This window comes from Bradyrhizobium sp. 134, assembly GCF_023074155.1.
In the GTDB taxonomy this organism is placed as follows: Bacteria; Pseudomonadota; Alphaproteobacteria; order Rhizobiales; family Xanthobacteraceae; genus Bradyrhizobium.
Map to the genome: position 1 here is coordinate 1 of NZ_JADPKX010000053.1, position 114438 is coordinate 114438.

The following is a 114438-nucleotide window of genomic DNA, read 5'->3' on the forward strand; positions in this document are numbered from 1 at the left end:
CGCCCCTCGCGAGGGTCGAGAATGGTCGATCTCAGGGAGGCAGCGATGTGGCAATCTTCGCACCGGGGGCGCAAATCGATCGCATCCGCCGGGCTATCACTAACGCGCCATCTAGTGGTGTGGATTCGACCACCAGGGGGGTGGTTATCTCCACACCAGTAGGAGCGTCATCGCTAGTGGTGGCCGTTTGCACACCACTAGCCGTCGTCACCCACTGGGGCACATATTCTGACGGTCGACTGCCAAACACCCGTGGCGCGTGCCGCGTGCCCCCACTCGTCAAGCTCACGGCACGCCTTGCTCGCGCTGATGCATGGGCCGCAAGTGTAAAGCCGGGCCATCGCAGGATGCCGTTGGAGAAATGGTTGGCGGCTGAGAAATACGACGAGCCGACCGCAGCGTGAAGCCGAAGGCAGAGGCACCTGAATACGTCTCCGGACCGGGCCGCGTAGATGAACGGAGCGATGGCGGTCAGGAGGAAGCACAAGCCGATCGCCAAAATTCCAACCGTTGATCCGCCAGCGGTGAGTGAAGGCGAGAGTTGCTCCGTGAGTTCTTTCAAGTCAGGTCGCGGCAGCTCTCCCGAATATACCAGATAGAAATAGCCACCCACGATCATCACTAATAAGCAGATCACAAGTATTTTGAACGCGAACTTCACGTACTCCATCGCCTGATAACCTCTGTTGCCGAGGGCTCAGGCATCACGCCCTTGAACGCCTCTGCGAAATTTTCTACCAACGCGGGATCTCGGTTAGATTGCGCCATACAGGGCGGCCTGTTGCCCTAGTGAACCGCGCAGCAATCTCCTCCAGGTTCTCATCGTCATCCGCCAAGATGAGGACGCCCTCAATGCCATCCTCGATCATGCCGGTCACAGCTGTAGGAGCGTGGCCGAAAGGGCCGACGGTGATCTCGTGGCCTCGCTCCATGAGTGTCGCGGTATACAAACCGGCGACATCTGCGGCAGATAGAATGGCGATCTTCATTGGGTGTTGTGGACTCGAACTTTCAACGATCCGTCTTCATGGGAAGCGCCAATCATCTTCTCATTAAGAGTGGCCTGGAGTTGGGCCGCTTCGGGAGAGGCGGGTATTTCGGTGATCTTCATGGGCAACGAAGCGGTACCCTGAACGATCTTGCTCAGCCCGTGCATTATGGCCATCTGAGACTGCTCTAAATCCACGCGACCTTTGGGGTAGTAAATTCCCCGCCTGAGTTCTTCCGCAGAAAATGTGTATTCCAGTGCTGTGGACATTTCAGAAAGCAAGCCCACGAGTCTTTCGGTAACTCGTTTCGTTCCATGCACGGGCAAGGTTCAGGTCCTGATTATCGTCCGGAGGGCCATCACCGAGTTCGCCGAACAGAGCGCGCCAAGCATTGATGACCCTTCTGTCTGCGGCGCCTCCAAATCGCTTAGGCGAAAATTCCAAGTCGATAAGATTTAGAGCCCGCACATACTCGTCACTTAGCCGGGTGGCCCTGTTGGCCATCAACGCGGTAAAAATCCACTGTCTCCTTCGTCCGCGCTCACTAGCTCGTTCGATCCATTTTTGAGTCTGGACAGCGACTACCGGTCCCAGCAATGTCGCGAGCACGACCCACCATTCGATGGCCATAAAACGTTTCTCCCCACGCCCATGGCCATCCAACCGCAACCGACACGCGAGCGCAAGCCGTAGCGCACCGGATAGCTTTCTCCACCGGCGCAGATGCGGTATTGCTTGAACTATGCCGCGAAGCACAATTCGTAGTTTGCCGAGATCATTCGGCCTGCAATATTAACCCCCCGTATTGCCTCACTTGCAGATGTTACCCTGGCGGCGCCGTGGCCGATGACGATCCGAGGTCGCCTGATGGGTCGCGCCAGGTAGCTTTCCCGGCTTGCTCGATGAGAGGGGCTGTGGGCGGGTCGGGCCCTACATAGCCCGAGCCGTCCACAACCCCGGGCAATGGGGCTGCGGTCGTGACGTCCGCAAGCGGCTCCTTCGCGAGCAACTGCTTAACAGTCTTCCGTCGAAGCACCCTCAGCAGACGCTGCACAATAGAATGCTGCGTCGGCCCGAAATCCTCGGGGTATTTCTCGCTCAGCCGGCAGACAATGGTGAGCGCAGTTAGCTGCGGCTGCTCGGCGAGCCAACCCTCGATCACAGCAATATGCGGATCGAGCTTGGACGGCATGCGAACCCTGGTTTTATAGGGCCGACGGGTGCGCCGGTGTGTGGCACGTGGCTCGCCGGAGGTCGTCGTCTTGCCGAGCGTCTTCGCAAAGGTGGCTGTGGTGGCTGGCGCGGTGCTCGTGCTGGCGGCTTGCAGGCCGCGCACTTGTCCGGCACGACGATCGACGCGATTGCCGAGTTCGTCCTGGGTCGCGCGAATCTCGGCCAACAGCCCGACCGGATCGAGCGAGCGATACTGATCGCGCAGCCGCTTCTTTACGGCTGCGGTGACCTTGGGATGCGCCAATGCACGCTCATAGGGTGTTGATGGGAGATGATAGCGCTTGATCACTTTAGCCCCTTCGCGGCGCTTCTCCTTCAGCTTGAATGACGGCCGGAAGAAGTTGACGTAGAGCCTTGCCGCCGCATAGAGGCGACCCATCACGCGCGCCGTCTCGACGCCATCGAAGCGGCCATAACCCATGAGGCGGCGGACGACGGCACCATTCTTCTGCTCGACGAACGCCTGATCGTTCTTCTTGTAGGCGCGCGAGCGTGTGACTTCGAGCTTCTGTTCGCGACACCATGGCACTACGACATCGTTCATGAAGGCGCTGTCGTTGTCGAAGTCGACGCCGCGCAACAGCCAGGGGAACAGGCTCTGTGCGCGGTTGATCGCCTCGACGACCAGCGAACCTTCCCGCGTCACCAACGGCAGACACTCCGTCCAGCCCGTGGCGACATCGACCATCGTCAAAGTCTGGATGAACGAGCCAGCCACCGACGTTCCGCCATGGGCGACCATGTCGACCTCGCAGAAGCCAGGCGGCGGGCTGTTCCAGTCATTGAACGTGCGGATCGGGACCTCGCGCCGGATTGCCGAATAAAATCCGGCACGGCGTCGCCTGCCACCGCTCGCCGCGACCTTCACGTCCACGAGCAGGCGGTCGATGGTTGCGGGGCTGATCGAGAGAACACAGTCACGATCCGCCTGGCCAAGTCGCAATCGGCCATGTTGCTCGAGGGCAGGCAGCAAGGTCGGGATCATCACCTTGAGCCGCTTGCCGCACACCCGATCCGACGCCTCCCACAGCGCCGTCATCGCGTCCTTGATCGTCGCACCATATCTACGCTTGCGCTCTCGCGGTGCCTCAACTGCGCCGGGCCCAACCGTTGCGCGTCGCCGGAGTGCGCGCACCGCATGCTTGCGATGCCAGCCCGTCGTCGCGCACAGCTCGTCAAGGATCCGCCCCTTCTCCGCTCGTTTGGCCGATCGGTAACGTTCCATCACCGCCGACACCACCTCGCGCCTCGCGCCCATGCTGATCTTTCCCGCCATGGAGGCCACCGAACCAATTTGGTGGCGCCGCTGCATTCATCGGCGAGAAGTTGTCCAGTAACATTCTGGGTGAGGCAATGCGCCCCCTAAGCCGGGGGATCGGCGTCCAAAATTGGCTCTGACGCAATTTTGGTGCAGCACTGGTCATGTGGCACCGATTAGTCGAGCCTGCAGCAAGTCGAGCTTGGCGCGTCCGTACATTTGGCGCTTCACCAGTTTAAGCTTGGTGATCTGGCCCTCGGTCTGTCCGTTGGACCAGGACGTTGTGATCGCTGCGCTGACGGCGGCCTTGTCCTTGTTGACGCCGTTGGCGAAAGACATGACGAGGCTTGCGCGTGCCCGTTCCAACCATGGTTCAAGCTCCATGTGAGCCTCCTTGCGGATCATCGCTCGCAGCGGCTATGATCTCTCGAGCTTCCACCAGAAGAGGAACGCCTTGCTCGATCGCCGCAATGGTGACGGTCTCTGACCTTGATAGTGTATCGCGGCCATTGGCCATCAGGCGGGCGATAGTTCTCGCGGAGCGGTGAACAGCCTTTGTCCATTGCAGCGGAGCGCCTCGTTAGGGTCCTCCAGCGTGCTACCATGAAATCCGGGGGACAACGTGATCACGCTTCGGCACGGCCGGCTCGTCACAGTACAGACAGGGTTTGCCGATGGCCCCGACCAATTCAGCGCGGCTTACGTGGCGAATCGAGGCCGAGACACTGCATAAGCTTGGCAAAGCTCAGGCGGGCTTTATCAGATAGCGGCATCCTGAGACGCTGGAGCGCCATAGGGCTCGGATCAATCTCATGCCATCACCGTATGGGAAAGTCCTGCGAACAAGTCTGCTCCAGCAACCCGTCTTGGTCGGCAATGTCGGATTCCGGGTGTCCTGCTCGAGATCGCGCCGGCCACCTGCGGCCCATCGGTCTGGCTCTGGTTGCAGGGGAGGGCTCGTCGTCAAGGTCGTTTCCCGCCGGGTCGTCGTCCTCGGTCGGGTTGTCGTCCTCCACGTCCTCTGAAATGTCGTCGTCGAGCTCGGTCATCACGTAGGGGCTGACGCGTCTAGGAAGGCGATAAGCCGTGTGATCTCTGCGGATGCCTCTCTCCTGAGTCTGGCGAGGCGCTGGAGTGACGTTACAAGCTCTTGCTGTTCGATTGGCCAGCCCGCTCAGCGGATCGAAAGACGCGTTTGGGGGGGGGCGGGCTATGCACGGTGTCAGCTTGGTGATCTTGAAACTCCTTTTTTGATGGAGGTTAGGGTCGGGAAGGAAGCCGACTACAGGTGGTCATTCGGATGCCATCCACCCTGATTGCTGAGGTCGATGCTTGGCTCCGGTCGCCCGGCTTGCAGCCGCCGAGCCACGGGGCACGTGATCTCACCAGGCTTCGACTTGAAGGTTGCCATCGTAGACGCAGCGAGCGATCGCTGCAGTCACGCAGCGCCAGCGCTCAGCGACATGAATTGCGAGCTCAGCGAACCTCCGAGCCAACTGCACCTGCTGCGGAGACCCGTCGCCGATCGAGCCGGCCGCACCGGCTTCCTCTCCCGAACGGCTATTTTCTCCGGATTGTTTGATTTCTATGATTTCTTGCGCCCGGCACCAGGTCGTGCTCCGCCGCGCCTTACCACTGGTTTATTCGGTGTTTTCGCCACTTTTCTCTTCGTCACGTTTGATTTCCTCAATCGAATTCAAATTCACACTAAAAAAATTCTCCGCGAATGCGACCCCGAGCGATAGGCGACCGTAGGAGCCTAGGGAGCCAAGGCCGGGGGTGGGGTAGGTGTCTCCTCCAAGATACGATCCGCGACCTGGCGGCGAAGCCGCGCCAATCCCCGCGGATCTACGAAGAGCCGTGCCTCCTCAATGCTCTGCCGAGCAGATGCCAGCGCGCGCAGCACCTCGGCCACAGAGGGCAAGAACTGCGATGTATCTATCAAGCGGCGGGTAGCCCAATCGAGTTGCCCGAACGACGGCGTATGCGCGGCGACTCGCTCGATCAGTACGCGGCTGAAGCCATCGCCGGCTGCCTTTGCCGTCGGGAATGCTATGCGCAGCGCACTGAGATAATTCGCCAATTCCTTTTTTGTCGCCGGCCGCTGGATGGCATCAAGTTGAGCCGAGATCTCGGCCGCATTCTCGAGCGCTCGATCCACGTCACCGGCCAGCCTATGCAGCGCCGGCAGAGTGTTCTCGGTGTAAATGCGCGCAGTAAGACCTCTGATGCCGTTAACCCGTAGTTCGATGCGCTCGAGGTCGGACGGCGCCGGCAGCGCAGCTTGGTTGAGGTGGGTAATCTCGGCACTCATGAGTTTGCTGCCCAATTTTGGAATGTATCAACGGACTGGCGTGTCTCCTCAACCTGGGCGGCCGAACCGATTGACTTCGGCCCCTGAACGAATCGGTCATTCCAGCGCTGATCACGGAGCCAATTCACAAGCCGTGGACAGAACCTGAGATCGCTTGCCCCCGCCCATGCGCGCTGCATCCGATCAACACCTTCGAGGATCTGAAGCTCGGTCGCGATCTTCTTCCGGATTATGGCGTCGTAGACCTTCTTGGCCCCGACCTCGGAGTCGCGTCGGGGATATCGCTCGACCACTGCATTGAAGCCTCCTCCCACTGTCGGGGGCAACAATTGGAGCAGCGTGCTGCTAATCTCTCCCTTCTTTCTATTTATTCTTGGCTTTGGCTCTGATTCTGGTTGTGAGTCTGAGTGGTGTGCGTTTGTCACGGCATTTGGTCTAGCTTTTGCCGCTCCTTGATCTCGATATTTCAATGACTTAGCGGCTCCCCCCTTTGCTCCAGCTGTGCGGCGCTTCTCTACGATCTCGAGCTGTTTCTCATACTGGGCAGCGAGCCGTTTTTGCGTCAACCGATCTCCATCTTGATCGAAAAATGCGATAACCTCGGGTGAAATTTGCTCCCAACGTTTGGGCGAGATCGCGCAAATCCTAGCGAGTTTAACTGGGTCGTTGGGTAGATCGCCGCCCGCTTGCCACATGCAGCTCAGCAGCACGACGAAGGCGCCGCGCTGCTCTATAGTGAGGTGGATCGTGCTCGACAAAAAGTCGCCGACCCAAAACGGCATGAAGGGGAGGGCAGTCATGAAATTAAACTCCCCTTGGCAATTAGGGCCTCTACACCCTTATGCTCATGGCGAGCGCGTTGCTGTGCGATAGCAATCGCGGCCGCCTCAGCAAATAGGCGGCTTTCGAAGGGCCCGGCCGGATCTGCCAGACCGATTTCAAAGAAGCCATCATCCCGCTCCACGATGTGCTGCTGATGGATCATCTCGACGAGACCCCCGCAACACGCTTTGACATCTTCGCGGCTACCTGAGCACCATCACGCTCTGCAACGCGGGCAGCCTTCCACTCCTCAATTTCGCTCTCTAGCCACGCGACAGCTTTCCTGCCGAGAGGCACGGGCTTCGGAAATTCGCCTTTCATCATTTTTTCGTAGATGGACGACGGAGGCAGGGCGGCTGTTTCAGAGACCGCTTTTAGTCGCAAAAATCTACTGCTCATCTGTTCACCTCGCTGGAAAACTCCGGAACGTTTCGGAGTGTCCAGAAGATGAAAGCAGGGACATCAGAAGACCATAGACTTTGCTCGATAGAGTTCGAGGAGCAAAGTCCTGCTATCCGTAATCCCAGATCTCGAGATCGGGATGACGAGCAAGCAATTTTGCCGCCTTCGCCTCCGCGGACTTAATACCGGACGCGTCGTTGAGTGCATCCTGCACCCACTGCTCAACAAGGTTCCACCGCGAGCGGCCGTCGCGCGGTATCCGCGAGCCCGCACCCATGCGCCAATTGCCTGTCAAATCGTAGTGTCGCAGTTTTGCTACGAGGTAGACTGCGAGGCAGGTTTCGGAATCTGGGAGTTTGGATTGATTCTCGATCGGCTTGGCGAAGTTCAACGGGCCGTGCCTAGTCCGGTGCATCATTGGACCTGCCTTTGCCAATACCTCGCCTGCTCGAAGTGCCTTTTCCATCTCGTCAAGCAAATCGGCGAGCCGCAATGCGTCCGTTCCATTCGTTGCTAACACATAGCCGATCGGCTGTACGTCGTCCCTACTGCGAAGGAATACTTCGCTCTTGAGACTAGCCGCACTGACGGTAAAGCCGAATTGCTGAGGATGCCGTTTCAAGATGGTGGAAAGCTGTCGAGCGGAGCTTGCAGCTGTTTTGGATTTGCTTAACGCCTCCTTATCGGCGGCCCTTGTTTTATTTGCCTCGCTCCAAGAATACGTGCGAGCCGCTTCACAGAATTCGATCAATCGACGAATTATACTCAAACGCTCTATAGGCTCGAGATGCGCGAATTCCGCATTTGTGCGTAAAATACTATTGGCGTAGCGCGGGCCAAGGACCGGATCGGGTCGATATTTAGCGACCATTTTGCGCGCCCATGGAATGGGAGCGGCCTCTGGGCTGTGGCGTCGTTCCGCAGAACCGCGCCCAATCTTCCATTAAGCGCCGACGCTTTATTCGCATATCGCCGCGTCGATAGGCGCGTTCCACCTTGTCGGCCACCGTGTGCGCCAATGCCATTTCGGAGAGTTCATTCGGAAAGCTCGTGGTTTCAGCGCACCAATCCTTGAAGGTGCTGCGGAAGCCGTGGACAGTCAGATCTTCGCAACCAGACATCCCCTGCAGCAGTTCGAGCATCGCCATGTTCGAGAGCGGTCCTCTGTCCTCAGAAGGAAAGATGAAGTCGCCCGCTGCACTAGCTGCCTGCGCCAGTTGGCAGGCACGATCGCAAAGCGGAACGACGTGGTCGTGTTTGCGAGCCCCTTTTTTTCCTTTCATTCTCCCTTTCGGAATCGTCCAGTATTTTTCTTCGAGGTCGAGCTCAGCCAGTGTGCCCTCAATGGTGTCGCTGGTGCGCACCGCGCAGAGGATGGTGAATTCCAACGCTCGCGCGCTCGTACTGTTTTTTGCCCGCAGGCGGCTCATGAAAGCTGGCACGTCGGCGTATGGCATGGCCTTATGGTGCTCGACGGGAGTCACCGACGACTTCGCTGGCAACAATTGGTCGAGGTGGCCGCGCCAACGAGCCGGGTTTTCTCCGTCGCCGCGCATCCCCCGGGCCTTTGCCCAATCGAGCACGCTTTCGATCCGGCCGCGCACGCGGCTGGCTGTCTCGGTCTTAGTGGCCCAAAAAGTAGGGGTACCCGGTTGGTGTCTCTCGGTTTGCTCCAAGATCTTGAGCACCAACGCCGTATCGACCGCGTCAACAGCGAGATGACCGATGGTAGGGTAGGCGTAAGTCTCGAGGGTTGACCTCCACTGGCCGGCGTGCTTTGCCGATTTCCAGCCGGCTTGGTGGGCATTGATGTACTTTTCGGCACAGTCCTGAAAGGTGGCCAGCTTGGCCCTTGCTGCGCGCGCTTGAAGCTTTGCTGCGCGACGTAACTCAATCGGGTCTGCCCCGGTCAACAGAGCCTTGCGGCCGTCCCGGGCTGCATCTCGTGCCTCGGCGAGGCTAACCAGATCAATCGAGCCAAGCCCCATTTCTCGGGCGCGACCGGCGAGCATATAGCGAAAGAGCCAAGATTTCGTGCCTCCAGGGGCGACCTGGAGATACAGGCCGCCGCCATCGGCGTACCGGCCGGCCTTCTTCATCCTGGCGACTGCAATCGCCGTCAGACCTTTTGCGGCTGCCATTACCCACAATCCAACCCACAAATGAGCGTTGGATTTGGCCGGATGTGCTCGGAATTGTCCAGATGGTTTGAAGCGAAAATCCTACAAATTGTGAGGTCTTTGGACAATCTCGGAATGTGCTAGAGGCAAAGCAGCGGACACCCCTTCCGCCATCTTCTAGTCCGATGGCGTCCTAATCCGTCTTTCTCTGTCGAAGAGGCGCTTGATCTAAATCGGCCGGGTTCGTTGGTTGGGCTTGGTGGCAGCGCGGGGTCCGGCAGCGTGCCCACGTGGTCTGGTGCCGCTCGGCGCCGGAACGGACGGCCTCTCCATTCCCATGTTCGCAAGCGGCACCCGTTCGGCGCCGGGTGGACTCTCCATGGTCGGCGAGAAAGGTCCCGAGCTGGTCAACTTTCCCGCACGGCGCGCAGGTTTTCAACGCCAGTCAAACGCGGGGAATGCGGGGATCAGAGCGGCCCTGCTGTGGTCATGCGACGGTGTGCTGGGAGTAGCTGCCGAACTTGTGGACTGGCCGCCCGCCGCTACGATTTGCGGCATGGGACGGACCAAAAAGCTGATCGATTGCCACGACTGCGACCACCCGGTTTCACCGAGTGCGTCGGCCTGCCCAAATTGCGGCTCGAAGGTGCCGTTCGGTTCTCCCATTCTTCACCGCAAAAGGCCCCCGATCTATAACGTCGAGGCGCGCAACGACCGCAACATGGTCGTCTTTGCCGGAACGCTGGGAGGCTTAGGCGCAAGCCTATGGATTTGCGACAAGTGCGGGGCCGCTTAGCGCTGCGCTGCTGGTCACGTCGTACGGCATGCTGGGTGTCTTGGCGGGCGTCCCGCTTGCGGCGTTGTTCAACATCACTCGCCGGCTGTGGCGATAGCGACCCCCGGAATCTGGGAAGTCCTAGCGTCGCTCCCGGCGCTCTGATCCGCAATTGATCGGCAGCCGGGAGCATGGGGGCTGGTAAGGAAGCGGTGCCATTTCTACATCCGAGTGACTATCCGGGCCGCTTGGGATTCCGGTAGTCTTACGGAATCCTTTTTCGGAACACGGTGTTCTACTGTGAGAACACCGGCGAGATTTAAGTACCAGTTTGTAATTTGACCGGGATGGCCGCAGTGGGGGCTGGAACCACCCTGCGGCCTTTCGCTTTAGCGAAACCCATTTCTAAGTTGAGCCGTACCGTCTCTGGGGCGAAGTCGGCGGAGAGTTCGTGAGCATTCAAATTATTATAGCCGCCATGCTGGAGCGCGAGCTAGCAGCGCGCGGCGTGCAATCGTTGGGACATTCCGATTGCATGGAGATCGTCGAGAACGTGCTCGGGCGACTGAAAGATCTGGACCGGGAGTTAGCTGCGCGAGGCGCCAACCAGGCGGTAGGCTCATGGAGAGGCGGCCCCGGGTGGGAGGGGCCGGGGACTGGTTAGACCGAGGCCGCGACGCGGGAGCTTTGGCATTCTCTTGTTCACGATGCAGGTTCGCGGGAGTTGCAATCGATCGCGGATCGATATTTGCGATCTGCGGTCTGGCAGGCGAGCAATCCGGTCAGCCGGGACGCGTCGCGCCGTGAGCACGATGAGTTTTAGATCGTCTTCCGGTGTCCAATGGTCGGTGCGTATTTGTCCGCTCCAGGCTCAAGATGCTGAGGCCATTCAATTGCCGTGCAGAACAAGCCGCGTCGCTTGATTTCCCCTGCAAGAGCTTCCGCGCGCAGCCTCGCTGGCAATCCGATAAAACGCGTGCCGCTAGCCTATCTGCTTGCACCTCTTGGCGAATGAACTCGTGCATCCGCAGAATGAACTGGTCAGATAGGCCTTCGAATTCGCTCATGCCAGCCAATCGCGCGTCAGCCAAAGATATAGGCAACCAAAAAGGTGGCTGGCTGCCAAGCGATGAACCCAATCGCCTCCAGCGAAACAGCTGTGGCCAGGAGGGCTACAGCGCTGAAGGTGAGGGGAATGACGAGATCAAAAAAGTTGTGGGGCTCGTCTGCATCTGCAGTTTGAAATGCGGTTCTATTGGACATTCGAATATTCCTCTTTCGAGGTCATATCGAATTCGACGCTCTCAGCAAAACGTTCGCTGGGGTTAACCTGACCGCTAAACCTTAACATGGTCCAGTCCCTTCAGGAATGTGTCGCGGCACAAAACCGATCGACGGCCTTGATCAGTGTGTCTTTCAATCCACCAGTCTGCTGCCGACTACTCAGCAAGCGCAGGGATCAAAGCCGGCTGACTGCAAGCTCGCGATACTGTGAACAAGACGCAGCCGCCAACGCCAAGGCGCCAACGCAACCTCGTTGGGCTTGTGGCGGTCTGCTCCCGACAATGATTTGTCAGCTGCGGTGGAAATAGAGCGAGAACGTCGATTGTAGTGAATCCTCGTCTCTGCATTTTATAGTCAGTGCGGCGAGTCGTGCACCGCACGTAGAAGGAGTGAGGTCCGTTCGAAAAAAAAGTCGAAGATCAATACAGTTGACAAAAGGCCCCTCCCGCCGGTCTATCCGACCGGTTCTATCCGTCGGGTTTACCCGGACAGGTGATCGGTGCATCAGACCTCCACTCCGGCCTCCCTCGACAAGCTGAAGCTCCGCATTCAGGCGTTGCGTTCCAAGACGATCGCCAATGGCTGCACCGAGGACGAGGCACTGTCTGCGGCCGCCAAGGTCGCCGAGCTGCTGGATCGACATGATCTGTCGCTCTCCGACGTCGAACTGCGCGCGTCGTCGTGCGAGCGGAGGGTCTACGAGACTTTTCGCAAGAAGCGCATTCCGCTGGACGACTGCGTCGGCGCGATCGCTCATTTCTGCGATTGTCGGGTCTGGCGCGAGAAGAACGCGGCCGGCGACAACCGCTATGTGTTCTTCGGTCTCGGCGCGGATGTCGAGGTCGCGCATTATCTGGCCGAATTGATCGACGGTGCCGTGCGCGCTGACCTTGGCCGCTTCAAGACCTCGGTCGACTACGGCAGGTTCCGGCACCAGGAGCGGCATCTGGCCAATGCCTCCTTCGCGCTCGGGATGGTGGCGTCGATCGCGGACAAGCTGGTCGCGATCAAGGCCGGTCGCGATCAGGTCAACGAAAGTACCGGCCGCGGGCTGGTGGTTCTCAAGACGTCGGTGGTTGATGCGGAGTTCGACAAGCTCGACCTGAAGATGCGGACCCAGCGTAGCGCCAGCCGGATGGTGTCGATGACGGCCTATGAAGCCGGAGGCGCCGCCGGCGCGTCGCTCGCCATCAATCCCGGGCTTGGCAAGTCGCAGTCGGGGACCACTCCCAAAGGACGCTGAACGCGTCGGGGGAGGGCGTGCAGCGTCGCCGTCATTGCAGTTCAGTCGAGCGACTTCTCGAGCTTCTGGGCTGCGCGGAAGTCGTCCATATGCTGCAGATTCGGCCCGTACGCGGCCTCCTTGGTCAGCAGGTGGTAGATCCGGGCCACGACGGTTTGCAGATGTTTCATGCGTCCGCGCGGCATCGCCCGGGCCTTGCAAAGGGCTCGGACCGCATGCGCCCGGAAATAATCAAAAGCGTCTGACATCGCGGACATAACGTTCCGCTCGATGATTGGTTCTTGGATAGTTCTTGTTCGCGCGTTCAAAAACGTCTCCAGGAACGCTGTCGAATGGGAGAACTTAGCCAAGCACGAAGCTATGGGACGGGCGAGGCATGTTCTTCTTTTTCTCGAACCGGCTGGGATGTCTCGGCTCGCTGCTGGTCTCCGGGTTGATCACTCTCGCGCTGCTGTTCATGTTTGGGATCGTTCGGTTCTAAACGCCCGCGCGTTCAGGAACCTGGCCCTCGCTGACCAGTTGTTCGCACGCTGGTCCAGCCACGGAGGGCGCCCTTGGAAAGTACGATCATCGGAGAATTCGACACGCGCCGCGGCGCCGAGCTTGCGGTTGAGCATGTCGTGCAGGAATGCGGCGTGCCGCGAACGGACGTCTTCGTCCAGGCAGTCGGTGGCGCGAACACGTCGGGGACACGCCCGGCCGGTCCTGACGCCAAGGCCGCGCCCGCGCCGGAGGGGCATCAGAAACTGGAAGGCCGGATCGAGGTTTCCGTGGATTTTCACGGCGATGCGCCCGAGAAGATCGCGGACGCTTTGAAGGGCGCAGGTGCAAAGGCGGTCCGAACCAAGTAGCGGCAATCGTGCGGGTCAGCGCCGTGGCTCAGCATGCGGGCAGGCCGCACGCGAATCGTGGCCATGACGACAAGGAACCCCTCGCGCGTTCGGTGCGTTTAGACGCGAATGCGAATGGCGAGGTTGACCTGCTTCAGAGCTCATCGACCCTGATCCCCGGCGACACCGTCTGGCGGCGGTGCGAGGCGCAGCGTGTGGCGGTTCTGAACGATGCTGCCGCTTATTTCGCGGCGCTGCGGGAGGCACTGCTGCAGGCGCAGGATCTCGTCTATATCGTCGGGTGGGATATCCATAGCGAAACCAGGCTGGTCGGAGAATCCGGGCGAGCGCATGACGGCTTGCCGGAACAGCTCGGCCCATTGCTGCGCGCGCTGGTCCAGCGCCGTCCCACCTTGCGGATCAACATTCTGGTCTGGGACTTCGTCTCGTTCTACGCCTCCGAAAGGGAATGGAATTCCGCGGCGAAATTCACCGCCGACACAGATGGCCGCGTCCGGTTTCACCTGGATTCCACGCTTCCATTTGGGTCGGCCCAACACCAGAAAATCGTCTGTGCCGACGGTTCGCTGGCGTTCGTTGGCGGGCTCGATCTGACGATCAGGCGCTGGGACACGAGTGAGCATCGCGCCGATCACGCACCGCGCTGTGATCCCCAAGGCAAGCCATACCTGCCGTTTCATGACGTTCAATGCATGGTCGACGGGGATGCGGCGGCGTGGCTGTTCGATCTCGTGGAGCAACGCTGGCGCGCGGCGGGCCAACAGATTGACGATCGGCGCCCGCTGAAAAGCTTGCGCTGGCCGGCGAATGTGCCGGTCGAGGCTGAGCATATGCCGGTGGGCGTCGCCAGGACCGAGGTGGTCTTTCCGGCGGGTTCGACGGTCAGGGAGGTCGAACGCTCGTTAATCGCAGCGATCCGGTCCGCGACGAGCTTCGTGTACATCGAGAACCAGTTCACCAGTGCCACCAAGATCGCGCGCGAATTGACAGAGCACATGCTGCGCGTGCCTTCGCTTCGGGTTCTGGTCGTCACGCCAAAACTGCATTCCTCGTGGCTGGAATCCCAGGCCATGCAGAACGGCCGGGGCGCCTTCATCGACTGCTTCGATTCGGCCGGCGTCGCCGATCGCATCCGCTTCGTCTACCCGGTGTCAGGGAACGGGGATACGGAAGCGGCCGTGATGGTGCACAGCAAGCTCATGATCGTCGACGATCGGATCTTGAGGATCGGTTCGGCCAATTTGAACAATCGATCGATGGGCGCCGACAGCGAATGTGACCTGATCTTTGAAGCCGCCTCAAGCGAGCACCGGGACTTCATCGCCTCGGTCCGCCGTCGCCTGATCGCCCATTTCTGCGGTCTCGATGAACAGGCCGTCGCGGAAAACGACGATCGTCTTTTTGCGCTGCTGGACGAGGTTTCGGGAGCCGGTGGGACGAAGGCGTTGCGGGACGTGGAATCCTCGGTGCTGACCAGCGCTCTCGCCACGATGGTTCAGCCCGTGGCGGACCCCGAGCGGCCTCTACATCTGGAGCGCGCGGCATCGCGCATGTGGAGCACGAAGACGATCATCGGGATGGTCTCGATAGCCGTGGCGCTTCTTGGACTGGCGATGGCCTGGTCGTACACGTCCTTGAGCGATTTCGCCGACGCGGGCCGGATGTCGACGCTTCTGTCTGCCTATTCGCAGTCCGTCTGGGGGCCGCCGTTCGCGATTGCAGCTTTCGTGGTCGGCGGGTTGGTCGTGTTTCCGGTTCTCGTGCTCATTGCGGCAACTGCTGCCGCACTGGGGCCGTGGCTGGGCTTCGTCACCGCCATGACCGGCGTCTCGCTCAGCGCCTTTGTCCTGTTTGCGATCGGACGGGCACTGGGGCGCGAACGCCTGCAGCGTTTGCTGGGGCGACGTACCGCGCGCATCCAGGAACGTGTCGTCGGCAAGGGCATTCTGGCTGTCGTCGTCATCCGGATGATTCCGGTCGCACCGTTCTCGGTGGTGAATGTCGTGGCTGGCGCGAGCACGCTGCCTCTGCGTGACTTCCTGATCGGAACGCTGCTCGGCATGACGCCCGGCATTCTCGCGATGGCAGTTTTGGGTGCTCAGATCGCTGATCTCGCCAGGAATGCGTCCTGGGTCAACATATTGCTGCTCGCACTGGCGTTCCTGGGCTGGCTCGGGATCTGCGCAGGCGCGCAATTCGTCGCGACGTGGCTCGCCGGGAGGCGTTGATGGCGCCGATGCGCTTCATGACTTGGAATGTGCACGGCACCTTCAATCTCAATCCGAAGTTCGATCTGGAGGGGATCTGTTCCATCATTCGCAAATGGGCTCCCGATGTCGTCGCGCTTCAGGAGGTGGATTCGCGATCCCGATCGGACGATCCGTTTGCGAAGCTGGCGAGTGTCGTTGGCGATCACCGTGTTCATGCCAAGTCGATCGTCACGGCGGATGGCGAATATGGCCAGACGCTCCTGAGCCGCTTCCCATTCTCCGGCCCGCCCGAGATCGTCGACGTGTCGTATCGTGAGCGCGAGCCGCGCCGAGCGATCGCCGCGGGACTGCTGACGCCGGTTGGCGATGTCCGCGTGGTGGCCACGCATCTCGGCTTGAGCATCCACGAGCGCCATGCGCAGGCTCAGGCGCTGGTGAGCCTGGTGAAACCTGGAAGAACCGTCGTGCTCGGGGATTTCAACGACTGGTTCTGGATCAAATCGGTGCGGCGCGTGCTCGCGCAGGTCTGCCCGAACCGGACGCGGCTGCGAACTTTCCCGTCGCATTTGCCCCTGCTGCGGCTTGACCGGATCTATGCAACGTCCGACAGCCGGATCGGGAAAGTCTGGACCGACGAAGGGGCGAGGGCCTATTCGGACCATTTGCCTGTCATCGCAGACATCGAGATCTCCATCGGCTCAAACGCACCGTCAGCGCGATAAAAACTGCTGTCTACAGAAGGACTTGGCTACTGTGCATGGGGTTGTTTTCGCACATTGTGAAGTCGGTGCCGCTCAGCGTGACCATGAGGAACTCTTTCCTCACCCCCGCGTTATCTGGCCATGACGGAAGACATTTCCTACCGGCGCAAGCCTTTGACTCCCGAACAGCGGCAGGCGCGCGATGCGACACGCCGTATCGAAGCCGAGAAAGCCATGCGCGATCACGAAGCGGCGCAGAAGGCGTTCTATGCCAACAAGGAGCGGCTGAGGGCCGAACGGTTGGCACGTGAACAGACGGAGGCGAAGGGCTGACCGCACGCGGTCGCCCCGTCAAAGATGTCCTTGCCCGAGAGCGCTGGCCTCAGTGCCGGTGCGGGACGCGCGTCACGCTCAACGCCTGCTTCAGCGCCTGGACGGCACTTGCGAAAGGTCTGCGAGGCGATTGTGCCTCGATCGCTTCGGCTGCGACGCGACAATCATCAGCGACCTTGAGCAACCCGCCTCGCGCGAGGTCCATGGTGGAGAGGGCTGCCTGCTCCAGGCAGACCCGTTCAAGCCGTCGAAACTCCCGCAGTTCTTTGTTCATGCGTCAGCTCTCGATGTCCCCGGGCCATGCGGCGCTGAGTCTGCTTAACAAATAGTAAACATCCTCCCTAGCTGAGCTGGCTGGCGTAGAGCTGGTCGGTGCCCTGCAGACGCCCGGTGGGCGCAGCCGTGCGGGCTTGACGGCGCTTGGCTTCCGCCGGAAGCTTCAGATGACCCTGACGTGAACCACGGAGACGTTCACTTCCAGCCAGTCCGATCCCGATCAGCGAAAACGACATTGGAGCTGACCATGACCACGTTCGACAAGCGCGAGCAGGGCTTCGAGGCCAAATTCATCCACGACGAGGAGCTCATGTTCAAGGCCACGGCCCGGTCCAACAAGCTGCTCGGGCTCTGGGCCGCAACCCAACTCGGCCTCAGCGGCGATGCCGTGGCCAGCTACGCGACGGCCTTGGTGACGGACCATCTGGAGAACCAGTCGATGGGCGAGATCCTCGACAAGGTGGCAGGCGATCTCGCCGCCAAAGGCGTCGCGTGCGACCAGGTCGCAGCCAAGCTTCAGGAATGCATGCACCAGGCCTTGCAGCAACTCGAAGCGGACAAGTGAAAGCAAGCCGGCCCTCGACGGCCAGGATCGGGAGGCGGGTGGTGTCTTGCGGAGGAGTGTTTTGGAGCAGCTTCGGCACATCGCCCGGCGCGGTCGCGCTCGCTGCTGCGATCCTGGTCGGCTGCAGCGGCGCTGAAGTATCGGCCACGCCGCTGACGCCATTTCGCTACGAGGCGCAGGCGCAGCGTCATTGCCCGCACGACCGGGTCGTCTGGCTCGATTTCAGCAAAGGCGTCTACTACGGCAAAGGCCAGAAGCGGTACGCCCAGGGATTTGACGGCAGCTTCGTCTGCCTGAGCGAAGCCCGTGACAGCCTCTATCGGCGTTCGCTGCTTGGACTGCGGTAAGCGTATTTTTCGGGAAGTGCCGGTGCTCAGGCGAAGGCCAAGGCCACGAGGCTGGAGCACAGCAGGACCAAACCACCGGCGGTCAATGCCAGGAAGCCATCGGATACGAGGTCATGGTTGCGCATGGGACACCTGCCGCTCTCGTCTTCGATGCTCGATCGGATCGCTTAAAAATGTCCGAACGCGCCGTCTTGAAAGGGTGATGCTTGCCGCCCGCGCGAGTGCCTCAGGCCCTCGTGCGGTAACCTTCAAACGCATGGGCCAGGAAAATCCCCGCGCTTACCAAACCCATCAGTGCCGAAACCGTCTCGATCATCGTCTTATTCCATTCCGCCCTGCACGCGAGAAAACGCGGGCGGCCTTGCACAGTCAAAAGAATTCCAGTGAGCGGCGCGACAATGGGGGTGGAGTGAGGATTTGGCGCAACAGAATGTCCGGCCACGGCACAGAGCAGGGCGCCCGCGCCCCGTAGTTCAACGGGGCGAACGCATACGCCCCGTTTACCATCCCGGCGTGAACGCTGTGGGCTCCCCATTTCCGCCGTGTTCGGGTTGCGTTATCGTTACCACTTCCGACGCGGTGGTGGGCCGCCTCGGAGCAAAGGACCGGATAGCGCTGCCCCGTAGCCAAAGCGGGTTAGGTACGCCTCCGGCGAAATGGTATTTGGGGCGAATGGGGATCCGTCGGTCAGATTCGGTTTTGCGGGTCGCGCGCGCTGCTGCGGCGGCCGCGACCTGCCTTGCGCTCGCCAATTGCGCCTCCTCCAACAAATTCGCCAGCCGCGTCGATCCGAAATACGGCGTGTCCTCGAGCCCCCGGGTGGTGGCTTTGGGCGATCCGGTCCCGAAGGGCGGCGGCGCCTACCGCGTCGGCAAGCCCTATGTGGTGGGTGGCCGGACCTATGTGCCCGAAGAGGACGTCAACTACCGCGCCGAAGGCATGGCGTCCTGGTACGGCGACGATTTCCACGGCCGCCTGACCGCCAATGGCGAAGTGTTCGACATGGGCTCGCTGACCGCGGCGCATCCAACCCTGCCGATGCCGTCCTATGCGCGGGTCACCAACGTCTCGAACGGCAAGTCGCTGATCGTCCGCGTCAATGACCGCGGGCCCTATCACGGCAACCGGCTCATCGACGTCTCGAACAAGGCCGCCGAACTGCTTGAATTCAAAGGCAATGGCATCGCCAAGGTCCGTGTCGAATATGTCGGGCGGGCGCCGCTGGAAGGCTCCGACGACCGCCAGCTGATGGCGACCTTGCGCACCGGGACCCCGGCGCCGTCACCTTCGATGGTCCGGGTCGCCTCCGCGAGACCCTTCGTGCCGGAGCTGCCGTCGTCGAACCGCGGTGCCATGCGCGGCGAAGTTCCGACGCCGGAGGGACGGCCCTACAATCTCGGCAACACCTCCGCCGACATGGCTTCACTCAGTGCGACCTCGGAAATGTCGGCCTCGAGCCGTAACCGGGGCCGGGCGCTCCAGAACGCCCGCGCCGTGTCCTATGATGGTGACGGACGCTATGCGACCGAGAGCGCGCCGTCCGGCGCCTACGCCTCGGACGGGGCTGCTGAGGCCCGCGGCATCCTGAGCGGCCGCGGCCTCTACTGAGCCGCGCTTTCCTTCAAGAACTTCACCAGCGCCGCATTCACCTCCTCGGGCCGCTCCTGCTGGACCCAATGGCCGGCGCCGTCGATGATCAGCTTTCGCGTCAGATTGGGCAGCACGCGCTCGAGCTCGTTGACGCGCTTGGCTCCGATCAGGCCGGTGATAACGGCGTCTTTCGAACCGGCAATGAAGAGCGAGGGCTGGTGGATCTGCGCATCCTGCCAGGGCGCCGTCAGCTCCCAATTGCGGTCGAGGTTGCGATACCAGTTCAGCCCGCCGCGGAAGCCGGACTTGCGGAAGGATTCGGTGAAATAGGCAAGGTCAGTCTCGCTGAGCCAAGCCGGCAGAGGCTCCTCCGGATTGCCGTGGCCGAGGAAGCCCTTGCCCTCCTGCACGAACATTGCCGCGGAGGGATCGGCAAGGCCCCGCCCGCCGAGCACGATGCGCATGGTGCGCGCGACGTCGTGCTCGAACTCGGCCTCGGCAATGCCGGGCGCCTGGAAATACTGCCAATAGAAATTGCTGATGCCGCCCTGGCGCAGGAGTTCGAGCGGCTTGCCGCGGCCGCGGAACGGCGGCGGCACGCTCAGGCCAGCGACCGCCGTGAAGATGTCGGGCCGGAACAGCGCCGCGTGCCAGGCCACCGGAGCACCCCAATCGTGGCCGACCGCCATCGCCTTGGTCTCGCCAAGTGCCTGCACGAGGCCGACGATATCGCCGACCGTGTCGAAGATCGAATAGGCCGCCGCGTCGGGCGGCGCTGAGCTTTGGCCGTAGCCGCGCATGTCAGGGGCGACGACGCGAAAGCCGGCCTGCGCCAGCGCCAGGATCTGGTGGCGCCAGGAGTAGGAGAGTTCCGGCCAGCCGTGGCATAGCACCACCAGCGGCCCCTGACCGGCTTCGCGGATGAACAGGTCGATGCCATTGGCCTTGATTACGCGGGTGGATGACATCGCTTTTCCGCCTTGTTTCAGGGGTTTGGTCAGAAAATCTGAGGTGCCACGATAGGGGCGGGACGAGAATCGTGCAATCTCGGGACAAGCCGCCACCCCGTGTTGTTCGCACCCGCTCCAACTGTTAGAACGCCGCTCTCAGGGCTTGGCCATGGAATTTCATCTTTCCTCGTTGGGGCGCACCCGGTTCATCGCCGGAGCGCTGGCGCGCGGGCTGATCGCGACGGCTGTGGTGGCGGCCATCGGCTGGGGCGGGGCGCTCTACGCCGCCAACCAGAGCGTTCAGGGCGCCAAGAAAACAGATGATGCCGGCTTCGACGGCGACGCCCCGACCGCGATCCTGATCGAGGCGTCCAGCGGCAGCGTGCTGTTCGAGAAGAACGCCGACGAACTGCGCGCGCCCTCCAGCATGATGAAGCTGATGACCGCGGAGGTCGTCTTCAACGCCATCAAGAAGGGCGACATCAAGCTGACCGACGAATACCGGATCAGTGAGAACGCCTGGCGCCGGGGCGGCGCGCCCTCCGGCGGCTCGACCATGTTCGCCGCGATCAACAGCAAGGTCACCGTCGACGATCTCCTGCACGGGGCGATCATCCAGAGCGGCAACGACGCCTGCATTGCGCTCGCCGAAGCCATGGCGGGCAACGAGCGGATTTTCGCCGCCGACTTCATGACCAAGCGCGCCCGCGAGCTTGGCCTGACGAAGTCGACCTTCGGCAATTCCAACGGCTTGCCCGACCCCGCCAACAAGATGACGGTGCGCGAGCTCGGCATCCTCGCCCGGCACATCATTCTCGATTTCCCCGAATTCTATAAACTGTTCGGCGAGAAGGAATACACCTGGAACAAGATCCGCCAGCCCAACCGCAATCCATTGCTCAATTCCATGGAAGGCGCCGACGGTCTGAAGACCGGCTACACCAAGGAAGGGGGCTACGGCATGGTCGGCTCGGCCGTGCAGAACGGCACGCGGCTGATCGTCGTCGTCAACGGGCTGGAAGACCCCGAAGATCGCGCCACCGAAGCCAAGAAGATGCTGGAATGGGGTTTTCGCAATTTCGAGACCCGCGCCCTGATCGCGGCCGATCAGCCCGTCGGCTACGCCAAGGTGTTCGGCGGCGAGAGCCGTTCGGTGAAACTGGTCGCCAAGACGCCCGTGAAAGTGATGGTGCACAAGAACGGCAGCGACAAGCTGATCGCGCGCGTCGTCTATAGCGGCCCGGTGCGCGCGCCGGTCGAGGCCGGGCAGAAGGTCGGGCTGGTCAGGGTCTGGCGCAGCGGCAACATCGCGGTGGAGACGCCGGTCTATGCCGCAGACGCGATCGGCACTGGCTCGACCGTGCGCCGCGCGATCGACGGCGCCAGCGAGCTCGTGATCGGCATGTTCCGTGCGGGCGCCGAGAAGCTCTGATCATGAGTGAAAGCGCGGTAAAGTGGCCGTCCGGACGCGGGCGTTTCGTCACCTTTGAAGGCGGCGAGGGCACTGGCAAGTCGACCCAGATCAAGAAGCTCGCCGATCGTCTCAAGGCAGCCAGGATGCGCATCCTCGTCACGCGCGAGCCGGGCGGCTCGCCGGGCGCCGAGATCATGCGCCATCTGGTGCTGTCAGGCATGGGCAAGCTGCTCGGACCCGAGGCCGAGACGTTGCTGTTCGCGGCCGCGCGCGACGACCATGTCCGCACCGTGATCCAGCCCGCGCTCAACCAGGGCACCTGGGTGCTGTGCGACCGCTTCGCCGACTCGACGCGGGCCTATCAGGGCAGCCTCGGCCGGGTACCGGCGGCGCTAATCAACGCGATGGAGCGGGTCACGATCGGAGATCTCAAGCCGGACCTCACCATCATCCTCGATCTGCCGGTCGAGATCGGCTTGCAGCGCGCGGCCGCACGCCGCGGCAGCGGCACGCCGGACAGGTTCGAGGCCGAGAAGCTCGGTTTCCATCAGGGTCTGCGCGAGGCCTATCGCAAGATCGCAGCGGACGATCCTGCGCGCTGCGTGCTGATCGACGCCAATTCCGACCCTGATACGGTTGCCGGACGCATCTGGACCGCGTTGCGTGATCGCCTGCTTCCGACGCCGGCATCGGTGGTGTCCATATGAGCCCGCGTCAGACCGAGCGCGAAACCGCCATTTCTCATCCGCGCGAGACGAGCGTTCTGTTCGGCCATCGCGAGGCCGAGACCGCGCTGCTCGCCGCCTATCGCAGCGGGCGCATCCCGCATGCCTGGCTGATTGGCGGGCCGCAAGGCATCGGCAAGGCGACGCTGGCCTATCGGATGGCTCGCTTCGTGCTCGCTCACGGCCAGCCGCTGGCGCTTTCGGTGCAGCGCGCCGAAGATCTCGCCATCAATCCTGATGACGCCGTGGCGCGGCAGGTTGCGGCGAGCTCGCATGGGGGCCTGTTGACGCTGGAGCGCACCGCCAACGATCGCGGCGTGATGCGCACGGTAATCACCGTGGACGAGACGCGCGAGACGATCGGTTTCTTCGGCTCGACCGCGGCGGCCGAAGGCTGGCGCGTCTGCATCGTCGATACCGTCGACGAGCTCAATCCAAATGCCGCCAACGCGCTGCTGAAAATTCTCGAGGAGCCGCCGCAGCAATCGCTGTTCCTACTGGTGAGCCACGCGCCGGCGCGCGTGCTCGCCACAATTCAGTCGCGCTGCCGCAAGCTGCGCCTGCGCGCGCTCGCAACTGACGACGTGATTGGAGCAGCCGCCACCGCGGCCGATCTCGACCCGAATGATCCGGCGTTGCGCGAGGCGGCGGAGGCGTCCGAGGGCAGCGTCGCGCGGGCGCTGACGCTGCTCGGCGGTGACGCCCTGAAGCTCCAGCAGCGCACGGCCGCGCTGTTGGCGCGACTGCCGCAGGTCGATCCGCGCGAATTGCACACGCTCGGCGAATCGCTCGGCACCAGCGACCGCGTTGCGCTTGCCGCCTTCATCGACGGCATCGATCGCTGGATCGCGGAACGCCTGCACGCCGACGAGGCCAATGCCAACCAGAACCTGCCGCGCCTTGCGCGCCTAGCTGAGGTATGGGAAAAGATCGTCCGCGCCGCGCGCGACACCGAAACCTACAATCTGGAGCGAAAGCCCTTGGTTTTCTCGGTGTTCGGCTGGCTGGCGGACGCAACGCGCTAGAGCATGATCCGGAAAACTGTGCAGCGGTTTTCCGATGGGATCATGCTCAAGACAATAAACTAACGCAGGTTCGTTTCCAAATTTCGAGAAGCCGGTAAAGGAATTCGTCGTGGCAGCGCGAGCTAAGAAAACCGCTAAGGGCAAGAGCAGCAAGAAGGCCGCCACGAAGGCCGTCAAGAAATCCGCGAAGAAGGCCGTGAAGGCGCTCGCGCGCAAAGCTGCCAAGAAGGTCAAGAAAGCCACGAAGACCAAAAAGACGGCTGCCAAAAAAGCCGGGAAGAAGAGCGCCGCGAAGACGGCAAAGAAGGCAGCGAAGAAGCAGGTCGTTGCCAAGAAGACGGTGAAGACAGCGACCAAAAAGCCAGCCAAGGCTTCGGCGAAAAACAAGGCTCCGGCGAAGAAGATAGCCAAGACGGCGAGGGTGGCTGCGCCTGCCGTGACCACCACACCAGCTCCTGTCGCCACGCCGCCGAAAATTGCCAAGCCCAAGGCCCCTCGCGCGGCGAAGTCCATCACAGCGCCGCAGGCCACCACGCCCGTAGCCGTCCCGGCGCGCGACAACGTCTTCTACATCACGACTGCGATCGCCTATCCCAATGGCAGCCCGCATATCGGCCACGCCTATGAGGCAGTCGCGACCGATACGTTGGCGCGGTTCGCCCGACTCGACGGCAAGGATGTGTTCCTCCTGACCGGCACCGACGAGCACGGCCAGAAGATGGTTCAGACCGCGGCCAGCGAAAAAATGTCCGTCTCGGAGCTCGCGGCCCGCAATGCCGGCCGTTTCAAGCAGATGGACGAGCGCCTCAACGTGTCGTTCGACCGTTTCATCCGCACCACGGAGGAGCAGCATCATCGCTCCAGCCAAGAGATATGGCGGCGCATGGAAGCGAACGGGGACATCTATGCCGACATTTATGCCGGCTGGTACTCCGTGCGTGACGAAGCCTATTACGCCGAGGACGAGACGCGCCTGAACGACGACGGGGTGCGGCTCGGGCCGCAGGGAACGCCGGTCGAATGGGTCGAGGAGAAGAGCTACTTCTTCCGCCTGTCGGCCTATCAGGACAAGCTGCTCAAGCTCTATGACACGCAGCCCAATTTCATCGGTCCCGACTCCCGCAAGAACGAGGTGGTGAGCTTCGTACGGGGCGGCCTGCGCGATCTCTCGATCTCGCGCACGACGTTCGATTGGGGCGTCAAGGTGCCCGGTGACGAAGAGCACGTGATGTATGTCTGGGTCGACGCGCTCACCAATTACATCACCGGCGTCGGCTTCCCCGACGAGAGCAACAAGAACTGGCGCTATTGGCCTGCCGACGTGCACATCATCGGCAAGGACATCATCCGCTTCCATGCCGTGTACTGGCCGGCGTTCCTGCTGTCGGCCGGGATCCCACTACCGAAGCGGGTCTATGCCCATGGCTTCCTGTTCAGCAGGGGCGAGAAGATGTCGAAGTCGGTCGGCAACGTGGTCGATCCCTTCAACCTCGCCGAACAGTACGGCGTCGACCAGATGCGCTATTTTTTTCTGCGTGAGGTGCCGTTCGGCCAGGACGGCAACTACAATCACGAGGCCATCGTCGCGCGCATCAATGCCGATCTCGCCAACGATCTCGGCAACCTCGCGCAGCGCTCGCTGTCGATGATCGCAAAGCAGCTCGGCGGCGTGCTCCCGGAGCCCGGCGAATTCAGCGACAACGACAAAGCGATCCTGTCACAGGCTGACGGCATGCTCGCGGCGTCCCGCGAAGCGATGGCGACGCAGCAAATCCATCACTGGCTCAACGCCGTATGGGCCGTGGTCGCGGAAGCCAACCGCTATTTCGCGGGCGAAGCGCCGTGGGCGCTCGCCAAGACCGATCCTGTCAGGCAGAAGACGGTGCTCTACGTCACCGCCGAAGTCGTGCGCCAGATCGCGATCCTGACCCAGCCGGCGATGCCGACGGCCTCGGGATTGCTGCTGAACAGCCTCGGGATCCCCGAAGGGGAGCGCAACTTCGCCGCGCTCGGCGGTGCAACGCGCATCGCGCCCGGTACGACGCTGCCCGCGCCGACGCCGGCCTTCCCGCGCTACATCGAGCCGGCAGCCTAAAGGCGTTCGCACCATGCTGGTCGACAGCCACTGCCACCTGGATTTTGCGGATTTTGCGGAGGATCTCGACGGGATCGTGTCGCGGGCGCGAGCGGCCGGCATCGGCCGCATGGTCACCATTTCGACTCGGGTGAAAAAGCTGAACCAGCTTTTGTCTATCGCCGAGCGCTATGACGACGTCTATTGCTCGGTCGGCACCCATCCGCATAACGCCGATGAGGAAGACGGCATCGCGCCGGACGAGCTGATTGCGCTGACGCAGCACCCCAAGGTCGTCGCGCTCGGCGAAGCCGGGCTCGACTATTTCTACGACAACGGCTCGCCGGAGGCGCAGGCGAGGGGCTTTCGTGCCCACATCGCCGCCGCCCGCGCCACCGGCCTGCCGCTGGTGATCCACACCCGCGAGGCGGACCAGGATTGCGGCCGTATCCTAGAAGAGGAGACGGCAAAAGGATCGTTTCGCGCCGTGTTGCATTGTTACACCGGCGGGCGCGAGCTGGCGCTGAAGGCGGTCTCGCTCGGGCTCTATATCGGCTTCACGGGCATCCTGACCTTCAAGAAGTCCGAGGCCCTGCGCGCGCTTGCGGCCGAACTGCCATCCGACCGCATTTTGGTTGAAACAGACTCGCCCTACCTTGCGCCCGGCAAGTTCCGGGGCAAGCGCAACGAACCGGCCTATGTGGTCGAGGTCGCAAAAGTGCTCGCCGAAACACGCGGCGTGTCGTTTGACGAGATCTCGTGCCAGACAAGCGAAAACTTCTTTCGCCTGTTCTCCAGGGTGAAAGCTTAGAACTGGGAGCCGCATGACGCTGACGCTGACGATTCTGGGCTGCGGCTCCTCCGCCGGCGTGCCGCGCCCGGCACTCGGCTGGGGTGCCTGCGATCCCAACAATCCCAAGAACCGCCGTCGCCGCTGTTCGCTGCTGGTCGAGCAGACATCGGACGAGGGCACCACGCGTATCGTGATCGACACCTCGCCGGACCTGCGCGAGCAATTGCTCTCGACCAATGTCGACCACATCGATGCAGTGTTCCTGACCCACGAGCACGCCGATCAGACCCACGGCATGGACGATCTGCGTTCGGTCGTGATGCACATGCGCCGGCGGATTCCGACCTATCTCAATCAGACGACCGCGAACGACATCATGTCGCGGTTCTCCTATTGCTTCGTCTCGCCGGCGGGCAGCGACTATCCGCCGATCCTGACGGGGCATTCGATCGAGGCCGGTGAAAGCCAGACCATCCAGGGGAAGGGCGGCGCGGTGACGATGACCGCCTTCCTGGTTCAGCACGGCAACATTCCCGCGCTGGGCTATCGCATCGGCGATGCCGCCTACACACCCGACCTCAACGACATCCCGCGCGAGAGCTGGGGCGCCCTGGAAAATCTGGATCTCTGGATCGTCGATGGCCTCCGCTACACCAGCCATGTCAGCCATTTCAGCATCAACGACGCGTTGTCCTGGATCGAGCGCTTCAAGCCGAAGCGCGCCGTCATCACCAATATGACGGCCGACGTCGATTATGAGGTGATCCGGCAGTCGCTGCCGGCGGGCGTGGTGCCCGCGTATGACGGGCTGCGGCTGGAGACCCGCTGAACCTGCGGTGGAAATTCCGGCGAGAGCCGGCATACTGCTTGCTTGCGCTAGCCCCATCATGTTGATCTAACGTCTGAAAGACAAGGCGCTGGGCAGAGGCGATATTCATGCAGGACCGGCGTGCGACGTACGATCGCCGGGACTGTCTGAATCGCCTCGTGTGAGGATGGGGATCGCGTTGGCAGGGGACGATGTCACGAGCCGGGGACCGGTGCGACGCGCGCTGGATCTCCTTTATCTCGGTGCGGGCTACGCCGCCGGCGCCTTCATGGTTGCGATCTTTGCAATCATGATGATCATGTCGATCGGGCGCCAGTTTGCGGTCAACATTCCCGCCGGCGATGATTTCGCCTCATGGTGCATGGCCGCGATGGCATTCCTCGGCCTCGCTCACACCTTCAAGCGCGGAGAGATGATCCGGGTCGGCCTGCTGCTGGAGCGTCTGCATGGACGCACCAAGCAGGTTGCGGAGGTCGTGGCCCTCGGTATTGCCGCCGCTTTCATCCTCTATTTCACCCGGCATGCCGTGCAGATGACCTACGATTCCTGGCGCTTCAACGACGTGGCGCAGGGCGTCGTCGCGCTTCCGCTCTGGATTCCGCAGCTCGGGTTTTCCGGCGGACTCGTGATCCTCTCGATCGCGCTCATTGATGAAATGGTCAGTGTCGTCGGCGGCAACCGGCCGAGCTACGAGAAGGGCTCGCCGGACGAGACCCCGGACGAATTCATCGAGCGGATCTCACAGGGCGGCGGAGGTTGACGATGGCCAATCTCGGCATGATTGAACTGTCGTTCATTCTGCTCGGCGTCATGATCGTGCTGCTGGGAAGCGGCATCTGGATCGCGGTTTCGCTGGGGCTCGTCGGCTTCGTGGCGATGGCGCTGACCACGAGCCTGCCGCTCGGCTCGGTGCTTGCGACCACGACATGGAGCGCAAGCTCGTCATGGACGCTGGCCGCGCTGCCGCTGTTCATCTGGATGGGCGAGATCCTCTTCCGCACCAAATTATCCGAGGAAATGTTTCGAGGCCTGTCGCCCTGGGTTCAGTGGCTGCCGGGGCGCCTGACGCATGTCAACGTGATCGGCTGCGGCATCTTCGCGGCGGTGTCGGGCTCGTCGGCGGCGACCTGTGCGACCATCGGCAAGATCGCACTGCCCGAGCTGGACAAGCGTGGCTACGACAAGGGCCTCAGCCTCGGATCGCTCGCGGGCTCCGGTACGCTCGGCCTGCTGATCCCGCCGTCGATCCCGATGGTGGTCTATGCGGTCACGGCGAATGTCTCCGTGCTTCAGGTGTTCCTCGGCGGCTTCCTGCCCGGCATGCTCGTGATGGTGCTCTATTCCGGCTACATCATCATCTGGTCGCTGCTGAACCCGAAGAAGATTCCGCCGCGCGATCCCCCGATGCCGTTCCGCCAGAAGCTGCGGGAGTCGGCCAGGCTTGCGCCCTGCCTGTTGCTGATCCTGGCGGTCTTCCTCTCGCTCGTGCTCGGCTTTGCGACGGCGACGGAATGCGCCGCCTGGGGCGTTTCGGGCGCGCTGCTGCTGGCGTGGTGGAGCCGCACGCTCACGCGCAAGAACTTCCTCGAAAGCATCATGAGCGCGACGCGCCTGACCTGCATGATCATGCTGATCCTGGCAGGCGCTGCCTACACGACCGCAGCCATGGCCTATACGGGCATTCCGGCGGCGCTTGCCACCTGGGTCCAGGGCCAGCAGCTCACGCCGGGCATGCTCGCGCTGTATCTGAGTATCATGTACATCATCCTGGGATGCCTGATCGACGGCATCTCAATGATCGTCCTGACCGCCGTGATCGTGCTGCCGATGGTCAGGCAGGCCGGTCTCGACCTGGTCTGGTTCGGGGTCTATCTCATCATCCACGTCGAGATGGCGCAGATCACGCCGCCGGTCGGTTTCAATCTGTTCGTGCTCCAGAACATGAGCGGGCGCGACACTTTCACCGTTGCGCGGGCGGCGTTCCCGTTCTTTGTCCTGCTGCTCGCGGCCGTGTTCATCATCACGGAATATCCGCAGATCGTGATGTTCTTGCCCAAGCTCGCCTTCCCAGACTGAGCGTACCGTTTTGAAATTGACTGTGAGGAGAAGCCCGATGATGTCTCGTTTATTCCGCGCATCCCTGATCGCCGGCGCCGTGCTGGCCGTGACACCCGCTTTGGCTCAGACCAAATGGAATCTGCCGGCAGCGTATCCGGCCGACAATCCGCACTCCGAGAACCTCGTTGCTTTCGCCAAGGACGTCGAGGCTGCCACGTCCGGCAAGCTCCAGATCACGGTTCATCCCGGCGCGTCGCTGTTCAAGGCACCCGATATCAAGCGCGCGGTGATGACCGGGCAGGCGCAGATGGGCGAAGTCTTGCTGTCGATCCACGAGAACGAGGATCCGGTGTACGGCGTCGATGTGGTGCCGTTTCTGGCGACCAGCTTTCCGGACGCCATGAAGCTCTATCAGGCGTCGAAGCCGCTGATTACGAAGAAGCTCGATGCGCAGGGGCTCAAGCTGCTGTTCGTCGTGCCGTGGGCGCCGCAGGGCGTCTATGTCAGCAAGCCGCTTGCGACCATCGAAGACATGAAGGGCCTGAAATGGCGGGCTTACAACGTTGGGACCGCGCGTATTGGCGAGCTGGTCGGCGCGCAGTCGGTCACCATTCAGGCCGCCGAGCTGCCGCAGGCGCTTGCCACCGGCGTCGTGAACTCCTTCATGTCGTCCGGCGGCACGGGCTACGATGCGAAGGCATGGGAGTCGCTGAAATACTTCTATGACGTGCAAGCGTGGATCCCGAAGGACTACACCTTCGTCAACAAGGCCGCGTTCGAGGCGCTCGACAAGCCGACCCAGGAGGCCATCCTCAAGGCCGCCGCGACCGCGGAAACCCGCGGCTGGAAGGCCTGGCAGGACAAGAGCACCTGGTACATCGATCAGCTCAAGGCCAAGGGCATGACGGTCGAGCCGCCGAGCCCGGCCCTGAAGGCCGGATTCCAGAAGATCGGCGAACAGCTCACCGCCGACTGGCTCAAGAAGGCGGGAGCCGACGGCCAGGCCCTGGTTGACGCCTATAAGAAGATGTGAGGGCGGGAGGCTCGGCGAACCCGACCTCGTCGAAACTGCGAAACGACTTCGCGGCGACACGCAACCGCCGCGGAGGTCGAGACAAGCTCAGGCCGAGATCGCCTTCGCCGATCCCGCTTCGTTGCGCAGCAGGAATTTCTGGATCTTTCCCGTCGACGTTTTCGCGATCGGCCCGAACACGACGGCCTTCGGCGTCTTGAAGCCGCTCATATGCGAGCGGCAGAAGGCGATGATGTCGGCTTCGCTCGCGCTGGCGCCGTCCTTCAGCTCGACGAAGGCGCAGGGCACTTCGCCCCATTTCGGATCGGGCTTTGCGACCACGGCGGCGAACAGCACGGCGGGGTGCTTGTAAAGGATGTCCTCGACCTCGACAGAGGAAATGTTCTCGCCGCCGGAGATGATGATGTCCTTGGAGCGATCCTTGATGATGACGTAGCCGTGCGCGTCGAGCACGCCGAGGTCTCCGGTGTGAAACCAGCCACCTTCGAAAGCTTCCTTCGTCGCCTTGTCGTTCTTGAGGTAGCCCTTCATCACGATGTTGCCGCGGAACATGACTTCGCCGATGGTCTCGCCGTCGCGCGGCACCTGCCTCATGGTCTGGGGATCGATGACGGTGACGCCTTCCTCGAGCGGGTAGGGCACGCCCTGCCGCCGCTTCAAGCTGGCGCGCTCGGCTGCGGGCAGATCATCCCAGCCTGGCTGCTCGGCGCAGACGGAGGCGGGGCCGTAGACCTCGGTCAGGCCGTAGACGTGCGTCAGCTTGATCCCAATGCTCTCGGCGCCCTCGAGCACCGCGACCGGCGGCGCGGCACCGGCGATGAGCCCGACGAACCGGCGCGCGGCACCACCCTTCGGCGCATCGGGTGCGTTGATCAGCGTGTTGTAGACGATCGGCGCGCCGCACATGTGGGTGACGCCGTGCTGCTTGATCAGCTCGAAGATCTTGGTCGGCTCGACCTTGCGCAGGCAGACATTGATGCCGGCGGCCGCCGCAATGGTCCAAGGGAAGCACCAGCCGTTGCAGTGGAACATCGGCAGCGTCCAGAGATAGACCGGATGCTGGCCGAGTTGGCCCGCGAGGATGTTGCTGACGGCATTCAGATAGGCGCCGCGATGATGGGTCACGACGCCCTTGGGATTTCCCGTGGTGCCAGAAGTGTAGCTCAGCGCGATCGCGTCCCATTCGTCCTTCGGCGGGATGGCGGTGAAATCGGGATCGCCTTGCGCGACGGCAGACTCGTACTCGATCTCGCCGATGCGCCTGCCGCCCTTGAATGCGGCGTCGTCGACGTCGATCACGAACGGTTTTGGACCACTCATCTGCGTGAGCGCATCGGTGATCACGCCGGAAAACTCCGGGTCGACCAGAATGATCCTTGCGCCGCCATGGTCGAGCTGAAATGCGATCGAAGGCGCATCGAGCCGGATGTTCAGGGCGTTGAGCACGGCACCCGTCATGGGTACGGCGAAATGCACCTCGTTCATCGCCGGAATGTTCGGCAGCATCGCAGCGACGGTGTCGCCGACGCCGATGCCCTTGCCGGCAAGATACGAAGCAAAGCGCTTGCAGCGCTCATGGGTCTCGCGCCAGGTGAAGCTGCGCCCCTCGTAGACCGTGCTAACGTGATCGGGATAGACCGCGGCGCTGCGCGCAAGGAAGCTCAACGGGCTCAGCGGCACGTAGTTGGCGGGCGTCTTGTCGAGACCGATATTGTACTGGTTCTGCCGCTCGCTCATCGACACCTCCCTCACGCGCCGGCTTACAGGAATCCGATGGAGATCCACGGAAACACGGCGACGACGATCAATCCTACCAGCAGTGCCAGCAGATAACCCCAGATCGGCCTGATGCCTTCGGCCGGATCGACGCGTCCGATGGCGCAGGCGGCATAATAGCCGACCCCGAAGGGCGGGGCGAATAGCCCGATACCCATGGCGAGAATGATCACCATGGCATAGTGCACCTCGTGCACGCCGACCGCACGCGCGATCGGAAACAACAGCGGCCCGAACAGCACGATCGCCGGGATGCCCTCCAGCACGCTGCCGAGGATGGTGAAGGCCAGGATCGAGACGGCGATGAAGGTCGCCGCGCCGCCCGGCAGTCCGGTCATGGCCGCCGCCAGCGCGCGCGAGAAGCCTGATTGCGTCAGGCCCCAGGCCATGCCGGTGGCCGTGCCGATGATCAGCAGGATCGCGCCCGACAGCGCAGCGGTTTCGACCAGCATTGGAAACAGCCGCCGCCAGTCGAAGCGGCGGTAGACCAGGAGTCCGACCAGGGCGCCATAGACGATGCCGATGGTGGAGACTTCGGTGGCGGTCGCGATGCCTTCGACCACGGCGTAGCGGATCACGAAGGGCAGCGCGAGCGCGGGCAGGGCGATGATAAAGGTCTTGCCGATCTCGCCGCCTGTGGCGCGACGGACATGGCTCATGTCCTCGTGGCGGTAGCGCCACCACACCAGCATGCACAGCGTGATCGCCAGCACCACCCCGGGCAGCAGGCCGCCGGTGAACAAAGCGGCGATCGAGACGCCCGTGACCGATCCGATCGTGATCAGCACGAGGCTCGGCGGAATGGTTTCGGTCTGCGCGCCGGTGGCGGCAAGAAGCGCGACGAGGTCGCCGGGCTTGGCGCCGCGCTGCTTCATCTCCGGGAACAGCACGGGCGCTACCGCCGCCATGTCGGCCGCCTTGGCGCCGGAGATGCCGGAGACCAGATACATCGCGCCGACCAGGACGTAATGCAGCCCGCCGCGGACATGGCCAAGCAGGCTCGCCAGGAACGCCACCATGGCCCGTGCCATGCCGGTCATTTCGATCAGGAGCCCCAAAAATACGAACAGCGGCACCGAGAGCAAGATGAGGTGGCTCATGCCCTCGTCCATCCGCCCGACCAGCACCATCACCGGCGTGCGCGTGGTCAGTGCCAGATAGCCGAAGATCGCGAGCCCGAAGCCGAACGCGATGGGAACACCGGCAAAGACGCAGAAGCCGGCGACGCCGACGAAGAAGATGACGAGGTTGAGATTGCCGAGCGGCCGCAGATAAGGCTGCGCCAGCCAGAACAAGCCGACGACGACGGCAACGGCGACCGCGGCCGTCAGCACCATGCGGTAATCGGCTGCGCGCAGCAGCCGCAACAGCGCGAACACCGCCATCAGGCAGATTCCGGCCGGCAGCGCCGCGGCGCGCCACATATTGGAGATCTGCAGCGCCGGCGTGGTGATGAAGCTTTCCTCGTAGGCGTAGTCCCAGGACGGCCAGACGATCAGCGCCAGGAAGGCCAGCGCCGCGCAGGTCGCGACCAGATCGAGCCAGGCCCGCGTGGCCGGCCTGGTGCTGGCGACAACCGCGGTCATGCGCATGTGCTCGGAGCGGCGGAACGCGACCGCCGCGCCCAGCATGGCGAGCCACAGGAACAGGATCGAGGCAAGCTCGTCCGACCAGATCAGCGGCCGGTGCAGGCCGTAGCGTGCGACCACGCCGGCAAACAGGATTGCGATCTCGGCGACCACCAAAATGGCCGCCGGGATTTCGACGAGGAGCCCGAGTGCGCGCTCCGTCGAGGCCAGCAACGAAGGTCGGCGAGGGGACCGAACAGTCGCCTCGCCCGCCACTCCGTTCACTTCGACCTCGATATGAGCCATGACGGCTCCAACGCGTTACGACAGCTTGCCGACCGCCTTTTCCAGCAGGTCCCAGGCCTGATCGCCGTATTTACCTTTCCACTCGGCATAGAAGCCGGCGGACCGCAGCTTGTCGCGGAACGGCGCGACCGCGGGCTGGTTGAAGGTCAGGCCCTTGCCCGCGAGCTCCTGCTGCAGGTTGGCATTGAGCTTGGCGGTATCCTCACGCTCCTTGAGCGCTGCGGCATTGATGTTCTTGGCGACGATGGTGCGCACATCCTCGGGCAGGCTGCTCCAGGCCTTGCGGTTGGCCAGGAACCAGAAGCCGTCCCACATGTGGTTGGTCAGCGAGCAGTATTTCTGCACCTCGTAGAGCTTGGCGGTCGAGATGATCGCCAGCGGGTTCTCCTGGCCCTCGACGATTCTGGTCTGCAGCGCGGAATAGACCTCGGCGAAATTGATCGAGGCGGGCGCCGCATCGAACGCCTTGAACATCGAGGTCCACAGCGGCGACACCGGCACGCGGATCTTGAAGCCCTTAAGATCGTCCGGACCGGTGATCGGCTTGCTCGACGACGTGGTCTGGCGGAAGCCGTTGTCCCAGATCTTGTCCATGACCTCGAGCCCGGCCTTCTTGATCTCGCCGCGGACAAAGGCGCCGAGATCGCCGTCCATGGCCTTCCAGACCGTGCCGTAGTCCGGGAACGCGAAGCCGATGCCGTTGATGGAGGCCGCGGGCACCAGGGTCGACAGGATCAGCCCCGACAGCGTGAAAAACTCGACGCCGCCGGACCGGATCTGGCTCAGCATGTCGGTGTCGGACCCGAGCTGGTTGTTCGGGAAGATCTGGAGGTCGAACTTGCCGCCTGTCTCGGCCTTGATCGCCGCCGCCATCTCCTTGGCGCGCACGTTCAGCGGATGGGTGTCCGGCAGGTTGTTGGCGTATTTGTAGGTGAACTCGGCGCTCTGGGCGCGGGCCACATGGGGCGCACTGAGGCCGCCCAGGACCGCGGTGGCGGCGGAGGCCTTGAGAAGCGTGCGGCGGGAAAAGCTCATGGGTCTGCTTCCTCGGAAAGTTTGTTGTTGTTCTGAGATGCAAATCTATACGGACGGAAGGTCAGAAGGTCATCTGCGATCTCGCGAAGCTTCGCTTATTGCAGCCGGACATCCTCACGGCAATATCGGCTTTCGGAGGCATGGGCCGGATTCAAAAACCGAAAAACAACCCCATGCACAGTAGCCGTCGAAAGTCGGGCGACGTGCGACGGGCCGGCCCGGAAGAGAACGAGGAACGAAGGTCCGATGAGAGGAATTCTGGCTAAATAACTGATCTGATTGTATATAAATATATTCCATAATATACCTTATGCGAATCATGGATATGGCCGTGCAGATCAGGCCAGATAAATCCACAGCTACCCAGAACCCCTCTCTCGGCTCACACTTGGCGCCAAACAAGCCCCGGGCAAACCGACGCAGCGGTTGATGCCCACGGCAGCATTGGAGGTTCGTCATGCAGGAGAACGTCGCCCGCACAGATCGCTCGCGCGCCATTCCATTCGATGCGGCCAAGCTCGACCGTCTGATGGAGGCCGCCGGCCTCGACGTCCTAGTCGCGACCTCCAAGCACAATGTGCAGTACATGCTCGGTGCCGAGCGCGCGATCTTCTTCGACTACATGGATGCGCTGGGCGTCAGCCGCTATCTGCCGGTCCTGATCTATCCCAAGGGCGCGCCGGAGCACGCGGTCTATGTCGGGCACCGGCTGGAGACCCATCAGCGCGCTGTCGCGCCGCCATGGATTGCGCAGGTCCGGACCGAGTCCAACGGCTCGGTCGATGCGATCACGCGGGCCGTAAGCCTGATCCGGGATGCCGGCGTGCCCTTGAAGCGGGTCGGGGTCGAGATGGCGTTCCTGCCGATGGATGCGGGCCGGGCGCTTGCCGATGCCCTGCCCGGCGCCGAGCTCAAGGACGCACTGCTGGTGCTGGAGCGGCTGCGCGCGGTGAAGTCGGCCGACGAGCTGGCGAAACTCAAGACGGCCTCCGAGCTCGTCATCGCCTCGATGCTGGAGGTGATCGCCGGGCACGGGCCTGGAACGACCAAGCAGCAATTGTCGGACGCTTTGCGGATCGCCGAGGCCAATCGCGGGCTGACCTTCGAATACTGCCTGCTGGCCTGCGGCAACAGCCACAACCGGGCGCCGTCGACGCAGCGCTGGGAGCAAGGTGACGTGCTGTCGCTCGATTCCGGCGGCAATTATCACGGCTATATCGGCGATCTCGCGCGCATGGCCGTGCTCGGCGATCCCGATACCGAGCTGAAGGAGTGCCTGGCCGAGATCGAAGCCGTCCAGCGCGCCGCCTTCGCGGCGGTGCGGCCCGGCGCCGTGGGCGGTGACATCTACGTCGCGGCCGAGCGGCAGCTCGCGAAGATCAGCCAGCGTGACTGCACGGAGTTTTTGGCCCACGGCATGGGCCTCGTCAGCCATGAGGCCCCTCGCCTGACCGCCAAAGGCCCAATCCCCTACGATGACACCGACGCTCGCCTGCCGCTCGAAACAGGCATGGTGGTGTCGATCGAGACCACGATGAAGCATCCGAAGCGCGGGTTCATCAAGCTCGAGGACACGGTCGCGGTGACGGCGACGGGCTACGAGATCTTTGGCGAGGGCGGTCGTGGATGGAATCTGGGGGGCAGTGCGCTGTAGGCTGGGACCACACACGGCGCTTACGGCAGACATTCGCCCTCTGCCCGAGCACCAGTGGGTGGTCAGCGCCCTCACCTACACTGCCATGACCTAGACTTCCGCGGAAGCAGTAGCTCTCGGCATTCGCATGACTTGCTCGAGGGCATTTCGGTGCTTCAGCACGGCAAGGGTCTCGCGTGCGCTGAGGCTGCTGACGACTTCCTCGAAGTCGTCGCTCTGCTCGATCTTGGCCCGGCCGATCGCGAGATCTATGTCGATTTGGCCCGATTTGCGAGGCGGCGTTTCGAGGGACTGCATGTGCGGTCCCAGCAACGCGGGGTTCTGTCGAAGTTCGAGCAGAGCTCCATGTGCCTGGATCCGAGCCTGGCTGGCAAGCTCTCTCGCCCTCTGCAACAGCGCCGGCGCGCGATTGTCCTCGGGGGTCGCAAACAGGTGCGCCATTCGCGGCGCCGTCGACGTGACGAGACCGATCGGAATGGCGCAAACGAGGCCGATGATGACTGGCGACATCCAGAGCAGCAGCGGAAGCGACACGGCGTAGGCGCTTGCCGCCATTGCCAGACCGCATAGGGTCGGCACCGTGAACTTGCGATAGACTTCATCGCGCGTGATCCTGCCATCGCTTCGCCGTTGAACTTGCCAGCCCGCGTCACGGCCCAGCAGGATCTCCGCAACGGCGGTGGATTGAAAGATCATCATGGATGGGGCGATCAAGGCGGCAAGCAGGCTCTCGGCGACTACCGCCAGCAGCACGCGAAACCCGCCGCCGAATGCCTGCCGTTCCGCACGCCTGGTGAGCAAAACGAGGTAGGCCAGCAATTTGGGCAGGATGAGCAGCCCCATTGTCGCGGCAAAGACCCAGGCGGCAAGCACGGGATCCTGTGCGGGCCAGGTTGGAAACAACGAAAAGCCCTTGGGAAAGTACTCCGGCTTGACGAAATAGGCCTGCAAGGAGATCAGGATTCCGAGCAATAGAAACAGCAGCCATAGGGGCGCGGTGAGATAGGAGCCGATGCCGGTCAACAGGTGAAGCCTGGAGACCCAGTGCAGGCCTCGAGCAGGCAGAACGGCAAGATGCTGGAGATTGCCCTGACACCAGCGGCGGTCCCGCGCCGCGAAATCCAGCAGCGACGGTGGCACCTCCTCGAAACTCCCACCGAGGCCTGGAGCCATGAAAATCCCCCACCCCGCCCGCCGCATCAGCGCGGCTTCGACAAAATCGTGGCTGAGGATGTGGCCGCCGAAAGGTTTCCTCCCGCGCAATTCGGGCAAACCCGCCTCTTGCGCAAAAGCCTGCACCCGGATGACGGCATTATGTCCCCAGTAGTTGCCTTCTGAGGCGTGCCACCAGGCGTTCCCGGCCGCGATCAGCGGACCGTACAAACGACCCGAGAACTGCTGAAGCCGGCTAATCAGGGTTCGCGCATTGACGACGATCGGAAGCGTTTGAATCAGCGCGGCCCGCGGGTTTGCTTCCATCGCGCCCACCAGCCGAACGATGGTCTCTCCGCTCATCAGGCTGTCCGCGTCGAGAATGATCATGTAGTCGTAGGCACCACCGAACCGCCTCACCCATTCGGCGATGTTGCCGGACTTTCGGGCGGTGTTGTCGGATCGGTGACGATAGTAGAGATGGCCCGAACCGCAGTTGCGCTGCAGTTCCAGAAACGCAAGCTCCTCGGCAATCCAGATGTCCGGATCTGTGGTGTCACTGAGCAGAAACCAATCGAACAACGGGGCCTGTCCGGTTTCGCCGACCGACTCGTACATGGCGCGGAGTCGCGCCATGAGATGGTGCTGGTCCTCGTTATAGGTCGGCAACAGCATCGCCGTTCGGCCGGTGATCCCGGGCAGCGGACCGTGGCTGTTAATTGGCAGCACATCCGGTCGGCCCCGCAGGAGCACAAAAAAACCGGCGACTGAAGACACGAACGAAAACGCGATCCAGGCGAGCAGCACGAGAAATAGCCCGAACACCATGCCTTCGAGGACCGTGACGCCACCAACCTTGAGAACGTCGTACATCTCAACAGCGCCCGCAGCGGTAATCGCGACCGTTCCGCCAAGAATGAACAGGCGCCGCGCTGCAACGGCAGGGGCGGTCCGCAGTCGCGCCGGATAGGCACGATTTGTCCCGTCCAATCGGCAGGGCAGCATCGGGAGAGGCGTTTCGTCGGGAAGATACCGAATGCCAAGCTCAGGCGAAAGCGCGGGCGACGGCGTCAGGGCGCCCATCGGTAAACCCAGACTTCGGAGATCGGTTGGTCGCCCTGCATCAAGACCGCCCTCAACTCGATAGGCGCGTCCTTCACGGCGCATTGAAAACTCAGGCGCCAGCCGCCGGTTTCCGGGTTTGGCTGTGTGACGACGTTCTTGATCTCGGATTTGTCGGCGCTGACGGCGCCCCTCACCTTGTCAGGATCGACCTCCTTCAGCTTGTCACCGAGCAGCTCGAGCACGAACAATTTGCTGTCGTCGCCCCGGGCGCCAACGCCTGTGCGGGTGAACCGGGCCAGTGAATTGGGCTTCGGCGCGTCCGGACCCCAGTGCAGACGATAGGTGTAGTTGTTTTCGCTCTTGGCCTGGAGAGCTGTTTTCGGGCGCCAGAAGGCGGCGATGTTGTCGTGAACTTCCTCCTTGGTCGGGATCTCAAAGAGGACCACACTGCCCTCTCCCCAATCTCCGATCGGTTCGACCCAGAGGCTCGGGCGACGCTCAAAGCGCGATTCGATGTCCTCGTAGGCAAAGAAGTTTCTCTCCCGCTGCATCAGGCCGAAGCCGCGAGGATTGAGGTCATTGAATGTGCTGGCCTGCAGATCGCGCGGATTGTTGAGAGGACGCCAGAGTTGCTCGCCCTTTCCGTTGAACACGGCGAGCCCATCGGAGTCGTGCACCGCAGGGCGGAAATCGTCGACATCGTGTCGGTCGTTCGGACCGAAAAAGAACATGCTCGTCATGGGCGCCAGGCCGGCATGCTGCAGCTCGATTCGCGGATAGAGCGACATCTCCACGTCGAAGACCGTCGGAGCGCCGGGCCTGATCGTGAAACGATAGCTTGCCGTAGCGCTCTTGCTGTCAAGCAGCGCGTGTACCACGACAGATGTGGCACCCGGCGCGGGCTTCTCCAGCCAGAAGGCCTTGAAGAAGGGAAATTCCTCCCCCTTGCTCTCGCCGGTATCGATCGACAGACCGCGCGCGGAAAGGCCGTAGGTCTCGCCTTTGGCAACGGCACGGAAGTAGCTGGCGCCGAGAAACGCGCAAACCTCGTCGTAATAGTCGGGGCGATTGATCGGAGTGTGAATGCGAAACCCGGCAAATCCGAGATCGGCGTCCGCTACCTGGCCGATATTGTCGCCGAATGCAAAATCGTCGCGCCGGTACCTGATCGGTACGGCTCGTCCGCCGGAGACCTCGTAAATGTCGACCTTGTTCTTGTAGAAAAAGCCGCGGTGGAAAAACTGGACCTCGAAAGGCAGCTTCTCGCTGCGCCAAACCGCGCGCTCCGGCAGAAAGCGAATTGACCGGTACTGATCGTAGGTGAGATCCTTGAGCGCGTCCGGGACCTTTTCGTCTGGTGGCTCAAAGGGCTTACTCGCCAAATTGCGGGCAAGCTCGCGGACATAAGAGGGGCCAAACGGCAACTCCGCCGCCGATGCCGCAGAGAGTGCGCCGGGCAGTAGTGTTGCCAAGGGCGTCAATGCCGAGGCTTCCAGGAATTGTCGGCGATTCAACTGTGCTACCCGTTCGGTTCCAACCGCAGTGCAACCCCCTCGTCGCGAACGAGTTCCATGAGCGCGGCCGAATCCGAGCACCCTGTTGCCGACGAGCTCGTCGATGCGGACTTGGCAACATCGCGCTGATCCGCCTCGGTTGCGCCTGCAGGACGAGCTGCAATTTCCGATTGAGCATTCTCGAGCCATGGCGCCGCACAACGCTGCAGCCCCCGCAGGTAACTGGATGATCGCCTTAGCGCAGCGGCAGCAACTCCAGCTGGCTCTGCGCTTTCTTGACCGCCGTCGCATACCAGCTCTGGCTTGGCGCTTCCCTGGCGAAGCACGCCGTGTACGCGGTCATCGCGTTGTCTTCGCGGGTGATGTCGCCGCGGGGGTCTTTCTTGTCGATGTGTTTGGCCATCATCTGCTTCCAGACCTTTTCGCAGGCCGGGATATCAGCCGTCTTCACCGCGTCGCTTGCGGCGAGAAAGAAGACCTTGTCGCCCTGGATCGCCACGACTTCGATTTCATGCGGCGGTCCCTTCAAATCGCCATTGCCGCGCACGCCCAGTACGGCGACCGCAGCGCTTGCTCCCGCGGGCTTCGTGATCGGCAACTCGGCATATTTGGCGAAGGCGGAGTCCTGGATGGCTTGATAGTAGAAGCGGTCCGACTTGAATGCCGCGCCGATCTCCTGTGGCATGCCGTCGTCGCGGTGCTCGCGCAGCCAGTGCTTGAGCAGGCCAGTCGTGGTCACCACCGCCTGCATCTTGTCGCCCTCGGAGGCGAAGCCGAGCCCGTCGAGATGGCCGAAGCCGGAATCGCCCTTGAAAAGCGTGTCCGCGTTCGTCTTGCCGTCGGCCGGCAGTCCCTTGATCGCGACGGCGCCCACCATGCCGCGCAGGACGCCCGTCAATTCCTTGAGTGCCGCATCGTGCTGCTTATAGGTCTCGTCGTTCTCCGTGGCTTTCGAGAACTTTGCGATGTAGCGATCGCGCAGGTCGAGATAATGCTGCTCCGGGCCAGCCGCATGTGCGGGCGTGGCGAAAGCGAGCAGGCAGAGCAAGGCGAGCGATCTCATCTGATTTCCGACAGGGCTGGGTCTGATCTCCAGTCTTTGTGCCGGTGCCGTGCGGGAAGGTTCATCCGCGAGCGGCCAGGAGCCCTACTCCGCCGGCGTCAGTTGCTGCCGGCTCGGGCGCATCGCCGCCGTCTCGCGGACGCGGATACGGGCGCGGCGTTTGCGCCACCAGATCACGATTCCGGTAACCGAGAGTGCTGCCACCACCAGCCCCATGATCGAGATCAGGATGCGGCCGAATAGTCCCACGATGCGGCCTGAATGCAATGGGAATTGTGCCTGCACGAAGATGTCGGCGGCGGTGCCGACCCAGGGCAGCCGTTCGCCGATCGGACGACCGTCCTCGCTGTCGTAATAGAGCTGCGCCGGGCCGACGCCGCCGGCGCCGTGATCGTCGCCCGGATGGAAGAAGGCCGCGGCATAGACACCATGGGCCGGGCCGTAATTGACCGAGCCGACCGGGACGGTCCACCCTCGCCCCTTGCCGTCGGCCGCCGCGCGCGCGGCGATGTCGGCGAAGCTGACCTTGGGCTCGATGGGGTCGTCGAGATCGCGATACGGCCGCTGCTCATAGGGCGTCGGCGTGTAGTTCGACACCATCTTCATCAGCGGCGAGAACACCTCGAAATAGAGGTTCAGCGAGAATGCCGTGAAGGCGATGATGAACAGGAGGCCCCAGGTCCACAGGCTGAAAGCGCGATGGAGGTCGAAATTGATCCGGTAGGCGCTGCCCGAGGTTTTGATGGTCCACGCCGGCGCCCAGCGCGCCCAGAAGCCGCGTTCGAGCTGGCGCTTGACCTGGGGCGCCCGTGCAGCCTTGGCGCGCCGGCGCGAGGGCAGCGTCAGGTAGAAGCCGACGAAGCAATCGATGGTCCAGATGATGGCGATGATTCCGAGCAGGCGCATGCCCCAGCGGTCGCTGCCCCAGAATTCCGGGATGTGCATGGTGTAGTGCAGCTTGTAGAGAAACGAGACGAAGTTCTCTCGCGTCACCGGCCACACCGCGCCCCAATAGCGCCGGCCGAGCTCCGCGCCGGTGTTGGGATCGAGGAAGATCTGATTGTAGTCGAGCGCGTAACGCTCGCCGGTCGCGGGATCGATCCTGGGCATGACGAAGAACCACAGCGAGTGGCCCGCCTCCGGCGTCATGAACAGGTAGACCACGCGCGCACGGGGATCGCGCTGCTCGATCATCTTGGCGAGATCGATCGAGGGAATGGCCGGGCCTTTGCTGCTGACGTCGAACAGATGGCTGTTCAGGACCTCGTCGATCTCATGATCCCAGGAGATGATCGCCCCGGTGATGCCGGAGAAGAACAGGAAGCCGGCCGTCAGCAGTCCCGCCCAGCGATGCAGCTTGCCGAATATCGCTCTCATCGTCTTCTCTCATCAAGCGGGCCCGGCCGCCATCACGGCCTGTCCTCGTTCGAACTCACCACCGATACGTCAGCTTGCCGATGGCCTTGCGTCCCTCCGCATAGAAGCAGCCCGACAGGCTGTAGCAGGCGGCGACATAGCGGGTGCCGGCGAGGTTGGTGACGTTCAGCGACAGCCGCCAATTGTCCCTGGTGTAGGCGAGCAGCGCGTCCAGCACGGTCGCGGATCCGACCTTGAACGTGTTGGCGTCATCGCCCCAGGTCGCGCCGACATAGCGGAGGCCGCCACCGAACTGCAGCCCCGCGAGCGGCCCGGTCTGAAGCGTGTAGTCGTTCCACAGCGAGGCGCGGTTGAGCGGCACGGTGACCGGCGCCTTGCCGACATTGACGGGATCCCGCGTGACCATTGCATCGACATAGGCGTAGGCCGCGCGCAGGTTCCAGCCGTCGGCGAGCGACATCGTGCCTTCGAGCTCAAGGCCGCGCGATTTTACTTGCCCGGTCTGTTCGGCAATGTTGAGCGGAGGCGCAAAGGTAACGACGTTGTCGCGCGTCAGGTCGAAGGCGGCGAAGGTGAACAGCGCGTTCCAGCCGATCGGCTGATACTTGACACCCACCTCGTACTGCACGCCGGTCTCAGGATTGAGCAGCTGTCCGCTCGGGCCGGTGGCGAGCACCGGCAGGAACGATTCCGAATAGCTGAAATAAGGCGCGATGCCGTTGTCGAAATTGTACATCAATGCGGCGCGGCCGGTGAAGGCCGATGCATCCTTCGCGACGGACGTATTGAAGATTCCGCTGTCTACCTTCGTCGTGACGAAATCCTGACGGCCACTGAGCTGGAACGAGAGCCGGCCGAGCTTGATCTGGTCCTGCGCGTAGAGGCCGACCTGCGATTGCTTGACTCCGGTGTCGTCGCTCATGGCGCCCATGGTCCAGTCGTAACTGTAGACCGGGTTGAAGACGTTGATCTCGGGCGCGGACGTCGTGACGCCAAAGGCGGTGTCGCGGAATCTGGTGTTGCGATAGTCGAGCCCGACCAGCGTGGTGTGGCTCAGGAAACCCGTGGTGAACTTGCCCTGGAGCTGATTGTCCACCGCGAAAGAGTTGATGTAGGAGTTGCTGTAGCTGCCGAAACGCGCGAGCTGTCCCGCGGCCTCGTTGGTATAGCCTCCGCCGAAAAACACCTTCTCCTCGTTGTGCTGATAGGCATAGCGCAAATTCTGACGGAACGTGATGTTGTCGGTGAAATTGTGCGAGAGCTGGTAGCCGGCGGTCGCGATCTCGGTGTTGAACGCGTTGAAGCTCGGCACGCCCGCGAAGAACGAGACCGGGATGGTGCGGCCGTTGATCGGCCACACCGTGCCCGAGGCCGGCAGGAACTGAAGGCCCCACCCTGCTCGGTCGCGCTGGTAGTTCGCGAGAATCGTGATGGTGGTGTCCTCGTTCGGCTTGAATGTGACGGCGGGCGCGATGAAGACGCGGTTGTCCTTGGTGAAGTCGACCTGGGTCTCGCCGTCGCGCACCACGCCCGTCAGGCGCCACAGCACGGTGCCGTCCCTGTTGGCGGGACCGCCCATGTCGAACTGGCCCTGATAACGGTTGAAGCTACCGCCGGAGATCGAGACCTCGCCGAATTGCTGCGCCGTCGGCAGCTTGGTCACGTAGTTGAGGATGCCGCCGGTGCCGCTGCCGCCATACATCGCCGAGGATGGGCCCTTCAGGACCTCGAGGCGCTCTGCGCCGTAGGGATCGAGGCCGTTGAAGTGCACGTAATTGCTGGAGGGAATCCGCAATCCGTCGACGTAGAGGCCCGACATGGTGGTATCGAAGCCGCGGATCTGGAGGGCGCCGAAACGGGTATCCGAGCCGCCGTTGACGTCGCCGCTGACACCCGCGGTGTAGCGCAACGCCTCGCCGATCGAGACCGCACCCTGGTTCCTGACCTGGTCGGTCGTGACGACCGAGACGGACTGCGGGGTTTCGATCAGCGGCGTATCCGTCTTGGTCGCGGTGCCGCTGCGCGTCGCAACGAAACCGCGCACCGGACCATTGGCGCGTTCACCCGTGGCACCGTTCGAGGATGCCGATTGGGTTGGCGCGACTTGCTGCGCCGGAGAGCGACGATTGGCGCGTGCGGTGCGTGTCGCCCCTGAGCGTCGCGTTGATGCGACCGCCGCAGGCCGGGCGCGCTGGGCCGGGGCTTCGACGGTGACGGCGGGAATCTGCGTCTGCGCCTCCACGGCACCGAAGGGTACGACGAGAGCAAATGTGCTGGCCGCTCCGAGGAAGAGAGTCTGTATCTGTCGACGACGCGTGTCGGAACGCGAAGCAAGTTGGAAGTCGGTCACGTCGAGGCCCCACGCACTGCCGGCTTCGCCGGTATCGTTTTTGATGCCTCGCCCTAACGCAGGCGATTTCGGAGCGCGATAGGAACTGCGTTAGAATTTCTCCAGACGCGTGCGCAAACGCGTGCGACGAATGCGCTCAGTCGTGTTTGGAAGTTTGGAATGTTTCCAGACCGACAAGAACCTGCTTGTTCGAAATGTCTGAAACGGCGTCAGCGATGTCGCAGCCGGCGGTTGACCCGGCGCGCGAGATAATCGCCGGCGCTCTGCACCAGCTGCACCAGCGCGATCAGCACCACGACGACGGCGAGCATCATCTCCGGCATGAAGCGCTGATAGCCGTAGCGGATACCGAGATCGCCAAGGCCCCCGCCTCCGACGGCACCGACCATGGCGGAGTAGCCGAGCAGGCTGACCACCGCGAGCGTCAGCGCCAGCAGAAGACCCGGCAGCGCTTCGGGGATCAGCACCTTGAGCACGATCTGCATCGGCGAGGCCCCGAACGAGGACGCGGTCTCGATGAGGCCACCATCGACCTCGCGGATTGCGGCCTCGACCAGGCGCGCGATGAACGGCGCCGATGCGATCGTCAACGGCACGATCGCGGCTGTCGATCCGATCGAGGTGCCGGCCACCAACCGCGTGAACGGGATGATGGCGACGACCAGAATGATGAAAGGCGTGGACCGCGTCGCGTTGACGACGGCACCGAGCACGCGATTGACGAAGGGCGCGGCGAACAGCTCGCCTTTCCGGCTGGTCGCGAGAAAGACGCCGAGCGGCAGTCCAAACGCGGTGCCGATCAGCGCCGCGAGCCCGACCATGTACAGGCTCTCGCCGGTCGCCTGGACGATCAGGTTGATGAGTTCAGGCGACATAGCCGAGACGCTCCGCGGGGAATTGATATTGTGACAGCCAGGCCAGCGTGCGCGTCGTCGCGTCCTCGCCGCTGGACATGCCGAGAGGGATACCAAGCGTCAGCGAGCCCACATGCTGGCCGCCGATCTCGTCGATGCGGGCCGAAAGCAGCGACACGTCGAGGCCGAGTTCGCGCGCGAGCCGCGCCACCAGCGTGTCGCCGGCTCCTGCCCCGCGCACCTGGACGCGGATCACCGCCTGTCCGCCCGCAGGCGGCTCCGAAACGATCCGGCTCGCCAGCGACACCGGCAGGCTGTCTCCGATCACTTCGGCCAGGAAGGATTGCGTGATCGGATGCTTGGGGTGGGTGAAGATGTCGGCGACATGGCCGCTCTCGACGACGAGGCCGGCGTCGAGCACCACGACGTCCTTGGCGAGCTGGCGCACCACGGACATCTCGTGGGTGATCAGCACGATGGTCACGCCCAGCTCGCGGTTGATGTTCGCGAGCAGATCGAGGATCGCCCGCGTGGTCTGCGGATCCAGCGCCGAGGTCGCCTCGTCCGACAGCAGCACGCTCGGCCGCGTCGCGAGCGCGCGGGCAATGCCGACGCGCTGCTTCTGGCCGCCGGAGAGTTCGGAGGGGTAGCGGTCGTGCTTGTCGGCGATGCCCACGAGCGCTAGCAGCTCGGCGACGCGGGCTTTGATGTCGGCCTTGGCCCAGCCGGCAATCTCGAGCGGCAGCGCGATATTAGCGGCCGCGGTGCGCGAGGACAGCAGGTTGAAGTGCTGGAAGATCATGCCGATCGAGCGCTGCGCCAACCGCAATTCGCGCCCTGCGAGCGCCGAGATATCTCTGTTATCGACGACGATGGCGCCCGTGGTCGGCCTCTCCAGCCCGTTGATGAGCCGGACCAGGCTCGATTTGCCGGCGCCGGAGCGACCGATGACGCCGGTGATCGAACCGCGCGGGATCCCGAAGTCGATGTTTTGCAGGGCATTGACGCCGGGCTTGCCGCGATAGGCCGGATAGATTTTCGAGATGCCTTCGAAGCGGACCATCGCGTCAGGCGCAGTCGCGGCAGGCGAGATCGCGTGACCTGAGATCGCGTCAGGTTTTTCGATCGGCTGTCCGATCGCGAGCGACGGGTGGACGTTCATGGAGGCGGCCTTCATGCACAATAGTTCCGCTTGCCTCTCGGGGCATCTGGGAACCGGTCGCATCAAGCGACGGAGAGTGAAACCGCGATGAGGACTCGGCTGGAGCGCGCTGCACCGCAGCACGCACCTTCCCCCTTTCGGGTCGCTCTGGCAATGTCAGATATTTGTAGGGAGTTGGACGAAGTTTTCCAGATTTCTCCCCACTGAAGAAAATTCATCTGCCGCCGTCTTGGCCCTCGCCCCGGCTCAGGTGACCCGCAACCAGGGCCATACGATCAGCAGGAGCCCTGCGAAATAGAGCACCCCGAAAATCAGCCCAAAACCCCAGAACTGACCCTTGCCGATATAGCCACTGCCGAAATACATCGGCGCCGGCCCCGTTGCGTAAGGCGAGATCACCCCCATCAGGCCGAGCGAATACATGCAGAGCATGGCGAGCGTCGTGACCGGCAGGTCGGGGATGCCGGATCCGACCGCGAGCACCACGGGCAGCACGGCGGCGGCATGCGAGGTGATGCTCGAGAAGAAATAGTGGATCCAGAAGAACAGTGCGACCAGCAGGAGCATTGCGGTCGACGGCGACAGCCCGGCGAGCGGCTTTGCATATTCGGTCGCGAACCATTTGATGAAGCCGATCTCGTTGAGGCCCGAAGCCAGCGTCAGCAGCGAGGTGAAATAGAAGAACACCTCCCAGGCGCCCTTCTCGGCGACGATGTCGGCAAACTCGATCACGCCCGTCACCAGCATCAGCGAGATCACGATGAACACGACGGTGGTGGCGTTGACGAAATTCGAGCCCAGAAGCGGCACGCGGATGTCCGGGCTAGAGCCCGCGATCCACAGGAACATCGCGAGCAGGATCAGCGCCAGCATGATCCACTCATTGCGCGACATCGGGCCCATCTCCGCGAGCTCCTTCGATGCCCATTCGGAAATTTCCGGGCTGCTCTTCACCTCGGGGCGGCAGACCGCGTAGCTGAGCAGCGGGACCAGCACCATCAGAAGGAGGCCGAGCGGCGCAAAGCCGATGAACCACTGCGCCCAGCTGACGTCGATTCCGACGGTCTTCTTGGCGATGGCGAGCGCCGCTGCATTGGGCGCGAGCGCGGTGAAAAACAATGAGCTGGTGACGGCGGTCGACGCGAACGCGGTCCACATCACGTAGGTGCCGATCTTGCCGGCGGTCGGTCCCGGCTCGGAGCCGTAGATGCGCGGGATGTTGCTGATGATGGGATAGACGATGCCGCCGCTGCGCGCGGTGTTGGACGGTGTCGCCGGCGCCAGCAAAAAGTCCGACATCGCCACTGCATAGCCGAGACCGAGCGTGTTGGTGCCGAGCTTTTGCACCAGCACGAGCGCAATACGCCGGCCCAGGTGGCTCTTGCGGTACCCGATCGAGAACACGAAGGCGCCGACGATCAGCCACACCGTGCTCTCGGCAAAGCCCGCCAGCATCCAGCGCAGCGACTTGGTCGGATCGGGATCGATATAACCGCCGACGCCGGCAACCGTCAGCCCGATCAGGCCGACCGCGCCGACCGGCATCGATTCCAGGATGAGCCCGGTGATGACGGCCGCGAAGACGGCAAAATAGTGCCACTGATTGACGTTGAGCCCTGCCGGCACCGGCCACAGATAGATCACCAGCCACACCGCGAGCGGCGCGATCAGCTTCCAGCGAAACCCTTTCGCCTCAGGCGCCTGCGAGCTAGTGGCCATGGGCCCTCCCCCTCGATCGTCGTTGTCGTCTGCCGGCCCGTTGATCGGGCCTATTTTGTCCCAGCGCCGCGTATACGGATAGTCCGCGGCGCAATCAATGGCCCGAGCCTGCTTCTACCGCCCTCTGAACTTCGGTTTGCGTCGCGTCAGGAACGCATCGACGCCCTCCTTGTGGTCCTCGCTAAGGCTTGCCAGGGCGAACTGGTCGACGTCCATGTGGCTGGCGAGATTATCCAGCGCATGCGCCAGCCGGTTGACCGTGAGTTTCGTCATGGCAACGGAGAGCGGCGGCTGCGCTGCCACCTTGCGCGCAAGCTCCATCGCGGCATCGAACGCATGGCCGGGATCGACCACCTGCTCGACCAGGCCCCAGTCATAGGCTTCATCCGCGCTGATGCGCTGATCGGCCAGGATCACCGCCTGCTTGGTCCGAGCCGGGCCGATCAAATGCAGCATGCGCGGAATGCTTTGCCAGCTCATGTTCATGCCGAGCCCGATCTCGGGCACCCGCAGATGGGCATCGCGTCCCATGACGCGGAAGTCGAGCGCGACGGCGAGCGCCACGCCGCCGCCGACGCAAAAGCCCTCGATGGCGGCGATCGTGATCTGCTCCATCTCCTGCCAGGCGTGGGTCAGGCGCGGTCCGAGCTTGAGATGCCGCCGCAGCGTGCCGAGGTCCATGTCCTTGCGCGCGCGGCCTTCGGCATCCTTGAGGTCGAAGCCGGCGCTGAACGCGGCCGCGCTGCCTGTCAGCACCACGACAGAGGTTGCGGCGTCATCCTCGAAACTGCGCGCGGCCGCGGTGAGCTGGCGTAACGCCTCTGGCGATAGCGCATTGATGCCGTCGCCGCGGTCGAACCGCACCACCGCAATCCGCCCCTCCGGCCCGATGCCCTTCTCGATCTTCACATAATCAGGCAACGCAAACTCCCCTGGTCTTGGTCTTCCTGGCGCTCACAGATGCCCGGTACGCCGATGTTCGGGTTCGCTTCCATGGATCGGAAACCGGACCGTGGTCCCGATGGTGATCCAGTTGGCATTTTCGCCGGTGATGTTGCGGCCGTAGATCACATCGACGGAGAAGATCTCGTTCGGCCGGTAGCGGACGCCGGTCTGGAAACGCGGCTGCACGATGCTTGCGATCTCGGAGGCGCCGGCCTGCCCGTACGCCTCGATCGTCCATTGCAGGGTGTCGGTGAATTTCCAATCGAAGCCGATGCCGTAGGTCAGGTAATGGCGATCCACCGTGCGATCCCAGAGCCAGCCGCCATTGACGTTGATGCGCATGGTCTCGGACAGGCGGAGGGTCGCGGGGATGACGGCAAAGGCGGATAGCGCCTCGCCGGTCGCCGCGTCGAACGATCCGCCGCCATAGGCCGACAATCCCCACCGGCCGATCCCGGTCGGGATGAAATTCGTCTTGGCTTTTGGCGCGACCGTCGTGCTCCAGTCGCCATCGCTCCGGGCTCGGATGGTCTGCAGGCTCAGCTCGATCGGCCTGAAGGGATCGACGACACAGGAGGGATTGGCGACCGCCGAAAAATCCGTGTTGGAAGCCGTCGACAGCCAGCTCTCCACCTTGCAGGAGCCGACCTCGGAAATGTCGGCGGCATCGACCGCATAGGCGCCATTCGCGGCGCGCGCATCCTGCGCCGCGAATGCGCCAAGAGCCGCGATTGCGGCGGTTATCCCAGTTCTTGCAGCCCAGCCCATGGTGCGATGTTAGCAGAGTCTTCGCCTCGACAACGCCCGGATTCTGGGACTATCTTCGCCCTATGAGCGACCATCATCATCACCACGATCACGACCATTCCGAGCTGTCGGAGACCGAGCTGCGCGTGCGCGCGCTCGAGACGATCCTGACCGAAAAAGGCTATGTCGAGCCAGCCGCGCTCGACGCCATCATCCAGGCCTATGAGACCCGGATCGGTCCCCATAACGGCGCGCGCGTCGTCGCCAAGGCCTGGAGCGATCCGGCTTTCAAGACGGCACTGCTGGAGGACGGCTCGAAGGCGATCGGCACGTTCGGCCATGTCAGCCGCGTCGGCGACCACCTCGTCGTGGTCGAGAACACGCCGCAGCGTCACAACATGGTCGTGTGCACACTGTGCTCCTGCTACCCTTGGGAAATGCTGGGGCTGCCGCCGGTCTGGTACAAGGCCGCGCCCTATCGCTCCCGCGCGGTGAAGGACCCGCGCGGCGTGCTCGCCGATTTCGGCGTGCAGGTCGCCAAGGACGTTGAAATCCGGGTATGGGATTCGACCGCCGAAACGCGCTTTCTTGTGCTGCCGATGCGCCCCGCGGGGACCGACGGCTGGAGCGAGGAGCAGCTCGCCGAGCTGGTCACGCGCGATTCCATGATCGGCACCGGCTTTCCCAAAGCGCCCGGAGCGCCGTCATGAACGGCGTGCACGACATGGGCGGCATGGACGGCTTCGGCAAGGTCGAGCCCGAGCCCAACGAGCCGGTGTTTCACGAGGAATGGGAGTCGCGTGTTCTCGCCATGGTGCGCGCGATGGGCGCGGCCGGCGCCTTCAACATCGACACCTCGCGCTTCTATCGCGAGACGATTCCGCCGCACGTGTACCTGTCGAGCTCCTATTACAAGAAATGGTTTCTCGGGCTCGAGGAGATGCTGATCGAGAAAGGCTATCTCACCCGGGAGGAAGTCGCCGCCGGCCATGCGATGCAGCCGTCCAAGGCGCTGAAGCACGGCAAGTTCGATCTCGGCCAGGTCGAGCGCATCATGGTGCGCGGCAAGTTCGCCCGCCCTGCCCCGGCACTGGCGAAATACAAGATCGGTGACAAGGTCCGCGCGAAGAACATTCATCCGGCGACCCACACCCGCCTGCCGCGCTACGTGCGCGGCCATGTCGGCGTCGTCGAGCTCAACCATGGCTGCCACGTATTTCCGGACTCGGCGGCGATGGAGCTCGGCGAGAATCCGCAATGGCTCTACACGGTGGTATTCGAGGGCCGCGATCTCTGGGGCGCCGACGGCGATCCGACCTCGAAAGTCTCGATCGATGCGTTCGAGCCGTATCTGGACCCGGCGTGATGAGCAGCACGGCTGCTGCTGCCGCGACGGCAGCGATCCCGAGCATTCCGCGCGATGACGACGGCCCCGTGTTCCGCGCGCCCTGGGAAGCGCACGCCTTCGCGATGGCTCTGACGCTGCACGAGCGCGGCGTGTTCACCTGGCCCGAATGGGCGGCAGCCCTGGCCTCCGAGATCAAGCGCGCGCAGGCGGCCGGCGATCCCGATACTGGCGAGACCTACTATCTCCATTGGCTCGCCACGCTGGAAGGTCTCGTCGCGCGCAAGGGCGTTGCGTCTGCGGAGACGCTGCATCGCTACCGCGACGCCTGGGATCACGCGGCAGATCGCACCCCGCACGGCAAGCCGATCGAGCTGAAGGCGGAGGATTTTCGGTAAGATCGCGCATACCCGTCATTGCGAACGTAGCGAAGCAATCCAGAATCCCTCAGCAGAGGCAGTCTGGATTGCTTCGTCGCAAGAGCTCCTCTCAATGACGGCGGAGTGAGGCACCTCACCGCCCCGCCACGTACTCCCGCCACCCCTTTGCCCGCAGGCTGCACGCAGGGCACTCGCCGCAGCCGTATCCCCAATCATGCTGCGCGCCGCGTTCGCCGATATAGCAGGTGTGCGACTGCTCGCGGATGAGATCGACCAGCCCGTCGCCGCCGAGCTCATGGGCGAGCTTCCACGTCGCGGCCTTGTCGATCCACATCAGCGGTGTGTGCAACTCGAACTTGCGGGCCATGCCGAGCGACAGCGCGGCCTGCATCGCGCGAATGGTGTCGTCGCGGCAATCGGGATAACCGGAATAGTCGGTCTCGCACATGCCGCCGACGATGTGACTGATGCCGCGCCGGTAGGCCAGTGCCGCGGCGAATGTCAAGAACACCAGATTGCGGCCGGGCACGAACGTGTTCGGCAGGCCGTCGGCGCCCATCGCGATCGCGACGTCGCGCGTCAGCGCCGTCTCGGATACGGCCGCGAGCGTTGGGATCGACAGCGTGTGGCTCTCGCCAAGCCTGGAAGCCCAATCCGCGCGCAGATCCTTGATGCCGTCGAACAGTCGGTCACGGCAGGCAAGCTCGATGGCGTGGCGCTGGCCGTAATCGAACCCCAGCGTCTCCACGCGCGCAAACCGGTTCAGCGCCCAGGCAAGGCAGGTGGTGGAATCCTGGCCGCCGGAGAACAGCACCAATGCGGTTCCGGATGAAAATACGTCGCTCATGGCCCGCGCTTTAGCATTGCGCACGCTGCTCGCCAATCCGGCCCGCCAACCGGTGGAAATCACCCTGTTCCGCCGCGCTGCGCTGGGAACGGGAGCTCGCTTTTGGCATAAGGCTTGGGAGCCAGGAGACTGCCCCGCAATGACCCCTTCCCGCGACATTTCCCGCCTGATCGAGATCATGGCGGCGCTGCGCACTCCGGTGACAGGCTGCCCCTGGGACCTCGAGCAGAATTTTGCGACCATCGCGCCCTATACGATCGAGGAAGCCTATGAGGTGGTCGAGGCCATCAGCCGCGGCGACCTCGACGATCTCTGCGAGGAGCTCGGCGACCTGCTGCTCCAGGTCGTCTTCCACGCCCAGATGGCATCGGAGCAGAACGCGTTCGCGTTTGGAGATGTCGTCGAGGCCATCACGCGAAAAATGATCCGGCGCCATCCTCACGTTTTCGCCGACAAGGAGGGCAACCTCGCCTCCTCCCACGTCAAGGAGGTCTGGGACCGCATCAAGGCGGAGGAGAAAGCCGAGCGCGCTGCGCGCCGGCCGCCGCAGGAAGCGTCGTCGCACAAATCGCTGCTGTCAGGCGTGAAGGCCGGCCAGCCCGCGCTGACGCGCGCCGTGGAGCTGCAGCGCAAGGCCTCCACTGTCGGCTTTGACTGGAACGATCCGCGCGCGGTGCTGGCAAAAATCCGCGAGGAGGCCGACGAGATCGAGGCCGCGCTTGATCGCAACGACAGCGAGGGCCTCGCGGAAGAGACCGGCGACCTGATGTTCGCGCTGGTCAATCTCGCCCGCCATGTCGATGCCGATCCGGAAGCCGCGCTTCGCGCGACCAACGCGAAGTTCGAGCGCCGGTTTGGGTTCATCGAGCGGGCGCTGGAGGCGCAGGGCCGCACGCTGGAGCAGGCGTCGCTCGCCGAGATGGACGCGTTGTGGAACGCGGCGAAGAGCGAGGAGAAAAGCGCCGCACCGGCCGAGAAAAGCAACCAGGCGCGCGGCTAACTCCTTCGCCGGGACGAAACCTGTTATGCCGACAGTCGCGGCACGGCGTCAAACCGGTTCACCACGATATCCCGCTTGGTCTCGTCCACCCGGACCGTCATGTCGAAGCGGCCGTCGTGCAGCTCTTTCGCCAGCACCTCGGAATTCCGATGCAGCCAGCTGATGCCGGCGCCGTCGGAGGCATCGATCGAGAGGTCGAGCGTGATGCGCTTGGCAGCCAAGCGCTCCTCGATCGCGGCGAGCAGTGCGTCGACCCCCTCGCCCGACACGGCCGACACCAGCATCGCCGGATGATCCTCCGGCCTGCGCGCCGCGATGTTCAAAAGCTCTTCGCGCTGTTCGGGACCATAACGGTCGATCTTGTTCCAGACCTCGATGATGCGGCCTGAGTCATCGGGATTGATGCCGAGCTGGCGCAGCACGGCGTCGACGTCGCTCTGCTGCGCCTCGGCGTCGTCGTGCGAGATGTCGCGCACATGCAGGATGACGTCGGCTTCCAGCACCTCCTCCAGCGTGGCGCGGAAGGCGGCGACGAGCTGCGTCGGCAAATTGGAGATGAAACCGACGGTGTCCGACAGCATCGCCTTGCCGCCATGCGGCAGGGTGAGCGCACGCAGGGTCGGATCCAGCGTGGCGAACAGCATGTCGGCGGCCTGCACGTCGGCGCGGGTCAGGCGGTTGAACAGCGTCGACTTGCCGGCATTGGTGTAGCCGACCAGCGCCACGACGCGGTACGGCACGCGCTGGCGGCCTGCGCGATGCAGGCGGCGTGTGGCCTGCACCTTCTTCAGCTCGCCCTCGAGCTTGGAGATGCGCTCCTGGATCAGGCGGCGGTCGGCTTCGATCTGGGTCTCGCCGGGACCGCCCATGAATCCAAAGCCGCCGCGCTGGCGTTCGAGATGGGTCCATGAGCGCACCAGGCGCGAACGTTGATAGTTGAGATGCGCGAGCTCGACCTGGAGCGAGCCTTCCTTGGTCTTGGCGCGGCGGCCGAAGATTTCCAAAATGAGCCCGGTGCGATCGAGCACCTTTGCCTGCAGCTCCTTCTCGAGATTGCGCTGCTGGATCGGCGCAAGCGCGCAATCCATCACCACGAGCTCGACGTCGAGGCTCTTGGCGAGCGCAGCGATCTCCTCGACCTTGCCCTTGCCGATATAGGTCGCAGGGCGGATCTGGTTGATCGGCGCGATGATGGCATCGGCAACGACGAGATCGATCGCGCGCGCGAGGCCGGCAGCTTCGTCGAGCCGGGCTTCCGCGTCACGCAGGACATGAGCTTCCGATTGCGCGTCGGCATTGCCTGCGCGCACCCGCAAATAGGGACCGATGACAAGCACCCGCCCCGTCTGCGTACCCCCTGCCGACCGCGGACGGTCGGCATCCCCGTCGAAATTCCGGGGTTCCAATCAGATCACTCTCAAGCCGGCTGGTCCTCGCCGCCTTCGAACAACTGGATCGGAGCGCCCGGCATGATGGTCGAGATCGCATGCTTGTAGACGAGTTGCGAGTGACCGTCGCGCCGAAGCAGCAAACAGAAATTGTCGAACCAGGTCACGATGCCCTGGAGCTTCACTCCGTTGACCAGAAAGATCGTCAGTGGCGTTTTGGTTTTGCGAACGTGATTAAGGAAGGTGTCCTGCAGGTTTTGTGCGCGGTCTGCCGCCATTGTTTTTTTCTCGCTTTGAGTTTCTTTTTATTGCGCCGGTTGCGGCCCTCTTTTGAAAATCCGGGGTCCTCGTCCGGTGCCGTCCCTCATGAGATCCCCCTCGGAGGGACAGCGGTTCGATTAGAGGACAGGTAGGCTTATTAGGCAAGCCGCTTCACGCGGCAGCCCACGCCGTATTGCCCCGAAAAACTACGGAAATCGATGATTTTCCTCGCCTATTCCAACGACGTCGCAGCGTTAGCCGACGCCGAGCGCCTTCAACTTCCGGTGCAGTGCCGAGCGTTCCATGCCAACAAACTCGGCCGTGCGAGAAATATTTCCTGAGAAACGGCTGATCTGTGCAATCAAATAGTCGCGCTCGAACACTTCGCGCGCTTCGCGCAGCGGCAGGCCCATGATGTGCTCGCCATTGTTGCTGGTCGGCATCGCCGGCACCATGGAGCCGACATCCTGCGGCAGCATGTCGGCAGTGATGATGACCTCAGGCCCGCCCGCGGCCAGAATCATGACTCTCTCAACGTTGTTGCGGAGCTGGCGCACATTGCCCGGCCAGACATGCGACTGCAGCACCGCCATCGCGTCCTGGCCGATCTGCCGCTTGGGCAGGCCGCTGCCCGCGGAGATCTGCTCCATGAAATAGTCGATCAATTCCGGAATGTCCTCACGCCGCTCCGACAATGCGGGCACGCGGATCGGCACCACCGAGAGCCGATGATAGAGATCCTCGCGAAAATGGCCGGCCGCGATCTCCTCTTCCAGATTGCGCGCGGTGGAGGAGATGATGCGGACGTCGACCTGGACCTTGCCGTTGCCGCCGACGCGCTGGAACGACTGCTCGACCAGCACGCGCAAGATCTTGTTCTGGGTCTCGCGCGGCATGTCCGCGATTTCGTCGATGAACAGCGTGCCGCCGTGGGCCTCTTCGAGCGCGCCGGGCTTGCGCGCGTGCTCGCCGTTGGACTGCTCGATGCCGAACAGCTCGTGCTCCATCCGCTCGGGCGTGATCGCAGCGGCGTTGATGACGACGAAGGGGCCGTCGGCGCGGCCCGAGGCCGTGTGCAACGTGCGGGCGGTCAGTTCCTTGCCGGCACCGGCGGGACCGACGATCAGGATGCGGCTGTTGGCCTTGGCCGCACGCTCGATGGTCTGGCGCAGCTGGTTCATGCTGGGCGAGCGGCCGACCAGCGAGCTTGCGCTCGGCGCGAGCTGCTTCAGCTCCTTGACCTCGCGCTTGAGCCGCGAGTTCTCCAGTGCACGGTTGGCGACCAGGATCAGCCGGTCGGTCTTGAACGGCTTCTCGATGAAGTCGTAGGCCCCACGCTTGATCGCGGCGACCGCGGTCTCGATGTTGCCGTGGCCGGAGATCATCACGACCGGGAGATCGGGGTTGTCCTTCTTGACCTGCTCCAGGAGCTGCAAGCCGTCGAGCTTGGAGCCCTGCAGCCAGATGTCGAGGAACACCAGATGCGGCCTGCGGTTGGCGATCTCGGCGAGCGCCGTATCGCTGTCGCGCGCGGTCCGGGTCACGAAGCCCTCGTCTTCGAGGATGCCCGCAACGAGATCCCGAATATCGGCCTCATCATCGACAATCAGAATTTCACTTGCCATGGGTCGCCTGTTTTCTCAGCTGCCTGTTGAGGCTTCGATCTTCGTTGAATCATTGGTCTTTTCAGACGGCTCTTTGGTTTCGACAGCCGCTTGCGTTGTTTCCGGATCCTTGACGGATTGCGTGGCCGTTTCGCCGATTTCCGGCTTGGTCGTTGCCCCGCCCGCCGGTTCGGCCCCCTCGCTCTTCGCGGGAGCGCCGGAGATCGCAAAACGCATCCGCATCCAGGCGCCACGCTGGCCCTCGCGGAAGTCCGAGGCATCCTTCAGCTCGATGCGCCCGCCATGGTCTTCCAGCACGCGACCGACGATCGCGAGCCCAAGGCCGGTGCCCTTGGCGCGTGTCGTCACATAGGGCTCGAGCAGGCGCGAGCGCGCCACCTTGGGCAGGCCGATGCCGTTGTCGACGACGTCGATCAGCACGTCCTCGCCCTCGCGCGAGACCACGACGTCGATCCGGCCCTTGCCGAGCTCCTCCAGGGGAACCTGCTCGATCGCCTCGGTGGCGTTCTTGACGATGTTGGTGACGGCCTGCGAGATCAGCCGCCGGTCGAACTGGGCGCGCAGCGGGTCTTCCTTGAACTCGGCCTCGATATCGATCTCGGGGTGGGCGACCTTCATCAGGAACACCGCCTGCCGCACTGCGTCGGCGACGTCCTCACCCTCCATCACCGGCTTCGGCATCCGCGCAAAGCGCGAGAACTCGTCGACCATGCGGCGGATATCGTCGACCTGACGCACGATGGTGTCGGTGCACTGTTCGAAGATCTGCTTGTCCTTGCCCTCGGTGATGTCCTTGCCGAATTTGCGGCGAATGCGCTCGGCGGAGAGCTGGATCGGGGTCAGCGGGTTCTTGATCTCATGCGCGATGCGGCGCGCGACGTCGCCCCAGGCCGAGGTGCGCTGCGCCGAGACCAGTTCGGTGATGTCGTCGAGCGTGATGATGTAGCTGTCGTGCGGCTGGCTGGTCTTCTCGGCGCTGACGCGGACCGACAGATTGCGTTCCTGCCCGTCCCGCGTGATCGTGATCTGCCCCTGCACCAGGCGCTGGGTCCCTTCCCGCGCCGTCTTCATCATCTCCTCGAGCTCGGGCAGCACGTCGGAGAGCGGATGGCCGAGCGTCTCGGCTTCGGAGTGCCCGATCAGCTTTTCGGCGGAACGGTTGAGGATGCCGACGCTGCCTGAATTATCCACGCCGATGATGCCGGCGCTCGCGGACGACAGCACCGCCTCGATGAAGCGGCGGCGGCTGTCGATGAGGTCGCTGGCGTTGACGAGCTCGTCGCGCTGGCTGCGCAACTCCTCCGTCATCTTGTTGAAGGTCTCACCCAGCTGGGCGAGGTCGCCTTCCGACTGGTGCACCGGCACTTTCACATGGAGGTCGCCCGTCGAGACCGTCTGGGCCGCGTTCATCAGCCGCCGGATCGGCGAGACCAGCGAATTGGCGAAGTTGAGGCCGATCAGCACCGAGGCCATCAGGATGGTCAGCGCGATCACCGCGAACATCAGCGCGAACGCGACCTGGATGCCGAGCCGGCGCGACTCGATCTGGGCGTATTCGGCGACGCTGACCTCGGTCTGCTTGAGCTGGTTGACGACGTTCGGATCGAGCGGCCGCGCGACGTAGAGGAAGGTGTCGCTGAAGGCGCGCAAGCGGACCACCGCGGCGACGAAGCTCGCATCGGGCAGCACCGCGATCTCGGGTTCGGATTCGTTGACGTTGCTGAGGAAGTCCGGCGCCGGCGGCGAATAGGCCAGCCGCATGCCGGTATCGGCGGATTCGAGAATGTTGGTGTTCTTGTCGATGATCATCGCGCCCGGCAAATTGCGCGAGGCGGCGCTGGACGTCAGCAATTCGCGAAAAGAGCGGCGATCCTGGTCGTAGAGCGGCCGGGCGTGGGCGATGTCGTTGGCCATCCCGAGAATGTCGCCCCGGATCAGCTGCGCGTGGTCCTGCATGTAGGCGCGCGCGATCGTCAGCGAATTCTGGATCACCTCCTTGGTCGGGCCGGAGAACAGGCGGTCGAGGCCGCGCTCGATGGTGACGTTGGCGACGACGGCGACCAGCACCGCCGGCAGCACCGCCACGATCGAGAACAGGCTGACGATCTGGACATGGAGGCGCGCGGCCGCCCTGCCGCGGCGTCGCGCCAGAATCAGCTGCCAGAGCTCGCGGATGATAATGCCGACCAGCAGCAGGATCGTGCCCGCATTGATCAGATAGAACGAGCGGACAACCGCAGGGGTCGGCTCGATTGACGTGAGGCCGGTCAGGACCAGGAATGTCAGGCAGGCCGACAGCAGGGCCAGCGCCACGGCGAACGGCGCCAGCCAGCGTCGCGCCGACCACCGCCGGGGCTCTTCAGCTGGGGCCGTGTCAAAGGATGCGGCCGAGGTGTCTGCGCTGGTCATTCCGGCAATGGGTGCTGAAAAACGGGGTCCGCGGCGGGCGGATACTGATGTATTCGTACCACATTGTTGCCGAATTGCGACAATTCCGCGGCGCCCTCGCCGCGACCGACCCGCGCATCCACAGCGACATGCCGGAGGGCGGGAACGCATTCCGGCCCTCACGGCTTGACCAGCATGCACAGGTTCTTTCTCGCAATGATGGTGTCGGCCGTGCTGCTGCTGATCGTGGCGGCCGACCTCCTGGTCAACGGTGTCGGGGTGCAGGAGCCCAATGCGAACGTCGCCAGCGCGATACAGGTCGCAGGCCGGTTTGTCAGATAGGTGTGAGGCCGCATCCCGCGGCTGAAATCATCGTTTGAATGTTCCTGCGGAACATTTCAGTCCGGTCCGGACTTCTGATCACCGCGTCAGCCACAACGGCCAGCGCGATCCGGACAGGCTCAGCTCCGCTTGGTAGGGGGAGCTGAGCCACCGTCCGTTGCGGGGATGCTAGCCCCCGCTCCGGTACACCTGGATATCGAGATCCCGGATCTTCTTCCGCAGCGTGTTGCGGTTGAGGCCGAGCAGATCGGCCGCGCGGATCTGGTTGCCGCGGGTCGCGGCGAGCGCGGCCGTGAGTAGCGGCACCTCGATCTCTTTCAAGATGCGGTGATAGAGGCCCGGCGGCGGCACGCCGTTCGGGAAGCCCTGAAAGTGCGAGGAGAGATACGCTTCCACGGCGCCGCCGAGATTGTCGACGCCATGCTGGACTGCGGCACCCGGGCTGACCGTAGGTGGCGCCAACTCGCCGTCGATGACGGAGCCCGTGATCACGTCCTGCGGATAAAGCGCCGCGAGGCGACGGGCGAGGTTCTCGAGCTCGCGTACGTTGCCCGGCCAGCGGTGCTGCTTCATCCGCTCCAGCGCCAGCGCGTCGAGCTTCTTCGGCGGCAGTCCGTCCTTCTCGGCCAGCGCGAAGAAATGACGGATGAGATCGGGCAGATCCTCGATGCGCTCGCGCAACGGCGGCAGCCGCAGCGGCACGACGTTGAGACGGAAGAACAGATCTTCGCGGAACAGGCCCTGCTGGATCAGGACGCGCAGATCCTTGTTGGAGGCCGCGACGATGCGCACGTCGGTCTTGATCGGGGTGCGGCCGCCGACCGTGGTGTATTCGCCCTGCTGAAGCACGCGCAGCAGGCGGGTCTGCGCCTCCATCGGCATGTCGCCGATCTCGTCCAGGAACAGCGTGCCGCCCTCGGCCTGCTCGAAGCGGCCGGAGGCGCGGGTGTTGGCGCCGGTGAAGGCACCGCGCTCGTGTCCGAACAGTTCGGACTCGATCAGGTCGCGCGGGATTGCCGCCATGTTGACCGCGACGAACGGGCCGTTGCGGCGCTTGCCGTAGTCGTGCAGCGCGCGCGCCACCAGCTCCTTGCCGGTACCGGACTCGCCCGTGATCATCACGGTGAGGTCGGTCTGCATCAGGCGCGCCAGCACGCGATAGATCTCCTGCATCGCCGGCGAGCGGCCGACCAGCGGGATCGCCTCCATCTCGGCGTCCTCGTTCGGCGTCGAGACCCGCTCCTTCGGCTCGGCCAGCGCGCGGCCGACGATGGCGATCAGCTCCTTCAGGTCGAAGGGCTTCGGCAGATATTCATAGGCGCCGCGCTCGGAGGCGCGGATCGCCGTCATGAAGGTGTTTTGCGCGCTCATGACGATGACCGGCAAATTTGGCCGCATCTTCTTGATCCGCGGCAACAGGTCGAACGCGTTCTCGTCGGGCATCACCACGTCGGTGATGACGAGATCGCCCTCCCCCTGGCTGACCCATCGCCACAGCGTCGCGGCATTGCCGGTCAGCCGCACCTCGTAGCCGGCGCGCGATAGTGCCTGGTTGAGAACCGTGCGGATGGCGGTGTCGTCATCAGCAACGAGAATGCTACCTGCGGGCATCGTTAATCCTCATTTTGCCCCCTGTGACGCAGACGACGACTTCCCGGCAGAGCCGTCGCGACTGCTTTGATCGGCATGTTTCACCGATGTGGAATACATCGGCATCAGCACGCGGAAGGTGGTCTTCCGCGGCTGAGATTCGCATTCGATGATGCCCCCGTGATCCCCGATGATCTTTGCGACCAGCGCGAGGCCCAGACCCGAGCCGGTCTGCTTGGTGGTGACGAAGGGATCGAACAGGTTTGGCAGAAGATCGTCAGGCACGCCTGGTCCGTTGTCCTTCACGCAGAATTCGAGCGGCAGGGATACACGGGATTTTTGACCGGGGACTGACAGGCGCACGCCGGGGCGAAACGCGGTGGTGAGCTGGATTTCGCCGTCGGGAACGTCGATCAGCGCTTCGGCGGCGTTCTTCACCAGGTTGAGGAACACCTGGATGAGCTGGTCCTGGTTCGCCAGTACCGGCGGCAGCGAGGGATCGTAGTCCTCGACGAAGCGGATGTTGCGGGCAAAGCCGGACTGCGCCAGCCGTTTGACGTGATCGAGCACCGAATGGATGTTGACGGGGCCGCGCACCACGGGGCGCTCGTCGCCGAACACCTCCATGCGGTCGACCAGCGTCACGATACGATCGGCCTCGTCGCAGATCAGCCGCGTCAGCATGCGGTCTTCCGAGGAGGCCTGCTGCTCCAGGAGCTGCGCCGCGCCGCGGATGCCGGAGAGCGGGTTCTTGATTTCATGCGCCAGCATCGCGGCGAGCGCGATCACCGAGCGCGCGGCGCTGCGATGGGTGAGCTGGCGGTCCATCTTGTCGGCGATGGAGCGCTCCTGGAGCATCACCACGATATGGCCGGGCCGTTCCGTGACGGGGGCAACATGCAGATCGACCTGGCGGTCTCCGCCCATGCGTGGCGTGCCCAGATCGACCTTGTATTCGTTGACCGGCGCGTTCGACGAACGCACCTGATCGATCAGCGCCAGCAAGGGGCTGCCGAACGGCACCAGCTCTTTCAGCGACTGCCGCTTCAAAAACTGCGTCGAGATATCGAAGAAGGCTTCGGTTGCGATGTTGGCGGCGACGATCTTGCCGTCCGGTCCGATCATGAGCACGGGATTGGGCAGTGCATCCAGGATGGCATCGCTGTCGGACGGAAACGGCCGACGATGTTCAGCGGCTGAGCTCATGCAGCGGCGCTCCATGCGAAGTCGTCGAAGGCATCTTGCAGTGACCGGTGGACGAGGCGCGGATCCTCCGAGGTGAGGATTTTCTGGCGCCAGGATTTCAGTTTCTCGGCCGGCGCGCGGCTCGCATCGGCCGCGACGTCGAGCGCCCAGCCCAGATGTTTTCGCGCGTGCCGCAGACCGATGCGCAGGCCGTAGAGCGCGCAGACGCCCTCATAAAGCGTGCGGACGTAATGCAGCTGCGTCTCGAGCGACGGCGTGGCTTCCGCCGCCCCGCCCCTCAAGCGCCGGCCGATCTGGCCGGGCAGCCAGGGCTGGCCCTGCGCACCGCGGCCGATCATCACGGCATCGGCGCCGGAGGCCTCTAACGCCGCGAGCGCCTTCTCGAAAGTGGTGATGTCGCCATTGACGACGAGCGGAATGGAGATGGCCTCGCGTACGGCGCGGATCGCGTCCCAATCGGCCTCGCCCTTGTAGAACTGGCAGCGGGTGCGGCCGTGCACGGTGACGAGCTTGATGCCTGACGCCTGCGCGCGACGCGCCAGTTCCGGCGCATTGCGGGTGCGGTCGTCCCAGCCGAGTCGCATCTTCAGCGTCACCGGTACCTTTACCGCCGCGATCGTCGCTTCGATCAGGCTGACGGCGTGGTCGAGGTCGCGCATCAAGGCGGAACCGGACTGGCCGCCGGTGACGTGACGGGCCGGACAGCCCATGTTGATGTCGATAATGTCGGCGCCGTCGGCTTCGGCAATCCGGGCGCCCTCTGCCATCCAGTGCGTCTCGCAACCGGCGAGCTGGACCACGTGCGGACCGATCCCGGTGGCTTCGCAGCGCAACCGGGACATCCGATGGCCATTGGCGAGTTCGTCGCTGGCCGTCATTTCGGATACCACCAGACCCGCCCCCAACTCCGCGGCCAGCCGGCGGACGGGCGAGTCAGTTACCCCCGACATCGGCGCCAGGAAGACCGGGGTGGCGACATCAATATCGCCTATCTTCAATGGCTTAGAGCCTGATACTGCCGAGCCGGTCACAGGGGTCTCGTTGCGTTGGCAGCGCCTCATCGCGCCTGCCATGACCTATCTTGCGCACAATTCTTGTGCAGTCAAGCGTCATGCCTACAGTTTAGACAGATCTGACAATCTTTCAAGTGCGGTGCAGCAAAATGCTGTTTCCCACAATCCGGGGAAACCCCCTTTTTTTGCGGGCCTGCCGTGCTAGAGGCATGCGGCAATCACCCCACCCCCGACTCTCTTCATCAGCAAATGAGTATTTGAGTCCTATGGCGAAATCACAGCGCACCGCAGTCGTCCTCGTCGCGGCCGGACGCGGCCTGCGCGCAGGCGCCGGCGGCCCCAAGCAATATCGCGAGATCGGCGGCGTGCCGGTGATCTATCGCGCCATGGAGGCCTTCAGCCGTCATGCGGACGTGTTCGCGGTTCAGCCGGTCGTGAACCCCGATGACAGTGCCATATTCACTGCGGCGATCGCAGGGCTCAGCCACGAGGCTCCGGTCAATGGCGGCGCAACCCGGCAGGCCTCGGTGCTCGCCGGTCTCGAAGCGCTCGCCAGGCACAAGCCCGACATCGTCCTGATCCACGACGCCGCGCGCCCCTTCGTTTCGGAAGGCGTGATCACCCGCGCGATCGATGCGGCCAGCCGCACCGGCGCCGCGATCCCCGCCGTTCCCGTCACCGACACCATCAAGGTCACCGGCGAGAACGGTAATGTCGAGGACACGCCGGATCGGGCGCGATTGCGGATCGCACAGACGCCGCAATCCTTTCGCTTCGACGTCATCCTCGAAGCGCATCGTCGCGCGGCCAAGGACGGCCGCAGCGATTTCACCGACGATGCCGCGATTGCCGAATGGGCGGGATTGACGGTTGCAACCTTTGAAGGCGATGTTGCCAACATGAAGCTCACCACTCCCGAGGATTTCGTGCGCGAGGAAGCGCGGCTGGCCAGCCTGCTCGGCGACATCAGGACCGGCACGGGCTACGACGTCCACGCCTTCGGCGAGGGCGACCATCTCATGATCTGCGGCGTGCGCGTACCGCACACCAAGGGATTCCTGGCCCATTCTGACGGCGATGTCGGCCTGCATGCGCTGGTCGACGCCATCCTCGGCGCGCTCGCCGACGGCGATATCGGATCGCACTTCCCGCCCAGCGACGCGAAGTGGAAGGGCGCCTCCTCCGACCAGTTTTTGAAATACGCCATCGAGCGCGTCACCCAGCGCGGCGGCCGCATCGCCAATCTCGAGGTGACCATGATCTGCGAGCGGCCGAAGATCGGCCCCTTGCGCGACACCATGCGCGCGCGCATCGCCGAGATCTCCGGCGTCGACATCTCCCGGGTCGCGGTCAAGGCGACCACCAGTGAGCGGCTCGGCTTCACCGGCCGCGAGGAAGGCATCGCGGCCACCGCGAGCGCTACCATCCGCCTGCCCTGGAGTGTCTAGACCATGGCCGGCAGCGACGCACGCGCCCTCTCCCGCTCGCTGCTCGATCTGTGCCGGATGCGCAAGCTGACGATCGCGACCGCCGAATCCTGCACCGGCGGCCTGGTTGCCGGCGCGCTGACCGACATTCCCGGCTCCTCCGACGTGATCGATCGGGGCTTCGTCACCTATTCCAACGACGCCAAGCGCGCGATGCTCGGCGTCGAGGCCGGCACGCTTGCGAATTTCGGCGCCGTCAGCAGGGAGACCGCAACGGCCATGGCGGTCGGCGCGCTGGAGCGTGCCGGGGTCGATCTTGCGGTCGCCATCACCGGCATTGCCGGCCCCGGCGGTGCCACGCCCGGCAAGCCGGTTGGCCTCGTGCATTTCGCCGTTGCCGCGCGCGACGGCCGCATCGCCCATCGGGAGCACCGCTTCGGCGCGATTGGACGCACCGCCGTCCGTCAGCGCTCCGTGGTTGAGGCCCTGCGCATGCTGATGGATCTCGCCCGCGGCCCGGCCCAGGCCAAGCCCCGCCGTGAAGCCGCGGTAACCCGCCTGCGCCCGCGCGTGACACGCTCGCCGCGCCGACATGTGGCGAAGCGCAGGCCGCCGCGGTCGCCGCGCGGCTGAGCCAGGCAACCACCACCGTCAGTCGGCCGAAATGAAGCGGAGCGTGCCGGCCCGCCGCCTCGGCTGGCCGGTGTCGTTGGTGTGGTTGATGCCGTCCATGACCGGCACCTCAGTGAAATCGAACGGGCTTACCCCATCCAGGCAGGCGACGTTGACGGCATAGAGAGATTGGTCGGATCGTCGCTGATGGTGCGTGTAGATTCCGCAACGGGAACAGAAGAAGTGCTGCGCTGATCCGGTATGGAAGCGGTAGCTTGTGAGCGCATCCTCGCCCTGGAGGAACTTGATCCCGCCCATTGCCGCCATGACGACGACGGCGCCGCGCATGCGGCAGTAGGAGCAGGTGCAGCGGCGGATCGAATTGAAGCCGTCGCTGAGCGTCGCCTCGAAACGCACCGTGCCGCAATGGCACTGGCCGGCCCGAACGTTCGTGTCGCCCATCATGTTGCCGTCTCCCGTTGCTGTCGCTTGTACGTTATCCCAGATCGGGAAACCAAGCCCGTCACGCGGCCGAGCAGCATTCCACGCGAACGGTCCCGCAGCCCGGATGCGCGAAGCGCATCCGGGCCACAAGACCTTGCGTTCCCCGACGGGCAAAACACACAAACAACGGGTCCATCCGCTCGCGCAAAGATATTCCACTTTACCGAAATTCGGCTTTGGCGTATTCATCCCGCACCTCATCCCGGTCAGAGGGGCGTATCGCGATCGTCACGAAACGTGGGATGAGCTGCGGTGGACGCTAGTCACATTGGCGCGAAGGGCTTCGCCGGGCGGGAAACCGTGAGCGAAGGCATCGCGCACACGACCGATGCTATTAGCGTACGGCAAAACCGTGTCGTCCTGACGCCCGGGGTCTGTGCGTCAAGTCTTGTGGTGATGTGGCGGCCCGACCGGGCATTTGCATCAGCCATCCGCAAGGCGACGGGGGCAATAGTGCATCGCTCCCCGGGGAGAGCTCGGCATAAGCCGTCAAACCACTGCGCAGGGAAGGCCGTGTGTTGGGCTTCACCTGTATGCCGCTGTGCAGCCTCTTGTAGCGCAACCTTCGCACAGTGGACCGTGGGTGCCAGCCGGCACCCGGCCTTCCCTGCGCCCTCTGACAGAGGGCGTACGCACACGCCGACTCGGGCAGGAACTGTCGCGAGGTCGCCGCGTTATGTCCAGTTTTCAAAAAGCACGCAAACTTTGTCGAATCCGATCGGGATCCCAGATATCGACCGCGGCCAAACGTCATGGCTTCTGTCTGAACTTGGCGTGGGAAAATTATTGGCGCAATAATGATCCGCTACGTTGCGGCCGGGAATCAACCCGGTCCTGTTTTCTGGAGGGCGACGGCGTGTTCGCTCGCTTCACTGCTCCGGCAATCGCCATTGCCATCCTGAGCGCCTTTGATGGTGCGGCCGCACAAACCGCTAACCAGCCGCCGGATACGATGGCGGCGCGGGTGGAGGCCTGCACGCCCTGTCATGGCAACAAGGGCGAAGGCACCCGCGACGTCTACTTCCCGCGTCTCGCAGGCAAGCCGGCCGGTTATCTCTACAACCAGCTCCTCGCTTTCCGTAGCGGCCGGCGCAAATACCCACCAATGAACTATCTGCTGGAATTCCTGCCCGATCCCTACCTGGAGGCGATGGCGGAATATTTTGCCAGCGAGCACCCACCGCTGCCACCGCCGGCGCCGAGCGAAGTCAGCAAGGACGTCCTCGCGCACGGTGAGCTGCTCGCCACCAGCGGCGATGCCGGCCGCAACATTCCGGCTTGCGTGAGCTGTCATGGCCCTGGACTGACGGGTATGCAGCCCGGCATCCCCGGCCTGCTCGGCTTGCGCGCCAATTACATCAGCGCCCAGCTCGGCGGCTGGCGTTATGGCACTCGCACCGCGAAATCCCCTGATTGCATGCAGCTCGTGGCCGGTCACTTGACCGAGACGGACGTCACCGCCATCGCAGCCTGGCTTGCGACGCGGCCTGCCCCCGCGAACCCAGCCCCCGTGCCGAAAGGCACCTATGCGCTGCCATTCGGCTGCGGTAGCCAGCCCAACTGACGAGGCGGATGATGGGCTTCAAATTGTCGATCAAGCTCCTGTCCATCAAGTTGCTCGCCATCGCCGCGTTCACCACGGCAGCAGCCGCGCAGGACAAAGACAAGACCGGCGACATCATCGCGCGCGGGGAATATCTGGCCCGTGCCGGCGACTGCACTGCCTGCCACACCGCGCCGGAGGGACGTCTGTTTGCCGGCGGCCGTGCCATGCCGACACCGTTCGGCACGCTGTACACCTCCAACATCACGCCCGATCCGGAGACAGGCATCGGCAAGTGGAGTGCCGACGACTTCTACAAGACCATGCACAGCGGCCGCTTTCCCGACGGCGGGCTGATCTACCCGGCGATGCCGTTTGCGTCCTACACCAAGGTCACGCGCGCCGACAGCGACGCCATCTTCGCCTATCTGCGCTCGATTGCGCCGGTGAACCAGAAGAACAAGCCGCACGAATTGCGTTTCCCTTACGACAACCGCCAGCTCATCCTCGGCTGGCGCACGCTGTTCTTCAGCGAGGGCGAGTTCAAGCCGGATCCGAAAAAATCGGCGGAATGGAATCGCGGCGCCTATCTGGTCGAGGGCCTCGGCCATTGTGGCATGTGCCATTCGCCGATCAACGCGCTCGGCGGCACCTCGCAATCGGACGCGTTCAAAGGCGGCCTGATCCCGATGCAGAACTGGTACGCGCCCTCGCTGACGTCGAACCGTGAGGCCGGGCTCGGTGACTGGAGCATCAAAGACATCACGGATCTGCTCCAGACCGGCGTTTCCATGCGCGGCGTGGTTTACGGCCCGATGGCCGAGGTCGTGCACAACAGTCTGCAATATCTCGATGACGCGGACACCAGGGCGATGGCGGTCTACCTCAAGGGCATCGCGGAGCCCTCGCCTCCGCCGGCCGCGAGCTCGGCGCTGCCGACCAGCGAGAGCAGCCTTCTGATCAGCCTCGGCAAGACCGTCTACGACAAGAACTGCGCGAGCTGTCATGGCACCCAGGGCGAGGGCAAGCCGCCGCACTGGCCGCCGCTCGCCAACAACCAGTCCATCGAGATGCAGTCGGCGGTCAACCCGATCCGCATGGTGCTCAATGGCGGCTATCCGCCGGGCACCAAGGGCAATCCGATGCCCTACGGCATGCCGCCCTTCGCCGGCCTCCTCTCCGACAACGAGGTCGCCGCCGTCGTCTCCTACATCCGCACCGCCTGGGGCAATCGCGGCACGCCGGTCTCGGCGCGCGAGGCCAACGAGCTGCGCTCGGCACCGCTGAACTGAGGGCCCCATGTTCAATTCCGACCCGCCAACCAGCCCAGCCGTCGCCGACCAGACCATCGAGGAAGTCGTGGCGCAGGGCCCATCCGGCGCGATAGTGGTCGCCGGCATCGCCACGGCCTGCGTGGTCGCGATGTGGTTCGCCTTCTATCTGTTCGTGTTCCTGCCGCGCGGCTCGCTGCAATGAGCGTCGAGGGAGCCCACAGCAACGGTAGCGCCAGCGCCGAGGTCGCAGCCCGCGTCGAGCGGCGCTGGGCCACCATCGCCGTGATCATCGTCGTGATGATGGCGCTGCTGGCGGCATTCGCCGGTATCCATCGCGCGACCATGCCGCAGCCGCGCGTCGAAACCACCGATCCCTCGCGGCTGCATCTGAGCGGTGAATTCGTCGAAAGCAATCTCGGCAGCGTGCTGGAGGCCAACGGCAATGTCACCGTGCGCGCGATTGGCCAGCAATATTCCTTCACGCCGGCCTGCATCGTGGTGCCCGTCGACACGCCGATCACGCTGCGCGCCACCAGCGCCGATGTCGTCCACGGCATCCTGATCCAGGGCACCAACGTCAACACCATGCTGGTGCCGGGCTACATCTCCGAGCAGCTCATGCGCTTTACGAAGAGCGGCGACTATCTGATGCCCTGCCAGGAGTTTTGCTCCTTCGGCCACGAGGGCATGTGGGGCAAGGTCAAAGTGATCGATAAGACGGACTTCGCGAACCGCGCGAAGGGTGGCGGGAGGCTGAGCTGTGTTGGTCAATAGAAAGCTCATCCTCGCCCATTTCTGGCTGGCCTTCGCCGTGTTCGGCATCGCGCTCACGCTCGGCGCCTGGCAGATGTTCATCCGCAGCCCGATCGGCACTTGGCTGTCCAATCCCGAACTCTATTACCGCTCACTGACCGCGCACGGCACGGTGATGGGCTATGTCTTCCCGACGCTGGTCGCGATGGGCTTTGGCTATGCCATTAGCGAGTCCGCGCTGGAGCAGCGGCTGGTCGGTGTGCGCTGGGCTTGGGCGGGATTCTGGCTGATTGTGGTCGGCGCGATCATGGCGATGGTCCCGGTCGGGCTCGGCCGCGCTTCGGTGCTCTACACGTTCTACCCGCCGCTGATCGGCAACGTGTTCTACTATCTTGGCGTCGTGCTGGTCGTGGTCGGCTCCTGGATCTGGGTCGCGCTGATGTCGATCAATCTGCGCGTCTGGCGCAAGGCCCATCCCGGCGCGCCGGTGCCGCTGGCGATGTTCGCCAATGTCGCGGGCTCGTATCTGTGGGCCTGGACTGCGGTCGGTGCCGCGCTCGAGCTGCTGCTGCAGATCATTCCGGTCGCGGCGGGGCTGAAGGCCACCATCGACGCCGGCCTTGCGCGCGTGTTCTTCTCCTGGACGCTGCACGCCATCGTCTATTTCTGGCTGATGCCGACCTACATCGCCTATTACACCATCGTGCCGCGTGCGATCGGCGGCCGCGTCTATTCCGACAGCATGGCGCGGATTTCCTTCATCCTGTTCCTGGTGGTGGCGATGCCGATCGGCATGCACCACACCTTCGCGGATCCGCAGGTCGGCGCCGGCTTCAAGTTCATCCATTCGGCTTTCACGGCGCTGGTCGCGCTGCCGACGCTGCTGACCGTGTTCACGATCTGCGCCTCCGTCGAGATCGCGGCGCGCCTGCGCGGCGGCCGCGGCATGTTCGGCTGGATCAGGGCCCTGCCCTGGGACAATCCGATGATGCTGGCCCTCGCCTTTTCATTCGTCATGCTCGGCTTCGGTGGCGCCGGCGGCCTCATCAACATGAGCTATCAGCTCGATGCGTCGATCCACAACACGCAGTGGATCACCGGCCATTTCCACCTGATCTTCGGCGGCGCCATCGTGATCATGTATTTTGCGATCGCCTATGATCTGTGGCCGCATCTGACCGGGCGCGAGCTGATCGACGTCCGCCTGATCCGCAGCCAGCTCTGGCTGTGGTTCATCGGCATGATCGTCACGACCTTTCCCTGGCACTGGGTCGGCATTCTCGGCATGCCGCGCCGCATGGCCTATTTCGACTTCGGAGACCCCGCGATCGCGCCGCAGGCCCTCTCGGTCACCCTCTCGGCCATCGGCGGCTTCATCCTGCTGGTGTCGGGCATCATGTTCATCGTTATCCTTGCTCGCGGCATGCGCGCGCCGCAGGTCGACGCCGGCCCCTATCGCTTCGCGCTGGCGGTGCACCAGCCCACAACGGTCCCCGTCGCGCTCAACACTCATGCGCTGTGGGTGGCGCTGATGATCGCGCTAACCCTCACCAATTACGGCTATCCGATCCTGAATCTGGCGCTGACCGAGGGCACCTCTGTGCCAGCCGTTTATGTGGGAGCGCAGTGATGAGCACGCGCGACCTCTTCACCTTCACCAATCGTCATTTCAAGGCGAGTGTGATCATCACCGCCGCGATCCTGATTGTCACGGCGATTGCGGGCTTCCTCGTGCTGCCCTTCGCACAGCCCTGGGTTCAGTTCGCCAACGTTTGGGACGCGATCTGCAGCGCTGCCGGCGTGCCGCAGCGCGCGGCAAGCGTGGCGGCGCCGGAGCAGACCAGGCGCCTGTCGGGGGTCGTGCTGACGTCGAACACGCTGGCACGCCCGAACCAGGAGGCGATCGGACGCGGCGCCACGCTGGCGCAGCGTTGCGCGATCTGTCATGGCCCGACCGGTGTCAGCCGTGCGGATTCGCCCAATCTTGCCGGCCAGTACGCGGCCGTGATCTACAAGGAGCTGCATGATTTCCGCACCGGCGCGCGCGCCAACGCCGTGATGTCACCGTTCGCCGTCAATTTGACGGACCAGGAGATCGCAGATCTCTCGAACTACTACGCCTACCTGCCGCGGCTGCCGGCCTATCACCCGACGCCGCAACTGCCGAAGCCAAACATCGTGATCTACGGCGCACCGATGCGCGGCATCGCGCCCTGCGGCGCCTGCCACGGCAGCCTCGACAACAAGACGGGCAGCCCGTGGCTCGAAGGCCAGTCCGAGGCCTACATGAAGGCGCAGCTGCAGGCCTTTGCCTCCGGCGAGCGCCGCAATGACATCAGCCAGCAGATGCGCAACATCGCGCGGGCGATGACCCCGCAGGAAATCGAGCAGGCTGCGGCGTATTATGCCTCGCAGCCGCCGGATGTCGTGAAGGCGGTGGATTGAAATTTTTGGCACGCCTGCCCCCCATTGTCATTGCGAGCGCAGCGAAGCAATCCAAAGTCTCTCTGCGGAGGGATTCTGGATTGCTTCGTCGCAAGGGCTCCTCGCAATGACGGAGGAGAGAGCGTGCCCGTCCGCAACCACTACGACGACGCCAGCTTCCGCCGTCCGTAGATCGCATCCGCCCGCTTCTCGAACGCGATGGAAAATCGCGCGAACGCGGCGTCGAACATCGAGCCCATCAGGAGCGCCAGCATGCGGCTCTTGAACTCGTAGGCGAGGAAGAAACCGACGTCGCAGACGCTCTCGCCTTTGGGCTCGAACGTCCAGCGGTTTTCCAGATTGCTGAAGGGACCTTGCAGATATTCGACCAGGATCTTCAGATTGGCGCGGTCGAGCGTCACGCGGCTGGTAAAGGATTCCCTGACCAGCTTGAACGACACCGTCATGTCCGCGACCAACACCTCGGTGCCGTCAGGTTTCGCCATGCGCTGTCGGACCTTCAACGCGCTGCACAGCGGCACGAATTCCGGGTAGCGCTCGACGTCGGCGACCAGATCAAACATCTCGGACGCGCTGTGATCGACACGGCGCTTGCTCGAAAAATTGGGCATGGCGATTCAGCGGGCGCTTGCTGCCCGCGCGGCCTTCAGTTTCGCAAAATCCTCGCCGGCATGATGCGACGAACGGGTGAGCGGGCTGGCCGACACCATCAGGAAGCCCTTGGTGTAGGCGACCTTCTCATAAGACGAAAACTCGTCCGGCGGCACGTAGCGCATCACGGCGTGATGCTTGCGGGTCGGCTGGAGATATTGCCCGATGGTCAGGAAATCGACGTCGGCGGAACGCAGATCGTCCATCACCTGCTGCACCTCGTGGCGCTCCTCGCCGAGGCCGACCATTATGCCGGACTTCGTGAAGATGGTGGGATCGAGTTCCTTGACCCGCTGCAGCAGCCGGATCGAATGGAAATAGCGCGCGCCCGGCCGCACCGTGAGATAGCACGACGGCACGGTCTCGAGATTGTGGTTGAACACGTCGGGCTTCGCGGCGACGACGACCTCCAGCGCCCCCTCCTTGCGCAGGAAGTCGGGCGTCAGGATCTCGATCGTGGTCGAGGGGCACGCAGCGCGGATCCCGCGGATGGTCTGGGCGAAATGCTCGGCGCCGCCGTCAGTGAGATCGTCGCGGTCGACGGAGGTGATGACGACATGGGCAAGTCCGAGCTTGGCCACGGCCTCGCCGACGTTGTGCGGCTCGGCCGCGTCGAGCGCGTTCGGCATGCCGGTCTTGACGTTGCAGAACGCACAGGCGCGGGTGCAGGTGTCGCCCATGATCATGAAGGTCGCGTGCTTCTTGTCCCAGCACTCGCCGATATTCGGGCAGCCCGCCTCCTCGCACACCGTATGCAGGCCGTTGGCGCGCACGATGTTGCGGGTGTCGGCATAGCCGCGGGTATTGGGGGCCCGTACGCGGATCCAGTCCGGCTTCGGCGGCGAAGCGGAATCGGGCCGATTCACCTTTTCGGGGTGACGTGGGCGCAGCGGGTTCGAGATGGTATCGACAATAACGACCATGGGGTGTCCGGTCTGACCAAGTCCTACCTAGTCGGTCTGGCCGGGCATCGCAACCCGGCTCGCCCCGCTTCAGGGAACATGGCAGATATGGGCAATATCCTGCTCTGTTCTCTGGCGATTCTCACCTCGAATGGCTCCAGTCTCGAAACCTTCCACACCCCGGCTCGGCAAAGCCCTGAAGCGTGCCTTTTTCGCGCGCAGCGTCCACGAGGTCGCGCCCGACTTGCTCGGCGCGACCATGCTGGTCGACGGCGTCGGCGGGATCATCGTCGAGGTCGAGGCCTATCATCATACCGAGCCGGCGGCGCACTCCTACAATGGCCCCACGCCGCGGAACCAAGTGATGTTCGGCCCGCCCGGCTTTGCCTATGTCTACCGCTCCTACGGCATCCATTGGTGCGTGAACTTCGTCTGCGAGGAAGAAGGCTCGGCGAGCGCCGTGCTGATCCGCGCGCTGGAGCCGACCCACGGAATCGCCGCGATGCGTCGGCGGCGCCATCTCCAGGATTTGCACGCGTTGTGCTCGGGCCCGGGCAAGCTGACCGAAGCGCTCGGCATCACCATCGCGCACAATGCCTTGCCGCTGGATCGCCCGCCGATCGCGCTGCATGCGCGGACGGAGGATCTGGAGGTCGTGGCCGGAATCCGGATCGGCATCACCAAGGCCGTCGAGCTGCCCTGGCGCTATGGCGTCAGGGGCTCGAAATTCCTCGGCAAGCCGTTTCCGAAATAAGCCTACGAGGCCTGCTTCAGCCGCTCCAGCGCCTCGAGGAGCTTGGCCTTGCGGGCGAGCGCAGCCTCACGCTTTTCGCGCTCCTCCTCGACGACCTCCTCGGCCGCGTTGGCGACGAATTTCTCGTTCGCCAGCTTGGACTCCGCGCGCTTGATGTCGGAATCGGCCTTCCCGATCTCCTTGTCGAGACGCGTGCGCTCGGCGGCGACGTCGATCACGCCCTTCAGTGGCAGCGCAGCCACCTCGCCGCGCACCAGGAGCTGGACCGCGCCGTCGGGCGCACGGTCGGCGAAGGAGATGTCCGACAGCCGCGCCATGCGCTTGATGACGTCGCTCCAGCGCGGCGCGCGCTCCTTCGTCTCGGACGAGGCGCCTGCGACCACCAGCGCCGTCAGGGTCGCCGGCGGAATGTTCATCTCGGCGCGCACCGAACGGATCTGCGTGACGAGGTCGATCACCCAGCCGATCTCGGCCTCGGCCGCGGGATCGGTGAAGTCGGCATGGTCGAAGATCGGCAGCACCCAAACCGGTGAGACGAGCGCGTCGGTCGGCCCCGTCCTCGCCGCGAGCATCGCAAGCTGCTCCGGCGTCGGCCCGGCCGGCTTCAGCGGCCACGGTGCCAGCGCGAGCAGACCGTCGCGCTTGGCCGTCACCTCCCACAGCTCCTCGGTGATGAAGGGCATGAAGGGGTGCAGCAGTTTCAGGATCTCGTCGCGCGCCCATGCCACCATGGCGCGGGTTTCCGCCTTGGCAGGGCTGTCGGGACCGAGCAGCACGGGTTTTGCGAGCTCGAGATACCAGTCGCAATAGACGTTCCAGACGAAGCGGTAGATGCTGCCGGCGGCGTCGTTGAAGCGGTAGGCCTCGATCGCCTCGGTCACCTCGCGCGTGGTGTGCGCGCTCTCATGCGCGATCCAGCGGTTCAGCGTCTCCTTCGCCTTCGCCGGCTCGAAGCCCTCGGGCACGGCGCAATGGTTCATCTCCGCGAAGCGCGACGCATTCCAGAGCTTGGTCGCGAAATTGCGATAGCCCTCGACACGGCTGGTGGCGAGCTTGATGTCGCGCCCCTGCGCGGCCATCGCGGCAAGCGTGAAGCGCAGCGCGTCCGCGCCATATTGGTCGATCAGGCTGAGCGGATCGATGACGTTGCCCTTCGACTTCGACATCTTGGCGCCCTTCTCGTCGCGGACGAGGGCGTGGATGTAGATCGTCGAGAACGGCACCTCCTTCATGAAGTGAAGGCCCATCATCATCATGCGGGCGACCCAGAAGAAGATGATGTCGAAGCCGGTCACCAGCGCATTGGTCGGGTAGTAGCGCTGCACTTCCGGCGCGTCCGCGGGCCAGCCGAGGGTCGAGAACGGCCACAGCGCCGAGGAGAACCAGGTGTCGAGCACGTCCTCGTCGCGCGTGATGAAGCCGTCACGCTTGTTGCGGTCGAGCGCCATCTCGCGGCCCTGCTCAATCGTGATGACCTCCTGCTCGACGTAATAGCCGAGGGCGTGGCTGACGGCCTCCTCCTCGGTCTCGGCGACGAACACCTTGCCGTCGGGACCGTACCAGGCCGGAATCTGGTGGCCCCACCAGAGCTGGCGCGAGATGCACCAGGGCTGGATGTTCTCCATCCACTCGAAATAGGTTTTTTCCCAGTTCTTCGGCACGAAGGTGGTTTCGCCCGAACGCACGGCGGCCATCGCCGGCTTCGCCAGCGTCTTGGCGTCGACATACCATTGGTCGGTAAGATAGGGCTCGATCACCGTGCCGGAGCGGTCACCATGCGGCACCATGTGGGTGTGGGGCTCGATCCGCTCGACGAAGCCGAATGATTCCAGCCGCTCGACGATGCGCTTGCGCGCTGCAAAGCGATCGAGCTTGTTGAACTCCTCGGCGAACTGCGCGGCACCTGCCGGCAGGTCGCGCAGATAATCTTCGTTGTCGAGGAGATCGAGGCAACCCTCCTTGTCGATGACGCTGATCCGGGCGAGGCCATGGCGATTGCCGACCTCGAAGTCGTTGAAGTCGTGCGCCGGTGTCACCTTGACCGCGCCCGAGCCCTTCTCCGGATCGGAATAATCGTCGGCGACGATCCGGATCTTGCGGCCGACCAGCGGCAGGATCACGTTCTTGCCGACCAGCTTCTGATAGCGCTCGTCATCGGGATGCACGGCGACGCCGGTATCGCCGAGCATGGTCTCCGGGCGCGTGGTGGCAACGACGATGAAGCTCGAGGGATCCTCGGGGCTGAAAGTCTTGCCCTCGATCGGATAGCGCAGGTACCAGAGGCTGCCCTTGACCTCGGTCTGCTGCACTTCGAGATCGGAGATCGCGGTGAGCAGCTTGGTGTCCCAGTTCACCAGCCGCTTGTCCTTGTAGATCAGGCCGTCGCGGTGCAGCTCGACGAAGACCTTGACCACGGCCTTGGACAGGCCCTCGTCCATGGTGAAGCGTTCGCGCGACCAGTCGCAGGAGGCGCCGAGCCGCTTGAGCTGGTTGATGATGGTGTCGCCGCTCTCGGCCTTCCACTGCCAGACCCGTTCCAGAAACTTCTCGCGGCCCATCTCGCGACGGCTGGGCTGCTGGCGCTCCATCAGCTGCCGCTCCACCACCATCTGGGTGGCGATGCCGGCATGGTCGGTGCCGGGCTGCCACAGCACGTCGCGGCCGCGCATGCGCTCGAACCGGCACAGGATGTCCTGGAGCGTGTTGTTGAGGGCGTGGCCCATGTGGAGCGAGCCCGTCACGTTCGGCGGCGGGATCACGATGGTAAAGGGCACTGCGTCGCGACGGTCCGGGCGGCCGGCCTTGAAGGCAAGGCTGTCCTCCCACACGACGGACATGCGGGCTTCTATATCGGCGGGTTGGTAATTTTTCTCGATCATGGCGCTGTTAGAAAGCCGCGCACGGGGTCCAAGTCAACGGACAAGTCAACGGAAAGCCAGGCGGCAACAGGGCTTTCCGGTCCGGTCAGGGGACAAAATATATCGCACAAGCAGGGTTTTTGAGGGCTCTGCGGCCCGATCTACCTGCCGCCGCGCGATACCCGCTCGATTTCCGCCTTCACGATGCGTTCAACGAGGCCCGGCAAATTGTCGTCCAGCCAGGATTTCAGCATCGGACGCAGCATCTCCTTGACCAGATCCTCCAGCGTTCGCGCATTGCTGCTGAGCACCGTGTGGGCCAGGGAATTGAAGGCGGATTCGACCGCGGAGACCGTCGATTGCGCCAGGATCGGCTGTTGGGGCGGCAGTGGCGGCGCATCGAAGTCCACCGGCGCATAGGATGCCGGCGTCGGGCGCGGCGGCGGCGATTCGGCGAATTCGAGATCGTCGCGCGGCTCGACCTTGCGGAAGCTCGGCGGCGGCGGAGACGGCGTTGGCTCCATCGCCAGCGCCATATCGTCGGTCAATTCCAGCACGTCGGGCTCAGGTTCGGGCTCCGGCTCGGGAGCACGGATTTCCGGCGCAGCGGTGGCCGTATCGAGGCCCGCGAGCAGTGCGTCGATATCGTCCTGATTGTTGGATGCATCCGCCTCGGGTGCCGGGGCTGGCGGCGCTGCCGGCTTTGCAGCCGGAGCCGGTGCGGGCTTCTCGGCGGCCGCTTTGGGCGGCGCGACCTTGGATGGCGGAATATCGTTGATCGCCTGCGGCTTCGGTGGCGCGGCGGGGGCGGCAGCTTTCTCGGGCTTGGCAGCATCCGCCGGCGGCGGCTTGGCCTCATCGTCGGCAATGATGCGCCGGATCGAGGCCAGAATCTCCTCCATCGAGGGTTCTGTGACCTTTGCAGGCTGCGTCATCTCCGACTCCACATCATCAACGCCCTCGCATGCGTTGTTTTACACCAAGCACGACAGGATTGGCCGGTTCCGGATGGGTGGCCCGACATTTTCGTCACGGCAGCCCGACTTGTCCCCAGATGACGGCCCAACGTGCAGCGGTGCGCCCCTGCCCTCGGCACTCATGCTTTACGCACACGGCATCGGATGCAGAGCGAATCGGCCCGCATCTTCTTGGCAAGGCTATGTCAGGGATTTTGCTGATTGCAAGCAAAGCACCGGTCGGCTTCGACTATTCGCGAGGCCGACCGGACGATTACGGGACTCTAGCGTCCGTCAGGCGTGCGCACGCCGGCCCAGCTGTCGCGAACCTGTTGGTAGTGAACGCTGGGATCGTAGACCGTGGTGTTGAGGCCGAGGACTTGCGGCGCGAGACGGCCGACCGCATTGAGCACCGAATAGGACGCCACCACGCGGTCATGCTGGGCAGTGACGAGCGCAACGCGTGCGTTCACCAGCGCCTGCTGCGCGTTGAGCACGTCCAGCGTGGTACGCTGGCCGGCCTTGGCTTCTTCGCGCACGCCGTTCAGCGCGATCTCGGAAGCCGTGACTTGCGCCTGCGCAGATTGTACCTGCGCCTTGCCGGCTTCCAACTGCCCCCAGGCCTGCACGACGTTGGCACGGGTCTGGTCGCGGGTGGTTTCGAGATTCAGGCGCTGCTGCGCCAGGTTCTCTTTCGATTGGCGGATGAGCGCATATTCAGCGCCGCCCTGATAGATCGGCACGGAGGCGGTCGCGATGGCGGAAGCGGTCGTCGTTCGGAAGACCGTCAGGGTCTGCTGGTACGACTGGGTGATGCCAGCCTGAACCGTGAGGGTCGGCAGCAGCGCGCCTTCGTTGATCTTGACCTGAAGATAATTGACATCGATGCCGAACATCGAGGCCGTGACGTTGGGGTTCTCCACCAGGCTGAGACCGACGGCGGAGGCGAGCGTCCCGGGCAGGAAACGATCGACGGGCGAGCCCGGCGCAAGGTTCGTCGGCTCATTGCCGATGATGCGGCGGAAATTCGCGCGCGTCGTCGTGAGATTCGATTCGGCAGTCAGTGCCTGGGTCCTGCCGGCCGCGAGCTGCGCTTCGGATTGCGCCACGTCCGTGCGCGTCACTTCGCCGACATTGAAGCGATCGCGGGTCTGCTTGAGCGTCTGTTCGAGCACGCGCACGTTGCTGCGCTGAACTTCGAGGGTGGCGGAGTCACGAAGATAATCCATGTAGCTGGTGGCAGCCTGCAACAGGACCGTCTGCTCGAGCACGCGCAACGCCTCGCGGGATCCCGAGACTTGGCTCTCCGCCGCGCGCGTCCTGTTGGCGGTCTGATTGCCGTTGTAGAGCGTCTGGTTGATGGTCAGGCTGGCGCTATTGGGCTGAAGGGGCGGGTCGCTATGGATCGGCAGACCCTTCTGCTGCTGCTGAATGTCCTGATATTGATAGCCGGTGCTGAGGTTGACTCCGACCTTGGGGCGATAGCCCGACAGCGCCTGTGGCACGTTTTCGTCAGTCGAGCGCACCTGGGCGCGCTGCGCGTTAAGCTGCGGATTGTTCTGATAGGCGCGCACCAGCGCAGCCTCGATCGTATCCGCCAAGGCAGGCGTCGGCGCGACAAGCGCCAGCAGCAGGACCGAAACCGCTGCTCCGGTGAAGAGCTTCACCCCATGCATCCAAAAATTCCGTTCATTCTAACGCCCGGCTCGTGCCCGCGAGCTGGGTTACCGTCTACGAGTGGAGTCGTTGCCCCGCCGCAACATAGGACGCGGTCAAGCGCGACGGAACTACCTGAGGGTGGTTCTCAGTGGAAACTCTTCACGTGCAGCATCCCGGCCACACTTCTGATTCAGAACGGGATTTTAACGGGCTAAAGCCGCTATCGGGCCGTCAGAATACGAAGGCGGCGGCCCGTTCCAGCCCGGGAAGGACCGGGGCCGCGGCATCGAACAGCGCCCGATGGCCGAATTCGCCGTGGGTATGGGTCACGATCATGGCGCGCGGCGGCCTGGATTCGGCCGAAACCCCCAACAGGCGCCCACCCTCCTTGAGCTGCCCGAGCAGCCCTGCCGGCGTCACCTCGGTGGCGCCGTTGAGGACGATCACATCATAGGGACCAGCAGCAGTATCACCCTCAGTGCAGGCCGCGGCCTTGCAGGCCACGTTGGCAAGCCCGAGGGCGGCGAAGGCGTCATTGGCTTTCTTGGCCAGCGCCGAATCGCATTCCGTCGCGGTGACCTGGCGTGCGAGCTTGGCGGTCAACGCAGCGAGATAACCGGTGGCGCAGCCGACGACCAGCACGTTGTCGTCCTCGCCGATCTCGGCGGCCTGGAGCAGCTTGCCGGTCAGCTGCGGCTTGATCAGGAACCGCTTGACGCCGCCCTCGCTGACGTCGAGATCGAGGTCGAGATACGCCACTGCCTGCCGGCTGGCCGGCACGAAGGCCTCGCGCGGAACCGTGAGCATGGCGTCGAGAACACGACGGTCGGTGACGTCACTGGTGCGCACCTGGCCATCGACCATTTTTAGGCGCGCCGTCGAGAAAACGGACATTTGCGGACCCTGCAAGGCGGACGATGCCGCGGACGAAAGTTGGCGGCATCTTTGGAGCAGGCCCTGCAAAAACGCAACATGGCTTTGGCCCGCGAACCGGGCCCTTCCGCAACTCGCAACGTCGAGGGTGAGCCGGCCTACTCGATCGTGATCGCGAGGCGGCCGATCAATGCGGCGACTTCATCCAGCCGTGCCGAATCGTGGGTCTCGACCGCGCGCGCCAGACAGGCGAGGCATTCGTCGTCGCTGAGTTCGGGGATGTCCGCCGGCAGAATGGAGGGAGCCAGCGGGGAACGGTCGACCTGGATGTCTCGCATGGGAATCAGCTCCGTAAAGGACCGGCCCCTGGAAGCTCGATTTCAATTGAGTCGTTTTGGCGTCACCAAGGAGGATGCAGGCTCGCCGCGGTACACATCAAATTGAGAATCTGCCGCAACGAGATCGCACAACAGATCAGAGTCTGGGCGCAAGTCACTGAAAATGATGCGGAATTTGGCTCCCCGGGCTGGATTCGAACCAGCGACCATCCGATTAACAGTCGGATGCTCTACCGCTGAGCTACCGAGGAAAAGGGCGAACCCGTCGTTCGCGCGCGGCTGCGTATAACAAAGCCGCTTGCGCTTGCAAAGGACGAATTCGCCATCTCGCACATTGCGGCGAGGAAGGGCGCGTGGCCCCTCCTCCGCCCGGCCTCAGGTCAAGTTACTCGGCGACGAACGAAGTCGTCTTGGTGCCGGAATCGTAGCGCAGCCGCAGCGCGGTGAACTTGCAGAGGTTGACGTTCTTCCAGAGCACGGTCTCGTCATAGTTCTGCCAGTCGACGCGGACGTTCCAGACGCATCCTTCGTCGTCATCGTCAAACTCGACATAGGTGCTCGCCTGGTTCTGCAAAACCTTGTCCAGCTCGTTGTCCCATTCGTCCATGCCATCGTCCGGGGCGTTGAAGCCCAGGAATTTGATCGCATAGCCGGTCTCGTTGACGACAGTGACGTTGCGGGCGTCAGCCGCGAACGACGGCGCGGCAGCAATCGATAGACCGATCGCAATCAGTGCAGATAGAAAATACTTCATATGAAATTCCCCCGATCGAAACGGGCTTTCGGCGCCTGACGTCGATCGGCGCAGGCGCCGCGGCAACCAATGGCGTTGCCTCGAAGGATTCGTCGGAGGCGCAATCGAAAGGTTCAAGACGCGATCAATCCGCCTCCGGCGCGTTGCACGACGCGAGACGCGCAACGAGCTAATTCTTACCGATTCGAATTCTCCGCAGCAATGAACCGGCATTCATAGATCGGCGCGGCTTGCAGTCTCCGGCGCGGGCGCCGCATGCGGACGGGCCAACGCAAGGTCTTGTAGCCCGGATGGAGCGAAGCGTAATCCGGGGCCCTGTATCCGCGGAACGAATTCCGGATTGCGCTTCGCTCCATCCGGGCTACGGGCTGTCGCCTCACGGCCGGCGGCAGACCAGGTCAATCTCGATCAGCGCGTCGTAGGCAAGCCCGGTGACACCGACGCAGGTGCGTGCCGGCAGGCGGTCGGGCGGAAAGAACCCGCGATAAGTCTCGTTCATTGCGGTGTAGTCTTCCTTGAAACGTGTGAGATAAATGCGTGTCATCACGACGTGTTCGAGACCGAGATCGACGCCCGCCAATACGACCTTCAAATTCTCCATCACCGCCCTCGTCTGCGCGACGATGCCGTCGGGCAACACGCCCGGTGTTTGCGGCGTGTCCGGCATCTGGCCGGTGACGAAGACAAAACCGTCGGTCTCCACCGCGTGGCTGAAGGGCGCGACCGGCTTCGGTCCGCCGCTGATCATGTGGAATTTCACTGGGGTTCCTTGTTACGGCGCTTCTTTCAAGGGAAGGCTTGTCTAGGGGAAGGTTTGAAACAGGCGCTTGCTGATGATCGCGTGCACGCCCCAATTGCCGTCGACCACCTGCGTGACGCCGAAGTCGACGGCGGCCGACATCAGCGCGATCGCCTCGTCCTCGCTGAGGCCCTTCACGTTCATCAGGAAGCGCCGCATCTTGCGGAACGCATCTTTCATGGCGAGGTCGAGCGAGGATTTTGCGTAGACCTCGCTTTGGCCCTGAGCGCCGAACTCGGCGAGGTAGTTGGGATGGCTGAATCCGGTCAGGACCCAGTCGGTCTCGGTCTCGATCAGGGGATAAGAGAGATCGGCGAAAGGCTGGCCGGCGAGATCGGCCTTCTTGTGCAGGATCACCTCGAACGTTCCGGTCATCGAGCATTCGATCGCGGTGCCGCTCAATTCGCCGTCGCCTTGCGTGGCATGGGGATCGCCGACTGACAGCAATGCGCCGGGGACGGACACCGGAAGATAGACGGTCGCCCCCTTCCCCAGGCGCCAATTGTCGAGATTGCCGCCGAAATAGGACGGCGGCACGGAGTCGATGAAATCCACCTCGCGCGGCGCCACCGCGATCACACCGAAATGGGGGCGCAAGGGAATGCGGATGCCGTCGAGCACGGCGTGGCGGCGCTTTACCGTGCCGGGCAGGACGGGAACGCCGGGATAGTCGTAAGTGGAGTGCACCACGCCAAACGGGTCGGTCTGCGGCTCCCAGCGATAGGAATACAGCGCGCGGGCGTGCGGCGCATCGGCGTCGTCGAAGATTTCGTAGATCGTCACGACCTCGCGCGGCTTCGGCCCTGAAAGAAATTCGTCGTAATGATAGCCCCACCAGGCCGCGACCGAGGAGCCGAACACGCGTCCTGAATGTTTCGGATGACGACTTGCGCGCGGTACGATGTCGAGGATCCGCACTTCCAGCACGTCGCCGGGCTGGGCGTCCTTCACCGACACGGGCCCCGTGCAGATGTGCACGCCAAAGCCTTCGCCCGCGCCGCGCCCGAATATGCTGGCATCCATCGGACCCGCGCCGCGGCGATCCACGTTCTTCCTCGCCTTGGTCCAGCCGAATACGTCTTCGGCGGCGGCATCGCCCGCGATCATCAGCTCAGGATCGTCGGAGGCGTGCTGCGTCAGGGTTTCGATGGTGATGGTATCGCCCGAGGCGATCTCGAGCTGCGGCTGTAACGAGCGACTGAAATATCCCCAATGAACACGGTCGGCTTCGACCGGAAGATGGTGATGCTTGCGCTCGGCCGTCCTCGGCTCATCGATGTCGGTACGGGCGAGATTGCCGCGCGCCTCGGCACTCGCCTGGTGCACGCGAAGCTGCGCCAGCGCATCCTGCGGCCAGCCGCGCTGGCCGGTTATCCCATGCTGCGTCGTCGCCCGCTCCGCCTCCTGCTGGCGAAACTCGCGCGGCGGCAGTCCGAAGCGATGGCGGAAGGCGCGGCTGAAATGCGCGGAATCGCCGAAGCCATAGGCGTAGGCGATCTCCGAGATCGAACGATGCGCCTCGGACGGATTGGACAAATCGGCCCAGGCGCGCTGCAGCCGCCGCTCGCGCACGTAGTGAGTAAAGTTGTCGCCGACCGTCTCGAACAGCTTTTGCAGATAGCGCTCGGAGATTCCTTCGGCCTGCGAGGCGCGCGCCGGTACCAGTCCGGGATCGTCGAGGCGGCGTTCGATGGTCTGGCAGATCCGGTGCAGGAGTGCCGACTGCGTTGCGCTCGATCCGGCGTCTGACGTCGAAGCCGCCAATTGATGGGCGAGTGTCAGCAGGAGATCGACGAGCGACTGCGCGACCGCATTCCATTCGGCATCGCTCAGGGTGTCGAGCGTGCGCGCGGTCGCGTCCATCAAGCGCGCGAAGACGTCGGCAAAGCCGCTGGGCGGAACGACCCTGGGTTCGCCGAGCCGCGGCCTGCCCGAGAGGCGGCCGTGCAGCGCGTCCGACGTCACCGACAGCACGATGGCGCGCATGTCGCGCTGGAACACGATACTCCAGTCCCCGCTCCGCGGCAGCAGCACGAGATGGCCCACCGGAACGATGCGATGGCCGCCGGCACTCTTGAGCACCATGCCGTCTTCGACCGGCATCAGCGCAATCGGCAGGTCTTCGTTGGCCTGCGAACGCGGACCAATGGTCTGGGCGCCGGCCCCCATGCGCGTCAGCGCAACGCCTGCGGCGTGGCGATGTGACGCCGTTGCGTGCCCATCCAGGAAGGAATGGCCTGCCGCCGGCTGCAGGCCGACCGCGGCGAGCACGTCCCGCCAGGCTTCGGGCCGGTCGTCTTGCGCGTAGGACTCGCTCGTGAAGGGACGGAAGCTCATCGGATCGACCCAGATTGCAGTGGATCGAAGCAACCTCTGTGCCAGACGTACGCGGTCATCCGTCGCAGCGACGGGCCGCAGATGAGGTTCGCTGGTCACGTCCTCGTCCCGAAAACGGATTACCTCTCAAAGCATTAGTCACATTGGAAGATGTTCTTGCGGATCGTGCCGTGAACGCCCCAATTGGCGTCGACCACCTGGGTGACGCCGAAATCGGCGCCGACCGATAGCAGCGAAATCGCCTCGTCCTCGCTGAGGCCGTGCACGGTCATCAGGAAACGGCGCAGTTTTCTGAACGCGTCGCGCATCGCACGGTCGAGACTCGAGTGATTGGCAATTTCGGTTTGTGCGTCGACGCCGAGCGCGGCAAGGTAGTTCGGATAGGTGAAGCCGTAGAATGACCAGGCCTGATCAGTCTCCAGCATCGGATGGTCGAGACCTTCGAGGCTGGTGCCGGCGAGATCGGCTTTCTTGTGCAGAACGAACTCGAAATCGCCGGTCAGCGAGGTCTCAATCGCGGTGCCGCCAAGCTCGCTGTCACCTTGGGCTGCATGGGGATCCCCGACCGAGAAATAGGCGCCGGGGACCGCGACCGGATAGAACATCCGCGCCCCCTTGCCGATGCGCCAGTCGTCGATGTTGCCGCCGGTATAGCTCGGCGGGATCGAGCTGACGAAATCGGCCTCCGACGGTGCGAGCCCCATGGTGCCGAAATGCAGCCGTGCCGGCACCTTGACGCTCGCGAGAATGTTCTCCCGCTTCGTGATGGTGGCGTGATCGACGCGCACGCCGGGATAATCGATGGTCGGATGCACGATGCCGTCAGGATCGGTCTGCGGCGTCCAAACATAGTTGTAGACCGCCTTGGCGCAGGGCTCGCCGGAGGTGTCGAGCTCGAAGATGGTGACGACCTCGCGCGGCTTCGGCTCCTCGATCAGATCGTGATAGTGAAACCCCCAATTCGCGGCGACGTTGGAGCCGAAGCAGCGCCCGGCATGACAGGCGCTGCAGCTCGGCCGCGGCCTGATATCGAGGATGCGTACTTCGAGGATATCGCCGGGCTCGGCGCCATCGATCGCGACGGGACCGGTGAGGAGATGCACGCCGATCCCCTCGCCTGCGCCACGAATGAATGGGCCTTCGACAGGACCCGAGCCGCGCCGCGCGACTGCCTTGTGCTCGCGCGTCCACTGGAACACGCTCTCGGCGCCGGGATCGCCCTGGATCATGCGCTCGTAATCGTCGTTGGCGTGGTGGGTCAGCGTCTCGATGGTGGCGCGATCGCCCGAACGCAGCGTCAGGGCCGGCGCGACCTTCTTGGAGAAATAGCCCCAGTGGACGGTTTTCGGCGAAACCGGCAGCGTGAAATGCTTCATGAGGTGGCCTCTTCTGGAAACGCGGTCTTGAACGTTGCGGGTGCGGCTCTCATCGCACCGCCTCCGGAGTCTTGTCGGTTTCCATCACGCTGAGGAAACGCGCAGTCAGCGGATTGCGGGGGCTGGAGAGAACCTCATGCGCGGGCCCCTCCTCGATGATCGTGCCGCCGCTCAGGAAAGCGACACGGTCGGCGACCTCGTCCGCGAAGCGGATCTGGTGCGTCGAGATGATCATGGTGAGGCCATCATCGATGGCGAGCCGCCGGATCACCTCCAGGACCTCGCTGACGAGCTCAGGATCGAGCGCCGAGGTCGGCTCGTCCAGGAGCAGCACGCTGGGGTTCGGTGCGAGCGCTCGGGCGATCGCAACGCGCTGCTGCTGACCGCCGGAGAGATGCCGCGGCAGCGCGTCGGCGCGGTGCGACAGCCCGACCCGGTCGAGCAGCTCGGCGGCGCGGCGATCGGCATCGATGCGGGTCATGCCGTGCACCCAGCGCAAGGGACCGGCAATGTTCTCCTTCGCCGAGAGATGGGCGAACAGGTTGAATTGCTGGAACACCATCCCGACGCCCACGCTTGCCCGCTCATTGGCGATCGCGCGGGGCGGTAGCAGCTTGCCGTTGTCGTCGAAACCGAGACGGCGTCCCCCGACGCGCACGGTGCCCCCGTCCCAGCTTTCGAGATGATTGATGCAGCGGAGCAGCGTGCTCTTGCCGGAGCCGCTGGGCCCGAGCAGTGCGACGACCTCGCCGACACGCACCGTAAAATCGAGGCCTCCAAGCACCTTTTGCGTGCCGTAGCTCTTGGTGAGGTCCCTGGTCTCGACCGCGATGTTGTTTCGAGAGATCGTTGCCGCACGCCGGGTGCGCTCCTCGCGGGTCAGCGCCCGCGGCGGCGTGTCGGTGAGCTCTGCCTGTGCGGACACCGGGACGTCGACGGTCGCTGCGGCAAGTTCGAGCTTGGTGGCGAGATCGACGCGGCGCCAGGGGAGATAATCGGCGAGCTTGCGCTGGCGACCTTTGGCGCGGTCGAGATCGAGCAGCCATTCGACAAAAAGCTGGATGATGCTGATGGCAAAGGTCAGCACGAGATACAGCAAGCCCGAGGCGAAGAAGATCGAGAAGAAGTCGAAGGTCGAGGACGCAAGCTGGGTCGAGCGCAAGGTCAGCTCCTGGACCGCGACCACGGAGGCGAGCGACGAATTCTTCAGCGCACTCACGGCCTCGTTGCCGAAGGCCGGGATCATGGTGCGGATCGCCTGGGGCGCGATCACCCGCCACATCAGGATCCGCGGCGTCATGCCGAGCGCCTGGCCGGCCGTCACCTGCCCGCGATCGACGCCGAGCACGCCGGCACGCAGCATCTCGGCGATGAACGGCGCCTCGTTGCAGGCCAGCGCAAGGCCGGCGGCCAGCACCGCCGGCAGTTTGATGCCGATATGCGGCAACGCGTCGTAGGCGAACACCATTTGCAGGATCAGCGGCGTGCCGCGGAAGATCACAGTGTAGGCCCTGGCGATCGCCGCCAGCAGCCAGAAGCGGGAGAGCTGCATGCCGGCGAGGATCAATCCGAGGATCAATCCTCCGCCGAGCCCGAGGGCAGTCACCTCGAGGGTGAGCTCGATGCCCTCGAGCAGATACGGCATGCTCAGGTAATGGAGGAACAGCGACATCAGTCGGCCGTCAGAATGTCAGGCTCCTTGAAGTTGTTCACGTCGAGCCCATGCTTCTTCAGAAGCTCCATATGCGTTCCGGCCTTCTGGACCTCGATCAGGGCTGCGAGCACGGCGTCGCGGAATTTCGGCTTGTCCTTCGGAACGGCGATGCCGACGGAATACGGGATCGTCACCGCGGTCGCCTTCTCCAGCTTGTCCGGATAGGCCTTGACCGCGCTGTCGACGGTGTTGACGTCGTTGACATAGGTGTCGGCACGACCGGCGAGGATCGCCTGGATGCAGTTGGCGTTGTTGTCGTAGAGCTGGACGGTCGGCTCGGCCTTGCCGGCCTTCTTGCACTCGGGCATCAGCGCCTGGATCAGGGGCACCTCGACATAACCGGTGTTTTCTGCGGCAGCGGCGCCGCACATCGACATGTTGATGCCGTTGATGCCCTTCGGATTGCCCTTGGCCACCAGCACGCCGTCGAACACTTTCGAATAGGTGATGAAGTCGGCGGCCTTGGCGCGCTCCTTGGTGGCGTAGATATCGGAAATGACGATGTCGGCTTGTCCCGCGGCCAGCGTGGTCAGGAGCGCCGCGAACGTCACCGGCTTGTAGGTCAGCTTGAAGCCGAGGCATTCACCGATGGCTTCGCCGAGATCGATGTCGAAGCCGATATATTTGCTCGGATCCTTCGGATCGATGGTCTCATAGCCCGGCGTGTGCGGGTTGATGGCGTTGACGAGGGTCTTGCCCTTCCAGTCCGGATATTTGTCCTGGAGCGCGGCGCAGGCCGCAGGCGCCGCAGCCTGCGCGCTCAGGGGCGCGGCTGCCAGCGCGCCGAAAGTGACCGCGGCGCCGACCGCGGCCTTGCGCCAAGACAGCGATGCACGCGCGTTCCCCCGCGCCTGGGGCAATACCGGTCTCTCCATCTCCAGCTCCTTCGAATTGTCATGGCAATGGCCATGTTCCAGATCTCGGAAGCGAGCCTAGGAGGAGAGCGGACCGGAAAGCTTGTCCGCGGGCGTACAAAAAATTGGATGGAGGGAGCCCGCCATTTGGGCAGGCGGCTGCACAAAAACTGTTCGTGAATGCGGACGCCGCAGCGCGCAATTCCGAATTCGGAGAAACCACATGATCGTGCGCGACGCCGCGATCTGCACGATCAGGGAATCATGCGGTGAGGTCATTTGACAGAGATATGACAATCGAAGGACGCATCTGCGGGCGGCATCCGAAGCACATCTTCGCTGTTCCACAGCCTGTCCGCAGCATACCCACAGGTATATCCACAGGCCGACTATGCCGGATTCGCGAGCCCGCGCGAGCCACTTGCTGCGGACAAACCCACAGGGCCGGTATGTTAGCCGCCGGCCTGATCGAACACGGTGCGGCAAGCCTCACTCAAGCTTGGCCTGTTGCGGCGCAGGCAGGCCGTGATCGCGCGAACGTTGGGGATTTCGCCGGCGCAGAGCCGGTAGACGTCGGGGGTACAGGCCCGGCGCTGCTCGGGCGTTCCCTGCTGCGCATGGGCGGCGGAGGCAAACAGCGTCAGGAACAGCCCGACCGTCGAGGCGCGACGCGCCCGGCTTTTCACACCCGCAAACCGCAAGAACCTCGCCTTCATGACCAGTCTCCCGTTCTGCCCTGCCCGCCGGCCTGTGTTGGCCGGTGTGCGAACGGGTAGGAGAAATAAACAGCCGAAGATGTGACCTCCTTCACACTGCGGGCATCCGGCAGGAACCTAAGTTTCCCAACGGGATTTCATCAATCGCTAACCAATCGGGACCCGATTGGCCGATCGTTAAAATGCGAACGATCGGCTCAATCGGGAAACAAGCCGGCTTTGCGACATTGCGCCATCCGGTCCGGAGGGTGTGATGAGCGAAGCCGAATTCAACTTGCTGCTGGATGCCGTCCAGGACGCCATAGTCCATGACGATCTGGCGGTCGTGCCGGGGGAGGATTTCGTGCCGCGCTCGTGGACCTATTACGCGAAGCCCAAAGCCGCCAATGACAACGAGGGCGCATGGCCCCTACTGCCGTTTCCCGACGGCTGGTACGCGGCCTGCTAAGGCCAATTTCACCGTGAGCCGATGCGCCCGCGCTCTGCGGGCGTTTTGCTATGGGCCCTACGCCGCGAGATCCGGCATGCCCGCGATCAGGTCTTGACGCGCTCTCCGCCGTCCTGCGGCGCCTGGTCGGGTGCGGCTGGCGGAAAGATGCTGTCATAGATCGCGCGGGCCTCGCGAATGAGGCGAGCCCGCTCCAGCTCGGATTTCGGGACAAATCGGACGATTTCGCTCACGTGCTCTCCAGCGCTCGATCGTTGGGATGCATCACTTCGCAGATGCGAAGACTATGCCAGCAGGCTGAATGACGGGTTTCCACCGGGCCCGGGCAAACCCGGTGTGCGCGGCCAGCATGCATCGCTCGCGCGGGCCCATAGCAGGCGCGACACGATCGAATATTGCTGAGATATCAGGAGGTTGTGATGGAGGCCACGTCGGGACTCGAACCCGAGTAAACGGTTTTGCAGACCGGCGCGTAACCACTCCGCCACGTGGCCCCAACGAGGGCGGAGCAATATAGGGGATCACGGGTTTAGGCAACCCCGACCGGGCAGCTACGCCTTCGCGCCGCCGAGATATTGGCCGAGAATCTCATCGGTCGCGCCGGCCGCCACGATCCGCCCCTCCGCCAGCAGGATCGCGCGGTTGCAGGTGCTCTTGATCAGCGCGACGTCGTGCGAGGCGAGCACCAGAATGCCGGCGCGCACGACGATCTCGTCGAGCCGCTGCCGCGCCTTCTTGCGGAACTGCTGGTCGCCGACGCCGATCCATTCGTCGAGCAACACGATCTCGCCCTCGACGGCGGTTGCGACCGCAAAGATCAGGCGCAGCATCATGCCGCTGGAATAGGTGCGCAGCGGCAGGTCGAGCCGGTCGCCGAGCTCGGTGAATTCGGCGATCTCCGCGCGCCGGGCATCGATCTCGGAGCGCCGTGCGCCGATCACGAGCCCGCGCCGCATGATGTTCTCGTAGCCGGTCGCTTCCTCGTCGAATCCGGCCGAGAGATCGAACAGCGGCTGGCAGCGGCCCAGCACGTCCACGCTGCCGGACGTCGGATGGTAGATGCCGGCGAGCACCCGCAGCAGCGTGGTCTTGCCGGCGCCATTGGCGCCGATGATGGCAACGCGGTCGCCAGCACGGATATCGAGGCTGACGTCGTTCAACGCCGAGACGATGTGCGGGACCGCTGTGTTCCGCCGCAGCGTCACGGCGCTGACGAACCGGCTGCGCAGCGAGCGGTCGCGGAACGACAGCACCGGAAACCTCACCGAGACGTTGCGAAGCGCGATATGAGCTGCGGGGGTCATATCTCGCGCCTCACAGCCAATACGCCACGCGATGGCGGTATTTCGCGTAGCAGCCGAGGCCGATGACGGCCACGACGGCCGCATAGATGATCCCGAGCAGCCACTGCTCCGCATCGGTCGGCTGCGACAGCAGCGGCCTGCGGACCAGATCGAGCAGCGTTGCAAACGGATTGGCGCGGATCAGCCAGTAAAACGCGGTGCCGCGCACGGTGTCCTCGGTCCAGATGATCGGCGTCAGGAAGAATACGAATTGCAGGCCGCTGACGATCGCCGAGCCGATGTCACGAAACCGCGCGCAGAGTATGCCGAGCGCAACCGAGCCGCCGAGCAGCACGACGAGCAGGATCGCAATGCCCGGCACCGCGAGCAGCATGCTCGCATGCAGCGGCCACGGCATCACGAGATAGAGCAGGACGACGATCACCAGATGATGCGCAAAGATGAGGACGTTGCGCGCCATCATCTGGAGCACATGCACGATCAGCGGCGCCGGCACCGCCTTGATCAAATGGCCTGAAGCCACGAAGATGTTGGAACCTTCCTGCAGCGTCGTCGCGATCAGCGTCCAGACAATCAGGCCGACAGCGAAGGTCGGCAGAAAACTCGCGATGTCCTGCCTGAACAGTGCCGCATAGACCGTGCCGACGCTGGCAATGGTCGCAGCGAGCGTCAGCGTAATCCAGAGCGGGCCGATCACAGTGCGCCGGTAGCGCAGCGAAATGTCCATCAGGGCAAGCGTGCCCCAACGATCGAACCGCGCCGCCTGGGCAAGGATCTCCTTGGCTGCAAGCTGAATGCGACGGCCCTTTCCGCTTCCGGCGTTCCGATGGTGCGACAGGATAGCAGATCGCGGCCTGTTGGCCGATGGTCTCTATCCGCCCGCCTCTCGCGGGACAATCGGCCGTACGGATGATCCGGACCGGACTCAGGCTCGCTTGCCCCGCCGCACACCGCGCCGGCGGTCCTTGACCGGCGGCTTTGGCGCCAATTCGGGCATCTCGGTCTGAACCTCGCGGTAGCGGGTTAACATCCGTTCGAAACAGGCATTCAGCGTCTCGGCGATGTCCGGGCGCTTCTCCAGAGTGGAGAGGATCGCCGCTGCGGCCTCGATGGTCGACAGTCCGTCCTTCCGAGGCTCCTTGCGCAGGCGCCCGTAGCGCGATGGCGCGGCCGGGTTGAGGATGACGCGCTGGCATTTCAGCATCCAGGGGTTGCGCCACCACAGGGCCTTGGCTTGGCTCCAGGTGCCGTCGAGCAGCACCACACCTTCGAGCTTGCCGAGGCGCGCGCGCTGGTTGTCCGCGACCTCGCCCTTGCGGTTGAGGGCCAGGATTTCGCCCTCGGCCTCGAGGTCGGCGGCGTGCGCCGAGCCGAGATAGAGCACGGCCCAGTGCGAGGCGTTCTCGATCGGCTGCCCCAGCGCCTTGGACAGGCTCGGCCAGGACAAGCCGACCCGCAGCGTGGCACCGGCGAAATGCTTCGCAAGCAGCCGGGCGGTGCCGAGCGCCCTGTCCTGCTCCTGCGGATGCTGAAGGATCAGGAGTCCAAGGCGGTTTTTAAGGGGCGTGACGCTGTCGCAGATGCACAGCGGCATCGGCTTCTGGCAGTGCGGGCATTCGGGGATCGGATCGGCCGGCGCGGCGGCGGTGGGGTGCGACATGGTCGCCGCTATACGCTTTGCAGGGCGGTTCAACAACCCGCCTATTCCGCCGGCGCGGGCAGCGGGCGCGGCTCGCGCCGTCGGCGCAGGCGGTCGATCAGCAGGTAGATCACGGGCGTGGTGTAGAGCGTCAGGATCTGCGACACGAACAGCCCGCCGATGATGGTGATGCCAAGAGGTCGGCGGAGCTCCGTGCCGGGCCCGGTCGCGACCACCAGTGGAATGCCGGCGAACAGCGCCGCCATCGTCGTCATCAGGATCGGCCGGAAGCGTGCCTGGCAGGCCTCGAAGATTGCCTCTGCCGAAGACAGGCCGCGCTGGCGCTCGGCATCGAGCGCGAAATCCACCATCATGATGCCGTTCTTCTTGACGATGCCGATCAACAGGATGATGCCGACGAAGGCGATCACCGTCAGCGGCGTGTTGGTGAGCTGCAAGGCCAGCAGCGCGCCCAGACCCGCCGAGGGCAGCGTCGAGATGATCGTCAGCGGATGGGCGAGGCTCTCATAGAGCACGCCGAGCACAATATACATCGCCACCAGCGCGCCGAGGATCAGGAGCGGCTGGCGGCCGCTGGTCTTGGCGAAATCGCCGGCATTGCCGTCAAAACTGCCGCGAATGCCCTCCGGCATGTGCAACTCCTCGACCGCGCGCTGGATGTTCTGCGTTGCGGCCTGGATCTGCACGTCCGGCAACAGATTGAACGACACGGTGGTCGATGGGAACGATTGCGAATGATAGACCGCGAGCGCGGCCAGCCCGCGCGTCGCATGCACCACGGCCGACAGCGGCACCTGCGCGTCGCCCGCGCCGGCGACATAGATGCGTTCGAGGTTGGACGGGTCGACCTGGAATTTCGGGTCGATCTCCAGCACGGTCATGTACTGGTTGCGCTGGGTGTAGATGATCCCGATCTGGCGCTGCGAGAAGGCGTTGTTGAGCGCGTTGTCGATATCCTGGACGCGGACGCCAAGCGCCGAGGCCTTCTGGCGGTCGATCGACAAGGTCAGTTGAAGCCCGCCGGGATCGCGGTCGCTGGAGATGTCGGTGATGCCCTCGACGCTCTCCATGCGCTTGGCCACGATCGGCGCCCACTTTTGGAGCAAACCGAGATCGGTGCTGGTCAACGTATATTGGTAGTCGGAATCGCTCTGCCGTCCGCCGGCGCGCACGTCCTGGGCGGCGAACATGAACAGCCGGATGCCGGGCACCGGGTATAACGCTCGCCTGAGACGGTCGATCACCACCTGGGTCGAGACGTGGTCGCGCTCCTCCGGCGGCTTCAGGCTGATGAACATGGTGCCGCGATTGGAGGTCGCACCGCCCGGCCCGCCGCCGCTGCCGACGGTGGAGCCGATGCCGGCCACGGCCGGATCCTGCATCACGATGTCGGCGAGCCGCTGCTGCAGGCTCAGCATCGACTGAAACGAGATGTCGGCCGAGGCGCGCGTCGCCCCGATAACGAAGCCGGAATCGTCGGTCGGGAAATAGCCCTTGGGGATCTTGATGTAGAGCGTCACCGTCAACGCGATAGTGGCGAAGAACACCAGCAGCGTCAGCAGCGGATATTCCAGCACGGTGCGCAAGGTGCGGGTGTAGAAAGCGACGATGCGCGACAACGAGCCCTCGATGATCCGGTCGAACAGGGTCGCCGTGCCGGACGTAGTCTGCCGGATGTAGTGCGCGCAGATCATCGGCGTCACCGTGAGCGACACCAGCGTCGAGACCAGGATGGCGAAGGTCAGCGTCAGCGAGAACTCGCGCAGCAGCCGGCCGACGATGCCGTCCATGAAGATCAGCGGCGTGAACGCCGCGATCAGCGACAGGCTGATCGACACCACGGTGAAGCCGATCTGCCGGGCGCCGTCCAATGCCGCCTGGAGCGGCCGCATGCCGTGCTCGAGGTTGCGGTACATGTTCTCGATCATGACGATGGCGTCATCGACCACGAAGCCGACGGAGATCGCCAGCGCCATCAGCGACAGATTGTCGATCGAGAAGCCGGCGACCCACATGCCGGCGCAGGTCCCGGCCAGCGCCAGCGGCACGGAGATTCCGGCCGCGATCGTCGGCGTGAGCCGCCGCAGGAATACGAACACGACGACCATTACGAGAATGGCCGTCGCGAACAAGGTCCACTGCATGTCGAGCACGCTGGCGCGAATCGTGCTGGTGCGGTCGACCAAGGTGGAGATATCGACGCCGGCCGGAATCCACTGCTTCAGCGCGGGGATCAACGCCTTCACCCGGTCGACGGTGTCGATGACATTGGCATCGCCCTGCTTGGTGATCTGGATCAGCACCGCCGGCTGCTTGTTGAACCAGGCGATGGAACGGGCGTTGCGGACGGAGTCCTCGATGTCGGCGACGTCGGCCAGCCGGACGAAATTGCCGTTCGAGCTCTTGATGACGATGTCGCGGAACGCTTTCGCGGTCCGCATCTGCCTGTTGAGCGACAGCGTTTCACTCTGGCGCTCGCCGTTGAAGATGCCGACCGGACCGAGCGGGTTGGCGTTGATGATCGCAGTCCGCACGTCGTCGGTGGCGATGCCGGCGTTCGACAGCGCAACGGGATTGAGCTGCACCCGCACCGCCGGCTGATCGGCGCCGGACACCGTGACGTCGCCGACGCCCGGCACCTGCGAGATGCGCTGCGCCAAAACCGTATCGGCGACGTCGTAGATTGCGCTTGCGGACAGCGTCTTCGAGGTCAGCGCCAGCACGAACACGGGAGCGCCGGCAGTGTTGGCCTTGCGGAAGCGCGGCAGCGTCGGCAAATCGCTGGGCAGGTCGACCAGCGACGCGTTGATCGCCGCCTGCACGTCACGTGCGGCCTTGTCGATGTTGCGGCCGATGTCGAACTGGAGCTGGATGTTGGTCGTGCCGAGCGACGAGGTGGAGGTGATCTGGTTGATGCCCGCAATCTCGCCGAGCCGCCGCTCCAATGGCGAGGCGACCGTCGCGGCCATCACGGACGGGTCGGCGCCGGGACGGCTGGCGGAAACGAAGATGGCGGGGAAATCGACGTTCGGAACCGAGGCGACCGGGAGGAACTCGTAGGCCACGATACCCAGCAGGAACAACCCGATCGACAGCAGCGTGGTCGCGACCGGGCGGCGGATGAAGGGCTCCGAGATCGATGCCATCACTGCATCCCCTCGGTCGCGCCCGCGACGGGCGGCCCGCCGGACTCCGCCGGCGGCAGCGCGTGCTCGAGGCGGCGGTTGATGCGGTCGAGTGCGAGATAGATCACCGGCGTGGTGTAGAGCGTGAGCAATTGGCTGAGCAGCAGGCCGCCGATGATGGAGATGCCGAGCGGAAAGCGCAGCTCGGCGCCGGTGCCGCTCTCGATCGCCAGCGGCAGCGCTCCGAACAGCGCGGCCAGCGTCGTCATCATGATCGGGCGGAAGCGCAAGAGGCAGGCCTGCACGATCGCCTCATGCGCCGGCATCCCCTGCCCGCGCTCGGCCTCGAGCGCGAAATCGATCATCATGATCGCGTTCTTCTTGACGATGCCCATCAACAGGATGATGCCGATCAACCCGATCACCGAGAGATCCTGCCCGCACAGCATCAGCGCCAGGATCGCGCCGACGCCGGCCGAGGGCAGCGTCGAGAGGATCGTGATCGGGTGGATGTAGCTCTCATAGAGCACGCCGAGCACGATGTAGATCGTGATGACGGCGGCGAGCAGCAGCCAGGGCTGGCCCGCCAACGCCTTGGCGAATTCGGCGGCGTCGCCGGCATAGACGCCGACGATGCTGTTGGGCATCTCGATCCGGGTCTCGATGGTCTTCACGGCCTCGACAGCGTCGCCCAGCGCCGCGCCCGGGGCGAGATTGAAGCTGAGCGAGATCGACGGGAATTGCGCCTGGTGCGAAATCGCGAGCGGCGCGGTGGTGCGGGTCAGCGTCGCCACGGCGGAGAGCGGCACCTGTGCGTTGGGCGCGCCGGCAGTCGCGCTCGCCGCGCCCGGCAGATAGAGCTTCGACAGGATCGAGGGATCGCGCTGGTACATCGGCAGCGCTTCCAGCACCACGCGGTACTGGTTGGCCTGGCCGTAGATGGTCGAGATTTGCCGCTGCGCGAAGGCGTCGTTGAGCGTGTCGGTGATGCCCTGGAGGCTGACGCCGAGCTGGCCGGCGCGGGTGCGATCGACCGTGAGCTGCGCCCGCAGACCGCCTTCCTGCGCCTCCGAGGAGACGTCGCGGAACAGCGGATCGCGCCGCATCTCGGCAACCAGCTTGCGCGCCCATTCCGACACCAGGGCAGCGTCGGTGCCGGTCAGCGTGTACTGGTATTGCGAGCGGCTCGACTGGGTCGAGATCTGCACGTCCTGCACCGGCTGGAAATAGACGGTCATGCCGGGGATGGCGGCCACTCGCTCCTTCAGCCGGGTGATGACCACGCTGACATCATCGCGCCGCTCGCCGCGAGGTTTCAGCGTCATGACAAGACGGCCGACATTGGTGGTCGGATTGACCGAACCAGCACCGATCACCGAGACCACGCCTGTTACATCGGGGTCGGCCTTGATGGCGTCGGCCGCCGCGGCTTGCCGCTTCTGCATCTCCGCGAACGACACGTCCGGACCGGCTTCCGTCACCGCCGTGATCGAGGCAGTGTCCTGCAGCGGCAGGAAGCCCTTTGGCGCGACGACATAGAGCGCCAGGGTCGCAATCAGCGTGGCGAAGGTCACGACCAGCGTCGCGCGCTGGCGCTCCAGCACCCAGAGCAGCGTGCGGTGATAGAATTCGACGGTGCGGTCGATGAAGCGGCTGACCGCGGCAAGACCCGGCACTGCCAGCTCTTCATGGGCATGCTTCAGCAGGCGCGAGCACATCATCGGCGTCAGCGTCAGCGAGACGACGGCCGAAGTCACGACCGCGATCGTCAGCGTCAGCGCGAATTCGCGGAACATGCGGCCCACAAGGCCCGACATGAACAGCAGCGGGATGAACACCGCGATCAGCGACACCGTCAGCGAGATCACGGTGAAGCCGATCTCGCTGGCGCCCTTTAGCGAAGCCTCCATCGCGCTATCGCCGTTTTCCATGTGGCGGACGATGTTCTCGATCATGACGATGGCGTCGTCGACGACGAAGCCGGTGCCGATGGTGAGCGCCATCAGCGATAGATTGTCGAGGCTGAAGCCGGCGAAATACATGATGCCGAAGCTGGTGATCAGCGACAGCGGCAGCGCCACGCCGGCGATCAGCGTGGCCCGCAGCGAACGCAGGAACAGCAGCACCACCAGCGTCACCAGCACGACGCTCAGGATCAGCGTGAACTGCACGTCGCGGACCGAGGCACGGATGGTGACGGTGCGGTCGGAGACGATGGTGAGGTTCACGCCGGCCGGAATAGCGCGTTGAACCTTTGGGATTTCCGCGCGGATCTGGCTGACGACGTCGATCACATTGGCGCCCGGCTGACGCTGGATGTCGATGATGACGGCGGGCGAGCCCTGGTACCAGCCGCCGGTGCGGTCGTTCTCGAGCCCATCGACGATCTGCGCCACGTCGGCGATGGTGACGGGGGAGCCGTTGCGGTAGGCGATGATGACGGGCTTGTAGGCGTCGGCGGCGGCGATCTGGTCGTTGGCGGCGATGATGTAGGATTGCTGCGCGCCGTCGAGCGAGCCTTTCGGCCCGGAGACGTTGGCATTGGCGATCGCGGTGCGCAGGTCTTCCATGGCGATGCCATAGGCGGCCAGCCGCGCGAGATCCGCCTGGATGCGGACGGCTGGCTTCAGTCCGCCGAGCACAGAGACGCGCCCGACGCCGGAAATCTGGCTCAGCCGCTGCGCCAGAAGCGTGTCGGCGATGTCGCTCATCGCCCGCAACGAGATCGTGTCGGAGCGTAGCGCCAACGTCATCACCGGCGCATCGGCCGGGTTCACCTTGGCGTAGGTCGGCGGATAAGGCAGCGTCTTGGGCAGCACGCCGGCCGCAGCGTTTATCGCGGCCTGGACGTCCTGGGTCGCGCCGTCGATGTCGCGGTTGAGATCAAACTGGAGCGAGATCTGGCTGACGCCGAACGAGCTCGTCGAGTTCATCGCCGACAGCGACGGGATCTGGCCGAGTTGCCGCTCCAGCGGCGCGGTGATCAGCGAGGCGATCACGTCGGGGCTCGCACCGGGCAATTGCGTCGTCACCTGCACGGTCGGGAAATCGACCTGCGGCAGCGCGGACACCGGCAGCGCGAAATAGCCGAGCAGCCCGCCAATCAGAAGCGCGATGCCGAGCAACGAGGTCGCGATCGGCCGTCGGATGAAGGGTTCGGAGACGCCCATGGGATGCGCCTGCCGCTCAGGCGGCTGTTGTCGGGATCATGGCTGCTTGGCTCCACTTCCCGATGCACCTGGACTTGACGGAGGCCCTGGTGCCGGTCCGGTCTGGCCTTTCTGGTCGCCTTCGCTACTCTTGCGCTTGGCGCGGAACTCGCCGTCCTTGTCTTGTCCGTCCTTCTGGCCGTCTTTTGCGCCGTCCTTCTTCTGACCATCCGGCCCGCGCGAGCGCTTGCGCGGCGCCAGATCGGCCGACGGGGTCTGGTCGTCGCGCCCGATGACCACCTTGGAGCCATCGGACAGATTGGCAAAGCCGGTGGTGACGACCTTGTCGGTCGGCGACAGGCCGCTGGCGATCACGGCGTCATGCTCGTTCTGCTGCGTCACCGTCACCGGCTTGGCCGCAACCACGTTATCCTCGCCGATGACATAGCTGAAGGTGCCGATCGGTCCGCGCTGCACGGCCGAGGTCGGCACCACCAGCGCCTGCGTCAAGGTCTCGACCTTGAGACGGACATTGACGAACTGGCCGGGCCAGAGCTGGTAATTGGCGTTGGGGAATTCGGCCTTGAGCCTGAGCGTTCCCGTGGTCTGGTCGACCTGGTTGTCGATGCCGGTGAGCTTGCCGGTGTCGATCACGGTGAGGCCGTCATTGCCGAACACGTCGACCGCGAGCGCGCCCTTCGCCGCCGCGGCGTTGACCCGCATGATCTGCTGCTGCGGCAGGCTGAACCACACCGCGATCGGCTGCAATTGCGTGATCACCACGAGGCCGGTGGTGTCGGAGGCGTGGATGATGTTGCCTTGGTCGACCTGGCGCAGGCCGGCGCGGCCCGAGATCGGCGCCACGATCTTGGTGTAGCTCAGCGTCGCCGCCGCATTGTCGATCGCGGCCTGATCGGCCTTCACCAGCGCCTCCGTCTGCGCGACCAGCGCGCGCTGGGTGTCGGCCTGCTGCTTGGATCCGGCATTGGAGGCAGCTAACTGCTCGTAGCGCGTGAGGTCGATACGCTGGTTGGCGAGCTGGGCCTGGTCCTGGGCCTTCTTCGCGACGGCCTGATCGTACGTCGCCTGATAGAGCGCCGGGTCGATCTCGCCGACCACATCGCCTTTCTTGACGTCCTGTCCCTCGGTGAAATTCACCGCGATCAGCTTGCCGTCGACCTGTGAGCGAACGGTCACGGTGTTGAGTGCGCGGATCGCACCGACGCCGTCGAGATAAACGGGAACGTCCTGGATGCGCGGCGTCGCCGCCAGCACCGGGACCGGGAGATCGGGTCGTTGATTGCGACCGTTCGCCTGCTGCGGCTGCTGATGCCAAGTGGTCCAGCCGTAGTAGCCGAGCCCGCCGAGGATCGCCAGCGTGATCAGGGTCATGATGAAGCCGCGCCCGCGCGACTTCTTCGCCGTTCCCTCCTTCGCGCCTTGCTTCGTATCCGGCTTAAAGAGCATTGACCGGTTTCTCCATCCTCGGCTCCCAGCCGCCGCCGAGCGCCTGATACAGGCTGACGATAGCAAGAAGGCGGGCAAGTTGCGCCTGCGACAGCGCGTCTTCCGCCTGGAACAGGGTCAGTTGCGTGTTGAGCACGGTGACGATGTCGGCGGTGCCGGCGCGCAATTGCTGTTCGGAGAGATCGAATGCGCGGCGGGAGGCGTTGAGGACGTCACGCTGCAATTGCAGCCTGATCGTGGTTTGCTTGATCGAGAACAGCGCGTTATCAACGTCGGCAAAGGATTGAATGATGGTCTTGCGGTAGGTCTGCAGCAGTTCGTCCTGCCGCGCCTTGGCAAACTCGAAATTGCCGAGGATCTTGCCGCCGTCGAAGATCGGCTGCGTCGCGCTGCCAACCAGCTGGAAGAACGCCGCATGCGGCTGAAACAGCGAGACCAGGGCGGAGCTCTGATAGCCGCCATTGCCGGTCAGCTGGATCGTCGGAAAGAACTGCGCGCGGGCATTGCCGACATTCGCCGTCGCCGAGGCGAGCTGCGCCTCCTGCCGACGAATGTCGGGGCGCTGGGTCAAGAGCTCGGACGGCAGACCGGGTGTCACGCGGGGTATAGCGATCCGGTTCAGCGAGCCGCCGAGCACGCGCACGCTCTCCGGCGGCCGCGACACCAGGACTGCAAGCGCATTGACGTTCTGGTCGAGCGTCTGGCGCAGCGGCGGCACCAGTGCCTTCTGGTTTGCGAGCACGCTCTCCTGCTGGGCGACGTCGAGATCGGTACCGGTGCCGGCCTTGCGCCGTTCCCTGACGGCATCGAGGATGCGCTGTGCGCTCGCGATGTTGCGCTGTGAGGTTCTGATGCGATCCTGTGAGGCCAGCACCTGGAAATAGGCGTTGGCGACGCCTGCAAGCGTCGTCAGCGCAACGACGTCGCGATCGAAGCGGTTGGCATTTGCCGTCTCTTCCGCCGTTTGCAGGGCGTCCCGGTTCTGGCCCCAGAAATCGAGCTGGTAGCTTGCGCTCAGCGAAGCCTGGTAGTTGACGACCTCACGGCCGCCATTGGTGAGCCCCGAGGCGGAGGAGCCGGAGGTGCGCGAATAGGCCTCCTGCCCGGTGCCGGAAAGGCTCGGCAGCAGCGCCGCACCCGCCTGCCGCGCCTGCGCGTCAGCCTCGACGATGCGCGACACGGCGGCGGCAATGTCGAGGTTGACGGTCTGCGCCTCCTCCATCAGCTGTGTCAGCTCCGACGAGCGGAAGCTGCGCCACCAATCCAGCGACGGCGGGGCATCCGCCTTGCCCGCGTATTTGTACTGCGTGGGAACGTCGAGCGCGGGATCAGGTAGATCCTGCGTCAACACGCAAGCGCCCGAGCCGGCGGCAAGGCAAACGACCGCAAGCCAGCGCGCCGCACGTTGCGTCCGGGACGTGGCGCCTGGGGAACGCCGCACAGCGATCGCAGGAACATCCTGTGTCACACATACCCCCCGCCGGGCAGATCGAGCCGCCACCGCGCAGCTGGAGTAACCGATTCGCGGCGGCACAGTCGGGGGGCTTTGGACAACTCGTTCACAAGGTGTGGCTTTCTACGGAACCGGACACCCATACTAGCCGGGTGCGGAACAGCGGGACAGTCCCGCAGTTGCGAGATGGTCGCCAAAGTGCGACGATCCCGCGGCGAACAAATTGCAAAAAGTCTCTGTCCTGCAGTACTTTCTCGAATCCCGAAGCCGTTCCGGAGCGCATTCAAGCTTACCAACATTTCATGTGATATTGCCGCCACACCAACTTCAGTGGCTTTAATTCGTCCGTAGCGCTCGCAATCCGGCTTCAGAGCTGGTCGCGAAGCCGTCCGAGCCGGTCCACGAGGTTGTTTACCGTCGAAAATAAACAGGCATTCGTCGTGCCGATATGTCTGCCGGCTTCTGCAGGCTATCCACGCGCGTCGTTATCGACGCGTCCCGCCCAAAGGCGATGAATTGTCGCGAGTGCGCTGACGACGGCCGTAATCTTCCATGTTTTGGCAGAGTCCGACCCGATCTTCCTCTGTTGTCGGCGCCGCGTAGCCCAGCATCATCGGCCATCGTCCCTCGCAAGAATTTCACTGCTTCGACGGGCACTTCCGCCGGTTTCGCCGCAGCGCAAAAGCCTTCCCCTTTGGCCTCCCAAGCACTAGGTTCTGGCCAACCTGATCAACCCCTTTGCCAGTGATTTGCCCAGACATGACCATCAACAACGACGTTGTCGAAGCCATCGGCAACACCCCGCTGATCAAGCTTAAGCGCGCTTCCGAACTGACCGGCTGCACCATCCTGGGCAAGGCCGAGTTCATGAATCCCGGCCAGTCGGTGAAGGATCGCGCCGGCAAATGGATGATCCTGGAGGCCGAGAAGCGCGGCGAGCTCAAGCCCGGCGGTCTCGTCGTGGAATCGACCGCCGGCAATACCGGCATCGGCCTTGCGGTCGTGGCCAGCGCGCGCGGTTACCGCACGCTGATCGTGATCCCGGAGACGCAGAGCCAGGAGAAGAAGGATTTCCTGAAGCTGTGCGGCGCCGAGCTGCTGGAATCACCGGCACTGCCCTATTCCAATCCGAACAACTACCAGCATGTCGGCCGCCGTCTTGCTGACGAGCTGCGCAAGACCGAGCCGAACGGCGTGCTGTTCGCCGACCAGTGGAACAACCTCGACAATGCGAAGGCGCATTACGAGTCCACAGGTCCCGAGATCTGGGAGCAGACCGGCGGCAAGATCGACGGTTTCGTCTGCTCGGTCGGCAGCGGCGGCACGCTCGCCGGCACCAGCCGCTTCCTGAAAGAGAAGAGCAAAGATGTCAGGATCGCCTGCGCCGACCCGCACGGCGCCGGCATGTATGAATATTTCAGAACGGGCGATGCCAAGGCGACGCCGGGCGGCTCGATCACCGAGGGCATCGGCCTCAACCGCGCGACCGCAATCGTCGAGAGCGCAAAGGTCGATGACGCTTATCTCATTCCCGATGCGGAAGCAGTTACGGTGATCTACGAACTGCTCCAGCACGAAGGCTTGTGCCTCGGCGGCTCGACCGGCATCAACGTTGCCGGCGCGATGCGTCTCGCGAAACAGCTCGGGCCCGGCAAGACGATCGTCACCGTGCTCTGCGATTCTGGCAGCCGTTACCAGTCGAAGCTGTTCAACGCCGACTTCATGCGCGCCAAGAGCCTTCCTGTGCCTGAATGGCTGGAGAAGCGCAGCAACATCAAGCTGCCGTTCGTCTAGCCCCAAGTCGGCCGCGACGATCCCTGCGACACCCGCGCGAGGCGCTCGTTCGATAGCGAAGGCTTGTTCGCGCGCGTGCGCGGCGGGAGGGGAGCGCCGTAGGAGCCTTCGCTGTCGCCGCTCGGCCAGAACATGAGCGCGAACATCAGCGCGAGGTTGACGAGCGCGCCGATCGCCGTTGCCTGGTGCTCCTGCCCAATTGCCCAGGCCGGAAACCGGCCCGCGACGACATGGTCGACGATCATGAGCGCGAACCAGGCAGGCACCACGCAGACCGGATCCCAGCCGATGTCGCGGATGCGCATCGATTGCAGCGTGACGGTCGCAACTCCGAAGAACACGATTGCGACCATCATCGCCCAGCTCTTGGTGAGGTCTTCGGGTCGGATCGCGCCGGGCGAGGTGTTGTTCAGCACGGCCATTGCGATTGCAAAGCAGATCGCCGTCATCACGATCGCAAGCGCGACCGTCGCGAGGAAGAAATGCAATCGCCCGAGCCGGGCGTTCAAGCCGAAGACGAAACCGAGCATTAGCGCACCCTTTTTGGCGCCACATGCCCAGAGATAGCTTTCGGAGCCATGAACCTGCACGGTCGCGCAGCGCCGCATGGTTTCCGGAGGACTAAGGTGGCCGGCGCGATTCGAGGCTTCGCTCCACCCGGCACGGTCAGGCGCCCTCGCCGCCTTCCGAGGCCGCAGCACAATAGTTGCGCCAGAACTGGCGGTAAGCCGCCTCGACCTCGCGCGTGTAGATTTCGACGTTGCCGGCGGGGGACGCTGCGATCCGGGCCGGCAAGTCCGCGCGCAGCTTCGCCAGATGCGCCGGCTGTGCCGCATATTTGGATGCGATCGCGGCATAGCCCTCGTCATTATCGGCGACCCAGTCATCGAGACCGACCGCAGCCACGATCGACCCGCCGGCGCGCGACGATGCACCGTTGCCGAGCTTGGCTACGACCGGCACGCCCGCATAGAGCGATTCCCAGGTGCTGACGCCGCCGTTTTGCGGGAACGTGTCGAGCGATATGTCGACGTTCGCAAACGCCCGCAAGTGCTCGTGGCGCGGCGACGAGCCCAGGCAGGTGACATTCTCCTCGGCAATTCCCTGTGCCACGAACCGCGCGACCAAATTGTCGCGCAGCATGGGATCGTCGAGCAGGGTATGCTTGATGATGATCTTCGAACCCGTCACCTCGCGCATCACTTTCGACCACACCCGGATGGCCTCGTCCGAGATCTTGTAGATGCGGTTGAACACGCCGAAGGTGACATAACCATTGCGGAGCATGGGCGGCTCCGATGCAGGTAGATCCAAAATGGGGTCGATCGTGATCAGGCACGGCAGGTCGTAAACCTTTTCAGCCAGCAGATGGCGCGCCGATTGCGGAATGAAGACCGGATCCGCGAGCACGTAGTCCATGGTCTGAAGGCCCGTGCCCGTGGCGTGACCAAACCCCGAGACCTGGATCGGGGCCGGCTTGCGGGCGAAGACATGGAGCCTGTTGCCGGTCGTGTGCCCGGACACGTCGATCAGGATATCGACCTTGTCAGCCTGAATGCGATCGGCCAGTTCGTCGTCCGACATCTGCCAGGCGTCGACCCAGACGTCCGCCGAGGATCTGAATGCGGCGGTGATCTCATCTCTTACCGGCGAGCACGAATAGCAGACGATCTCGAACCTGGCGTGGTCATGGTGGCGCAGCACTGGCAACAGAGCGAACGCCGCCGAGTGATGCCAAAATTCGGCAGCAACATAGCCGACCACGATCCGCTTGTCGGGATCAAGCTGCCGGGGGGCAAGAATCCTTCGCGGCAACTTCGAGCCGATCGCGTCCCACCACTGCTTTCGTGCGGCCTGCTGAACCGCGAAATCGGCGTCGGAAAGATAGTCGAGAAAGAAGATCTTCCGGCCGATCAAGGACGCATCCGGTACAATGGCCAGCGCCGCATCGAGTAGCTCGATCGCCGACGCGATTTCGCCCTGGTTGGCAAAACAAGCGCTCAGCAGCGCCATCGCGATTGCGGAGCGTGGATATTCCTCAAGCAACGTGGTGCACGCCAGAATCGCTTGCGCCGTGTTTCCCATGGCAAGCGCGACTTGTGCCTTCCCCTGCAGGGCCACCTCGAGCTTGGGCGCAAGCGCAAGGGCCGCATCAAAGTCCGCCGCCGCCTGTTCCAGGCTCGACGCCTCAAGATTGAGCCGTCCACGATTCGCCAGGATCTTCGCCGAACCCGGCCTGATCGCGAGCGCCGCCTCCAGCGCGCCCTTGGCCTCGTCAAAGTTTTTGAGCTCGATATTGACTAAACCTTTGCCGACGAGCGCCTCCACGTTTCGCGGCTGAAACAACAGTGCGCGCTCGAAGCTCTGTTTGGCGCGATCAAGCTGGCGCAGCGCAAGCTCTGCCAGGCCGCGATTGCAGAGCGCATCGGCATGATCGGGCTTCAGCCCGATCGCGCGATCGTACGATTCGATAGCCTGCTCGACGCGGTTGAGATGCAACAGGGTATTGCCGAGGTTGGCCAAGGCCATGGGGAAGCTCGGCTTCAACGCGATGGCCCGCTCCAGGGATGTACGCGCGTCCTCATATTCCCCAAGTGCGAAATGCGTGGCTCCCAAATCGGAAAAAGCCTGTGCCGAGCGTGGGTCGACCGTTACGGCATATTTGAAGGCCTGTTTCGCTGCCTCGAAGTGTCGGCTCGCGAATGCGCCCAAGCCAAGCAGGTGCAAGGCGCCGAAATGCTCCGGAAGTTCATTGAGGATCTGGCGGCAGAGTGCCTCGGTCTCCGCATACCGGCCCTGGCCATAGGCCGTATTCGCGGTCGAAATGATCGCGTCCGCCTGCTTCTTCAATTTCTTCTGCAACCGCGCGTTCTGGAACGCGCGCGCGCCGGCGCCGCTGCTCTGCAAGGATTCTCTCCGGAGGATGCCCGGGAGGATTCTAGCTGATTCGCGGCCAAGGCCGTCTGGTTTAGGCGGCCCGGCAATCTCCGGAAGATGCCGGTGCTCAACGCAGGCCTCGCCTACGCAACGCCGCCGTCACTCGAGGCGGCGGCACAATAGTCGCGCCAGAACTTTCGGTAACCCACCTCGAGCTCGCGCGTGTAGGTCTCGACATTGCCCGCGGGCGAAACCGCGATCCGAGCCGGCAAATCCGCGCGCAATCTCGCCAGATACTCGGGCTGTGACGCAAATTTGCGGGCGATCTCGACATAGCCATCGTCATCTTCCGCGACCCAGTCGCCGAGCCCGACGGCGGTCACGATGGAGGCGCCAGCACGCGAGGAGGCACCGTTGCCGAGCTTGGCAACGACGGGAACGCCCTTGTAGAGAGATTCCCAGGTGCTGATGCCGCCATTTTGCGGGAACGTGTCGAAGGAAATATCGACTTGGGCGAAAGCCGCCAGATGGTCGTCGCGCGAGGTGGTGCCGAGGCAGGTGAGGCTCTCTTCGACAACACCCTGCGCCAGGAAACGCGCGATCAGGCTATCGCGCAGCAGCGGATCATCGAGCAGACCATGCTTGAGGATGATCTTCGATCCCGGCAGCTCCCGCATGATGCGCGACCAAACACGGATCGCATCATCCGAGATTTTGTAAATGCGGTTGAACACACCGAAAGTGACGTAGCCGTTGCGGAGCATCGGCAGCTCTGAGGGCTGCAGATCCGAGACTGGTTCAATCGTGATCAGGCACGGCAGATCGTGGATTTTCTCGGCAAACAGATGCCGAACCGACGGCGGAATGAAAATGGGATCCGCGAGCACGTAGTCCATGGTCGGCATGCCCGTGCCTGTCGCGTGTCCGAAGCCAGTGGCCTGGATCGGGGCCGGCTTCCGAGCGAAAGTCAGCAGCCTGTTTCCGGTCGTGTGCCCCGAAACGTCGATCAGGATGTCGACATTGTCCGCCTGGATACGATCGGCAAGCTCGTCATCCGAAAGCCCCCAGGCTTCGACCCAGACGTCCGCCAACGATTTGAACATGGCGGTGTACTCGTCCCCGCCCGGCCAAGAATAGTAGCAGATGATTTCGAATTTGGTGTGATCGTGATGGCGCAGCACCGGCAGCAGCGTGAGCCCCGCGGAGTGCTGCCGGAATTCGGCAGCGACATAGCCGACCACGATCCGCTTCTCCGGATCCAGCGGCCGCTTCGGCAGCTCCCTTCGCGGCTGTTTGGAGCCGATCTGGTCCCACCAGGATTTTCGCACCGCCTGCTGGACCACGAAATCGGCCTCGGCGCGGTAGTCCTCCAGGAAGATCTTTCCTCTGATCGCATCCCCATAATCCGGCCGGAGCGCCAGCGCACGATCGAGATATTCGATCGCGGCGTCCATGTCCCCCTGGTTCGAATACGAGAAGCCCATCAGCGCCAGCCCCATCTCGGAGCGCGGATTTTGCTCGATCAGGGCCGCTGCGGCCGCCATCGCTTGCGCGGTCTTTCCCATGACGAGGCAGGTCTGGGCCTTGCCGCGCAGCGCCAGCTCGAGCTTGGGCGAGATCGCAAGCGCCGCCTCGAAATCCGCAAGCGCGGGCTCCAGGCGCTGCAACTCGAAACTGAGCCGCCCGCGTTGGGCCACGATCCTCGGCGAGCCGGGTTTGATCGCGAGCGCCATGGCAAACTTGGCGGCCGCCTCGTCGTGATGCCGCAGCTCCATGCTGACCATGCCGCTGCCGACGATGGCCTCGGCGTGACGGGGCTGAAACAGCAGGGCGCGATCGAAGCTTTCCTTGGCGCGCATGATCTGTCCAAGCACAATTTCGACCATGCCGCGATTGCAGCATGCATCGGCATAATCCGGCTTGATCTTGATGGCGCGCTCATGCAGCTCCAGCGCCTGTTCGTACTGCCCCAGATGCATCAGCGTGTTGCCGAGGTTGGTCAGCGCGACCGCAAAATTCGGCTTTAGCGCGATGGCCCTCTCCTGGCACCGCCGCGCCTCCTCGTAATTGCCGAGGTCGAAATGCACGGTGGCGAGGTTGTTGTGGGCATCATGCAGTCGCGGATCGAGTGCAATCACGCGCTCGAGCAGCTGTTGCGCCTCCTCCAGGCGGCGACCGTCATGCGCGCACATGCCGAGCAGGTGCATCGCGTCGACATGATCGGGCAGCGCCTTCAGGATATCCCGGCAGAGTGCTTCGGTCTCGGCATATCGACCCCGGCCATAGGCGCTAGCCGCGGCGGAGAGGACGGCGTCGGCCTGCTTCATCAATTTCTTCTGCAATCGCGCGTTCTGAAATGCCCGCGCGCCGGCGCCGCTGGTCTGCAAGGTGTCTCTCCGAGGGATAGCCCGGCGAGAGTCTAACTGATTCGCAGGCCTGGCCGGCCGGTCAGCCGGCGCGGTGATACCCCGGGATTTCCCGGGGCTCAGCGGCCCGGCGCCGCTGGCCTCCTACGCACGTCGCCGCCCTTCGAAGCCGCGGCGCAATAGTCGCGCCAGAACTGGCGATAAGCCGCTTCGACCTCGCGCGTGTAGATTTCGACGTTGCCGGCGGGGGACGCTGCGATCCGGGCCGGCAAGTCCGCGCGCAGCTTCGCCAGATGCGCCGGCTGTGCCGCATATTTGGATGCGATCGCGGCATAGCCCTCGTCATTATCGGCGACCCAGTCATCGAGACCGACCGCAGCCACGATCGACCCGCCGGCGCGCGACGATGCACCGTTGCCGAGCTTGGCTACGACCGGCACGCCCGCATAGAGCGATTCCCAGGTGCTGACGCCGCCGTTTTGCGGGAACGTGTCGAGCGATATGTCGACGTTCGCAAACGCCCGCAAGTGCTCGTGGCGCGGCGACGAGCCCAGGCAGGTGACATTCTCCTCGGCAATTCCCTGTGCCACGAACCGCGCGACCAAATTGTCGCGCAGCATGGGATCGTCGAGCAGGGTATGCTTGATGATGATCTTCGAACCCGTCACCTCGCGCATCACTTTCGACCACACCCGGATGGCCTCGTCCGAGATCTTGTAGATGCGGTTGAATACGCCGAAGGTCACATGGCCGTTGCGGAGCATGGGAAGCTCCGAGGGCGGCACATCCAGGATGGGATCGATCGTGATCAGGCACGGCAGGTCGTAAACCTTTTCAGCCAGCAGATGTCGCGCCGATTGCGGAATGAAGATGGGATCGGCGAGCACATGGTCCATGGTCTGAAGGCCCGTACCAGTGGCGTGACCAAACCCCGTGACCTGGATCGGGGCCGGCTTGCGGGCGAAGACATGGAGCCTGTTGCCGGTCGAATGCCCGGACACGTCGATCAGTATATCGATCCCGTCGGCCTGAATGCGATCGGCCAGCTCGTCGTCCGAAAGCTGCCAGGCATCGACCCAGACGTCCGCCATGGACCTGAATTCGTCGGTTATCTCATCTCGTAATGGCGAGCACGAATAGCAGACGATCTCGAACCTGGCATGATCATGATGGCGCAGTACCGGTAACAGAGCGAATGCTGCGGAGTGGTTCCTGAATTCGGAAGCGACGTATCCGATCAATATCCGCTTGTCCCCATCGAGCTTGCGGGACGACAACGCGCTTTGCGGCAATCTGGCGCCGATCGCGTCCCACCACTGCTTTCGTGCGGCCTGCTGAACCGCAAAATCGGCGTCGGGGAGATAGTCCAGAAAGAAGATCTTGCGCCCGATCAAGTCCGCATAATCAGGCGCGATTGCCAGCCCCGCGTCGAGATGTTCGAGCGCAGTCGCGATGTCTCCCTGGCTCGCATAGCAGGAAGCCAGAAGCGCAATTCCGATGTCGGACCGCGGATTTTCCTCGAGCAACGTCTTGACCGCCGCAATCGCCCCGGCCGTGTTGCCCCTGACAAGGTTGACTTGCGCCTTTCCCTGCAAGGCCACTTCGAGCCTTGGCGAAAGCTCCAGCGCCCCATCAAAGTCCGCGAGCGCCTGCTCCAGCCGCGACAGATCGAGATTGAGCCGTCCGCGCTGCGCCAGAATCTTCGGCGAATCCGGCTTGATCGCGAGCCCTGCCGCGATGGCTGCGGCCGCCTCTCCGTAGTGCCGGAGCTCGATGCATACCATGCCCTTGCCCGCGATCGCTTCCGCGTGGCGCGGCTGAAAAGCGAGGGCGCGATCGAAACTCCCCTTGGCGCGCTGGAAGTGACCTTCGATCAGCTCCGCCATGCCCCGATTGCAAAATGCATCGGCATAGTCCGGCTTCAGCCTGATAGCGCGTTCGTGCAGCTCGATAGCCTGCTCGGCGAGGCCCATGTGCAGCAGCGTATTGCCGAGATTGGTCAAGGCGATTGGAGAATTCGGCTTCAGCGCAATCGCCTTCTCCTGGCATGCGCGAGCGTCCTGAAACTTCTGGAGGGTGAAATACACTGCTCCGAGATTACCATGGGCATCGGGCGAACGCGGATCGAGCGCCGTCGCGCGCTCGAGCAGTTGTTGCGCCTCGTCGAGCCGCCCGCCATCATACGCGCGCAGGCCGAGCAGGTGAGCGGCGTCGAAATGATCCGGAACCTCCGTCAAAATCCGGCGGCAGAGTGTCTCGACCTCCGCGTATCGGCCCTGCCCGAGTGCCTGAACCGCGGCGGACATAAGCGCGTCCGCCTGCTTCTTCAATTTCTTTTGTAATCGCGCGTTCTGGAATGCGCGCGCGCCGGCGCTGCTCTGCAAAGTCTCTCTCCGGAGGATGGCCCGAAAAGAGGCTGGCCGATTCGCATGGTGCCAAGCTGGCGGATCGGCTGGACCCGCGACGCCACCGGATTGCAGGCGCTCAGCGCAGGATCTGGCTCAGGAACAGTTTTGTGCGGGCGTGCTGCGGGGCCGCGAAGAACTCTTTGGGCGTGTTGGCTTCGATGATCTGGCCCGCGTCCATGAACACCACGCGGTTGGCGACCTCGCGGGCAAAGCCCATCTCGTGGGTAACGACCAGCATGGTCATGCCCTCCTCGGCAAGGTCCACCATGGTGTCCAGCACCTCCTTGACCATTTCGGGGTCGAGCGCCGAGGTCGGCTCGTCGAACAGCATCACCTTCGGGTTCATCGTCAGCGCGCGGGCGATCGCGACGCGCTGCTGCTGACCGCCGGACATCTGTCCCGGAAATTTGTTGGCCTGGTGCGGGATCTTGACCCGCTCCAGAAACTTCATTGCCGCTGCCTCGGCGTCCTTCTTGGGGATGTTGCGCACCCAGATCGGCGCCAACGTGCAATTGTCCAGCACAGAGAGGTGCGGAAACAGGTTGAAGCTCTGGAACACCATGCCGACTTCGCGCCGCACCGCGTCGACGTGCTTCAGGTTCGGCCCGAGCTCGATGCCATCAACGACGATCTCGCCTTCCTGAAACTCCTCGAGCGCGTTGATACAGCGGATCAGCGTCGACTTGCCGGAGCCGGAGGGGCCGCAGATCACGATGCGCTCGCCCTTCTCGACCGCAAGGTCGATGTCGCGCAGCACGTGAAACTCGCCGTACCATTTGTTCAGGCCGGATATCTTGACGATGGGGTCGGACATGGTGACCTCGATCAGTTGCGGCGGTGAGCGTTGAGGCGGTGCTCGACGAAGAGCGAGTAGCGCGACATTCCAAAGCAGAAGATGAAGTAGATGATCCCGGCGAAGGCGAACCCGGTGAACGCGGTCGACGGCGACGACCATTTAGGATCCGAGAACGACGCCCGCAGCGAGCCCAAGAGATCAAACAGCGCCACGATCGAGACCAGCGATGTGTCCTTGAACAGCGAGATGAAGCTGTTGACGAGGTTCGGAATGACGTGGCGCAGCGCCTGCGGCAGAACGATCAGCGAGGTCGTCTTCCACCAGGACAGCCCCAATGCCGCGGCCGCCTCGCCCTGCCCGCGCGGGATGGCGGCCAGCCCGCCGCGGACGTTCTCGGCCTGATAGGCGCCGGTGAACAGCGAAATTCCAATCAGCGCACGCACCAACCCGTCGACCGTGAAATTGCCCGGGAGAAACAGCGGCAGCATGTAAGTGGCGAAGAACAGGACGGTGATCAGCGGCACGCCGCGCCAGAACTCGATGAAGGCTATCGAGAAGATCCGGATCAGCGGAATGGTCGAGCGGCGGCCAAGCGCCAGCGCAATGCCGATCGGCAGCGAGGTGACAATGCCGGTAACAGAGACCACCAGCGTCACCAGAAGCCCGCCCCACAGGTTGGTCTGCACGATCGGCAGTCCGCCGTGATCGAGCCCCATCAGCTTGATCACGATTGCGATGGCGACGAAGGTGGCGATGCTGGACGTCAGGGCCCGCCCCCCGGTGCGGAGGCCGCCGCCGAGAACGAAGGCGATCAGGGAGACGATCGCGGCGGTGATGGCGAAATCGGCCCAGATCGACTGGCCTGTCCCGTGCAGCTGATCTCGCAGCCAGGTCAGCGGAAAGATCAGCCAGTAGATCAGGTTACCCACGAGCACGATGACATTGCCGACGACCCACAACACCGGTGCGGCAGAGGACGTCTTGCCGAGACTGAGCAGAGCCTGCCCGGCGCCGATGATGCTGTCGTCGAATAATTGCAGCAGGTCAGCGGTCCAGCTCAGGCCAAATCCCTTGATGCCGCCGCCATGCAGCAGAAAGAATGCAACCACTGGAAACGCAAAAAAGAACAGGCCTGCGTTCAATCCTTTCGAGGGCAGCCGCGGAATGAGCAACGGCACCAACAGAACCACTGACAGGACGAGCGTGAGGTCGACCCGCCAGCGTTCGGCTTCGGGGTAGAAGCCGTAGATCAGTTGCGGCAGCTTGGCCTGGATGTAGGGCCAGCAGGCACCGACCGCAAAGCCGGCGTTCTCGGCGAGGCAGGCGGTGCGATCCTTGCCGGTCCAGACTGCGTCGACCATCAGGAATTTGACGGAAGGAATGACGGTGAACCACAGCAGCAAGGCGCCGACCATCGTGAGCAGGATGTTGGTCGGCGAGTTGAACAGGCGCGTCCGTACCAGGCCGACGAAGCCCGTGGTCTTCACCGGCGCGGGACGCTCATCCAGAAGATCCTGGCGGACGAAACTGGACGAGCTGATATCGCTCATGCGCCGAGACTCCGGCTGATGCGCCAACCGTAGACGCTCATGACGGCGCTGGTGAT

At 63.8% G+C, this 114438-nt stretch carries 101 protein-coding genes, 2 tRNA genes and 1 pseudogene (1 of these 104 only partly in view); 36 read left to right on the top strand and 68 right to left on the bottom strand.

Going from position 1 to position 114438, the window contains the following annotated elements:
- Nucleotides 1-734: 734 nt before the first annotated feature.
- The 5 genes and pseudogenes from IVA75_RS20760 to IVA75_RS20780 form a co-directional block, all read right to left on the bottom strand.
- A complete protein-coding gene (locus IVA75_RS20760; RefSeq protein WP_247286017.1) occupies nucleotides 735-989 on the bottom strand; it encodes a hypothetical protein in 255 nt (84 codons plus the stop codon).
- Nucleotides 986-1258 carry a DUF6680 family protein gene (locus IVA75_RS20765; protein ID WP_247286019.1) on the bottom strand — a complete coding sequence of 91 codons (273 nt, stop codon included), beginning with the start codon at nucleotides 1256-1258 and terminating at the stop codon, nucleotides 986-988. The genes IVA75_RS20760 and IVA75_RS20765 overlap by 4 nt, the downstream gene beginning before the upstream one ends.
- Before the next feature lies 1 nt (nucleotide 1259).
- Nucleotides 1260-1619: a DUF6680 family protein gene (locus IVA75_RS20770; RefSeq protein ID WP_247286021.1), complete on the bottom strand. Its 360-nt coding sequence runs from the start codon at nucleotides 1617-1619 to the stop codon at nucleotides 1260-1262.
- A 193-nt stretch (nucleotides 1620-1812) separates the two neighbouring features.
- Nucleotides 1813-3498 (bottom strand): transposase family protein, encoded by a 1686-nt coding sequence (locus tag IVA75_RS20775; protein ID WP_247286023.1) that lies wholly within the window; start codon nucleotides 3496-3498, stop codon nucleotides 1813-1815.
- 144 nt (nucleotides 3499-3642) lie between these two features.
- Nucleotides 3643-4021 (bottom strand): annotated as a pseudogene (locus IVA75_RS20780) (transposase); the annotation flags it as partial.
- Nucleotides 4022-4877: 856 nt separating this feature from the next.
- Here IVA75_RS20780 and IVA75_RS20785 point away from each other — a divergent pair.
- On the top strand, nucleotides 4878-5225 hold the full coding sequence (locus IVA75_RS20785; protein WP_247286025.1) for a hypothetical protein: 348 nt from the start codon (nucleotides 4878-4880) through the stop codon (nucleotides 5223-5225).
- 14 nt (nucleotides 5226-5239) lie between these two features.
- Here the strand turns inward: IVA75_RS20785 and IVA75_RS20790 are convergent, their stop codons facing one another.
- From IVA75_RS20790 to IVA75_RS20815, 6 genes are all read right to left on the bottom strand, one after another.
- Entirely contained in the window at nucleotides 5240-5794 is a 555-nt protein-coding gene (locus IVA75_RS20790; RefSeq protein WP_247286027.1) for a hypothetical protein, read from the bottom strand.
- Nucleotides 5791-6594 (bottom strand): DUF1376 domain-containing protein, encoded by an 804-nt coding sequence (locus IVA75_RS20795; RefSeq protein WP_247286029.1) that lies wholly within the window; start codon nucleotides 6592-6594, stop codon nucleotides 5791-5793. The genes IVA75_RS20790 and IVA75_RS20795 overlap by 4 nt, the downstream gene beginning before the upstream one ends.
- Nucleotides 6591-6779: a hypothetical protein gene (locus tag IVA75_RS20800; protein WP_247286030.1), complete on the bottom strand. Its 189-nt coding sequence runs from the start codon at nucleotides 6777-6779 to the stop codon at nucleotides 6591-6593. Before IVA75_RS20800 ends, IVA75_RS20795 begins: the two co-directional genes overlap by 4 nt.
- Nucleotides 6776-7015 carry an AlpA family transcriptional regulator gene (locus IVA75_RS20805; protein WP_247286031.1) on the bottom strand — a complete coding sequence of 80 codons (240 nt, stop codon included), beginning with the start codon at nucleotides 7013-7015 and terminating at the stop codon, nucleotides 6776-6778. The genes IVA75_RS20800 and IVA75_RS20805 overlap by 4 nt, the downstream gene beginning before the upstream one ends.
- Nucleotides 7016-7127: 112 nt before the next feature.
- Complete coding sequence (locus IVA75_RS20810) at nucleotides 7128-7889, bottom strand: hypothetical protein (RefSeq protein WP_247286032.1); 762 nt, start codon at nucleotides 7887-7889, stop codon at nucleotides 7128-7130.
- Nucleotides 7879-9159 (bottom strand): site-specific integrase, encoded by a 1281-nt coding sequence (locus tag IVA75_RS20815; protein WP_247286033.1) that lies wholly within the window; start codon nucleotides 9157-9159, stop codon nucleotides 7879-7881. The genes IVA75_RS20810 and IVA75_RS20815 overlap by 11 nt, the downstream gene beginning before the upstream one ends.
- A 358-nt stretch (nucleotides 9160-9517) precedes the next feature.
- Here IVA75_RS20815 and IVA75_RS20820 point away from each other — a divergent pair, with 358 nt between their 5' ends.
- The gene (locus IVA75_RS20820; protein WP_247286034.1) at nucleotides 9518-9934 is read left to right on the top strand and encodes a hypothetical protein; all 417 of its coding nucleotides are present in this window, start codon (nucleotides 9518-9520) and stop codon (nucleotides 9932-9934) included.
- Between the two features lie 1062 nt (nucleotides 9935-10996).
- Here the strand turns inward: IVA75_RS20820 and IVA75_RS20825 are convergent.
- Complete coding sequence (locus tag IVA75_RS20825; RefSeq protein ID WP_027566961.1) at nucleotides 10997-11176, bottom strand: hypothetical protein; 180 nt, start codon at nucleotides 11174-11176, stop codon at nucleotides 10997-10999.
- A gap of 520 nt (nucleotides 11177-11696) precedes the next feature.
- On the opposite strand from IVA75_RS20825, the gene IVA75_RS20830 reads away from it, so the two are divergent.
- Nucleotides 11697-12440, top strand: a complete 744-nt coding sequence (locus tag IVA75_RS20830; protein WP_247286035.1) for a DUF2786 domain-containing protein — start codon at nucleotides 11697-11699, stop codon at nucleotides 12438-12440.
- 41 nt (nucleotides 12441-12481) lie between these two features.
- Here the strand turns inward: IVA75_RS20830 and IVA75_RS20835 are convergent, their stop codons facing one another.
- A complete protein-coding gene (locus IVA75_RS20835) occupies nucleotides 12482-12688 on the bottom strand; it encodes a hypothetical protein (protein WP_247286742.1) in 207 nt (68 codons plus the stop codon).
- A 306-nt stretch (nucleotides 12689-12994) separates the two neighbouring features.
- Between IVA75_RS20835 and IVA75_RS20840 the strand changes: the two genes are divergently transcribed.
- From IVA75_RS20840 to IVA75_RS20855, 4 genes are all read left to right on the top strand, one after another.
- Nucleotides 12995-13291: a hypothetical protein gene (locus IVA75_RS20840; RefSeq protein ID WP_247286036.1), complete on the top strand. Its 297-nt coding sequence runs from the start codon at nucleotides 12995-12997 to the stop codon at nucleotides 13289-13291.
- Between the two features lie 8 nt (nucleotides 13292-13299).
- A complete protein-coding gene (locus IVA75_RS20845; RefSeq protein ID WP_247286038.1) occupies nucleotides 13300-15519 on the top strand; it encodes a VTT domain-containing protein in 2220 nt (739 codons plus the stop codon).
- On the top strand, nucleotides 15519-16223 hold the full coding sequence (locus IVA75_RS20850) for an endonuclease/exonuclease/phosphatase family protein (RefSeq protein ID WP_247286040.1): 705 nt from the start codon (nucleotides 15519-15521) through the stop codon (nucleotides 16221-16223). The genes IVA75_RS20845 and IVA75_RS20850 overlap by 1 nt, the downstream gene beginning before the upstream one ends.
- A gap of 120 nt (nucleotides 16224-16343) precedes the next feature.
- Entirely contained in the window at nucleotides 16344-16535 is a 192-nt protein-coding gene (locus IVA75_RS20855; protein WP_007591059.1) for a hypothetical protein, read from the top strand.
- A gap of 49 nt (nucleotides 16536-16584) precedes the next feature.
- Here IVA75_RS20855 and IVA75_RS20860 read toward each other — a convergent pair whose 3' ends face one another.
- Nucleotides 16585-16809 carry a hypothetical protein gene (locus IVA75_RS20860; RefSeq protein WP_027566955.1) on the bottom strand — a complete coding sequence of 75 codons (225 nt, stop codon included), beginning with the start codon at nucleotides 16807-16809 and terminating at the stop codon, nucleotides 16585-16587.
- Nucleotides 16810-17058: 249 nt separating this feature from the next.
- Between IVA75_RS20860 and IVA75_RS20865 the strand changes: the two genes are divergently transcribed.
- The 3 genes from IVA75_RS20865 (at nucleotide 17059) to IVA75_RS20875 (ending at nucleotide 19331) form a co-directional block, all read left to right on the top strand.
- Nucleotides 17059-17376, top strand: coding sequence for a DUF1476 domain-containing protein (locus IVA75_RS20865; protein WP_247286042.1), 318 nt, complete (start codon nucleotides 17059-17061; stop codon nucleotides 17374-17376).
- A gap of 41 nt (nucleotides 17377-17417) precedes the next feature.
- Entirely contained in the window at nucleotides 17418-17723 is a 306-nt protein-coding gene (locus IVA75_RS20870) for a hypothetical protein (RefSeq protein WP_247286044.1), read from the top strand.
- Between the two features lie 672 nt (nucleotides 17724-18395).
- On the top strand, nucleotides 18396-19331 hold the full coding sequence (locus IVA75_RS20875) for a septal ring lytic transglycosylase RlpA family protein (RefSeq protein ID WP_247286046.1): 936 nt from the start codon (nucleotides 18396-18398) through the stop codon (nucleotides 19329-19331).
- Here the strand turns inward: IVA75_RS20875 and IVA75_RS20880 are convergent.
- On the bottom strand, nucleotides 19325-20281 hold the full coding sequence (locus tag IVA75_RS20880) for an alpha/beta hydrolase (RefSeq protein ID WP_247286047.1): 957 nt from the start codon (nucleotides 20279-20281) through the stop codon (nucleotides 19325-19327). The two genes, IVA75_RS20875 and IVA75_RS20880, sit on opposite strands and share 7 nt — an antisense overlap.
- A 151-nt stretch (nucleotides 20282-20432) precedes the next feature.
- Between IVA75_RS20880 and IVA75_RS20885 the strand changes: the two genes are divergently transcribed.
- The 9 genes from IVA75_RS20885 (at nucleotide 20433) to IVA75_RS20925 (ending at nucleotide 30214) form a co-directional block, all read left to right on the top strand.
- Nucleotides 20433-21695 carry a D-alanyl-D-alanine carboxypeptidase family protein gene (locus IVA75_RS20885; RefSeq protein WP_247286048.1) on the top strand — a complete coding sequence of 421 codons (1263 nt, stop codon included), beginning with the start codon at nucleotides 20433-20435 and terminating at the stop codon, nucleotides 21693-21695.
- A 2-nt stretch (nucleotides 21696-21697) separates the two neighbouring features.
- Complete coding sequence (gene tmk / locus IVA75_RS20890) at nucleotides 21698-22384, top strand: dTMP kinase (RefSeq protein ID WP_027566949.1); 687 nt, start codon at nucleotides 21698-21700, stop codon at nucleotides 22382-22384.
- The gene (locus IVA75_RS20895; RefSeq protein ID WP_247286049.1) at nucleotides 22381-23427 is read left to right on the top strand and encodes a DNA polymerase III subunit delta'; all 1047 of its coding nucleotides are present in this window, start codon (nucleotides 22381-22383) and stop codon (nucleotides 23425-23427) included. Before tmk ends, IVA75_RS20895 begins: the two co-directional genes overlap by 4 nt.
- Before the next feature lie 109 nt (nucleotides 23428-23536).
- A complete protein-coding gene (gene metG, locus IVA75_RS20900; protein ID WP_247286050.1) occupies nucleotides 23537-25522 on the top strand; it encodes a methionine--tRNA ligase in 1986 nt (661 codons plus the stop codon).
- Nucleotides 25523-25535: 13 nt separating this feature from the next.
- Nucleotides 25536-26312 (top strand): TatD family hydrolase, encoded by a 777-nt coding sequence (locus tag IVA75_RS20905; protein WP_247286051.1) that lies wholly within the window; start codon nucleotides 25536-25538, stop codon nucleotides 26310-26312.
- Nucleotides 26313-26325: 13 nt separating this feature from the next.
- The gene (locus IVA75_RS20910) at nucleotides 26326-27123 is read left to right on the top strand and encodes an MBL fold metallo-hydrolase (protein WP_106943604.1); all 798 of its coding nucleotides are present in this window, start codon (nucleotides 26326-26328) and stop codon (nucleotides 27121-27123) included.
- 166 nt (nucleotides 27124-27289) lie between these two features.
- Nucleotides 27290-27883 (top strand): TRAP transporter small permease, encoded by a 594-nt coding sequence (locus tag IVA75_RS20915; protein ID WP_247286052.1) that lies wholly within the window; start codon nucleotides 27290-27292, stop codon nucleotides 27881-27883.
- A 2-nt stretch (nucleotides 27884-27885) separates the two neighbouring features.
- Nucleotides 27886-29199 (top strand): TRAP transporter large permease subunit, encoded by a 1314-nt coding sequence (locus tag IVA75_RS20920; RefSeq protein WP_247286053.1) that lies wholly within the window; start codon nucleotides 27886-27888, stop codon nucleotides 29197-29199.
- A gap of 37 nt (nucleotides 29200-29236) precedes the next feature.
- On the top strand, nucleotides 29237-30214 hold the full coding sequence (locus IVA75_RS20925) for a TRAP transporter substrate-binding protein (protein WP_247286054.1): 978 nt from the start codon (nucleotides 29237-29239) through the stop codon (nucleotides 30212-30214).
- Between the two features lie 87 nt (nucleotides 30215-30301).
- Here IVA75_RS20925 and IVA75_RS20930 read toward each other — a convergent pair whose 3' ends face one another.
- The 3 genes from IVA75_RS20930 to IVA75_RS20940 are packed head-to-tail and all read right to left on the bottom strand — an operon-like array spanning nucleotide 30302 to nucleotide 34899.
- Nucleotides 30302-31951: an acyl-CoA synthetase gene (locus IVA75_RS20930; RefSeq protein WP_247286056.1), complete on the bottom strand. Its 1650-nt coding sequence runs from the start codon at nucleotides 31949-31951 to the stop codon at nucleotides 30302-30304.
- 23 nt (nucleotides 31952-31974) lie between these two features.
- Nucleotides 31975-33864: a TRAP transporter large permease subunit gene (locus IVA75_RS20935; protein WP_247286058.1), complete on the bottom strand. Its 1890-nt coding sequence runs from the start codon at nucleotides 33862-33864 to the stop codon at nucleotides 31975-31977.
- A 15-nt stretch (nucleotides 33865-33879) separates the two neighbouring features.
- A complete protein-coding gene (locus IVA75_RS20940; RefSeq protein ID WP_027517958.1) occupies nucleotides 33880-34899 on the bottom strand; it encodes a TRAP transporter substrate-binding protein in 1020 nt (339 codons plus the stop codon).
- A 457-nt stretch (nucleotides 34900-35356) separates the two neighbouring features.
- On the opposite strand from IVA75_RS20940, the gene IVA75_RS20945 reads away from it, so the two are divergent.
- Nucleotides 35357-36553 carry a Xaa-Pro peptidase family protein gene (locus IVA75_RS20945; RefSeq protein ID WP_247286060.1) on the top strand — a complete coding sequence of 399 codons (1197 nt, stop codon included), beginning with the start codon at nucleotides 35357-35359 and terminating at the stop codon, nucleotides 36551-36553.
- A gap of 90 nt (nucleotides 36554-36643) precedes the next feature.
- Here the strand turns inward: IVA75_RS20945 and mdoH are convergent, their stop codons facing one another.
- From mdoH to IVA75_RS20995, 10 genes are all read right to left on the bottom strand, one after another.
- Nucleotides 36644-38788 carry a glucans biosynthesis glucosyltransferase MdoH gene (gene mdoH / locus IVA75_RS20950; RefSeq protein WP_247286062.1) on the bottom strand — a complete coding sequence of 715 codons (2145 nt, stop codon included), beginning with the start codon at nucleotides 38786-38788 and terminating at the stop codon, nucleotides 36644-36646.
- Nucleotides 38776-40284: a glucan biosynthesis protein G gene (locus IVA75_RS20955; RefSeq protein WP_247286743.1), complete on the bottom strand. Its 1509-nt coding sequence runs from the start codon at nucleotides 40282-40284 to the stop codon at nucleotides 38776-38778. Before IVA75_RS20955 ends, mdoH begins: the two co-directional genes overlap by 13 nt.
- A 235-nt stretch (nucleotides 40285-40519) precedes the next feature.
- Nucleotides 40520-41347 (bottom strand): hypothetical protein, encoded by an 828-nt coding sequence (locus IVA75_RS20960; protein ID WP_247286064.1) that lies wholly within the window; start codon nucleotides 41345-41347, stop codon nucleotides 40520-40522.
- A gap of 84 nt (nucleotides 41348-41431) precedes the next feature.
- Nucleotides 41432-42724 (bottom strand): siderophore utilization protein FsrB, encoded by a 1293-nt coding sequence (gene fsrB, locus IVA75_RS20965; protein WP_247286065.1) that lies wholly within the window; start codon nucleotides 42722-42724, stop codon nucleotides 41432-41434.
- Nucleotides 42725-42779: 55 nt separating this feature from the next.
- Nucleotides 42780-44768: a TonB-dependent siderophore receptor gene (locus IVA75_RS20970; RefSeq protein ID WP_247286066.1), complete on the bottom strand. Its 1989-nt coding sequence runs from the start codon at nucleotides 44766-44768 to the stop codon at nucleotides 42780-42782.
- Between the two features lie 515 nt (nucleotides 44769-45283).
- Nucleotides 45284-45949 carry a methionine ABC transporter permease gene (locus IVA75_RS20975; protein ID WP_247286067.1) on the bottom strand — a complete coding sequence of 222 codons (666 nt, stop codon included), beginning with the start codon at nucleotides 45947-45949 and terminating at the stop codon, nucleotides 45284-45286.
- Complete coding sequence (locus IVA75_RS20980; RefSeq protein ID WP_247286068.1) at nucleotides 45939-47105, bottom strand: methionine ABC transporter ATP-binding protein; 1167 nt, start codon at nucleotides 47103-47105, stop codon at nucleotides 45939-45941. The genes IVA75_RS20975 and IVA75_RS20980 overlap by 11 nt, the downstream gene beginning before the upstream one ends.
- 231 nt (nucleotides 47106-47336) lie before the next feature.
- Nucleotides 47337-48809, bottom strand: coding sequence for a DASS family sodium-coupled anion symporter (locus IVA75_RS20985; protein ID WP_247286069.1), 1473 nt, complete (start codon nucleotides 48807-48809; stop codon nucleotides 47337-47339).
- Nucleotides 48810-48923: 114 nt separating this feature from the next.
- The gene (locus IVA75_RS20990; protein WP_247286070.1) at nucleotides 48924-49730 is read right to left on the bottom strand and encodes an enoyl-CoA hydratase/isomerase family protein; all 807 of its coding nucleotides are present in this window, start codon (nucleotides 49728-49730) and stop codon (nucleotides 48924-48926) included.
- A gap of 33 nt (nucleotides 49731-49763) precedes the next feature.
- Nucleotides 49764-50522 (bottom strand): hypothetical protein, encoded by a 759-nt coding sequence (locus tag IVA75_RS20995; RefSeq protein WP_247286072.1) that lies wholly within the window; start codon nucleotides 50520-50522, stop codon nucleotides 49764-49766.
- A gap of 62 nt (nucleotides 50523-50584) precedes the next feature.
- Between IVA75_RS20995 and nthA the strand changes: the two genes are divergently transcribed.
- Genes nthA through IVA75_RS21010 form a run of 3 tightly spaced genes read left to right on the top strand, consistent with a single transcriptional unit; the run spans nucleotide 50585 to nucleotide 52244 of the window.
- Nucleotides 50585-51211, top strand: a complete 627-nt coding sequence (gene nthA / locus IVA75_RS21000; protein ID WP_247286074.1) for a nitrile hydratase subunit alpha — start codon at nucleotides 50585-50587, stop codon at nucleotides 51209-51211.
- Complete coding sequence (gene nthB, locus IVA75_RS21005) at nucleotides 51208-51867, top strand: nitrile hydratase subunit beta (protein WP_027566927.1); 660 nt, start codon at nucleotides 51208-51210, stop codon at nucleotides 51865-51867. The genes nthA and nthB overlap by 4 nt, the downstream gene beginning before the upstream one ends.
- The gene (locus IVA75_RS21010) at nucleotides 51867-52244 is read left to right on the top strand and encodes a nitrile hydratase accessory protein (RefSeq protein ID WP_027566926.1); all 378 of its coding nucleotides are present in this window, start codon (nucleotides 51867-51869) and stop codon (nucleotides 52242-52244) included. Before nthB ends, IVA75_RS21010 begins: the two co-directional genes overlap by 1 nt.
- Nucleotides 52245-52359: 115 nt before the next feature.
- On the opposite strand, the gene queC is transcribed toward IVA75_RS21010, so the two are convergent.
- A complete protein-coding gene (queC, locus tag IVA75_RS21015; protein WP_247286076.1) occupies nucleotides 52360-53073 on the bottom strand; it encodes a 7-cyano-7-deazaguanine synthase QueC in 714 nt (237 codons plus the stop codon).
- Between the two features lie 139 nt (nucleotides 53074-53212).
- On the opposite strand from queC, the gene mazG reads away from it, so the two are divergent.
- Complete coding sequence (gene mazG, locus IVA75_RS21020) at nucleotides 53213-54073, top strand: nucleoside triphosphate pyrophosphohydrolase (RefSeq protein ID WP_247286078.1); 861 nt, start codon at nucleotides 53213-53215, stop codon at nucleotides 54071-54073.
- A gap of 23 nt (nucleotides 54074-54096) precedes the next feature.
- On the opposite strand, the gene hflX is transcribed toward mazG, so the two are convergent.
- The 4 genes from hflX to IVA75_RS21040 all read right to left on the bottom strand — a co-directional run bounded on the left by hflX (nucleotide 54097) and on the right by IVA75_RS21040 (nucleotide 59756).
- Complete coding sequence (gene hflX / locus IVA75_RS21025; RefSeq protein WP_247286079.1) at nucleotides 54097-55479, bottom strand: GTPase HflX; 1383 nt, start codon at nucleotides 55477-55479, stop codon at nucleotides 54097-54099.
- 11 nt (nucleotides 55480-55490) lie between these two features.
- Complete coding sequence (gene hfq / locus IVA75_RS21030) at nucleotides 55491-55739, bottom strand: RNA chaperone Hfq (protein WP_007591126.1); 249 nt, start codon at nucleotides 55737-55739, stop codon at nucleotides 55491-55493.
- Nucleotides 55740-55976: 237 nt separating this feature from the next.
- A complete protein-coding gene (locus IVA75_RS21035; RefSeq protein ID WP_007591127.1) occupies nucleotides 55977-57347 on the bottom strand; it encodes a sigma-54 dependent transcriptional regulator in 1371 nt (456 codons plus the stop codon).
- Between the two features lie 15 nt (nucleotides 57348-57362).
- Nucleotides 57363-59756, bottom strand: coding sequence for a PAS domain-containing sensor histidine kinase (locus IVA75_RS21040; protein WP_247286080.1), 2394 nt, complete (start codon nucleotides 59754-59756; stop codon nucleotides 57363-57365).
- 174 nt (nucleotides 59757-59930) lie between these two features.
- Here IVA75_RS21040 and IVA75_RS21045 point away from each other — a divergent pair, with 174 nt between their 5' ends.
- Nucleotides 59931-60077: a hypothetical protein gene (locus IVA75_RS21045; protein ID WP_247286081.1), complete on the top strand. Its 147-nt coding sequence runs from the start codon at nucleotides 59931-59933 to the stop codon at nucleotides 60075-60077.
- A gap of 168 nt (nucleotides 60078-60245) precedes the next feature.
- On the opposite strand, the gene ntrC is transcribed toward IVA75_RS21045, so the two are convergent.
- From ntrC to dusB, 3 genes are read right to left on the bottom strand one after another with little or no spacing between them, the layout of a single operon-like run.
- Nucleotides 60246-61688, bottom strand: a complete 1443-nt coding sequence (ntrC, locus tag IVA75_RS21050; RefSeq protein WP_027566921.1) for a nitrogen regulation protein NR(I) — start codon at nucleotides 61686-61688, stop codon at nucleotides 60246-60248.
- Nucleotides 61689-61697: 9 nt separating this feature from the next.
- Nucleotides 61698-62873, bottom strand: a complete 1176-nt coding sequence (locus IVA75_RS21055) for a nitrogen regulation protein NR(II) (RefSeq protein ID WP_027566920.1) — start codon at nucleotides 62871-62873, stop codon at nucleotides 61698-61700.
- On the bottom strand, nucleotides 62870-63871 hold the full coding sequence (gene dusB / locus IVA75_RS21060) for a tRNA dihydrouridine synthase DusB (protein ID WP_247286745.1): 1002 nt from the start codon (nucleotides 63869-63871) through the stop codon (nucleotides 62870-62872). Before dusB ends, IVA75_RS21055 begins: the two co-directional genes overlap by 4 nt.
- 281 nt (nucleotides 63872-64152) lie before the next feature.
- On the opposite strand from dusB, the gene IVA75_RS21065 reads away from it, so the two are divergent.
- Nucleotides 64153-65334: a bifunctional 2-C-methyl-D-erythritol 4-phosphate cytidylyltransferase/2-C-methyl-D-erythritol 2,4-cyclodiphosphate synthase gene (locus IVA75_RS21065; protein WP_247286082.1), complete on the top strand. Its 1182-nt coding sequence runs from the start codon at nucleotides 64153-64155 to the stop codon at nucleotides 65332-65334.
- A 3-nt stretch (nucleotides 65335-65337) separates the two neighbouring features.
- A complete protein-coding gene (locus IVA75_RS21070) occupies nucleotides 65338-65946 on the top strand; it encodes a CinA family protein (protein WP_247286083.1) in 609 nt (202 codons plus the stop codon).
- 18 nt (nucleotides 65947-65964) lie between these two features.
- Here IVA75_RS21070 and IVA75_RS21075 read toward each other — a convergent pair whose 3' ends face one another.
- Nucleotides 65965-66390 (bottom strand): GFA family protein, encoded by a 426-nt coding sequence (locus tag IVA75_RS21075; protein WP_247286747.1) that lies wholly within the window; start codon nucleotides 66388-66390, stop codon nucleotides 65965-65967.
- Nucleotides 66391-67285: 895 nt separating this feature from the next.
- On the opposite strand from IVA75_RS21075, the gene IVA75_RS21080 reads away from it, so the two are divergent.
- The 6 genes from IVA75_RS21080 to IVA75_RS21105 are packed head-to-tail and all read left to right on the top strand — an operon-like array spanning nucleotide 67286 to nucleotide 72444.
- Complete coding sequence (locus IVA75_RS21080; RefSeq protein ID WP_247286748.1) at nucleotides 67286-67993, top strand: c-type cytochrome; 708 nt, start codon at nucleotides 67286-67288, stop codon at nucleotides 67991-67993.
- An 8-nt stretch (nucleotides 67994-68001) separates the two neighbouring features.
- Nucleotides 68002-69264 (top strand): cytochrome c, encoded by a 1263-nt coding sequence (locus IVA75_RS21085; protein ID WP_247286084.1) that lies wholly within the window; start codon nucleotides 68002-68004, stop codon nucleotides 69262-69264.
- Between the two features lie 7 nt (nucleotides 69265-69271).
- Nucleotides 69272-69448: a hypothetical protein gene (locus IVA75_RS21090; protein WP_247286085.1), complete on the top strand. Its 177-nt coding sequence runs from the start codon at nucleotides 69272-69274 to the stop codon at nucleotides 69446-69448.
- Nucleotides 69445-70020: a cytochrome C oxidase subunit II gene (locus IVA75_RS21095; protein WP_247286087.1), complete on the top strand. Its 576-nt coding sequence runs from the start codon at nucleotides 69445-69447 to the stop codon at nucleotides 70018-70020. Before IVA75_RS21090 ends, IVA75_RS21095 begins: the two co-directional genes overlap by 4 nt.
- On the top strand, nucleotides 70007-71629 hold the full coding sequence (locus IVA75_RS21100; RefSeq protein WP_247286088.1) for a b(o/a)3-type cytochrome-c oxidase subunit 1: 1623 nt from the start codon (nucleotides 70007-70009) through the stop codon (nucleotides 71627-71629). The genes IVA75_RS21095 and IVA75_RS21100 overlap by 14 nt, the downstream gene beginning before the upstream one ends.
- The gene (locus IVA75_RS21105; RefSeq protein ID WP_247286090.1) at nucleotides 71629-72444 is read left to right on the top strand and encodes a c-type cytochrome; all 816 of its coding nucleotides are present in this window, start codon (nucleotides 71629-71631) and stop codon (nucleotides 72442-72444) included. Before IVA75_RS21100 ends, IVA75_RS21105 begins: the two co-directional genes overlap by 1 nt.
- A gap of 140 nt (nucleotides 72445-72584) precedes the next feature.
- On the opposite strand, the gene IVA75_RS21110 is transcribed toward IVA75_RS21105, so the two are convergent.
- Together IVA75_RS21110 and lipA are read right to left on the bottom strand one after the other, a co-directional pair.
- Nucleotides 72585-73055, bottom strand: coding sequence for a type II toxin-antitoxin system RatA family toxin (locus IVA75_RS21110; protein WP_007591145.1), 471 nt, complete (start codon nucleotides 73053-73055; stop codon nucleotides 72585-72587).
- A 6-nt stretch (nucleotides 73056-73061) separates the two neighbouring features.
- Complete coding sequence (gene lipA, locus IVA75_RS21115; protein WP_247286091.1) at nucleotides 73062-74018, bottom strand: lipoyl synthase; 957 nt, start codon at nucleotides 74016-74018, stop codon at nucleotides 73062-73064.
- A gap of 130 nt (nucleotides 74019-74148) precedes the next feature.
- Between lipA and IVA75_RS21120 the strand changes: the two genes are divergently transcribed.
- Nucleotides 74149-74751 carry a DNA-3-methyladenine glycosylase gene (locus IVA75_RS21120; RefSeq protein WP_247286092.1) on the top strand — a complete coding sequence of 201 codons (603 nt, stop codon included), beginning with the start codon at nucleotides 74149-74151 and terminating at the stop codon, nucleotides 74749-74751.
- Nucleotides 74752-74753: 2 nt separating this feature from the next.
- Here IVA75_RS21120 and IVA75_RS21125 read toward each other — a convergent pair whose 3' ends face one another.
- The 13 genes from IVA75_RS21125 to IVA75_RS21185 form a co-directional block, all read right to left on the bottom strand.
- Nucleotides 74754-77630: a valine--tRNA ligase gene (locus tag IVA75_RS21125; protein WP_247286093.1), complete on the bottom strand. Its 2877-nt coding sequence runs from the start codon at nucleotides 77628-77630 to the stop codon at nucleotides 74754-74756.
- A 140-nt stretch (nucleotides 77631-77770) separates the two neighbouring features.
- Nucleotides 77771-78544 carry a DUF2497 domain-containing protein gene (locus IVA75_RS21130; RefSeq protein ID WP_247286094.1) on the bottom strand — a complete coding sequence of 258 codons (774 nt, stop codon included), beginning with the start codon at nucleotides 78542-78544 and terminating at the stop codon, nucleotides 77771-77773.
- A 305-nt stretch (nucleotides 78545-78849) separates the two neighbouring features.
- On the bottom strand, nucleotides 78850-80241 hold the full coding sequence (locus IVA75_RS21135) for a TolC family outer membrane protein (RefSeq protein WP_027566905.1): 1392 nt from the start codon (nucleotides 80239-80241) through the stop codon (nucleotides 78850-78852).
- Between the two features lie 214 nt (nucleotides 80242-80455).
- Complete coding sequence (locus IVA75_RS21140) at nucleotides 80456-81118, bottom strand: protein-L-isoaspartate O-methyltransferase (RefSeq protein WP_247286095.1); 663 nt, start codon at nucleotides 81116-81118, stop codon at nucleotides 80456-80458.
- Between the two features lie 137 nt (nucleotides 81119-81255).
- Nucleotides 81256-81435, bottom strand: a complete 180-nt coding sequence (locus IVA75_RS21145) for a hypothetical protein (RefSeq protein WP_247286096.1) — start codon at nucleotides 81433-81435, stop codon at nucleotides 81256-81258.
- Between the two features lie 176 nt (nucleotides 81436-81611).
- Nucleotides 81612-81686, bottom strand: a tRNA-Asn gene (locus IVA75_RS21150).
- A 134-nt stretch (nucleotides 81687-81820) separates the two neighbouring features.
- Complete coding sequence (locus IVA75_RS21155; RefSeq protein WP_007591185.1) at nucleotides 81821-82189, bottom strand: hypothetical protein; 369 nt, start codon at nucleotides 82187-82189, stop codon at nucleotides 81821-81823.
- Nucleotides 82190-82565: 376 nt separating this feature from the next.
- On the bottom strand, nucleotides 82566-82949 hold the full coding sequence (locus tag IVA75_RS21160) for a RidA family protein (RefSeq protein ID WP_027566903.1): 384 nt from the start codon (nucleotides 82947-82949) through the stop codon (nucleotides 82566-82568).
- A gap of 42 nt (nucleotides 82950-82991) precedes the next feature.
- Entirely contained in the window at nucleotides 82992-85325 is a 2334-nt protein-coding gene (locus tag IVA75_RS21165) for an acetamidase/formamidase family protein (protein WP_247286749.1), read from the bottom strand.
- 134 nt (nucleotides 85326-85459) lie between these two features.
- Nucleotides 85460-86701, bottom strand: a complete 1242-nt coding sequence (locus IVA75_RS21170) for an acetamidase/formamidase family protein (protein ID WP_247286097.1) — start codon at nucleotides 86699-86701, stop codon at nucleotides 85460-85462.
- Between the two features lie 49 nt (nucleotides 86702-86750).
- Nucleotides 86751-88373 (bottom strand): amino acid ABC transporter permease/ATP-binding protein, encoded by a 1623-nt coding sequence (locus IVA75_RS21175; RefSeq protein WP_247286098.1) that lies wholly within the window; start codon nucleotides 88371-88373, stop codon nucleotides 86751-86753.
- The gene (locus IVA75_RS21180; RefSeq protein ID WP_247286099.1) at nucleotides 88373-89290 is read right to left on the bottom strand and encodes an ABC transporter substrate-binding protein; all 918 of its coding nucleotides are present in this window, start codon (nucleotides 89288-89290) and stop codon (nucleotides 88373-88375) included. The genes IVA75_RS21175 and IVA75_RS21180 overlap by 1 nt, the downstream gene beginning before the upstream one ends.
- A 431-nt stretch (nucleotides 89291-89721) precedes the next feature.
- Nucleotides 89722-89985 carry a hypothetical protein gene (locus tag IVA75_RS21185; protein WP_247286100.1) on the bottom strand — a complete coding sequence of 88 codons (264 nt, stop codon included), beginning with the start codon at nucleotides 89983-89985 and terminating at the stop codon, nucleotides 89722-89724.
- A 253-nt stretch (nucleotides 89986-90238) separates the two neighbouring features.
- Here IVA75_RS21185 and IVA75_RS21190 point away from each other — a divergent pair, with 253 nt between their 5' ends.
- Nucleotides 90239-90433, top strand: coding sequence for a hypothetical protein (locus IVA75_RS21190; RefSeq protein ID WP_027566897.1), 195 nt, complete (start codon nucleotides 90239-90241; stop codon nucleotides 90431-90433).
- A gap of 86 nt (nucleotides 90434-90519) precedes the next feature.
- Here IVA75_RS21190 and IVA75_RS21195 read toward each other — a convergent pair whose 3' ends face one another.
- The 9 genes from IVA75_RS21195 to IVA75_RS21235 all read right to left on the bottom strand — a co-directional run bounded on the left by IVA75_RS21195 (nucleotide 90520) and on the right by IVA75_RS21235 (nucleotide 102579).
- Complete coding sequence (locus IVA75_RS21195) at nucleotides 90520-90666, bottom strand: hypothetical protein (protein WP_007610232.1); 147 nt, start codon at nucleotides 90664-90666, stop codon at nucleotides 90520-90522.
- Nucleotides 90667-90853: 187 nt separating this feature from the next.
- Nucleotides 90854-90927, bottom strand: a tRNA-Cys gene (locus tag IVA75_RS21200).
- 57 nt (nucleotides 90928-90984) lie between these two features.
- Nucleotides 90985-91737 (bottom strand): ABC transporter ATP-binding protein, encoded by a 753-nt coding sequence (locus tag IVA75_RS21205; RefSeq protein WP_247286101.1) that lies wholly within the window; start codon nucleotides 91735-91737, stop codon nucleotides 90985-90987.
- Between the two features lie 10 nt (nucleotides 91738-91747).
- Complete coding sequence (locus IVA75_RS21210; protein ID WP_247286102.1) at nucleotides 91748-92464, bottom strand: ABC transporter permease; 717 nt, start codon at nucleotides 92462-92464, stop codon at nucleotides 91748-91750.
- Between the two features lie 198 nt (nucleotides 92465-92662).
- Nucleotides 92663-93397 carry a tRNA-uridine aminocarboxypropyltransferase gene (locus IVA75_RS21215; RefSeq protein ID WP_247286103.1) on the bottom strand — a complete coding sequence of 245 codons (735 nt, stop codon included), beginning with the start codon at nucleotides 93395-93397 and terminating at the stop codon, nucleotides 92663-92665.
- A gap of 41 nt (nucleotides 93398-93438) precedes the next feature.
- Nucleotides 93439-96543, bottom strand: coding sequence for an efflux RND transporter permease subunit (locus IVA75_RS21220; RefSeq protein ID WP_247286104.1), 3105 nt, complete (start codon nucleotides 96541-96543; stop codon nucleotides 93439-93441).
- Nucleotides 96543-99692, bottom strand: a complete 3150-nt coding sequence (locus tag IVA75_RS21225) for an efflux RND transporter permease subunit (RefSeq protein WP_247286105.1) — start codon at nucleotides 99690-99692, stop codon at nucleotides 96543-96545. Before IVA75_RS21225 ends, IVA75_RS21220 begins: the two co-directional genes overlap by 1 nt.
- Before the next feature lie 36 nt (nucleotides 99693-99728).
- Nucleotides 99729-101138 carry an efflux RND transporter periplasmic adaptor subunit gene (locus IVA75_RS21230; RefSeq protein ID WP_247286106.1) on the bottom strand — a complete coding sequence of 470 codons (1410 nt, stop codon included), beginning with the start codon at nucleotides 101136-101138 and terminating at the stop codon, nucleotides 99729-99731.
- A complete protein-coding gene (locus tag IVA75_RS21235; protein ID WP_247286750.1) occupies nucleotides 101128-102579 on the bottom strand; it encodes an efflux transporter outer membrane subunit in 1452 nt (483 codons plus the stop codon). Before IVA75_RS21235 ends, IVA75_RS21230 begins: the two co-directional genes overlap by 11 nt.
- A gap of 771 nt (nucleotides 102580-103350) precedes the next feature.
- Between IVA75_RS21235 and IVA75_RS21240 the strand changes: the two genes are divergently transcribed.
- On the top strand, nucleotides 103351-104385 hold the full coding sequence (locus IVA75_RS21240) for a cysteine synthase A (protein WP_027566889.1): 1035 nt from the start codon (nucleotides 103351-103353) through the stop codon (nucleotides 104383-104385).
- Here the strand turns inward: IVA75_RS21240 and IVA75_RS21245 are convergent.
- The 7 genes from IVA75_RS21245 to IVA75_RS21275 all read right to left on the bottom strand — a co-directional run.
- Entirely contained in the window at nucleotides 104382-104915 is a 534-nt protein-coding gene (locus tag IVA75_RS21245) for a DUF805 domain-containing protein (RefSeq protein ID WP_247286108.1), read from the bottom strand. The genes IVA75_RS21240 and IVA75_RS21245 overlap by 4 nt on opposite strands.
- A gap of 136 nt (nucleotides 104916-105051) precedes the next feature.
- On the bottom strand, nucleotides 105052-107292 hold the full coding sequence (locus IVA75_RS21250) for a glycosyltransferase family 41 protein (RefSeq protein ID WP_247286110.1): 2241 nt from the start codon (nucleotides 107290-107292) through the stop codon (nucleotides 105052-105054).
- Between the two features lie 113 nt (nucleotides 107293-107405).
- Complete coding sequence (locus IVA75_RS21255) at nucleotides 107406-109649, bottom strand: glycosyltransferase family 41 protein (protein WP_247286112.1); 2244 nt, start codon at nucleotides 109647-109649, stop codon at nucleotides 107406-107408.
- A 98-nt stretch (nucleotides 109650-109747) separates the two neighbouring features.
- Entirely contained in the window at nucleotides 109748-112012 is a 2265-nt protein-coding gene (locus IVA75_RS21260; protein WP_247286114.1) for a tetratricopeptide repeat protein, read from the bottom strand.
- Nucleotides 112013-112112: 100 nt separating this feature from the next.
- Nucleotides 112113-112850 (bottom strand): amino acid ABC transporter ATP-binding protein, encoded by a 738-nt coding sequence (locus IVA75_RS21265; RefSeq protein ID WP_247286117.1) that lies wholly within the window; start codon nucleotides 112848-112850, stop codon nucleotides 112113-112115.
- Between the two features lie 11 nt (nucleotides 112851-112861).
- Entirely contained in the window at nucleotides 112862-114382 is a 1521-nt protein-coding gene (locus IVA75_RS21270) for an amino acid ABC transporter permease (protein WP_247286119.1), read from the bottom strand.
- Nucleotides 114379-114438, bottom strand: the end of a protein-coding gene (locus tag IVA75_RS21275; protein WP_247286121.1) for an ABC transporter permease subunit. Its footprint extends 1146 nt past the window's final position; 60 of the gene's 1206 nt are visible here — the last part of the coding sequence; its start codon lies off the right edge, out of view; the stop codon is at nucleotides 114379-114381. The genes IVA75_RS21270 and IVA75_RS21275 overlap by 4 nt, the downstream gene beginning before the upstream one ends.

What these genes read in the sequence shown, in the direction of transcription:
- IVA75_RS20760 (WP_247286017.1), bottom strand. Translation starts at nt 989, where the DNA reads ATGAAGATCGCCATTCTATCTGCCGCAGATGTCGCCGGTTTGTATACC.
- IVA75_RS20765 (WP_247286019.1), bottom strand. Translation starts at nt 1,258, where the DNA reads ATGTCCACAGCACTGGAATACACATTTTCTGCGGAAGAACTCAGGCGG.
- IVA75_RS20770 (WP_247286021.1), bottom strand. Translation starts at nt 1,619, where the DNA reads ATGGCCATCGAATGGTGGGTCGTGCTCGCGACATTGCTGGGACCGGTA.
- IVA75_RS20775 (WP_247286023.1), bottom strand. Translation starts at nt 3,498, where the DNA reads ATGGCGGGAAAGATCAGCATGGGCGCGAGGCGCGAGGTGGTGTCGGCG.
- IVA75_RS20790 (WP_247286027.1), bottom strand. Translation starts at nt 5,794, where the DNA reads ATGAGTGCCGAGATTACCCACCTCAACCAAGCTGCGCTGCCGGCGCCG.
- IVA75_RS20795 (WP_247286029.1), bottom strand. Translation starts at nt 6,594, where the DNA reads ATGACTGCCCTCCCCTTCATGCCGTTTTGGGTCGGCGACTTTTTGTCG.
- IVA75_RS20800 (WP_247286030.1), bottom strand. Translation starts at nt 6,779, where the DNA reads ATGATCCATCAGCAGCACATCGTGGAGCGGGATGATGGCTTCTTTGAA.
- IVA75_RS20805 (WP_247286031.1), bottom strand. Translation starts at nt 7,015, where the DNA reads ATGAGCAGTAGATTTTTGCGACTAAAAGCGGTCTCTGAAACAGCCGCC.
- IVA75_RS20810 (WP_247286032.1), bottom strand. Translation starts at nt 7,889, where the DNA reads ATGGTCGCTAAATATCGACCCGATCCGGTCCTTGGCCCGCGCTACGCC.
- IVA75_RS20815 (WP_247286033.1), bottom strand. Translation starts at nt 9,159, where the DNA reads ATGGCAGCCGCAAAAGGTCTGACGGCGATTGCAGTCGCCAGGATGAAG.
- IVA75_RS20820 (WP_247286034.1), top strand. Translation starts at nt 9,518, where the DNA reads ATGGTCGGCGAGAAAGGTCCCGAGCTGGTCAACTTTCCCGCACGGCGC.
- IVA75_RS20825 (WP_027566961.1), bottom strand. Translation starts at nt 11,176, where the DNA reads ATGTCCAATAGAACCGCATTTCAAACTGCAGATGCAGACGAGCCCCAC.
- IVA75_RS20835 (WP_247286742.1), bottom strand. Translation starts at nt 12,688, where the DNA reads ATGTCAGACGCTTTTGATTATTTCCGGGCGCATGCGGTCCGAGCCCTT.
- IVA75_RS20850 (WP_247286040.1), top strand. Translation starts at nt 15,519, where the DNA reads ATGGCGCCGATGCGCTTCATGACTTGGAATGTGCACGGCACCTTCAAT.
- IVA75_RS20855 (WP_007591059.1), top strand. Translation starts at nt 16,344, where the DNA reads ATGACGGAAGACATTTCCTACCGGCGCAAGCCTTTGACTCCCGAACAG.
- IVA75_RS20860 (WP_027566955.1), bottom strand. Translation starts at nt 16,809, where the DNA reads ATGAACAAAGAACTGCGGGAGTTTCGACGGCTTGAACGGGTCTGCCTG.
- IVA75_RS20865 (WP_247286042.1), top strand. Translation starts at nt 17,059, where the DNA reads ATGACCACGTTCGACAAGCGCGAGCAGGGCTTCGAGGCCAAATTCATC.
- IVA75_RS20875 (WP_247286046.1), top strand. Translation starts at nt 18,396, where the DNA reads ATGGGGATCCGTCGGTCAGATTCGGTTTTGCGGGTCGCGCGCGCTGCT.
- IVA75_RS20880 (WP_247286047.1), bottom strand. Translation starts at nt 20,281, where the DNA reads ATGTCATCCACCCGCGTAATCAAGGCCAATGGCATCGACCTGTTCATC.
- IVA75_RS20885 (WP_247286048.1), top strand. Translation starts at nt 20,433, where the DNA reads ATGGAATTTCATCTTTCCTCGTTGGGGCGCACCCGGTTCATCGCCGGA.
- tmk (WP_027566949.1), top strand. Translation starts at nt 21,698, where the DNA reads ATGAGTGAAAGCGCGGTAAAGTGGCCGTCCGGACGCGGGCGTTTCGTC.
- IVA75_RS20895 (WP_247286049.1), top strand. Translation starts at nt 22,381, where the DNA reads ATGAGCCCGCGTCAGACCGAGCGCGAAACCGCCATTTCTCATCCGCGC.
- IVA75_RS20905 (WP_247286051.1), top strand. Translation starts at nt 25,536, where the DNA reads ATGCTGGTCGACAGCCACTGCCACCTGGATTTTGCGGATTTTGCGGAG.
- IVA75_RS20910 (WP_106943604.1), top strand. Translation starts at nt 26,326, where the DNA reads ATGACGCTGACGCTGACGATTCTGGGCTGCGGCTCCTCCGCCGGCGTG.
- IVA75_RS20915 (WP_247286052.1), top strand. Translation starts at nt 27,290, where the DNA reads ATGGGGATCGCGTTGGCAGGGGACGATGTCACGAGCCGGGGACCGGTG.
- IVA75_RS20920 (WP_247286053.1), top strand. Translation starts at nt 27,886, where the DNA reads ATGGCCAATCTCGGCATGATTGAACTGTCGTTCATTCTGCTCGGCGTC.
- IVA75_RS20925 (WP_247286054.1), top strand. Translation starts at nt 29,237, where the DNA reads ATGATGTCTCGTTTATTCCGCGCATCCCTGATCGCCGGCGCCGTGCTG.
- IVA75_RS20930 (WP_247286056.1), bottom strand. Translation starts at nt 31,951, where the DNA reads ATGAGCGAGCGGCAGAACCAGTACAATATCGGTCTCGACAAGACGCCC.
- IVA75_RS20935 (WP_247286058.1), bottom strand. Translation starts at nt 33,864, where the DNA reads ATGGCTCATATCGAGGTCGAAGTGAACGGAGTGGCGGGCGAGGCGACT.
- IVA75_RS20940 (WP_027517958.1), bottom strand. Translation starts at nt 34,899, where the DNA reads ATGAGCTTTTCCCGCCGCACGCTTCTCAAGGCCTCCGCCGCCACCGCG.
- IVA75_RS20945 (WP_247286060.1), top strand. Translation starts at nt 35,357, where the DNA reads ATGCAGGAGAACGTCGCCCGCACAGATCGCTCGCGCGCCATTCCATTC.
- mdoH (WP_247286062.1), bottom strand. Translation starts at nt 38,788, where the DNA reads ATGGGCGCCCTGACGCCGTCGCCCGCGCTTTCGCCTGAGCTTGGCATT.
- IVA75_RS20960 (WP_247286064.1), bottom strand. Translation starts at nt 41,347, where the DNA reads ATGAGATCGCTCGCCTTGCTCTGCCTGCTCGCTTTCGCCACGCCCGCA.
- fsrB (WP_247286065.1), bottom strand. Translation starts at nt 42,724, where the DNA reads ATGAGAGCGATATTCGGCAAGCTGCATCGCTGGGCGGGACTGCTGACG.
- IVA75_RS20975 (WP_247286067.1), bottom strand. Translation starts at nt 45,949, where the DNA reads ATGTCGCCTGAACTCATCAACCTGATCGTCCAGGCGACCGGCGAGAGC.
- IVA75_RS20980 (WP_247286068.1), bottom strand. Translation starts at nt 47,105, where the DNA reads ATGAAGGCCGCCTCCATGAACGTCCACCCGTCGCTCGCGATCGGACAG.
- IVA75_RS20985 (WP_247286069.1), bottom strand. Translation starts at nt 48,809, where the DNA reads ATGGCCACTAGCTCGCAGGCGCCTGAGGCGAAAGGGTTTCGCTGGAAG.
- IVA75_RS20995 (WP_247286072.1), bottom strand. Translation starts at nt 50,522, where the DNA reads ATGGGCTGGGCTGCAAGAACTGGGATAACCGCCGCAATCGCGGCTCTT.
- nthA (WP_247286074.1), top strand. Translation starts at nt 50,585, where the DNA reads ATGAGCGACCATCATCATCACCACGATCACGACCATTCCGAGCTGTCG.
- nthB (WP_027566927.1), top strand. Translation starts at nt 51,208, where the DNA reads ATGAACGGCGTGCACGACATGGGCGGCATGGACGGCTTCGGCAAGGTC.
- IVA75_RS21010 (WP_027566926.1), top strand. Translation starts at nt 51,867, where the DNA reads ATGAGCAGCACGGCTGCTGCTGCCGCGACGGCAGCGATCCCGAGCATT.
- queC (WP_247286076.1), bottom strand. Translation starts at nt 53,073, where the DNA reads ATGAGCGACGTATTTTCATCCGGAACCGCATTGGTGCTGTTCTCCGGC.
- mazG (WP_247286078.1), top strand. Translation starts at nt 53,213, where the DNA reads ATGACCCCTTCCCGCGACATTTCCCGCCTGATCGAGATCATGGCGGCG.
- hfq (WP_007591126.1), bottom strand. Translation starts at nt 55,739, where the DNA reads ATGGCGGCAGACCGCGCACAAAACCTGCAGGACACCTTCCTTAATCAC.
- IVA75_RS21035 (WP_007591127.1), bottom strand. Translation starts at nt 57,347, where the DNA reads ATGGCAAGTGAAATTCTGATTGTCGATGATGAGGCCGATATTCGGGAT.
- IVA75_RS21040 (WP_247286080.1), bottom strand. Translation starts at nt 59,756, where the DNA reads ATGACCAGCGCAGACACCTCGGCCGCATCCTTTGACACGGCCCCAGCT.
- IVA75_RS21045 (WP_247286081.1), top strand. Translation starts at nt 59,931, where the DNA reads ATGCACAGGTTCTTTCTCGCAATGATGGTGTCGGCCGTGCTGCTGCTG.
- ntrC (WP_027566921.1), bottom strand. Translation starts at nt 61,688, where the DNA reads ATGCCCGCAGGTAGCATTCTCGTTGCTGATGACGACACCGCCATCCGC.
- IVA75_RS21055 (WP_027566920.1), bottom strand. Translation starts at nt 62,873, where the DNA reads ATGAGCTCAGCCGCTGAACATCGTCGGCCGTTTCCGTCCGACAGCGAT.
- IVA75_RS21065 (WP_247286082.1), top strand. Translation starts at nt 64,153, where the DNA reads ATGGCGAAATCACAGCGCACCGCAGTCGTCCTCGTCGCGGCCGGACGC.
- IVA75_RS21070 (WP_247286083.1), top strand. Translation starts at nt 65,338, where the DNA reads ATGGCCGGCAGCGACGCACGCGCCCTCTCCCGCTCGCTGCTCGATCTG.
- IVA75_RS21075 (WP_247286747.1), bottom strand. Translation starts at nt 66,390, where the DNA reads ATGATGGGCGACACGAACGTTCGGGCCGGCCAGTGCCATTGCGGCACG.
- IVA75_RS21085 (WP_247286084.1), top strand. Translation starts at nt 68,002, where the DNA reads ATGATGGGCTTCAAATTGTCGATCAAGCTCCTGTCCATCAAGTTGCTC.
- IVA75_RS21090 (WP_247286085.1), top strand. Translation starts at nt 69,272, where the DNA reads ATGTTCAATTCCGACCCGCCAACCAGCCCAGCCGTCGCCGACCAGACC.
- IVA75_RS21095 (WP_247286087.1), top strand. Translation starts at nt 69,445, where the DNA reads ATGAGCGTCGAGGGAGCCCACAGCAACGGTAGCGCCAGCGCCGAGGTC.
- IVA75_RS21105 (WP_247286090.1), top strand. Translation starts at nt 71,629, where the DNA reads ATGAGCACGCGCGACCTCTTCACCTTCACCAATCGTCATTTCAAGGCG.
- IVA75_RS21110 (WP_007591145.1), bottom strand. Translation starts at nt 73,055, where the DNA reads ATGCCCAATTTTTCGAGCAAGCGCCGTGTCGATCACAGCGCGTCCGAG.
- lipA (WP_247286091.1), bottom strand. Translation starts at nt 74,018, where the DNA reads ATGGTCGTTATTGTCGATACCATCTCGAACCCGCTGCGCCCACGTCAC.
- IVA75_RS21120 (WP_247286092.1), top strand. Translation starts at nt 74,149, where the DNA reads ATGGCTCCAGTCTCGAAACCTTCCACACCCCGGCTCGGCAAAGCCCTG.
- IVA75_RS21125 (WP_247286093.1), bottom strand. Translation starts at nt 77,630, where the DNA reads ATGATCGAGAAAAATTACCAACCCGCCGATATAGAAGCCCGCATGTCC.
- IVA75_RS21130 (WP_247286094.1), bottom strand. Translation starts at nt 78,544, where the DNA reads ATGACGCAGCCTGCAAAGGTCACAGAACCCTCGATGGAGGAGATTCTG.
- IVA75_RS21135 (WP_027566905.1), bottom strand. Translation starts at nt 80,241, where the DNA reads ATGCATGGGGTGAAGCTCTTCACCGGAGCAGCGGTTTCGGTCCTGCTG.
- IVA75_RS21140 (WP_247286095.1), bottom strand. Translation starts at nt 81,118, where the DNA reads ATGTCCGTTTTCTCGACGGCGCGCCTAAAAATGGTCGATGGCCAGGTG.
- IVA75_RS21145 (WP_247286096.1), bottom strand. Translation starts at nt 81,435, where the DNA reads ATGCGAGACATCCAGGTCGACCGTTCCCCGCTGGCTCCCTCCATTCTG.
- IVA75_RS21155 (WP_007591185.1), bottom strand. Translation starts at nt 82,189, where the DNA reads ATGAAGTATTTTCTATCTGCACTGATTGCGATCGGTCTATCGATTGCT.
- IVA75_RS21165 (WP_247286749.1), bottom strand. Translation starts at nt 85,325, where the DNA reads ATGAGCTTCCGTCCCTTCACGAGCGAGTCCTACGCGCAAGACGACCGG.
- IVA75_RS21170 (WP_247286097.1), bottom strand. Translation starts at nt 86,701, where the DNA reads ATGAAGCATTTCACGCTGCCGGTTTCGCCGAAAACCGTCCACTGGGGC.
- IVA75_RS21175 (WP_247286098.1), bottom strand. Translation starts at nt 88,373, where the DNA reads ATGTCGCTGTTCCTCCATTACCTGAGCATGCCGTATCTGCTCGAGGGC.
- IVA75_RS21180 (WP_247286099.1), bottom strand. Translation starts at nt 89,290, where the DNA reads ATGGAGAGACCGGTATTGCCCCAGGCGCGGGGGAACGCGCGTGCATCG.
- IVA75_RS21185 (WP_247286100.1), bottom strand. Translation starts at nt 89,985, where the DNA reads ATGAAGGCGAGGTTCTTGCGGTTTGCGGGTGTGAAAAGCCGGGCGCGT.
- IVA75_RS21190 (WP_027566897.1), top strand. Translation starts at nt 90,239, where the DNA reads ATGAGCGAAGCCGAATTCAACTTGCTGCTGGATGCCGTCCAGGACGCC.
- IVA75_RS21205 (WP_247286101.1), bottom strand. Translation starts at nt 91,737, where the DNA reads ATGACCCCCGCAGCTCATATCGCGCTTCGCAACGTCTCGGTGAGGTTT.
- IVA75_RS21210 (WP_247286102.1), bottom strand. Translation starts at nt 92,464, where the DNA reads ATGGACATTTCGCTGCGCTACCGGCGCACTGTGATCGGCCCGCTCTGG.
- IVA75_RS21215 (WP_247286103.1), bottom strand. Translation starts at nt 93,397, where the DNA reads ATGTCGCACCCCACCGCCGCCGCGCCGGCCGATCCGATCCCCGAATGC.
- IVA75_RS21220 (WP_247286104.1), bottom strand. Translation starts at nt 96,543, where the DNA reads ATGGCATCGATCTCGGAGCCCTTCATCCGCCGCCCGGTCGCGACCACG.
- IVA75_RS21225 (WP_247286105.1), bottom strand. Translation starts at nt 99,692, where the DNA reads ATGGGCGTCTCCGAACCCTTCATCCGACGGCCGATCGCGACCTCGTTG.
- IVA75_RS21230 (WP_247286106.1), bottom strand. Translation starts at nt 101,138, where the DNA reads ATGCTCTTTAAGCCGGATACGAAGCAAGGCGCGAAGGAGGGAACGGCG.
- IVA75_RS21240 (WP_027566889.1), top strand. Translation starts at nt 103,351, where the DNA reads ATGACCATCAACAACGACGTTGTCGAAGCCATCGGCAACACCCCGCTG.
- IVA75_RS21245 (WP_247286108.1), bottom strand. Translation starts at nt 104,915, where the DNA reads ATGCTCGGTTTCGTCTTCGGCTTGAACGCCCGGCTCGGGCGATTGCAT.
- IVA75_RS21265 (WP_247286117.1), bottom strand. Translation starts at nt 112,850, where the DNA reads ATGTCCGACCCCATCGTCAAGATATCCGGCCTGAACAAATGGTACGGC.
- IVA75_RS21270 (WP_247286119.1), bottom strand. Translation starts at nt 114,382, where the DNA reads ATGAGCGATATCAGCTCGTCCAGTTTCGTCCGCCAGGATCTTCTGGAT.